The sequence below is a fragment of the Escherichia sp. F1 genome (assembly GCF_046764225.1).
Taxonomy (GTDB): domain Bacteria; phylum Pseudomonadota; class Gammaproteobacteria; order Enterobacterales; family Enterobacteriaceae; genus Escherichia; species Escherichia coli.
Genome location: NZ_CP177202.1, coordinates 1,322,289 through 1,437,631 on the forward strand (window position 1 = coordinate 1,322,289; position 115,343 = coordinate 1,437,631).

Below are 115,343 nucleotides of genomic sequence, written 5' to 3' on the forward strand. Positions count from 1 at the left end.
GCGGCGAAAGTGAAAAAAGGCGAAGCCATGCCCGTTACCGTGACGGTGAAAGATAGCGCCGGGAATACTGTGCCGAATGTGGAATTTACTTTGAAACGCGGTGAGGCATCGCCGCGTAACGCTGGGGCAACGTTGTATGGTGATGTGGTGGCGATGGACGATCTCATCGTTCAGCCGTTATCTGGTTCGGCTGTTACGCTGAGTGAAAGCGGTAATACCATTAGTGGCATGACAGGCGCGGATGGGACGGCAAGTTTTACGCTCCGCCAGGATAATACCCCTGGTTATAAAACGCCACTGACGGTTACTCTGGCTAATTACGCTTCCGCGACAGACACGCTGAACGCTATTTTTACGGTACCAACCAGCCCGAATGTTTCCTCGGCGCACTTTTGGGGACATATGGCAGACACTGTAGTGGTGAATGGTAAATCGCTACATCGACCGTTGTTAACGACAGAATTGCCGTCCGGGGCTAATCCCGTATCCTCACCGATTATTAACTACGAAAACTGGGCTTCTGCACATATCATTGATGCCAGTAAATGGGATATTGCAAGGCAGTGTGGCAGCATAGAAAATGCACCGACATACAATGAATTAGAGTTGTTGCACACTGTTTTTAATTCACTGGGATGGCCGTCTTCACCAAGTTTTCCTTATTTGTCCTCTCAACAGTGTGGAATGGACGAAGGCACTGGAGCACAGGATTGTAGTATCACGCTAATGAATAAACCGGGTCTGGTGACCTGCTTCCAGTAACCAGCATGGCGCATCTGGCGTGGCCTGGGAGCTACGAATTAGCTGTTTTTTTTGCGTGGTTTGCGGGTTTTCGCCACGTCGCTCACTACGCTTACCACCACGCCATCATTCAAACGCGTGGTCAGCGTATCGCCCGCTTTTACCTGTTTGACCTGCTTTAACACCGCGCCATCTGCGGCGCTGGTGACGCTATAACCACGCGCCAGCGTCGAAAGCGGGCTAACTGCTTCCAGGTGCGTTACTGCATTACCAAACCGTTCTCGCGTTGCGCTCAGTTGCGCGCGCAACGTTTCTGCCAGGCGATATTCCAGTTGTTGAATTCGCGTCTGTGCGCGGTGAATACGCGGCTGCGGATTTTGCTGGTTTAGCCGCTGCGTTAACCGCTGCTGCTGTTGCCCGGCGCGCTTAAGCTGATTTTCCAGCGCAAAGCTCATCCGTTTTTGCAGGCGTTCAAGCATGGTTTGCTGGCGTGCCAGCCGGAGCTGTGGATGCTGCTGCTGCAAGCGATGATGGATCTGCGTAAAACGACGCGTGCGGTTGGCGAGATAATAATCCATCGCCATCTCCAGCCGTTGACGGGCCGATTGCACCTGGCGCAGTAACTCTTGCTGATTGCGGCTCACTACTTCAGCGGCGGCCGAGGGCGTTGGCGCACGCAAATCAGCGACAAAATCGGCAATCGTCACATCGGTTTCATGCCCGACGGCACTCACTACCGGAATGCGGCTGGCAAAAATCGCCCGCGCTACGCGTTCGTCGTTAAAACTCCATAAATCTTCCAGCGAACCGCCGCCGCGCCCGACGATTAACACGTCGCACTCGTTTCGCTGATTCGCCAGCTCAATGGCGCGAACAATTTGCCCCGGCGCGTCATCGCCCTGAACGGCGGTGGGGTAGATGATCACCGGCAGAGAAGGATCGCGACGTTTTAACACATGCAAAATATCATGTAGCGCAGCACCGGTTTTTGAAGTGATCACACCGACGCAATGCGCAGGGGAAGGAAGTGGTTTTTTGTATTGCTGATCGAACAGACCTTCAGCCTGTAATTTCGCTTTAAGCTGTTCGTACTTTTGTTGCAGCAACCCTTCACCGGCAGGCTGCATACTTTCGACGATTATTTGGTAGTCACCGCGCGGCTCGTAGAGCGTAATATTGGCGCGAACTAAAACCTGTTGCCCATGCTGTGGGCGAAAGGTCACCCGTCGATTGCTGTTACGGAACATCGCACAGCGCACCTGCGCGGTATCGTCTTTAAGCGTAAAGTACCAGTGACCGGAAGCCGGTTGTGTGAAATTAGAAATTTCGCCGCTGATCCACACCTGTCCCATCTCATGCTCAAGCAGCAGACGAACCGTTTGATTCAGGCGACTAACGGTAAAAATTGCAGAGGATTGAGAAGGTAACATGTGAGCGAGATCAAATTCTAAATCAGCAGGTTATTCAGTCGATAGTAACCCGCCCTCCGGGGATAGCAAGCATTTTTTGCAAAAAGGGGTAGATGCAATCGGTTACGCTCTGTATAATGCCGCGGCAATATTTATTAACCACTCTGGTCGAGATATTGCCCATGCTACGTATCGCTAAAGAAGCTCTGACGTTTGACGACGTTCTCCTCGTTCCTGCTCATTCTACCGTTCTGCCGAATACTGCTGACCTCAGCACCCAGCTGACGAAAACTATTCGTCTGAATATCCCTATGCTTTCCGCAGCAATGGATACCGTAACGGAAGCGCGCCTGGCTATTGCTCTGGCTCAGGAAGGCGGTATCGGCTTTATCCACAAAAACATGTCCATTGAACGCCAGGCAGAAGAAGTTCGCCGTGTGAAAAAACACGAATCTGGGGTGGTAACTGACCCGCAGACTGTTTTGCCAACCACGACGCTGCGCGAAGTGAAAGAACTGACTGAACGTAACGGCTTTGCGGGTTACCCGGTCGTTACCGAAGAAAACGAACTGGTCGGCATCATCACCGGTCGTGACGTGCGTTTTGTGACCGATCTGAATCAACCGGTTAGCGTTTACATGACGCCGAAAGAGCGTCTGGTAACTGTGCGTGAAGGCGAAGCCCGTGAAGTGGTGCTGGCAAAAATGCACGAAAAACGCGTTGAAAAGGCGCTGGTGGTTGATGACGAATTCCACCTGATCGGCATGATCACTGTGAAAGACTTCCAGAAAGCGGAACGTAAACCGAACGCCTGTAAAGACGAGCAAGGCCGTCTGCGTGTTGGTGCAGCGGTTGGCGCTGGCGCTGGTAACGAAGAGCGTGTCGACGCGCTGGTTGCCGCAGGCGTTGACGTTCTGCTGATCGACTCCTCTCACGGTCACTCTGAAGGCGTTCTGCAGCGTATCCGTGAAACTCGTGCTAAATATCCGGATCTGCAAATCATCGGCGGCAACGTGGCAACAGCTGCGGGGGCACGCGCTCTGGCAGAAGCTGGTTGCAGCGCGGTTAAAGTCGGTATCGGCCCTGGCTCTATCTGTACGACTCGTATCGTGACTGGCGTAGGTGTTCCGCAGATCACCGCCGTTGCTGATGCAGTAGAAGCCCTGGAAGGCACCGGTATTCCGGTTATCGCTGACGGCGGTATCCGTTTCTCAGGCGATATCGCCAAAGCTATCGCCGCAGGTGCAAGCGCGGTAATGGTGGGTTCCATGCTGGCGGGTACTGAAGAATCTCCGGGTGAAATCGAACTCTACCAGGGCCGTTCTTACAAATCTTACCGTGGGATGGGCTCTCTGGGTGCGATGTCCAAAGGTTCTTCTGACCGTTACTTCCAGAGCGACAACGCTGCCGACAAACTGGTGCCGGAAGGTATCGAAGGTCGCGTGGCCTATAAAGGTCGCCTGAAAGAGATCATTCACCAGCAGATGGGCGGCCTGCGCTCCTGTATGGGCCTGACCGGCTGTGGTACTATCGACGAACTGCGTACTAAAGCGGAGTTTGTACGTATCAGCGGTGCGGGCATTCAGGAAAGCCACGTTCACGACGTGACCATTACTAAAGAGTCCCCGAACTACCGTCTGGGCTCCTGATTCTCTTCGCCCGACTTCATGTCGGGCGATTTATATTATCTGTTTCACTTGCCTCGGAATAAGCGTCAATGACGGAAAACATTCATAAGCATCGCATCCTCATTCTGGACTTCGGTTCTCAGTACACTCAACTGGTTGCGCGCCGCGTGCGTGAGCTGGGTGTTTACTGCGAACTGTGGGCGTGGGATGTGACAGAAGCACAAATTCGTGACTTCAACCCAAGCGGCATTATTCTTTCCGGCGGCCCGGAAAGTACCACTGAAGAAAACAGCCCGCGTGCGCCGCAGTATGTTTTTGAAGCAGGCGTACCGGTATTCGGCGTTTGCTATGGCATGCAGACCATGGCGATGCAGTTGGGCGGTCACGTTGAAGCCTCTAACGAACGTGAATTTGGCTACGCGCAGGTTGAAGTCGTAAACGACAGCGCACTGGTTCGCGGTATCGAAGATGCGCTGACCGCAGACGGTAAACCGCTGCTCGATGTCTGGATGAGCCACGGCGATAAAGTTACCGCTATCCCGTCCGACTTCGTCACCGTAGCCAGCACCGAAAGCTGCCCGTTTGCCATTATGGCTAACGAAGAAAAACGCTTCTATGGCGTACAGTTCCACCCGGAAGTGACTCACACCCGCCAGGGTATGCGCATGCTGGAGCGTTTTGTGCGTGATATCTGCCAGTGTGAAGCCCTGTGGACGCCAGCGAAAATTATCGACGATGCTGTAGCTCGCATCCGCGAGCAGGTAGGCGACGATAAAGTGATCCTCGGCCTCTCTGGTGGTGTGGATTCCTCCGTAACCGCAATGCTGCTGCACCGCGCTATCGGTAAAAACCTGACTTGCGTATTCGTCGACAACGGCCTGCTGCGTCTCAACGAAGCAGAGCAGGTTCTGGATATGTTTGGCGATCACTTTGGTCTGAACATTGTTCACGTTCCGGCAGAAGCTCGCTTCCTGTCAGCGTTGGCCGGCGAAAACGATCCGGAAGCAAAACGTAAAATCATCGGGCGCGTTTTCGTTGAAGTATTCGATGAAGAAGCACTGAAACTGGAAGACGTGAAGTGGCTGGCGCAGGGCACTATCTACCCTGACGTTATCGAATCTGCTGCTTCTGCAACCGGTAAAGCACATGTCATCAAATCTCACCACAACGTGGGCGGCCTGCCGAAAGAGATGAAGATGGGCCTGGTTGAACCGCTGAAAGAGCTGTTCAAAGACGAAGTGCGTAAGATTGGTCTGGAGCTGGGCCTGCCGTACGACATGCTGTACCGTCACCCGTTCCCGGGACCAGGCCTTGGCGTTCGTGTTCTGGGTGAAGTGAAGAAAGAGTATTGTGACCTGCTGCGCCGTGCCGACGCCATCTTCATTGAAGAACTGCGTAAAGCGGACCTGTACGACAAAGTCAGCCAGGCATTCACCGTCTTCCTGCCGGTACGTTCCGTTGGCGTAATGGGCGATGGTCGTAAGTATGACTGGGTTGTTTCTCTGCGTGCTGTCGAAACCATCGACTTTATGACCGCACACTGGGCGCATCTGCCGTACGATTTCCTCGGTCGCGTATCCAACCGCATTATCAATGAAGTGAACGGTATTTCCCGCGTGGTGTATGACATCAGCGGCAAGCCACCAGCGACTATTGAGTGGGAATAATTTGACCCTGCATTATGAATGAACAAAACCCTCTGTTACTACAGAGGGTTTTTTATACTCACGAATCATAGGCTTGAAGTTACTGACATCGCTTAGTTAAACCAGCTGTCCGATTTATTCTCTTCTGCTTTGCCCACGCTTTTCATCAGATCTCGACCGCCCTCAGTCATATTCCTGTTTGCGTCAGCTTCAGATTGCACCACATCGGTTTGCGCAGCTTTGTGCTTCAGTTCCTGATCGATAAATTCGTTTTCTCGCTTAACGCGGGCTTCTTCTTTCGCCAGCGCCAGTTTTTGTTTCTGAATCTCTAAGCTGCGTAGCTCATCTTCATAACTTTGATCGCGTTTTTTGTCCGCAGTGGCTTCGGCGTCCAGTTTATCCTGACGAGCTTTCTTATTCGCCGCTGCCGTTGCCGCTCTTTTATTAGCCGCGGCCTGGGCGTTTGCGCGACGTTGCTTCTCTTGCTGGATTTCCCTGTTGCGCTCCGCGACCCATTCGTCATGCTGCCTTTGCTCTTCATTTTTACCTTGCTGTTCCGCTTCTGCGACAGCAGAGAGTTGATCCTGCAATGATGAGGCGATAGCCGGATAGCTTAAGGAGGCTAAGATGGCGCAAAGAAAAACTTTCTTCATGACTCCTCCTGATTATTAGCTCTTTTCAGGACATTTGGTATTTGGCTGAATACGCGTTTCGTTATACGTCGTGGTAATAACAACGGCTAAACCTGTCGTAAACTGGCACTCTTTACCCACCTGGGTGGAGGTATACACTTTGGTGCCTTCCTTATACGTTAGAGAAACACCTTCCACTAAGGTTTTATCATTCACCATAGAACCCGCTGCCGCGCCAACAGCTCCGCCGCCAACTGCACCTGCCGTCGTTCCGGAATTGCTGCCAGACCCCACGTTGTGGCCGATTACACCGCCAGCGACTGCACCAATAAGCGCGCCGAAGGCTTGTGCGTTTCGTTTATTTTGGGAGTTGTCTACGGCAACTTTTGCGGGAAGAATGGAAATAATATTAACGGTTTTAGTTTCTTGTTTGGTATTCAGTTGATCGGTTTGATAAACATCGGCGGCATGATCATCAGCATTTGACTGGCATCCTGCCAGAGTGAATGACGCTAACATTGCCACAGGCAGAAGACATTTTTTAAATTTCATCACTATTCCTTGTTATACACATTACTAAAAATAAGACATTTAAGATCATCAAAAGAAGAAAGTAAATGTATTGCGTATAAAGGAATAGATTAAATTTATTAAAATTCATGTGGGAAATAATTTATAAAAATACATCATTAAAATATATGTATTAATTTTATATTTATTTCGCAGCCAAACAGGATAAACATCAGTCAGGACAAAGACGTAAAATTTAAGATGAAAGAATATCTGCCGCTTTGATAATCCCAAAGAGCAAAAGCATCCGACAGCGAGGTGCCGTTATGTTCTGTGAAAGTGGAGAAGGTAACCGCTAACGTTGTACCGGTGATTCGACGGAGAGTGTGGATTGCTGAGCTTCTTTTTTGCTCTGATGGTGCTGCCATGCACCGACGGACGAGTAGATAAAACGGCCAAAGAAGAAGATAAAGCTGATGAGCAGTACGATACGGGTCATGCGACTGTTAAATCGGTGTCGTTTTCGCATACTGGTTGCCTGACTCACAAAAGGTTCCTTGAAGTATGTCCCACGCTGTGGACGGTACTTACATTAAGGCACAACAGGACAAAATGGTCAATTCTTCGTTATGTAAAAAAGCGTCAGTGGATACATATTTTAATGTTATGGAAGTTAATTTAATTATTTACAATGATGATGTAATAATGATGAATTAACATGATAAACGTAATAATTCATTAATCAGGGTTATTTTGTTTGATATATATCAATTGGAACTTTCATATGACACTTAGAATCAATGCTCTCTATAGTGATGAATAATCATCATTTGAAGTCAGGTGGGATGCCTGTCTGAATACACCTCCTTCAGGATGTGGGGGATTCTGCTGAGCATCTATGAAACTGAATGCAACTTATATAAAAATACGTGATAAATGGTGGGGGCTTCCGCTGTTCCTGCCTTCTTTAATCTTGCCCATTTTCGCCCACATTAATACTTTCGCGCATATTTCTTCCGGTGAGGTTTTTCTCTTTTATCTGCCTCTGGCTCTGATGATCAGCATGATGATGTTTTTCAGCTGGGCGGCATTGCCAGGGATCGCCTTAGGGATTTTTGTCCGCAAATATGCAGAGCTGGGTTTTTACGAAACGCTCTCATTAACGGCTAATTTTATTATCATTATCATTCTCTGTTGGGGCGGTTACAGGGTCTTTACTCCCCGGCGTAACAACGTTTCACATGGTGATACCCGTTTAATTTCCCAGCGTATATTCTGGCAGATTGTGTTTCCTGCAACGCTGTTTCTGATACTTTTCCAGTTTGCTGCGTTTGTAGGATTACTGGCGAGCAGAGAAAATCTGGTCGGCGTCATGCCTTTTAACCTCGGGACCTTAATCAATTATCAGGCCTTACTGGTGGGCAATCTGATTGGTGTCCCGCTGTGCTACTTCATCATTCGTGTAGTGCGAAATCCGTTTTATTTACGTAGTTATTATTCGCAATTAAAACAGCAGGTTGATGTCAAAGTCACCAAAAAAGAGTTCGCACTCTGGCTACTGGCATTAGGTGCTTTACTGCTGCTGTTATGCATGCCGTTAAATGAAAAAAGCACAATTTTTAGCACCAACTATACCTTGTCATTATTGCTGCCCCTGATGATGTGGGGAGCGATGCGCTATGGTTATAAGCTGATTTCGCTGCTCTGGGCGGTCGTGTTGATGATCAGCATCCACAGCTATCAAAATTACATTCCCATTTATCCTGGCTATACCACGCAGCTGACCATAACCTCCTCCAGTTATCTGGTATTCTCTTTTATTGTCAATTATATGGCTGTACTGGCAACCCGTCAGAGAGCGGTTGTCAGACGCATTCAGCGGCTTGCGTATGTGGACCCGGTAGTTCATCTGCCAAATGTTCGCGCCCTGAATCGCGCGTTGCGTGATGCCCCCTGGTCTGCGCTTTGTTATTTACGCATCCCTGGCATGGAAATGCTGGTTAAGAACTATGGCATCATGCTGCGGATTCAATACAAGCAAAAACTTTCTCACTGGCTGTCACCCTTGCTGGAACCGGGTGAGGATGTTTATCAGCTTTCGGGTAACGATCTCGCGCTGCGACTGAATACAGAATCGCACCAGGAGCGCATTACCGAACTGGATAGCCATCTCAAGCAATTTCGTTTCTTTTGGGATGGTATGCCGATGCAACCGCAGATTGGCGTCAGTTACTGCTATGTGCGCTCCCCAGTCAATCATATCTACCTGCTGCTGGGAGAGCTAAATACGGTCGCCGAGCTTTCCATCGTGACCAACGCCCCGGAAAATATGCAGCGTCGCGGAGCAATGTATTTGCAACGCGAATTGAAAGATAAAGTCGCGATGATGAATCGGCTACAGCAGGCGCTGGAACACAACCATTTTTTCCTGATGGCCCAGCCGATTACCGGTATGCGTGGTGATGTCTACCATGAAATTCTTCTGCGCATGAAAGGTGAGAATGATGAACTGATCAGCCCCGACAGCTTCTTGCCGGTCGCGCACGAATTTGGTTTATCGTCGAGTATCGACATGTGGGTCATTGAGCATACGCTGCAATTTATGGCTGAAAACAGAGCGAAGATGCCCGCTCACCGTTTTGCGATTAATCTGTCGCCAACCTCGGTATGTCAGGCTCGTTTTCCCGTTGAAGTCAGTCAGCTGCTGGCTAAATATCAAATTGAAGCGTGGCAACTTATTTTTGAAGTCACCGAAAGTAATGCTCTGACCAATGTTAAGCAGGCGCAAATCACCTTGCAGCATCTTCAGGAATTAGGCTGCCAGATTGCGATTGATGATTTCGGCACCGGCTACGCCAGCTATGCGCGGCTTAAAAATGTGAATGCCGATTTGCTTAAAATTGACGGCAGTTTTATCCGCAATATTGTGTCAAATAGTCTGGATTATCAGATAGTTGCGTCGATTTGCCACCTGGCGCGAATGAAGAAAATGCGGGTAGTGGCAGAGTACGTTGAAAACGAAGAGATCCGCGAGGCGGTGCTCTCTTTGGGGATCGATTATATGCAGGGTTATCTTATTGGTAAGCCGCAACCGTTAATTGATACGCTGAATGAAATCGAACCCATTCGCGAAAGTGCCTGAATAATGCAGGCCGACATTTCTTGTCGGCCTGCAAAGCATTAAGCGGCGATTTCTGGTGTACTTTCTTCTTCAATTTTCAACCGCCAGCCAGCCACGCCTTCCCAGTATTCTTGCTCCTTTTCCAGATCAAGCAGTACCAGCGCATTCTGACTAAACCAGTCATGCGGAAAACGCAGTGTCCAGTGACTGTCATCGGTAATCAGCGTCAATGTTGGCGGTGTGGTGGTTGCCTGACGTTGATTATTGAGTAATACGCCAAGGCGCAATAGCTGAATCAGTGGCAGGAACTGTTTCTTCTTAAACAAGGTAAAGCGCGGCAGATCGTCGAGCTTAATCGCTTTACGGTGATAGCGCACCAGCGTCGCCATCATCAACTGCTGTTCCTGATTAAAACCCGGCAAGTCGCTGTTTTGCAGAATATAAGCGGAGTGGCGATGCAAACCGCTGTGGTTGATATTCAACCCGACCTCATGCAGCATGGCGGCCCATCGCAGTAGCGCCTCCAGTTGCGGATGCGCCAGCTTCGGTTGCTGTTCCCGCCACTGTTCGTACATTTGCATAGTGGTATCCAGCACCCGTCGGGCCTGTTCGCTGTCGATGTGATACTGGTTGGCGAGGCTGCTGGCGGTGCGACTACGCACATCCTGATGACGGAAACGTCCTTCCATTTCATACAGTACGCCTTCGCGTAACGCCCCGTCAGAAAGGCGCAGTTCACGGATGGCTAAAGCATCAAACACACCGCATAAAATCGCCAGTCCAGGAACGAAGACTGTTTTCCGTTCTTCGGAAAGACCCGGTAAACTCAGCGATGCGAAATTACGGTGACGTAAAACTTCTTTTACCAGTTTTTCCAGACGTTCCGGGGTAATTATCCCGTCTTTCTCGCCCATTTCCATTAAGACTTCATGGGCGGCTTTTATGGTACCGGAAGCGCCCATTGCAACATTCCAGCCCTGAATTCGAAATTGCCAGGTTAAAGTTTCCAGTTTTTGTGCTGCCGCCATGCGAGCGCGCTGAAAATTCTCTTTATTGATGACCCCGCCAGGGAAATAAAGCTGGGCAAAGCTGACACAACCCATCCGGCGGCTTTCAACGAGAATCGGTTCGAAATTTTCACCAATCACCAGTTCCGTAGATCCGCCGCCAATGTCAATAACCAGTTTGCGACCTTTCTCCGGTTGGGTATGTTCCACGCCCATAAAAATCAGACGGGCTTCTTCATTACCGGAAATAATTTCAATCGGGTAGGGAATGACCTTTTCCGCGCGTTTCAGAAAGTCAGTGGCGTTCAGCGCCTGACGCAGCGTATGGGTGCCGACTATACAGACGCTGGCAGGAGAAAAACCTTGTAGCCGTTCGGCAAACAGCGACAGACAGTTCAAACCGCGCGTCATTGCCTCTTCACTCAACATATTATCTGGCCCCAGGCCGTCCGCCAGATGCACCCGCTGTTTCAGGCGGCCAATAATCTGCATGGCACCATCTACCACACGGGCTATGACCATGTGAAAACTGTTTGAACCAAGATCGACCGCAGCAAACTCCTGCGGACGAGGGGATTTATCGTGTATTGGCATAGGGTTATTCAGGTTGTTCGAGTGATTTGATGTAGTCGTAAATCGCCAACTGCGCCCGTACTTTGCGGCGATTGCCGCGGGGAACGTAGCGATTACTGAGTTCTTTATCGATATAACGTGCTTTGACCGTATCGCTGAACAATATGTCGATGATGTCCAGCACCCGCTGCTTCAGGCGCGGATCGAGCAGCGGTGTCGCCACTTCAATACGATAATCAATATTGCGCGTCATCCAGTCGGCGGAAGAAAGGTAGACCTTTTTATCGCCGCCATTTTCAAAAATATAAACCCGGTCATGTTCAAGGTAACGGTCAACAATACTGATGGCCCGAATGTTGTCGCTAATACCTTCCAGATTGGGGATCAGCGAACACATTCCGCGAACCAGCAGATTAACCGGTACGCCGGAGCTGGAGGCCGCATACAGACGATCAACCAGGCCTTTATCGACAAGGTTATTTAGCTTCAGGGTGATACCACTGGGCAGCCCTTGCTGCGCGTTGGCGATCTCGCGGTCCACCATTTCATACAACAGGCGGCGGGAGTTTTGCGGCGACACCATTAAATAATCAAATGTCACCGGGCGGTATGGGTTTTCAATAAAGTTGAACACCCGCCGTACTTCGTTGGTGATGCGCGCATCGGCGGTCAGCAACGAATAGTCAGTATAAAGACGCGCGGTTTTTTCGTTAAAATTCCCGGTCCCGATGTGTGCGTAACGCACCACTTCACCGTTTTCTTTACGTGAAATCAGGAACAGTTTGGCGTGAATTTTCAGCCCCGGCGCAGAGAAGATAACGTGCACGCCTGCTTCGGTCAGGCGCTTCGCCCAGTGAATGTTGGCTTCTTCGTCGAAACGCGCCTGTAACTCAACCACCACGGTGACTTTCTTACCGTTGTGTGCGGCGTGGATCATCGAGTCGATGATGCGTGAATCTTTCGCCACGCGGTAAATGTTAATTTTAATCGCCAGTACGCTTGGGTCGAACGAAGCCTGACGCAGCAGTTCCAGTACATGCTCAAAGGTATGATAAGGATAATAGAGCAACACATCGCGTTCGCGAATAGCATCAAAACCATTGCGGAACTGGGCTTTATCAAACCAAATGTGGCGTAAACGTGGCAGTGGTTTGTTCACCAGATTGGCTTTGCCGACATTGGGGAAATTAATAAAGTCTTTAAAATTATGATAACGACCGCCGGGGACGATGGAGTCGTAGCGGGAAATAGTCAGTTTTTCGCGTAACACTTCAACCAGCGCATTGGGCATATCGCGCTGATAAACAAAACGCACCGGCTCAGCAGTTAAACGCTGCTTGAGACTGGAAGACATCAACTCCATCAGGCTGGCTTCCATCTCATGCACTAAATCGTATTCGGCATCGCGGGTCATCTTCATTGAATAGGCATTCAGCGCGTCATAATCAAAGAAGCCTTTGAAAATATCATCAAGGCAGTAACGCAGAATGTTATCCAGAAGAATCATCGGCTTGCGTCGACGCGGCGCTTCTGGCGGTAAATTCACAAAGCGTGGCACTTTATCTGATGGGATCTCCAGCAGCGCGTAACGGATGGTATCGCCACGGATAATTTCCACCGCCAGATAGGTGTAATCATCTTTCAGGAACTGCACTAAATCAGTGTCAGGATTGATTAAAATCGGCGTAATGTGCTGACGCAGATACTGCTTAAAATAATGACGCAGCCAGTTTTGTTGATTGACGGAGAGTTGGCGTTCATTAATCAGGAAGATCTGGTTGCGCGCCATCTCCAGCAACAGCTCGTTGTAGAGGCCGTCGAATTCCTGATCGGCTTTCAGCACCCGGGACTGAATTTTGCCCAGTAAATGGCGGGAATGAGAGTTGGAACCTTGTTCTTCGCTAATAATGATGCGTCGCTTCAGTTCAGCGAAGCGGACTTTATAGAACTCATCAAGGTTATTGGAATAGATCCCCAGGAAACGCATCCTTTCAATCAGCGGGTTAGATTTGTCCGCCGCTTCCTGAAGCACGCGTTCATTGAACGATAACCAACTGAGCTCTTTTTCGATGTATAGCTTTTCCTGACCCATTACCACTTTTACTCCGTTTTATTCACGGGACACTGCCTGGATATTATGGCGAGCAATATTGGCAGATGTCCAACTATGCCAGAAAAGGGGAAAAAAAACTGCTGGAGCTTGCGATTTACAGGTGAATTGAAAAACGCCAGCGGCAGAGCTGGCGCTTTAACTACGGGGCATTACTCGTCGGCAGCGTAGCCCTGCGGCGGCAGACGTTGACCATCCAGCCACGCGGCGTTTTCGTGCATTTTCAGACGACCATCGGCAAACCAGCTAATCACCAGTGGATAAATAGCGTGTTCCTGGGTTTGCACGCGGGCGGTGATGTCATCCTCCGTATCACCAGCAAATACCGGGACTTTCGCCTGTAAAATAACCGGGCCACCGTCCAGTTCATCGGTGACGAAATGCACCGATGTACCGTGCTCTTCATCGCCATTTTCCAGCGCCTGACGATGGGTGTGTAATCCGGGATATTTCGGCAGCAGAGAAGGGTGAATGTTCAGCAAACGCCCGGCATAGTGGGAGACAAACGCCGGGCTGAGAATGCGCATAAAACCAGCCAGCACGACCACATCGGGTGCGTACATGTCGATTTCATGAATCAACTCCCGGTCATAGGCTTCACGACTGTCAAACGCGCTGGCGATGAGCGTATGCGTTGCAATACCCGCCTGGCGGGCGCGTTCAAGGCCGAACGCGTCGGCCTTATTGCTGAAAACTGCCCGTACGGTGCCTTTAATTTTGTTGGTTTTGCAGGCGTCAATAATTGCCTGCAAATTACTTCCGTTGCCGGAAATAAGCACCACAATATTCATTATTCGATAACCACGCGTTGTTCGGAATCAGAGGCTTTGATGATACCGATTTTCCACGCGTTTTCACCGTTGGCATTGAGCAGGGCGAGGGCTTTGTCCACTTCCGGAGCAGGCAGGGCAATAATCATCCCGACGCCGCAGTTGAAGGTGCGATACATTTCATGGCGCTCAACGTTACCTGCCGTTTGCAGCCAGTTGAACACTTCCGGCCACTGCCAGGATGATTCATCAATCACTGCCTGAGTATTATCTGGCAATACGCGCGGAATGTTTTCCCAGAAGCCGCCGCCGGTCAGGTGCGCAATAGCATGCACATCGACCTTTTCAATCAACTCCAGCACGGACTTCACGTAAATGCGGGTCGGTGCCAGCAGATGATCGGCTAATGGCTTACCATCAAGTTCGGTGGTTTGCGGATCACAACCGCTGACTTCAAGAATTTTGCGCACCAGCGAATAGCCGTTCGAGTGCGGACCGCTGGAGCCGAGTGCAATCAGCACATCGCCATCGCTGACTTTAGAGCCGTCGATGATTTCTGATTTTTCTACCACGCCAACGCAGAAACCAGCGACATCGTAATCTTCACCGTGATACATCCCCGGCATTTCTGCCGTTTCGCCACCCACCAGTGAACAGCCCGATTGCAGACAACCTTCCGCAATGCCACTGATCACCGCTGAAGCGGTATCCACATCCAGTTTTCCGGTTGCGTAATAGTCGAGGAAAAACAGCGGTTCCGCACCTTGCACCACCAGGTCATTAACGCACATGGCGACCAGATCAATACCAATGGTGTCGTGACGTTTTAAGTCCATTGCCAGACGCAGCTTGGTACCTACGCCGTCAGTGCCGGAAACCAGCACGGGTTCACGATATTTTTGCGGCAATGCACACAGCGCACCGAAGCCGCCCAGACCGCCCATCACTTCCGGACGACGCGTTTTCTTCACTACGCCTTTGATTCTTCCAACCAGAGCATTACCCGCGTCAATATCAACACCGGCATCTTTGTAGCTAAGAGAGGTTTTATCGGTCACTGCTTGGGTCCCCACGCGTTACTTGCGGTAGAAAAATAAAATTCGGCGCAATTCTAACAGGGAAAGCAAACGTTTGCGAGACTGCTTTACACAACCTTTTTGCACGTCTTTTCCCCAGGCGCGCGGCAAAACAATACTTGTACCAGGGCAAAGGATCGTTTTCGGATGGAATAATCTTCTTCCATAACCATTTGAATACAAAATAACTTTATCTCAAACCGTTATCATTTTGACTAAAGTCAACGAAAATAATATTGCCGGCTTGAAGAAAGGAGGTATAATCCGTCGATTTTTTTTGTGGCTGCCCCTCAAAGGAGAAAGAGTATGAAGATCGTGGAAGTCAAACACCCACTCGTCAAACACAAGCTGGGACTGATGCGTGAGCAAGATATCAGCACCAAGCGCTTTCGCGAACTCGCTTCCGAAGTGGGTAGCCTGCTGACTTACGAAGCGACCGCCGACCTCGAAACGGAAAAAGTAACTATCGAAGGCTGGAACGGCCCGGTAGAAATCGACCAGATCAAAGGTAAGAAAATTACCGTTGTGCCAATTCTGCGTGCGGGTCTTGGGATGATGGACGGTGTGCTGGAAAACGTTCCGAGCGCGCGCATCAGCGTTGTCGGTATGTACCGTAATGAAGAAACGCTGGAGCCGGTACCGTACTTCCAGAAACTGGTTTCTAACATCGATGAGCGTATGGCGCTGATCGTTGACCCAATGCTGGCAACCGGTGGTTCCGTTATCGCCACCATCGACCTGCTGAAAAAAGCGGGCTGCAGCAGCATCAAAGTTCTGGTGCTGGTAGCTGCGCCAGAAGGTATCGCAGCGCTGGAAAAAGCGCACCCGGACGTCGAACTGTATACTGCATCGATTGACCAGGGACTGAACGAGCACGGATACATTATTCCGGGCCTCGGCGATGCCGGTGACAAAATCTTTGGTACGAAATAAAGAATAAAAATAATTAAAGCCGACTTTAAGAGTCGGCTTTTTTTTGAGTAAAGCGCCTATAACACATAATACAGAGGATAATACTATGACGCGCCGTGCTATCGGGGTGAGTGAAAGACCGCCACTTTTACAGACAATCCCGCTTAGTTTGCAACATTTGTTCGCCATGTTTGGTGCAACCGTCCTGGTGCCCGTCTTATTTCATATTAACCCGGCGACTGTACTGTTATTTAACGGTATAGGAACACTGCTGTATCTCTTCATCTGTAAAGGGAAAATTCCGGCTTATCTTGGTTCCAGCTTTGCCTTTATTTCACCGGTATTGTTACTGTTGCCGTTGGGGTATGAAGTCGCGCTGGGCGGCTTTATTATGTGCGGCGTGCTGTTCTGCCTGGTTTCTTTTATCGTGAAGAAAGCGGGGACCGGCTGGCTGGACGTGCTGTTTCCACCTGCGGCAATGGGCGCAATCGTTGCCGTCATCGGTCTGGAGCTGGCGGGCGTAGCTGCCGGTATGGCAGGTTTACTCCCGGCTGAAGGGCAAACTCCAGACTCCAAAACCATCATCATCTCCATTACCACGCTGGCGGTTACGGTTTTAGGTTCCGTGCTGTTTCGTGGTTTCCTGGCAATTATCCCGATTTTAATTGGCGTGCTGGTGGGCTACGCGCTCTCTTTCGCAATGGGAATTGTCGATACCACGCCGATTATTAATGCTCACTGGTTTGCGCTGCCAACTCTCTATACGCCGCGCTTCGAGTGGTTTGCCATTCTGACTATTCTGCCAGCGGCGTTAGTGGTTATTGCCGAACACGTAGGGCACCTGGTGGTAACGGCTAATATCGTCAAAAAAGATCTGCTGCGCGATCCAGGTCTGCACCGTTCGATGTTTGCTAACGGCTTGTCGACCGTGATCTCCGGCTTCTTTGGCTCCACGCCAAATACCACCTACGGGGAAAACATTGGCGTGATGGCGATCACCCGTGTTTACAGTACCTGGGTTATCGGCGGGGCAGCGATTTTCGCTATCCTGCTTTCCTGCGTCGGTAAACTGGCTGCTGCTATCCAGATGATCCCATTGCCGGTGATGGGCGGCGTTTCGCTGCTGCTTTATGGTGTCATTGGTGCTTCCGGTATTCGTGTTTTGATCGAATCGAAAGTGGATTACAACAAAGCACAGAACCTGATCCTGACTTCCGTGATTTTGATCATCGGTGTCAGTGGCGCGAAGGTAAACATCGGCGCGGCGGAGCTGAAAGGTATGGCGCTGGCGACCATCGTCGGTATCGGCTTAAGTTTGATCTTCAAACTGATTAGTGTGCTGCGCCCTGAAGAAGTGGTGCTGGACGCAGAAGACGCGGATATAACAGACAAATAATGTACCGACCGGGCAGTGTTGCTGCCCGGTTCAAACATCATGGGATTCTGTGGTAAACTTCTCGCGATTTTGTGAAATCCTGGTTGAGGTATCTCTGAACACACCGGCACAGCTCTCTTTGCCACTTTATCTTCCTGACGACGAAACCTTTGCAAGTTTCTGGCCGGGGGATAACTCCTCTTTACTGGCCGCGCTGCAAAACGTGCTGCGTCAGGAACATAGCGGTTACATCTATCTCTGGGCACGCGAAGGCGCGGGGCGCAGCCATCTGCTGCACGCGGCTTGCGCGGAATTGTCGCAGCGTGGCGATGCGGTGGGCTATGTCCCGCTGGATAAACGCACCTGGTTTGTTCCGGAAGTGCTCGACGGTATGGAGCATTTGTCGCTGGTCTGTATCGACAACATTGAGTGTATTGCAGGCGATGAGTTGTGGGAGATGGCGATTTTCGATCTCTACAATCGAATTCTGGAATCGGGCAAAACACGGTTGTTAATCACCGGCGATCGTCCACCGCGGCAGTTGAATCTTGGATTACCGGATCTCGCGTCGCGTCTCGACTGGGGGCAGATCTACAAATTGCAGCCACTTTCTGATGAAGATAAGTTGCAGGCGCTACAGTTACGCGCGCGTTTGCGTGGTTTTGAACTGCCGGAAGATGTGGGGCGTTTCTTGCTGAAGCGGCTCGACAGAGAGATGCGCACGTTATTTATGACGTTGGATCAGTTGGATCGTGCGTCGATTACCGCGCAACGTAAGCTGACCATTCCGTTTGTGAAAGAAATTCTGAAGTTGTAGATAAGGTGTTTATTGTCGGATGCGGCGCGAACGCCTTATCCGAACTACGCGAAGTTAATCCATAGTATTCGTAGGCCGGATAAGACGTGGCAAGCGTCGCATCCGGCAATGTGCTTCAACTAGCGATGGAGCACTTCTTAACCCACGATTTCCAGTACCTGCTCCGGTGGACGACCAATCCGCGCTTTGCCATCCGCGACCACAATCGGGCGCTCCATTAGCTTCGGATTATCCACCATTGCCTGAATCAGCGCCTCTTCGCTAAGCGAACTGTCAGCCAGGTTCAGTTCTTTATAAAGATCCTCTTTCTGGCGCATCAATTCACGGGCGCTATTCATCCCCAGCATTTTCAGCAAATCACGCAGCGTTGCCGCATCGGCGGGTGTCTCAAGGTAGAGCACCACTTCTGGCTCCACGCCGTTTTCTTTCAGCAGGTTCAGCGTTTCCCGGCTCTTTGAACAGCGTGGGTTATGGTAGATTTTTACCTGTTTGGTCATTGTTCTTCCTTTAATGCGAATTACATCTTGGTATAAGGCTTAAAGCGTTCCTGCAGCTGGTGCAACTGGTCGATGCGCGCATCGTAACGCGCTTGTTGCAGGCTGCCTAATTTCACCTGCGAACTGGCGCTACTCAACAGCGAAATGGCCTGATCGAGTCGTCCGGCGAGCGCATAACCTTCTGCTCGCGCAGCCAGCTCCTGATCGCGGTTATTTAGCGCGGCTTCCGCCTGTGCCAGCAAATCCCAGCCGTTGCTGTCATCTTTATTATTAAAGGTGTAGCGATTCAGAATATTGGCCGCTTCTTGTGGTTGACCGCCTTGCAGATAAGCGTTCGCCAGGTTGAGCTGCAACACCGGATTGGTGCGTAAATCGCGGGCATTTTTCAGACGATTGATCGCCTCATTGGCTTTGTTTTGCCCAAGATCGATATCAGTAGCCAGATCGAGATACCATGCGTTGCCAGGTTCTGCCGCCAGTAACGGTTGCAGCGTTTTACGCGCCTCGTCGTATTTATTGGCTTCCATCGCCTGTAAAGCACGACCATATTGTGCTGCTCGTTGCTGACGAACGTTTCCTTTCGCCCATTCATCCAGCAAATCACTGGTGAGCTGGTTACGTCCGGAATTATACATCCCCAGTGTGCGCGCTTTCGCCAGATAGAAATCTTCTGACGACTGCACCACCATCGGGCGCATCTGATTAGCACGGTTGCGGGCATCTGCCAGACGACTTTCCGGCAACGGGTGAGTCAATAAAATTTCCGGCGGACGCGAGGAGTAACGCGCCTGATCGAGTAATTTTTCGAGGAAGGTCGGCATCGCCTGCGGATCGAATCCCGAGCGTTGCAGCACCTGAATACCAATGCGGTCCGCTTCCTGTTCATTTTGCTGGGTGAAACTGATCATCCCCTGGCGCGTTCCCGCCAGTGTACCGGTCAGCGCCGCCATCCCCGCCTGCGGACTGGCCATCGCCAGTAAAATAGAACCTAACGCGCCGACCCAGGTCAGCGGCGCGCTGCGCTGCTGATCTTCCATCGCTCGCGCCAGGTGACGTTGGGTGACGTGGGAGATTTCGTGCGCCATAACTGAAGCCAGTTGACTTTCGTTATCGGAATAACGGAACAGGGCAGAGTGCAGCACCACGTTGCCGCCAAAGAAAGCAAAGGCGTTAATTTCGTCGTTGTTGATCAGAAAGAAATGAAACGGTGTCTTAACCGAATTGGCATGCGAAACCAGACGCATCCCCAGCGAATTAATATATTGGGTTAACAGCGGGTCATTAATTAACGGCGCGCTGCCGCGTAGCTGGCGGACATAATAGTCGCCCATCTGCATTTCCTGACCAATGGAAAGCGTGCTTCCTGCGGAGGTTCCCATATCCGGCAAGGTGTCTGCGCTGTCGGCAAACGCCGGGGCTACCTGACCAATGGTCATAGCAGCAATGAGGGTTGCAACCAGGTTTTTTTTCAACTGCCTGAACATAACCTCTATCCTGTATTTCTGAAGATAGTCATTTGACCGATACTGTGAAATATCGTTCCCACCGCGCCGCCTTTGAGTGTAACGGCGAAGATTAGCCCACTCAAATGACTTTTCAGTTTCCTGAATCCGTCATAAAAAGCGAAGTCTTTTTTGTGACATTTCGATACAATTGCGGATCGCAATCCCGCTCTTGAGGTTCAGGGAAGGTCTTTATGCTCGAAATGTTGATGCAATGGTATCGCCGCCGTTTTAGCGACCCGGAAGCGATTGCCTTGCTGGTTATTTTAGTTGCCGGATTTGGCATTATCTTTTTCTTTAGTGGCCTGCTTGCTCCGTTGCTGGTGGCTATTGTGCTGGCCTATTTGCTGGAATGGCCAACCGTGCGCCTGCAATCTATTGGCTGCTCCCGCCGCTGGGCGACGTCGATTGTATTGGTGGTTTTCGTCGGTATATTGCTACTGATGGCGTTCGTGGTACTGCCTATCGCCTGGCAACAGGGCATCTACTTAATCCGCGATATGCCGGGGATGCTCAATAAGCTTTCTGACTTTGCCGCCACGTTGCCGCGCCGCTATCCGGCGTTAATGGACGCGGGCATTATTGATGCAATGGCCGAAAATATGCGCAGTCGGATGCTGACCATGGGCGATTCGGTGGTGAAAATTTCCCTCGCCTCGCTGGTCGGTTTGCTGACCATTGCCGTCTATCTGGTGCTGGTACCATTGATGGTCTTCTTCCTGCTGAAAGACAAAGAGCAGATGCTGAACGCCGTTCGCCGGGTGCTGCCACGTAACCGTGGACTGGCAGGACAGGTGTGGAAGGAGATGAATCAACAAATCACCAACTATATCCGCGGCAAAGTGCTGGAGATGATCGTGGTGGGGATTGCCACCTGGCTGGGATTCTTACTCTTCGGGCTGAACTATTCGCTGCTGCTGGCGGTGCTGGTCGGCTTCTCGGTACTTATTCCGTACATTGGTGCATTTGTGGTGACCATTCCGGTGGTTGGCGTGGCGCTATTCCAGTTTGGTGCTGGCACGGAATTCTGGAGCTGCTTCGCGGTGTATCTGATCATTCAGGCGCTGGACGGCAACCTGTTAGTACCTGTGTTGTTCTCCGAAGCAGTTAACCTGCATCCGCTGGTCATTATTTTATCAGTAGTGATCTTCGGTGGTTTGTGGGGATTCTGGGGCGTATTCTTCGCCATTCCATTGGCGACGCTGATCAAAGCCGTGATTCACGCCTGGCCCGATGGGCAAATCGCGCAAGAATAATCTTCAGCCCGACGAACTGTTTCGCCGGGCTGATTTTTAGGGTTCCTGACGTAAATAAATAGCCCGATAACAAATACTCACCAGCACTGCACCGCCGATAATATTACCCAGCATCACCGGGAGCAGATTGGCGGTAATAAAATGGCTGACCGTCAGTACCGGAAAATTGTCTGCGCTACTGTGCGCCAGTTGCCAGAAGGAGGTAGGGGCGAAATGGCGAATGGCAATGGCGAACGGAATCACAAACAAATTGGCGATACAGTGCTCAAAGCCACTGGCGACAAACAGGGTGATGGGCAAAATCATGGCGACGATTTTGTCGCATAATGAACGCCCGCAATAACTCATCCACAGCGCCAGGCAAACCATCAGATTGCACATAATGCCGAGGCTGACAGATTCAGTAAATGTATGATGCATTTTGCCCTCGGCGCAGTGTAAAACCGCGACTCCCCATATCGCGTTTTCACTCATCACCAGCCCGGAAAACCAGATTAACAAACTGAAACAGGCAATACCTGCCAGATTACCGCAGGCCACCAGAAGTGCATTAATCAGCCATGTTCGCCAGCTAATAACGCCCCGACTTTTTGCCATCACCGTCATTACCGACGAGGTGAACAGGCTGGTGCCGCAAACCGCCAGCAAAATAAAGCCGAGTGTAAAGCAAAGGCCTCCCACCAGATGGGTTAATGCCTGTGAAGACGGGGCATCGGCGATAACGGAAAGGTAAAAAGTAAATCCGATCGCCATAAACACGCCAGCGGACATCGCCATTAAAAAGACCGACACTTTACTGCGGGCAATTTTATGGGCGGCAATCCGTTCAGCGATTGCCGCTTTTCTGGCGCTCAACTGCAAGTCGAAAGAGAGTTTGTTTCTCATGCATACTCCTGCAAAAGCAGATTACAACACCTCGCGAACCGAGATCCCCAGACGCTGCATTCGTGACAGCAGCGTGGTGCGCTTCATCCCTAATCGTGTCGCCGCGCCACGGGGCCCGGCAACAATGCCATTGGTTTCTCGCAATACCTGAACAATGCGCTGACGTTCTTCTTCGTCATTCTCTGGCGTCGTCGGGTGCAGCAACTGTGCCATTGAACTGCGAAGCGCTGAATCTTCATTTAGCGTCGGCAGTAAACGGCTTTGTCGGACATTAAGATGTAAATTCAGACTGTTACCGCGAGTCAGTAGTACCGCTCGCTCAATCACGTTTTCCAGCTCGCGCACGTTGCCCGGCCAATCCCACGACATCAACTGGCGTAGTGCCTCGGTCGGGATGGCGTCAATTGCGCGATTCATATGGCGCGCCATTTTTTGCGTGAAATGTTTTGCTAAAAGAGGGATATCTTCCGGACGGTCGCGCAGCGGCGGCAATTCCAGTGGGAAGACATTCAGGCGATAAAAGAGATCGCTGCGAAACTGGCGATCTTCAACCATTTGCCACAAATCACGGTTGGTGGCGGCAATGACTCTGACATTCACCGGGATCGTTCTACTCCCGCCGAGACGCTCAATCTCCCGTTCCTGCAATACGCGCAGCAGTTTAGGCTGAAGTTCTAACGGCAGATCGCCAATTTCATCGAGAAACAACGTGCCGCCATCGGCAATTTCAAAACGACCACGATGGGTATTAATCGCACCAGTAAACGCCCCTTTGTCATGACCGAATAACTCACTTTCCAGAAGACTGGCGGGGATGGCAGCGCAGTTGATTTTGACCAGTGGCTTGTCGCGTCGTGGGCTAAGTTGATGGATCGCTCTGGCGATCACCTCTTTGCCGGTTCCGGTTTCACCACAAATCAACACCGTACTGTCGCTCTTCGCCACAATATCTACCTGCTGGAGCAGGTCTTCCATTGCCTGGCTTTGATAGATAATGTCACCGACGCCCAGATTCGAAAGGAGCTGCTCGCTAAGCTGGTGGTTTTCTTGCTGCAAGCTTTCCTGCAAATCGGTCATGCTACGCCAGGCATCGGCATTGCCAACGGCAATAGCGATGCGATCGGCAATATGTTGTAGTAGCTGGCAGTTTTCCTCACTAAAGAGAGTGGAAGAGGTATGCGCCAGCAACAATGCGCCCGGTGTATGGTTGCCAAAGGTAAGCTGTATCAGGAGCGCAGATTCGCAGCCGTTAGATGCAAGTAAGAGTAATAATGGGTCGCGTTGCCAGAGAAACAGATCATCTGCACGGTGCGTCAAGGTCGGTTGTCGGGTTTGTAGCGTTTGTGTCAGCAATACACTGTCGCCAGGCATATTGCGTGGCAGACACGCACAATGTGAGGCAGAAAGATCGCTGCACCACAGGCTGAACTTCTCGTTCTTTCGATGATCGCCCAGTACCATACTGACTGAAGCCAGACCGAAAAAATGATGGATCTCACGAGCGACGTCAGCGATCAGATCGTCGAGATCAAGATGTGACAACACTGCATTAGTGATATCCACCAGTACCCGATGATGATCGCGATCTTTCTCCAGCATACGCAGCGCCACCTGCTGTTCTTCATCATTGAGCCATGATTGCAGAACCGGAGTGATTATGTGTGCCAGCCAGTTAAACAGTGTGCAATCTTGGGGAGTAAAACGACTGCCGTGGGTACGAATAAAGCGTAGCTCCGCCATTCCACTACTGCCGAGAAGGACGGCGTGACGCGAATAATCGACCATCTCGCCCTGATACTCTGTTGTTGCCGTCACATCGCTGCCATCATCATGGTAGCGGTAATAGAAGTTGCTTTTGAGAACGTGCAGTTCAATAAGTTGTACCGGGCTGAACGGCGGCGGCAGCGGGATGAAGGCGCGTAATAAAGACGCCTTGCCGTGTTTCTGCGCTAACCGCTCCGCGAGCATTCCGTTTACCGCTTCAATTGTTATTCCTTGCGGCGGGGCAAACATCGCCTCGTCTGACATAGCCATCAACAGTCCTTATTAATGAGAAATCCTTCTCACGCAATTTTTCTGGCCATCAGATAGATGGCCGGTTCCTGCACAATTTCATCCAACAGATGAATGAATTGAATGCTACGCGCCTGCCACACAGACGTCGCTTCATCTGCCAGTGGCGCGAATGCCCGGGTCAACAGGGCGGTGTGGCTGGTGTCAATAACAATCTCACCAAAAGTCATCACCCCCAGCATCTTACGTTGGGCTTGCTCCTCTTCGACCAGTGCAAGCCAATCTTCGTATTCCGTCAGTGGGCAGCGGAAGGCGACATTCAGACAATCAATCACGCCAACGTGATGGCCGATAGCCAACGAGTAATACATTACCTGGGAGCTGTGTTCCGGCATCTCGTCGCTACTGGCGATAAATTTTTTTCGCAGCGTCCAGAAAACAATTTCCCTGCACTCCTCAGCCATGTAACCCCCGGAGAACGCGAAAGAGTTGCTGAACGATACTATTGAGACGCGGATCGTCGGCTTCGCGCAACCAGGTGTTAACCCGATTTCCTGTGGGATCGTCGCTTAAATGGCGCAGGAGTCGATCGCAAATTTCTCGCCCTTGACGATAGCCCGCCAGCCGCCTCGCTTCTCGCTCAATGGCGATACGCTGTGATGGCGGGATCTGCGGCCACAGCGGTTGCATGGTCACCCCGGTGGGATCGCGATAATCCACCGCGTGAATCTTCTGTTGCAGCAAACCGAGCGCCACGGCGAAACCGTGAATGGTGGCGGCCGGTGTTGGCGGGCAGCCGGGGATCCAAACATCAATGGGGACAATGGTGTCGCTGCCGCCCCAGACGCTGTAGAGATCGTGGAAAATACCGCCGCCGACACCACATGCGCCGTAGGAAACACAGATTTTATGATCGGGGGCAGACTCATATGCCCGAAGTGCAGGCATACGCATCGCCCGGGTGACTGCGCCAGTAAATAACAAAATATCGGCGTGACGCGGTGATGAAACAACCTTAATGCCAAAACGTTCTGCGTCGAATACGGGTGTGATGGCAGCAAAAATTTCGATTTCACAGGCGTTGCAGCCGCCGCAATCGACGCGATAAACGTAAGCCGAGCGACGGATATCCTGTAGCAAATGCTGCTTCATCTTTTGCGTTTGCTCGTCCAGCGTGATGGGCTGGCTGACATGTTGCGTAAGCACTGGACTCATAGCTGCTCCTTAGCCACCAGCGGTTCATCTGTGTCGTCGTTGATCAGCGTCGCGCGTTGTTTGCATTCCGGGCAGACGCTCGCTTGCGCCCGCAACATTTCGCGGTTTTGTGGTGCATTTTGTTGCTGTGCCAACAGTTCTGCAGCCAGTGCGACGGTTTTTTGCGGGGCAAACGGGCGTTCGCAACGGCTGCAACGTTGTAGATGGAACGTCGCGCGGGTATAGAGATCGGCTTTATTGGTGACGGTCAGTTCAAAGTTATTGGTAAGCTGAATGGCTCTGGTCGGGCACACTTCTTCACAACGTCCGCAGTAAATACAACGCCCCAGATAGAGCTGCCAGGTGCGCGAATTTTGCTGGTCGTCGGTCTGGATAGTCAGCGCATTTGCCGGACAAGCACAGGCGCAGGCACCACAGGCAATACATTGGCTGGGCATCAGGTCCGGTTTCCCGCGAAAGCCTGGGCTGACCTCCAGTGGCGCGAAGGGATATTTCACCGTCGCGGTTCCGGCGCGCATAATAGTTTTCAGTAACTTCAGCATCTTCTGTCCTTACTTCAGCGGCGAACGGTTACGATCAATGCCGTAGCGTTCGATCTCTTTATACGGCACGGTTTTTGACTGGCGCTTGCGCACGTCAACCAGCGTCACACGGTCGGTACAGGAGTAGCAGGGATCAAGGCTACCGATAATTAGCGGTGCGTCAGAAACGGTATTGCCGCGCAGCATGTAACGCAGCACTGGCCAGTTGGCGTAGGTGGCGGCACGACAGCGCCAGCGGAACAATTTTTGGTTATCACCGAGCATGCTCCAGTGCACGTCTTCACCGCGTGGCGCTTCAACAAAGCCCAGCGCGAATGCGTGAGGTTTATAGCTAAAGCCTTCGGTCAGCAGTGGGGTATCCGGCATGTTGTCGAGGGCAAATTCCAGCATTGCCAGCGAATCAAACGTCTCTTTGACACGGACCATCACGCGGGAGAAGACATCGCCGCCGGTAAAGGTAAACAGCGTTTTGGGAATATTGCCGTAGTCGGCGTAGGGGTGATCAAAGCGCAAATCACGGGCAAAACCACTGCCGCGGATCAGCGGCCCTACGGGGCTATAATCACGGGCGATTTGTCGGTCGAGAATGCCAATGCCCTGAGTGCGTTGTTCCATATTCGGCGTGGCGAGCAGCATCTCTACCAGCTCCGACACGTCGGCGCGCATCTCGCGCACCAGTTTCAGCGTTTGCAGACGTTGCTCTTTGAGAATATCGCGGCGAACACCACCAATCAGATTCAGACCGTAGGTTTTACGCGACCCGGTCAGCAATTCCGCCATCGTCATCGACTTTTCCCGCACGCGGAAAAATTGCATAAAGCCGGTATCAAATCCAACAAAATGGCAGGAGAGGCCAAGGTTGAGCAAATGACTGTGCAGACGTTCGACTTCCAGCAGAATCGAGCGAATAGTATGCGCTCGTTGCGGCACCTCAATCCCCAGTGCATTTTCAACCGAGTTGGTATAGGCCACACTGTGGGCAAAACCGCAAATCCCACACACGCGGTCGGATAAGAAGGTCACTTCGTTGTAGCCCATCCGCGTTTCTGCCAGTTTCTCCATGCCGCGATGGACATAAAACAGGCGGTAATCAGCATCGACAATTTGCTCGCCATCCACAAACAAGCGGAAGTGACCTGGTTCATCGGAGGTGATATGCAGCGGGCCGACAGGGATCACCCGCGCATCGCTGTTGCCCTCGTTGATAAACGGATACGTTTCGGTATCAGTCGTCGGTTCTGGGCGCAGTCGATAATCCATCGCGTCTTTGCGCAGCGGATGCATATCTTCCGGCCAGTCATCGGGCAACACCAGCCGACGCTGATCCGGCAGGCCAACCGGAATCAGCCCGTACATATCGCGAATTTCTCGCTCGCCCCAGACCGCGGCAGGGACGCGCGGTGTGACTGACGGAAACTCCCGACTGTCGGCATCGACCAGTGCCTTCACCACGATCCAGCATTTTTCAGCCCCTTCCATTGAAAGGGCATAATAAACCGCGTAATGACCGTTAAGTGTCCGCTCGTCGTTGCCAAACAGGACCGGAAGCCAGCCATCATGTTGATAATAAAGATAATGTACAACGTCAGGCAGCAGATTGATTTTCACCGTAATGGTGACCTGTTCAGGCGTTTGTCGCTCTTCATCCAGCACCGCGCCGGGGAACTGCGTTTTCAGGGCGGCGAGAATCGCTTCGCCACGATTTGACGATGAATTAACGTTCACTGTGTTTCTCCGAAACAGATGCGGTGCCTGAAGGCAAAAAATCATGCCAGGTGCTACGTTGTGCAGGCAGGTCGTGCGTCCCTGAGAGGACTATAGTGGAAGCGCCCGCCAGGATCCTGATGACAGGTTGTGGAATATGCGTTCCCATCGCCAGCATCATGACCAGCAGAATCACCATTGGCGAGGTGGTCAACCAGCCAAGTTCACCCCGGTTAACGGCCTGCGGCGGTTTCGACATTAACACCCGCGCAGCCATCCGTACCAGGCCCGCCAGCACCAGCGTTAACAGCAATAACAGTAGGACGATAATCAACAGGTGATTACGAGCCAGTCCGGCGGTAACGGTCATAAATTCGCTAAGAAAAATGTTGAAGGGCGGCATCCCGGCCAGCGCCAGCGCACCGCCGCCAAACAGCACGGCGGTAAATGGCATGATTTTGAGCATTCCGCAGACGACGTTGAGATCGCGCGTGCCGTACTTGAGCAGTACATTGCCGGAACCGCAGAACAGCAGCGTTTTTGCCAGACTGTGGTTTAAGGTGTGCAGCAGCGCAGCAAAAATTCCTAGCGGCCCGCCAATGCCTAGCGCCACCGCGACCAGTCCCATGTTCTCCACGCTGGAGTACGCCAGCAGACGCTTAATGTCCCGCTGTACCAGAATGAAAAATGCCGCCACGGCAACCGACAACATGCCGAAGATAAGCAACAACCGGTTGGGGAAATCGCTGCCGATGGCCTGGCAAATAATGATGTAATAGCGAATCAGCACCAACAGCGCGCAGTTCAGCAATACGGCGGAGAGCAGGGCGCTGACCGGACTCGGCGCTTCACTGTGAGCATCCGGCAGCCAGGCGTGCATGGGAAATAGCCCGGTTTTGGTACCAAAGCCAATTAGCACAAACACAAAGGCCAACAGCATTAATGTTGGATCAAGCAAGGACGATTGCTTAAGAACCTCGCTCCAGAATATCGCCATTTCTGCCTGCGGCATAACGCTGGCGGCGTTGGCGTATACCAGCACGGTACCGAACAGACCAAAAGCGACACCAACAGTACAAATAATGATGTACTTCCATGCAGCTTCCAGCGATGAACGCTGACCGTAAATGCCTACCAGAAACGCCGAGCTTAAGGTGGTGGCTTCGATCGCCGCCCACATCACAATCAGGTTATTGCTGGTAACAACCAGCAGCATGGTGAACAAAAACAGATGGAAGAAACCGTAGTAATCGCACAGCGTAACGGGTGAAAGCTCGCCGTGCTCCACTTCATGACGCATGTAGCCAATCGAGTAAACACCGGTGAGAAAGCCAATCACACCAAGAATGGCGAGGAACAAACCGCCCAGACCATCAATATGAAGCCACAGTCCCGCAGCGAATATTTCTCCCGCATCAGCGGCAGTTTGGACCACCCAGAGTGCCAGAATCAGCAGCAGTGTGATCCCTAAGCTATGTAATACTGTCACCGCGCAAGTCGCAGAGTGCCCCCGTTTCCGGCAGGCAAAACAGAGCAGCGAAAAAAGCAGCGGCGTGAGCAGGAGTAAAGCGAACATCACAGAATAACTCATCTCATTATCCCTTCAGCGCGGTCAAGTTGTTCACGTCCAGCGTGCCGTGGGTACGCCATATTTTTCTTGCCAGTAACACCATCACAATGACGGCGAAGATGGCGTCGGTAGCGATACCAATTTCCACCAGTTCCGGTGCACGCCAGGCTAGAAGCGCCAGCACCAGATGGGAGCCGTTTTCCATCAGGCAGTAACCAAAGATTTGCCGCAGGATATTGCGCTGGCTGACAATGCACAGCAGGCCAAGCAGAAAATGACCTAACGCTACCGCCAGCGCCGGTTTCAGCCCGGTAGCCATCGGTAGCTTCACGGGCTGAACGACAAATGCGCAAAGCAGGACAATTAACGCCGCGAGCAGTGCCATCATTGCCGGACCGAATAACGCTTTTTCCGGGATATTCTGGGGAATATTTCGTGCAGCGTAAGTCATGATTAACGGTACCAGCAGCACTTTGGTGATAAAGGCGCTGGCGGACCAGATCAGCAGTTGCTCTGCGGCGAACAGGCACGAGAGAGTGGCGAAAATAGACACCAGCACCAGCGACTGGCAGGCGTAAAATCCGCATGACAGGCGATAGCTTTTGACGCTAATCACAAACAGCGATGTCAGCATCATCAGTCCCGCCAGATTATTTACGATCATAGAACCGGTCATTCATCATCTCCTTACTGCAACCAGGTCGCGGCGATTACGCTGGAAATCAGCGACATCACAATCAGTACAATCAACACCAGGCGCATTGATCCTGGCAGCGGTGCGGCATCGGCGACGGCCTCGCTCGGTTTGCCAGGCACGACGCGACCAAACCAGCGAATAAACCAGGCGAAACTGGCGACCGATTCAATCATCAGCAGAATCATGGCGGGCAGCAGGATCCAGTACTCCACTGACAACGAAAAACCGGCAGCAAACAGTGGGAATTTACTGAAGAAGCCGTTGAACGGCGGCACACCAGTAATCGCCAGCGCGGCTACGCAGAAACCCACGCCTGGCAACGGCAGGGTGTGCAATACGCCACGCAGACGCGGCAACAAGCGCGTGCCGCAGCTGTAACTCAGCGCACCTGCTACAAGGAAAAACAGGCTTTTAGCGAACGCGTGGTTGACGATGTAGGCGATGCTGCCCTCCAGTGCCAGCCGCGAGCCGAAGATGGAGAGCGACAAGCCGAAGAACATCCAGCCAAGTTGAGTGATGGTCGACCAGGCCAGCAACCGCTTCATATCCTGCTGCGGCAAATACATCAGGAAGCCGTAAAGAATGGTGACCAGTGCCATGACCATGCCAACGCCGCCAATCACATGCGGGATATTGCCGCCGTCGATAATGGCGCGGGCAAAAATGTAAACGCCCACTTTCACCATCGATGCGGCGTGGAGATAGGCGCTGATCGGTGTTGGCGCTTCCATTGCATCCGGTAGCCACGCTTGCATCGGTAGCTGGGCCGATTTCCCCCACGCGGCAAACAGGATGCCGCCATAAACCAGATAACGTGCGTCGCCGTGTAACTCGCTCATCGCGCTAAGCGCAAACGTTCCGGTCTGCAAAAACAGCGTGGCGGCGGCAAGATACAACCCCAGCGAACCGATATGAGTGATAAGTAACGCTTTTAGTGCTGAACGCTGCGCTTTATCGCTCTGGTAATAACTGATCAACGCCCAGGAGCAGCCGCCCGTAATTTCAAAAAACAACAACTGACCGAGCAGCGTCGAGGAGAGTACCAGTCCCGCCATCGCGCCGATAAAAACCAGCAAAAATGCGTAATAACGATTCGTGCCGTTATGCGGGTGTTCGCGATTTTTATCCGTCAGATAACCCGTGGAGTAGATCGTGACCAGCAAACCGAGAAACACCACCACAAACAGAATCAGCGTACTCACGCGATCAATGACCAGGCCAAACAACGCCACACCCCCCACGTTGACCAACGTCAACGTGACGGCAACTTTATCGGCCTGATAAAACGCGGAGATCAGTGACAACATGCACAGCGTGGTCAGCGCGGCGAACAAAACCCCCCATTCGGCGGCCCGACGTTGTGGCGAAAACGAAACGACCAGTGCGCCGATAAAAGGCAGCAATAACGTCGTCAGAGCAAGATTTTCCATATTCCGTCAGTGCTCCTTACAGACCGGTTAACCAGAAGACCCATGCAAGCGCAGCAAGGCTGAAGCCAAGCCAGGTCACATGGTGAATGAGTAAAAATCGCCCGCGTGCCAGCGTGTTTTCTGCGATTGAGGCCAGTACAAAAATCAGCAAAACCTTGAGCAGCGTAACGACAAGTGAAGTCAGCAGGCAGGCGAGAGAAAGCTCTTGCGCGCGCCCAAAGGGCAGAAACAGGGCCACAAACAGTGATGCCATCACGACCTGTTTCAGCCCCAGCCCCAACTTCGCCAGCGCCAGCCCGGCACCGGAATATTCGGTCAGCGGGCCTTCCTGTAATTCCTGTTCTGCTTCAGCAACATCAAAGGGAATTTTTCCCATCTCAATGAAGCAGGCAAAACCACAGGCCAGTAACGCCAGTACGGTGGTTAGCGGCGAGTTCCAGCCCGTCGCCAGCGTCTTGCTGATCATCTCGATATGCGTGGAATCCGCTATCAGCGCCAATACCAGCAGTGAGAGAATGAGCATGGGTTCGACCAGAATGCCGAGCGTCAACTCGCGACTGGCACCGACTCCCGCAAACGGGCTTCCGGTATCCAGCCCGGAAAGAGCAAAGAAAAAATGAAACAGGGCAAGAAGATAGATAAGGGTGATCAGATCGCCGCCGCCCGCAAAAGGGGAAACAGTAATAAATAGTGGCTGGGCCATCGCCAGCACCAGCATGCTGCTGATTAATACCCACGGCATCAGGCGGAACATCAGACCTGAAGATGTCGGCGCAACTTCCTGGCGTTTAAACAGTTTGTGGATATCGCGATAATCCTGCCAGATCCCCGGTCCGCGACGGGAGTGCATTCGCGCGCGTATCTGCCGGGAAATCCCCGTAAAAAGCGGGGTTAGCACCAGCAGAGTCACGGCCTGTGCTAACGCAAAAATGACCAGATATCCGTCGCAAAGAGTTTGTCTCATGGTGATTTCCTTAGACGGCAATAGCGATTAGCAGCACAACCAGTGCGGCGACCACATACAGGCAATAGAGGCGAAAGTCGCCACTTTGCAGATGCTGTATTTCTTTGGCCAGCCGTTGGGTGGCGCTCACGATGGGGCGGATCACCCGCTCATCCCAGAAGGGTTCTGTGCTCTGAGCCCTGGCGGTGACGTGCGCAAGACCTTTGTTCAGCCTCAGCGTAGGGTCGAGCTGTTGTCGTAGACGAAATAGCGCACAAAAGACCACACGCAGCGGCTGCATCACGCCATTGCCTGACGGGGCCATCGCATTATCCCAGCCGTAGCCGCATGCCCAGGCATCTCCTGTGCGACGAAACGCTGCGCGGCGCGAACGACACCATAGCCAGTAAAGGCCAGGCAGCAAAGGCATCGCCAGTAGTAACAGCAACAGTAATGAGGGAGTGACCCGTGTATGAAACGTGCCGGGTACAAGTGCTATTCCGCTGGCGACAGTGACGGGAGGGGTATTGGTAAACGCATGGGCAATGTGCATTATCTTCGGTGCCAGCCAACTGGCACTAAGCGCAATGAATACGCAGAGTGCCGCGAGCAGTAGCATGGCGACGATCATCGTATTTGGCACTTCCTGTGCCTCTTCAGCGTGTGTACTGCGCGGCGCACCACAGAAAGTAATACCGTACATTTTTACGAAGCACATTACTGCCAGCCCACCAGTGACTGCCAGCATTACCATAGCAATAGGACCCGCAAGTTGTAGCGCTACGGCTTCCACACGACTTAGTGAGAACAGCGACTGCCAGGTGTACCATTCGCTGATAAAACCATTCAGCGGAGGAATAGCTGATATCGCGAGGCAACCAATCAGGCATGCTGCGGCTGTCCACGGCATACGTTTCGCCAATGCCCCCATTTTTTCCATGTCGTGGGTATGCAAACGCGAAATAATCGCACCCGCGCCGAGAAACAGCAGCCCTTTGAACAGCGCATGGTTGAGCAGATGAAACAGCGCGCCGAGCAGTCCAACAACGGTGAGCAGCGGGTCGTGCAGTGACAGACCGACCATCGCCACACCGACCGCCAGCAAAATAATGCCGACGTTTTCGACGGTACTCCAGGCCAGCAGCCGTTTGATATCCTGTTCCGCCAGCGCATACAGCACGCCCAGGAGCGCGGAGATTGCGCCGATCGCCATCACCAGAATGCCCCACCACAGCGGCAAACCCGTTTGCGCCAGCAGGTCCATCGCTACTTTCAGGATGCCGAAAATACCGATTTTGACCATTACGCCAGACATCAACGCCGAAGCGTGCGATGGTGCGGCAGGGTGAGCGCGTGGCAACCAGCTGTGCAACGGCATCATCCCGGCTTTCGCGCCAAAACCGAAGAAGGCCAGCAGGAACACCGCCGACGCCAGCCCCGGAGAAAGTGAAAGCGTGCGGAAACTGGCAAAATCGAGGCTGCCGCTTTCGCGCCACATCAGCAAGAAGGCGATCATAATCAGCACCGATCCGGCGTGGGCGATAAAAAAGTAGAGCATGCCAGCGTTGATTGACGTTTTATCCTGCCTGGCAATGACCAGAAACCAGGAAGACAGCGACATCATTTCAAACAGCACGATGAACCAAAAAGCGTTGTCCATCACCAGCAGGGCAACCATCGATGCGATGAAAAGATTCATAAAGAAGCCCATTGCCGCCGCGCCTTTGCCCTCGTATTCGCGCATATAAGTCAATGAATAGAGCGAACAAACCACCACCAGCAAGGAGATAACCAGCACCATAAATGCCGAGAGGCTATCCATTCGCAGGGTTAAATCGGCAAAGTCAAAAGGGGTGGCAAAACGGGCGACTAAAGTTACGCCTGCATGTAATTGCGTAATTCCGCTGATGATGCCAATCACGCCACCCACCAGCGATGTGATGCCGGAAAGCTTAATAGCCAGTCTGTCCAGACCGAGTAAAAACAGCGAAGCCAGACTGGCAAACAGATAGAGGATCAGCGACCAGGTTAATAATTGCAGGGCATCCATTAGCGTTGCTCCTGAGTGAGGGAAAGGGGATCCTCCCCGCCATTGGCAAACCAGCTTGCGGCAAGGCGCTGTTTTTCTTTCATCTGACGTTGCAGGCTATCGTCGGTGATCAGCCGTAACGCATGATTCGGGCAAGCGCGAACGCAGGCCGGACCTTCTGGCAAGAAATCACACAGGTCGCATTTCACCGCGACGGTCTGGACACCCGGTTCCCAGCGCAGCAAAGCATGTTGGGTCGGCGCGATTTCTTCGCCGTCTTTGAGTGAGCCGTCAGCCTGAAAAACATATTGCGCAGGGGCATTTACCGGACGGCTTCCTGAAGCGCTGATTGCGCCAAATGGGCAGACCACGGCACAAAGCTTGCAGCCAATACAGAGGCTTTCGTTGAGTTGGATCGCATCATCCCTCTGGGAGATGGCATTGACCGGGCAGACCTGCAGGCAAGGGGCTTCCTCACAGTGATGACACACGACAGGGGCAGTGAGTGTTGACGTCTTCGCCAGGGCCAGGCGCGGGTGTTGCTGTAAACCTTGCGTTTTATGCACGTCCGAACAGGCAGCGAGACAGGTATTACATCCTGTACACCACAGTGGTTCGGCCACCACAAAGCGGTTCATGTCGGCTCCTTGAAAATGATATGAAACATTGCATTTCATATTGCATAAAGGATGCCAGTCTTATTAATTTAATATATTCAATAAGTTATGAATTAACTGTATTCTGAACGGTACAAAAATGATGGTCATTAACGTTCAGCAAAAAATGAATTCGACACCCGTGTCGCAGGGGAAAGCAAGAATGTGATCTTGATCACGAGAAGTGAGGTGTGCTGACCGCAAGCGCAGCCAGCACGGAATGGAGCAAAGTAATCAGGCGTGTTCTTTCAGCCAGTTCAGCACAACGTCGTGGTGATTGCTGGTTTTGAAATCGTCAAAGACATGTTCGATTTTGCCATCAGCGTCAATCAGGAAGCTGATGCGATGAATACCATCGTAGGTTTTGCCCATGAAGGACTTTTCACCCCAGACGCCGAATTGTTCGCACACCTGGTGGTCCTCATCAGACAGGAGCGTAAAGTTAAGCAGCTCTTTTTCCGCAAAACGGGAGAGTTTTTCGGGTTTATCGGTGCTGATACCCAGCACATCAACGCCCGCTTTTTTCAACTCATCCATGTTATCGCGTAAGCCGCAGGCCTGTACGGTACAGCCGGGGGTCATGGCTTTCGGGTAGAAATAAACCAGAACACGCTGTCCCTGGAAGTCGGTCAAATTAACTTGTTCTCCGTCTTGATCCGGCAAGCTAAATTTCGGTGCGATATCACCGGCTTTCAGTGGATTCATTACTTAACTCCATCCTGTTCATCATGTTGGGAATAATTGACGACGTTAATACTGCCTTGTGCATTGAGTTCTGTACATAGGGCTTTGAATGCTTGCTCAATATTTGCTGCGTCCGCAGATGCGGGGCTGTGGGCGGTTATCTGAATATGCAACTGCGCAGCCCGTTCATTTTCAGCAGGTTGCGTGCGCGACACCAGCTCCGCAATGTTCATATGATGCGCGTCGAAAAGTGCTGTGAAGCGTTCAATTAAATGCGGGGAGTCTGCCACATCGACCTGAACCCAGACAGATGCTGGCATTGGCGGACGCGGACGCGCCGTCGTGCGCTTCATCACGATTAAAAGATCCAGCTCGGCACCTTTCAACGGTAACGTTGATTCAATCAGAGTAATGGCATTCCATGAACCGGAAAGCAGCATGATAAACGTGAACTCTTCTCCCAGCATCGCCAGGCGACTGTCTTCAATATTACAGCCGCAACTACTGACATGACGGGTGATGGTGTTCACAATTCCAGGGCGATCGGCACCCAACGCAGTGATCACCAGATAATGTTGCGATGACAGTGTCAAACTGGTTATTCCTTTAAGGGGTGAGTTGTTCTTAAGGAAAGCATAAAAAAAACATGCATACAACAATCAGAACGGTTCTGTCTGCTTGCTTTTAATGCCATACCAAACGTACCATTGAGACACTTGTTTGCACAGAGGATGGCCCATGTTCACGGGAAGTATTGTCGCGATTGTTACTCCGATGGATGAAAAAGGTAATGTCTGTCGGGCTAGCTTGAAAAAACTGATTGATTATCATGTCGCCAGCGGTACTTCGGCGATCGTTTCTGTTGGCACCACTGGCGAGTCCGCTACCTTAAATCATGACGAACATGCTGATGTGGTGATGATGACGCTGGAGCTGGCTGACGGGCGCATTCCGGTGATTGCCGGAACCGGCGCTAACGCTACTGCGGAAGCCATTAGCCTGACGCAGCGCTTCAATGACAGTGGTATCGTCGGCTGCCTGACGGTAACCCCTTACTACAATCGTCCGTCGCAAGAAGGTTTGTATCAGCATTTCAAAGCCATCGCTGAGCATACTGACCTGCCGCAAATTCTGTATAATGTGCCGTCCCGTACTGGCTGCGATCTGCTCCCGGAAACGGTGGGCCGTCTGGCGAAAGTAAAAAATATTATCGGAATCAAAGAGGCAACAGGGAACTTAACGCGTGTAAACCAGATCAAAGAGCTGGTTTCAGATGATTTTGTTCTGCTGAGCGGCGATGATGCGAGCGCGCTGGACTTCATGCAATTAGGCGGTCATGGGGTTATTTCCGTTACGGCTAACGTCGCAGCGCGTGATATGGCCCAGATGTGCAAACTGGCAGCAGAAGGGCATTTTGCCGAGGCACGCGTTATTAATCAGCGTCTGATGCCATTACACAACAAACTATTTGTCGAACCCAATCCAATCCCGGTGAAATGGGCATGTAAGGAACTGGGTCTTGTGGCGACCGATACGCTGCGCCTGCCAATGACACCAATCACCGACAGTGGTCGTGAGACGGTCAGAGCGGCGCTTAAGCATGCCGGTTTGCTGTAAAGTTTAGGGAGATTTGATGGCTTACTCTGTTCAAAAGTCGCGCCTGGCAAAGGTTGCGGGTGTTTCGCTTGTTTTATTACTCGCTGCCTGTAGTTCTGACTCACGCTATAAGCGTCAGGTCAGTGGTGATGAAGCCTACCTGGAAGCGGCACCGCTTGCGGAGCTTCATGCCCCGGCTGGAATGATTTTGCCGGTGACCTCCGGTGATTATGCAATCCCGGTGACCAACGGTAGTGGTGCTGTCGGTAAGGCGCTGGACATTCGTCCACCAGCCCAGCCGCTGGCACTGGTTTCTGGCGCGCGTACCCAGTTCACGGGCGATACCGCTTCATTGCTGGTGGAAAATGGTCGTGGCAATACTCTGTGGCCGCAGGTGGTTAGCGTGCTGCAGGCGAAAAACTACACCATCACCCAACGTGATGATGCTGGTCAGACACTGACCACCGATTGGGTACAATGGAACCGTCTGGACGAAGACGAGCAGTATCGTGGTCGTTATCAAATCTCTGTTAAGCCGCAGGGTTATCAGCAGGCGGTTACGGTTAAACTGCTGAACCTGGAACAGGCGGGCAAACCGGTTGCAGACGCGGCTTCCATGCAGCGTTACAGCACGGAGATGATGAACGTTATTTCCGCCGGTCTGGATAAATCTGCCACTGACGCCGCGAACGCTGCGCAAAATCGTGCCTCCACCACTATGGACGTACAAAGTGCAGCTGATGACACCGGTTTACCAATGCTGGTCGTACGCGGGCCGTTCAATGTGGTTTGGCAACGTCTGCCAGCGGCGCTGGAAAAAGTGGGCATGAAAGTGACCGACAGCACCCGTTCGCAGGGCAACATGGCCGTAACTTACAAGCCGCTGTCTGACAGCGACTGGCAGGAACTGGGCGCGAGCGATCCAGGCCTGGCATCCGGTGACTATAAACTGCAGGTTGGCGATTTAGATAACCGCAGCAGCTTACAGTTCATCGATCCGAAAGGTCATACTCTGACTCAGAGTCAGAACGACGCGCTGGTAGCTGTCTTCCAGGCTGCGTTTAGCAAGTAAAAATACAGGGCTGGAGTCATCCGGCCCTTTTTTCTGATATGATACGCAAACGTGTGCGTCGGCAGGAAAACGCGATTTTAGCGGTAATTCGCACGAAATTTGTTTGTCGGACGTAGGTCGGATAAGGCGTTCTTGTCGCATCTGACAAAACATCCGGCACACCAGACAGCAAAAGATTTTAAAACGTTAATTCACACCCAGGAGTGATAAAGATGCAAAAGCAAGCTGAGTTGTATCGTGGTAAAGCGAAAACCGTATACAGCACGGAAAACCCGGACCTGTTGGTGCTCGAATTCCGCAATGATACGTCAGCAGGGGATGGCGCGCGCATTGAGCAGTTTGATCGCAAAGGTATGGTGAACAACAAGTTCAACTACTTCATTATGAGCAAACTGGCTGAAGCGGGTATCCCGACTCAAATGGAGCGTCTGCTCTCCGATACCGAATGTCTGGTGAAAAAGCTGGATATGGTGCCGGTTGAGTGTGTCGTGCGTAACCGTGCTGCTGGCTCTCTGGTGAAACGTCTTGGAATCGAAGAAGGTATTGAGCTGAACCCGCCGCTGTTCGATTTGTTCCTGAAAAACGACGCCATGCACGATCCGATGGTCAACGAATCTTACTGCGAAACCTTTGGCTGGGTAAGTAAAGAGAACCTGGCGCGTATGAAAGAGCTGACCTACAAAGCGAACGACGTGCTGAAAAAACTGTTCGATGATGCTGGTCTGATTCTGGTCGACTTCAAGCTGGAGTTTGGTCTGTACAAAGGTGAAGTGGTACTGGGCGATGAGTTCTCCCCGGACGGCAGCCGCTTGTGGGACAAAGAAACGCTGGAGAAAATGGACAAAGACCGTTTCCGCCAGAGCCTCGGTGGCCTGATCGAAGCCTATGAAGCCGTCGCCCGCCGCCTGGGTGTACAGCTGGACTGATTTTTCTGTTCATCATCTTGCCGTGCAGCTGGCACGGCAAGACAACCGCTCTCGGCAGATGTGCATTGAACGCTCATTCCTCCGCCATTTCATCCCGCTTTCCTGTGGTAATCTTCCTCTGAACCACCTACGATCATTTCTATAATGAATATATTGTTGAGGTATCTATGCGTTGGCAAGGGCGACGTGAAAGTGACAATGTTGAAGACAGGCGCAACAGCTCTGGTGGTCCGTCAATGGGCGGTCCAGGTTTTCGCCTGCCAAGCGGTAAAGGCGGGCTGATTTTACTGATAGTCGTGCTGGTTGCAGGCTACTATGGCGTTGATTTAACCGGGTTGATGACCGGACAGCCGGTTTCTCAACAGCAATCAACACGGTCAATTAGTCCTAATGAAGACGAAGCCGCAAAATTCACTTCGGTGATTCTGGCAACCACGGAAGACACCTGGGGACAGCAATTCGAGAAGATGGGTAAAACCTATCAGCAACCGAAGCTGGTCATGTACCGTGGAATGACGCGCACCGGCTGCGGGGCGGGCCAGTCCATTATGGGACCGTTCTATTGCCCGGCGGATGGCACGGTTTATATCGATCTCTCCTTCTATGATGACATGAAAGACAAACTTGGCGCGGATGGCGATTTTGCCCAGGGGTACGTTATCGCCCATGAAGTCGGTCATCATGTGCAGAAACTGTTAGGCATCGAGCCGAAAGTTCGTCAACTGCAACAAAACGCGACGCAGGCGGAAGTGAACCGCTTATCTGTGCGTATGGAACTCCAGGCCGACTGTTTTGCCGGTGTCTGGGGGCATAGTATGCAGCAGCAAGGTGTTCTGGAAACCGGCGATCTGGAAGAGGCGCTGAACGCGGCGCAGGCCATCGGCGATGACCGTTTACAACAGCAAAGTCAGGGGCGAGTAGTACCAGACAGTTTCACTCATGGTACTTCTCAGCAACGCTACAGCTGGTTTAAACGTGGTTTCGACAGCGGCGATCCGGCACAATGCAATACTTTTGGTAAAAGCATTTAACTTCCGGGGCAGGGATGGCTGAACTGACTGCGCTTCACACATTAACAGCGCAAATGAAACGTGAAGGGATCCGCCGCTTGCTGGTGTTGAGCGGGGAAGAGGGTTGGTGTTTTGATCATGCGCTTAAGTTGCGTGATGCCTTACCTGGCGACTGGCTGTGGATTTCGCCGCAGCCAGTCGCTGAAAACCACTGTTTTCCCTCGGCGCTACAAACTTTACTTGGGCGCGAATTCCGGCATGCGGTATTCGACGCCCGCCACGGCTTTGATGCCGCTGCCTTTGCAGCACTTAGCGGAACGTTGAAAGCGGGAAGCTGGCTGGTGTTGTTACTCCCTGTATGGGAAGAGTGGGAAAACCAACCTGATGCCGACTCGCTGCGCTGGAGTGATTGCCCTGACCCTATTGCGACGCCGCATTTTGTCCAGCATCTCAAACGCGTACTTACGGCGAATAACGACGCTATCCTCTGGCGGCAGAACCAGCCGTTCTCGTTGGCGCATTTTACTCCCCGTACTGACTGGCACCCCGCGACCGGCGCACCACAACCAGAACAACAGCAACTCTTACAGCAGTTACTGACCATGCCGCCGGGCGTGGCAGCGGTAACGGCTGCGCGTGGGCGCGGTAAATCGGCGTTGGCAGGGCAACTCATTTCTCGTATTGCGGGCAGTGCGATTGTCACCGCGCCCGCAAAAGCGGCAACGGATGTACTGGCACAATTTGCGGGCGAGAAGTTTCGCTTTATTGCGCCGGATGCCTTGTTAGCCAGCGATGAGCAAGCCGACTGGCTGGTGGTCGATGAAGCCGCAGCTATACCTGCGCCGTTGTTGCATCAACTGGTATCGCGTTTTCCTCGAACGTTGTTAACCACTACGGTGCAGGGCTACGAAGGCACCGGACGTGGTTTTTTGCTGAAATTTTGCGCTCGCTTTCCGCATTTACACCGTTTTGAACTACAACAGCCGATCCGCTGGGCGCAGGGATGCCCGCTGGAAAAAATGGTTAGTGAGGCACTGGTGTTTGACGATGAAAACTTCACCCATACACCACAAGGCAATATCGTCATTGCCGCATTTGAACAGACGTTATGGCGAAGTGAGCCAGAAACGCCGTTAAAGGTTTATCAATTATTGTCTGGTGCGCACTACCGGACTTCGCCGCTGGATTTACGCCGCATGATGGATGCACCAGGTCAACATTTTTTACAGGCGGCTGGCGAAAACGAGATTGCCGGAGCGCTGTGGCTGGTGGATGAGGGCGGATTATCTCAAGAACTCAGTCAGGCGGTATGGGCGGGTTTTCGTCGCCCGCGGGGTAATCTGGTGGCCCAGTCGCTGGCGGCGCACGGCAGCAATCCTCTAGCGGCGACATTGCGCGGAAGGCGGGTCAGCCGGATAGCAGTTCATCCGGCTCGTCAGCGGGAAGGCACAGGGCGGCAACTTATTGCTGGTGCTTTGCAATATACGCATGACCTCGACTATCTTTCAGTGAGTTTTGGTTACACCAGGGAGTTATGGCGTTTCTGGCAACGCTGCGGTTTTGTGCTGGTGCGAATGGGTAATCATCGTGAAGCCAGCAGCGGTTGCTATACGGCGATGGCGCTGTTACCGATGAGTGATGCGGGTAAACAGCTGGCTGAACGTGAGCATTACCGTTTACGTCGCGATGCGCAAGCTCTCGCGCAGTGGAATGGCGAAACGCTCCCTGTTGATCCACGAAACGATGCCGTCCTTTCTGACGACGACTGGCTTGAACTGGCCGGTTTTGCTTTCGCTCATCGTCCGCTATTAACGTCGTTAGGTTGCTTAATGCGTCTGTTACAAACCAGCGAACTGGCATTACCGGCGCTGCGTGGGCGTTTACAGAAAAACGCCAGTGACGCGCAGTTATGTACCACACTTAAACTTTCAGGCCGTAAGCTGTTACTGGTCCGTCAACGCGAAGAAGCCGCGCAGGCGCTGTTCGCACTTGATGATGTTCGCACTGAGCGTTTGCGCGATCGCATAACGCAATGGTAATTTTTTCACTGACTCCTTCAATTTTCTCCCATGGTCATTGTGAGTCAGCGGCGTAAAATTAATGACATCAGTTAAGGAGTTCGCCATGAAACATGACCATTTTGTTGTTCAAAGCCCGGATAAACCTGCGCAACAGTTGTTACTGCTTTTCCACGGTGTCGGGGATAACCCGGTGGCAATGGGGGAAATAGGTAGCTGGTTTGCACCGCTGTTTCCTGATGCGCTGGTGGTGAGTGTCGGTGGCGCGGAGCCGAGCGGTAATCCGGCGGGGCGTCAGTGGTTTTCGGTGCAGGGTATTACGGAAGATAATCGCCAGGAGCGTGTGGATGCCATCATGCCGACGTTTATTGAAACGGTGCGCTACTGGCAGAAACAGAGCGGAGTAGGGGCTAACGCCACGGCGCTAATCGGTTTCTCTCAAGGCGCGATTATGGCGCTGGAGAGCATTAAAGCCAAACCGGGCCTTGCCTCACGCGTCATTGCCTTTAACGGACGCTATGCCAGCCTGCCGGAAACCGCGTCTACAGCCACGACAATTCACCTGATTCATGGCGGTGAAGATCCGGTTATCGATCTGGCGCATGCGGTTGCGGCGCAGGAAGCGTTAATCAGTGCCGGTGGTGACGTGACGCTGGATATCGTGGAGGATTTAGGCCATGCGATCGACAATCGCAGTATGCAATTTGCCCTGGATCACTTGCGTTATACCATTCCGAAACATTATTTCGACGAAGCGCTAAGTGGCGGTAAGCCTGGCAATGATGATGTGATTGAAATGATGTAATAATAACCGGGTAGGCCTGATAAGACGCGTGATGCGTCGTATCAGGCATCGTTCACCATTGCCGGATGCGGCGTTATGAACTGAACCCCAAAACCTGGACAGTTTCAGTTAACCGGCTTTTTGATGCTCAGTCCGGTATTCTACCGGACTGAGTCCCCCAAGACTGAGTTTTATTCTTTTTTGATTCCAGTAAGTTATGTATTCGTTAACGGCATTTTCCAGCTCTTCTACATTTCTGTAGTCCCGGCGATAGTACATTTCTTCTTTCAGGTGACCAAAGAAGTTCTCCATTACCGCATTATCAAGACAGTTGCCCTTGCGCGACATGCTCTGCACTAACCCTTTGTCTGCCAGGGCAGACTGATAACTTTTTATCCGGTAATGCCACCCTTGATCACTGTGGAGCAGCGGTTTTTCTCCTTCTGCAAGGCTTTCCAGCCCCTTATTTAACATGCGCTTCACCAGCTCCTCTGTAGGCCTGCAGGCCGTTTCCCACGCCACGATTTCCCCGTTAAACAAATCAAGTATCGGGGACAGGTACAGTTTTTGTCCGCCAGCCCTGAATTCGGTGATATCTGTCACCCATTTCTCACAGGGAGCTTCCGCTTTGAACTGCCGCTGAAGGATATTTTCTGCAGCGAGTCCCATATTTCCCCGGTAAGACCGGTATTTCTTCAGGCGCACAGGAGACTTCAGGCCGAGCTGTTGCATCAGTTTTCGCACCGTTTTGCCACTGAACTTAAGACCTCTTTTCTGAAGCTCACAATGGATCCGCCGGTACCCATAACATCCCCGGTGTTCATGGAAGATGGAGGCTATGAGCTGTTTCACATCAGCATACTTGTCCTTAGCCTTCTGCAGTGACAGCTGGTAGTACAGCGTGCTTCTGGCCAGCCCTGCAGCCTTTAACAGGTCAGACTGGCAGTGTCCGCACCTCAGGCTCCGGATGACTTTCGTTTTTTCTCCAGCTCCTGGCGCTTTTTTTCCAGGAGATGCTCCTGCATGGCTTTCAGATATGCATTTTCTGCGCGAAGATAACGCAGCTCATTCTTCATCTCTTCCGGCGTCATGTTTGCCTCGTTTTCATGGGTATCATCAGAACGGGTCATGCTTTTCTCCTTCCTGCGCCTGATAAAGGCCTCATCACCAGATTTGCGGTAGCCTTTTATCCAGTTTTTAACCGTGTTGTGGCTGGGAATGTTAAACCGGGCAGCTACCCGGGGTAGAGACTCAGAATGCCCGAGAGCATAAAGAACCACGCAAAGTTTATCTTCAGGAGAATAGCTACGCTTGTGTCTGCAATCCAGTGCCCGAGGACCGTGAAGAAGAAAAAGATTAATCCAGTGTGAGAGGCTGGTGTGAGAAAGTTGAAAGAGTTTTGCCGTAGAAATGATGCCTGCATGACCAGCCAGGTAATGATTTACAGCGGCAAGTTTTACTTCAAATGAATGTTTCATAAACTGCACCTTCAGATGTCAGATTATGTCCAACATTTGGGGTGCAGTTCAGTTAACGCCTTATCCGGCCGCTCAGCTTACTTCTTCGGTTGATCCTTTTTCGGCCAGTCGTCGTCATCGTCCCATTTATCGTTGAAATCACGATGCGGGGGAAGCTCCGGCTTGTTGGCGAGAAATTTCTTATGGTCGACGCGCTTGAGATCTTTAATCACGTTCAGCAGGACGCCTACCAAAAAGACAATCACCAGAATCCACCAATATTTAGCCAGCCAGTCCATGCTTATTTCCTCTTGCAGAACCACCCATCAGGCGACGAGCTGTTCCATGATACGTTGATACATACGGGCAAGTAGCTGCAGGTCGGCAGCGTTCACACATTCATTAATTTTATGAATAGTGGCATTGACCGGCCCGAGTTCCACCACCTGCGCCCCCATGCGGGCAATAAAGCGCCCGTCGGACGTTCCGCCTGTGGTCAGTAGCTGCGGTTTAATTTCATTATAGTGCTCAACCGCGTTAACGACCGCATCCACCAGTTTACCGCGCGCGGTCAAAAATGGCTGCCCGGAAAGCCACCAATCCACCGTATAGCGCAGTTGATGTTTTTCAAGCAGGGCAAGCACCTGCGCTTTGATCATCTCATCAGTCAGTTCGGTGCTGAAGCGGAAGTTAAACTGCACAAACAGTTCACCCGGAATAACGTTGTTACTGCCCGTTCCCGCCTGAATATTGGCAATCTGCATACTGGTCGCCGGGAAGAATTCATTGCCCTGATCCCACTCAATAGCCACTAATTCATTAAGGAAAGGTGCTGCGCGATGTACCGGATTGTCAGCCAGATGTGGGTAGGCAACATGCCCCTGCACGCCATGAATAGTAAGGTTGCAGGTTAACGATCCGCGACGACCATTTTTCACTACATCACCTACCACTTCGATACTCGACGGTTCGCCAACCAGGCAGTAATCGAGACGCTCATTACGTGCCATCAACGCTTCGACGACTTTTACCGTACCGTTATGGGCACTGGCTTCTTCATCAGAAGTGATCAGAAATGCCAGTCGCCCCGTATGGTTGGGATGTTGTGCGACAAAGCGTTCTGCCGCTACCACCATCGCCGCCAGCGAGCCTTTCATATCTGCCGCACCGCGCCCGAATAACATGCCATCACGAATGGTGGGTTCAAACGGCGGATTGATCCAACGATCGGCGTCGCCAGGCGGCACCACGTCGGTATGCCCGGCAAAGGCCAACGTTTCACCTTGCCCACGCCATGCCCAAAAATTCTGCGTATCGGCAAAATCCATGCGTTCAACGGTAAAACCGATCGCCTGCAAACGTTCAATCAACAAAGCCTGGCATCCTGCGTCATCAGGACTCAGGGAAGGGCGGCGAATAAGCTGTTGTGTCAGCTCAATAACCGGGCACGACATAGACTACACCTCATGGAAAAATTGCTGATAACTGGAATCACTGAAACCCAGCAGCATAGGCTTACCAGGCGTGCAGAGCAATGGACGTTTGATAATTGCAGGCATTTCAGTCATTAATGTCGCCGCAGAGGCCGCATCGATGATTTTATTGCGGGTGGTTTCGTCCAGTTTACGCCAGGTTGTACCACGGGTGTTGAGTAACGCTTCCCAGCCTAATTCGTTGATAAAACCGTTCAATAATTCGCTGTCCAGCCCATCGACGCGGTAATCATGAAAACGATAATCGATGTTATTGGCTTCCAACCAACGGCGAGCCTTTTTAATGGTGTCACAATTTTTGATGCCGTAAAGTGTAACCATAATGAATCCTTTTTCGATTTATGAGAATAAATACTCATTTAAGAGTGAAAACATTTTGCCTGCAAATGATTATCAGGAAATATAACATTATCGAAGTATTCAAATTAACAACTATTAAATAATATTAAACATTTTTAACGTAAACATTAAGAATATTCATCTTGTTATCTGTCTGTATTTTAACCAGAATTAAATCAGTATTAGATGCCGTATGAATATCTCGAAATGTTGCTGTGTATCACATACAAATCATCACCGCAGGACCATAGTATTTACATAAGGTTTGTCCCCCGGAGGTAGTCATCGCAGCAATCGAGTAAATTAGCTTCACCACGGTATATTGTTTCCGTAGAATACCCATAATTATAAGAGAGGTTGTTATGATTGAACGTGAACTGGGGAACTGGAAAGACTTTATCGAAGTTATGCTTCGTAAGTAATTCCTGAGACAAAGTACAAACAGCAAGAACCCGCTGAGCAGGTTCTTAATCGGAAAGTTGAAAAAGGCGACACATTGGCATGTCGCCTTTTTTATTGCTTATTCCGGGCGCGGCTTCAGCGGGAAGCGGCGGCGCGCCAGCACAAAGAACAGCGGCACGAAGTAAATAGCCAGAATAGTGGCCGAAATCATCCCGCCCATTACGCCAGTACCCACCGCATGCTGACCACCGGAACCGGCACCCGTGCTGGTTGCCATTGGCAATACGCCGAAGATAAATGCCAGCGAGGTCATCAGAATCGGGCGTAAACGCTGACGGCAGGCGTGGAGCGTCGCTTCAAACAGGTCGTGGCCTTTTTGGTTCATCTCGTTAGCAAACTCGACGATCAGGATGGCGTTTTTCGCCGATAAACCAATGACCGTTAACAGGCCCACCTGGAAGTAAACGTCGTTTTCCAGCCCGCGCATCCAGGTTGCCAGCAGCGCGCCGATAACCCCCAGCGGCACGACCAGCATTACCGAGAACGGCACCGACCAGCTTTCATACAGCGCCGCCAGACACAGGAATACCACCAGCAAGGAAATAGCGTACAGCGCCGGAGCCTGCGCGCCGGAAAGCCGCTCCTGATACGACATCGCCGTCCACTCCAGACCAAAGCCGTTTGGCAACTGCTTCACTAACGATTCCATAATATCCATCGCCGTACCGGTACTGACCCCCGGTGCGGCTTCCCCAACAATCTCAACCGCAGAATAACCGTTATAGCGTTCCAGACGCGGCGAGCCTGTCTCCCAGCGTGAGGTCGCGAAAGCAGAGAAGGGCACCATGCCGCCATCTTTATTTCGGACATACCAGAGATTGATATCATCTGGCAGCATGCGATACGGCGCAGCTGCCTGCACATAGACTTTCTTCACGCGACCGCGATCCATAAAGTCATTCACATAGCTCGAACCCCAGGCGGTTTGCAGTGTGTCGTTAATATCGTCGATAGCAACGCCCAGCGCCTGAGCTTTACGCTGGTCGATATCAATCTGCAACTGCGGACTGTCGTCGAGGCCGTTATGGCGCACACGGGTTAGCTCCGAGTTTTCCGCCGCCAGCGCCAGCAACTGGTTACGTGCTGCCATCAGCGCATCGTGACCTGCTCCAGCGTGGTCCTGCAACTCCATATCAAAACCCGCAGAACTACCAAGACCGCTAATTGCTGGCGGGCTGCTGGCGATAACGCGAGCTTCTTTAATCTTGTTAAACGCCTTCGTTGCACGCTCGATAATGGCAAACGAGGTGCCGGTCTTACTGTCGCGTTCGCTCCAGTCTTTCAGGCGGATAAACATTCTCGCCACGTTTTGCCCGTTACCCCCAGGGCCAGAACCAACAGTGGCAAACACCGACATGATGTTGTCTTTTTCATGGGTGAAGTAGTATTTCTCGATTTGCTCAACGACTTTCAGGGTCTGTTGTTGGGTTGAACCGCTGGGCAACTGTACCGAGGTAGTAAACATGCCCCGGTCTTCCAGTGGCAAGAACGACGTCGGCAAACGCAGGAACAGGAACACCATGCCGCCAAGCAGCAGGACATAAATCACAATCCAGCGCAGGCTACGGTGGAGAATTTTCGCCACCCCTTTTTCGTAGCGTTCGGCGTTGCGGTTAAACATCTGGTTAAACCAGGCAAAAAAGCCTTTTTGCCCGTGATGCTCACCTTTTTTCAGTGGCTTAAGTAGCGTGGCACACAGAGCCGGAGTGAGGATCATCGCTACCAGTACTGACAGCACCATCGCCGCAACAATGGTAATAGAGAACTGGCGATAGATGGCACCGGTGGTGCCGCCGAAGAAGGCCATTGGCACAAATACCGCCGAAAGCACCATCGCAATCCCGACCAGTGCCCCCTGGATCTGCCCCATCGATTTACGTGTGGCTTCGCGAGGAGTGAGTCCTTCCTCACTCATAATACGTTCGACGTTTTCCACCACCACGATGGCGTCATCCACCAGCAGACCGATCGCCAGCACCATCGCGAACATGGTTAAGGTGTTGACGCTGTAACCGAAGGCATAAAGTACGGAGAAGGTTCCCATCAACACCACCGGCACGGCGATAGTGGGTATCAGCGTGGCGCGGAAGTTTTGCAGGAACAGATACATAACGAGGAAAACCAGAGCGATAGCTTCCAGCAGCGTTTTCACCACGTCTTCAATGGAGGCTTTAACAAACGAGGTGGTTTCATACGCCACCTTGTATTCCAGTCCATGCGGGAAATACTGCGCCAGCTCGTCAAGACGATTGAGCACCAGCTCCGCTGTCGCCATTTCGTTCGCGCCGGAGGCCAGTTTTACCCCCAACCCGGAGGCTGGCTTACCATTGAAGCGGCTAAGATAATCGTATTTCTCCGCCCCCATTTCGACGGTGGCGACATCGCCCAGCCTTACCTCTGAGCCGTCCTGATTCACCCGCAAGGTGATATCGCGGAACTGTTCTGGTGTTTGCAGCAGTGACTGGGCGTTAATGGTGGCGTTGAGCGCCTGCTTATCGACGGAAGGTGTACCACCAAGTTGCCCAACCGCAATCTGCGCGTTCTGTGACTCAATGGCATCAGTGACATCTTTAGCCGTCATCTGGAAACTGTTGAGTTTCGCCGGGTCCAGCCAGATACGCATGGAATATTGCGAACCATAGGCATCGATATCCCCGACGCCATTCACGCGGCTTAACGGATCCTGAATATTACTGGCAACGTAATCGGCAATATCCTGTTTATCCATCGAACCATCGGTAGAGACGAAGGCAATGGTCAGAATATTGGTATCGCCGGTTTTACGCACCGTCACGCCCTGATTTTGCACCGCCTGCGGTAACTTTCGCATGGCTGATTGCAGCTGGTTTTGTACTTGCTGCACGGCTTCGTCCGGATCGGTGCCTGCTTTAAAACTTAAAGTGACAGATGCCTGGCCGGTGCCACTGCTCTGAGACGACATATACATCAGATTATCGAGGCCGGTCATATTTTGCTCGATAACCTGGGTCACGGTGTTTTCCAGCGTCTGGGCCGATGCGCCGGGATAGTTAGCGGTCACTCGCACATTCGGTGGCGCGAGATCGGGGTATTGTTCAACGGGCAATGAAAAAATCGCCAGGGTCCCTGTCAGACACAACAGGATTGCCAGCACCCAGGCAAAAATGGGGCGATCAATAAAGAAATTCGCCATTAAAAGAGGACCTCGTGTTTCTGCGTATCGTTGTAGGCTTGACTTGCTTCACTGTAGCGGCAAGGTACGAGCCAATCGTGGAGAAAAAAAGGAGTTAATGTAAATTATCATGCCCTTTTATACTGAACTTTAAGGGCCAGTATTCTTTGGTCAGTCGGAGGCATTACATCAGCTGACTTTCCTCACCCTCCGCGGAGCGAAAGCTAATACTCACTAACGTGCCGCCGCCGGAAGGTTGTGAAAAAGTCAGCGTCCCACCCAGCCGTTCCGCGCGCTCGCGCATGATATTCAGGCCATAATGACCTTCGGGTTCTTTCGGTTCACCGATGCCAATTCCGTTATCACGGATATAGACCGTGTGATTGCCGTCCGGCGCGGTGACGCAACTGACGGCGATTTCGCTGGCGTTGGCGTGCTTCATCGCATTCAGCACCGCTTCGCGAATAATTTGCAACAAATGCACCTGCATTTGCGCATCCAGCGCCAGGGTTGGCAGGCGGCAGTCGAGGGTCAGTTTAGCGCTGGTTTGATTTTGTAACGTATCCAGCATTTCCCTCAACGCGGAGGGGAGATCTGCCTGCTGCAGCGTCAGGCGGAAAGTAGTTAACAGCTCGCGTAACTGCCGATAAGCATCATTCAACGCCTGGGAAAAATCGGCCATGATACTTTGTGCGGTGGCATTATCTTCCGGTATCGAACGCTTCAGTAACGTCAACTGGATACGTAAGTAAGAAAGTACCTGAGCCAGCGAGTCGTGCAATTCGCGGGCGATGGTCGCACGTTCTTCCATCAACAATAACTGCTGAAAATGCTTCTGCGCCTGATTAAAGTACAAACCGCGTCCCAGCATCGACGAAACGCTGTTAAGCAGCGGTTCTGATGATGAAACGTGACTATTTTGCCAGTGCAGTTCGCCGTAAACCGTCTCTTGCATTGTCACCGGTAAAATCTGCATCGGCAGTTCCGGGTTTGGCTGCCCTTCGCTAATCCGCCAGTTGTCACCGACATTTAACTCCAGATATTCAGCCGCTTCATTGTCGCGAACAATCTGTAAAATATGGCGGAAACAATGCACATCAATCTGGCTGGTGTTCAGCGCCTGCGAACACTGATACAACACCTCCAGACGACGCTTGGCCTCGTGGAGATCGCGGGTCTTTTCTTCTACTGACGCCTCCAGCGAACGGTACAATTTATGTAGCTCGCTCGACATCTGGTTAAAGGTTTTGGCAAGCAGGCCAAGCTCATTCGGCAGGCTGGTATCCAGCGGTGGCGAGTCGAACTGTCCGTGTTCAATACGCTGACTGGCGGTAACCAGCTGATTCAGCGGGGCAACCACCTGATGGCGTATGCGGCGCAAAGTAAAAAAGACCAGCGTGAAAATACCGATGCCGCCAGCCAGGGAAATCGCCACCACCAGCAGCATTTTGCGTTCAGCGTAGTGCTGTAAAGCCAGTACGAACAGGTCTATCTGATTAACATAATTATTAATATTGGCCTGATACCACGGCAAGTCGCCCTTGCTGAGCCGATTATTCATCTCCAGCCAGTTGGCATTCAGATGCGCATAGCGGGTTTTTACTGCCTCTGGCACATACCAGACGTTGAGATTGGTTAATACCGGTGAATGCAGTGCCTGCTGAAATAACTGGCGATGTGCATTGAGTTGTGGACTGCCACTTTGCAAGTCGTAGCCCAAGCGGTAACTCTGCATACGCAGCGATCCGGCAATATTGATAGCCTCAGCGTCGCGCAAACTGCTCGCCAGAGTTAGCAGAGCGATACCCGTGGAAAGAATCGACAGCAGCACAATGTAAAAAAAGGCCCGGGCCAGACTGGCCGAGACGGGTCGTTTAACAATCACACGCGTCTTCTCCACAAAAAATCATTAATGTTCCAGTTCGCTGAAACACAATTTAGTCAGTGATGGGATTATTTGATCTGCCACAGTTTATAGCGAAATAGTTACTTATTCTGGGCACATGAACATTGCCGATTCCCCTGTAAGTCGGGTAATAACAACACTCATATAAAGAATAAGGTTTTTACAACCAAAAAAGAAGGTCGTTATGAATCGTTTTATTATGGCCAACAGTCAGCAATGTCTGGGGTGTCATGCTTGTGAAATCGCCTGTGTCATGGCTCACAATGATGAACAACATGTCTTGAGCCAACACCATTTTCATCCCCGAATTACGGTTATCAAACATCAGCAGCAACGTAGTGCAGTGACCTGTCACCATTGCGAAGATGCGCCCTGCGCCCGTAGCTGCCCTAATGGCGCAATCAGCCACGTTGATGACAGCATTCAGGTCAATCAGCAAAAGTGTATTGGCTGTAAATCCTGCGTGGTGGCCTGTCCATTTGGTACGATGCAAATCGTCCTTACCCCCGTCGCGGCAGGAAAAGTAAAAGCCACGGCGCATAAATGCGACCTTTGTGCAGGGCGCGAAAACGGTCCTGCCTGTGTCGAGAATTGCCCGGCAGACGCGCTGCAACTGGTCACTGATGCCGCACTCTCCGGCATGGCGAAATCCCGCCGCTTGCGTACCGCACGTCAGGAACATCAACCGTGGCATGCCAGTACCGCGGCTCAAGAAATGCCGGTAATGAGTAAAGTCGAGCAAATGCAGGCAACGCCCGCGCGTGGCGAGCCGGACAAACTGGCGATTGAAGCGCGTAAAACCGGTTTTGATGAAATTTATCTGCCATTCCGTGCCGATCAGGCACAACGGGAAGCCTCGCGCTGCCTTAAGTGCGGCGAGCACAGCGTTTGTGAATGGACCTGCCCGCTGCATAACCATATTCCGCAGTGGATTGAACTGGTGAAAGCCGGAAACATCGACGCCGCCGTCGAGCTTTCTCACCAGACCAACACTCTGCCGGAAATTACCGGACGCGTTTGTCCGCAAGACCGTTTGTGTGAAGGAGCCTGTACTATTCGCGATGAGCACGGTGCAGTAACTATCGGCAACATTGAACGCTACATTTCAGATCAGGCGTTGGCGAAAGGTTGGCGTCCTGACTTAAGCCATGTCACCAAAGTGGACAAGCGGGTGGCGATTATCGGTGCAGGTCCGGCGGGGCTGGCCTGTGCGGATGTTCTGACCCGCAATGGCGTGGCGGTGACGGTGTACGATCGCCATCCAGAAATCGGTGGCTTGCTCACTTTCGGCATTCCTTCTTTCAAACTGGATAAATCCCTGCTGGCACGCCGTCGGGAAATCTTCAGCGCGATGGGGATTCACTTCGAACTCAATTGTGAAGTGGGTAAAGATGTCTCTTTGGATTCGCTTTTGGAACAATACGACGCGGTCTTCGTTGGCGTAGGCACTTACCGTTCCATGAAAGCGGGTTTACCCAATGAAGATGCGCCAGGCGTTTATGACGCGCTGCCGTTCCTCATCGCCAACACTAAACAGGTGATGGGACTCGAAGAGCTACCGGAAGAGCCGTTTATCAATACCGCCGGACTTAACGTCGTGGTACTGGGCGGCGGCGACACCGCGATGGACTGTGTGCGTACTGCGCTGCGCCACGGCGCGAGTAACGTCACCTGCGCTTATCGTCGTGATGAAGCTAACATGCCAGGCTCGAAGAAAGAGGTGAAGAACGCCCGCGAAGAGGGGGCCAACTTCGAATTTAACGTCCAGCCGGTGGCGCTTGAGCTGAATGAACAAGGTCACGTTTGCGGAATTCGTTTCCTGCGTACGCGTCTTGGCGAGCCGGATGCCCAGGGGCGTCGGCGTCCAGTACCGGTGGAAGGCAGTGAATTTGTCATGCCAGCCGACGCGGTGATTATGGCGTTTGGCTTCAATCCACACGGGATGCCGTGGCTGGAGTCGCACGGTGTAACGGTAGACAAATGGGGCCGCATCATCGCGGATGTGGAAAGCCAGTACCGTTACCAGACCACCAATCCGAAAATCTTCGCCGGTGGTGACGCCGTGCGTGGTGCGGATCTGGTGGTTACCGCAATGGCAGAAGGACGTCATGCGGCACAGGGGATTATTGACTGGCTGGGGGTAAAATCAGTCAAATCTCACTGATAGCCTGCGCAGACAAACCCGACTTCACAGCGTAAGATAATTGTTCATTTCGCGCTGTGGAGTCGGTATGACGCAACAAATCACCCTCATTAAAGACAAAATTCTCTCCGATAACTATTTCACCCTGCACAACATTACCTACGATCTCACGCGCAAAGATGGCGAAGTTATCCGCCATAAACGTGAAGTTTACGATCGCGGTAATGGTGCAACGATCCTCCTGTACAACGCGAAGAAAAAGACCGTGGTTCTGATTCGTCAGTTCCGCGTCGCTACCTGGGTTAATGGCAATGAAAGCGGGCAGCTGATTGAAACCTGCGCCGGGCTGCTGGATAACGACGAACCGGAAGTGTGTATTCGTAAAGAAGCGATTGAAGAGACGGGTTATGAAGTGGGCGAAGTGCGCAAATTATTTGAACTGTATATGTCGCCAGGCGGTGTGACTGAGCTAATCCACTTCTTTATCGCCGAATACAGTGACAGCCAGCGCGCTAACGCCGGTGGTGGTGTCGAAGATGAAGATATTGAAGTGCTCGAGCTGCCGTTCAACAAGGCGCTGGAGATGATCAAAACTGGCGAGATACGTGACGGTAAGACGGTGTTATTGCTTAACTATTTGCAAATGTCACATTTAATGGACTGAAAAATAACAATAATATTTCGTTGTTTATTATTGGCTCAATCCGACAAATCTGATTGAGCCGCGCTACCTGCGCAACGAAGATACGACTTGTGCTGTTTGTTTGAACTTCTGGGGTCGTACCGTCCATGCGCTATCGCATTTTCCTTCTCTTTTTTTTCGCTTTGTTGCCGACGTCTTTGGTGTGGGCGGCACCAGCGCAACGGGCGTTTTCCGACTGGCAGGTTACCTGTAATAACCAAAATTTCTGTGTAGCGCGCAATACGGGCGATCATAATGGACTGGTGATGACCCTGAGCCGCAGCGCCGGGGCGCATACCGATGCCGTTTTACGTATTGAGCGCGGCGGGTTGAAATCGCCGGATGCGTCTGAAGGGGAGATAGCGCCACGGCTGCTGTTAGATGGTGAGCCGTTGGCATTAAGTGGTGACAAGTGGCGGATTTCACCATGGTTATTAGTAACCGATGATACGGCAACCATCACCGCGTTTTTGCAGATGATTCAGGAAGGGAAGGCGATCACCTTACGCGACGGCAATCAGACCATTTCTCTGAGTGGCTTAAAAGCGGCGTTGTTGTTTATTGATGCTCAGCAAAAGCGCGTTGGCAGTGAAACCGCGTGGATCAAGAAAGGGGACGAACCGCCGCTCAGCGTACCGCCCGCGCCTGCGCTGAAAGAGGTCGCGGTGGTTAACCCAACGCCGACGCCACTCTCACTCGAAGAACGCAACGATTTGCTGGATTATGGAAACTGGCGGATGAATGGTCTGCGCTGCTCGCTTGATCCGTTACGTCGTGAGGTGAATGTCACTGCGCTGACCGATGATAAAGCGCTGATGATGATTAGCTGTGAGGCAGGGGCCTATAACACCATTGATTTGGCATGGATTGTGTCGCGTAAAAAGCCACTGGCCTCGCGCCCGGTTCGGTTACGTTTGCCGTTCAACAGCGGTCAGGAGACGAATGAACTGGAACTGATGAACGCAACATTCGATGAAAAATCGCGTGAACTGGTGACCTTAGCAAAAGGGCGCGGATTAAGCGATTGTGGCATTCAGGCGCGCTGGCGCTTTGACGGTCAGCGTTTTCGCCTGGTGCGTTACGCCGCAGAACCCACCTGTGATAACTGGCATGGGCCAGACGCTTGGCCCACGTTGTGGATCACCCGTTAAACAAAATCCCAGATGCGCCCCTAAAAAGCGCACGGACCGTCCCCTCGCCCCTCTGGGGAGAGGGTTAGGGTGAGGGGAACATACAGCATCCGGCGATCACCATCAGGCACCTTTCACTCCCAGCACCTTATGCGCTTTTGCCACAATATTCTCGGCGGTAAAGCCAAAGAACGGGAACAGCTTATCTGCCGGAGCAGATTCCCCATAGCCGGTCATCCCGACAATTGCCCCTTTCAGACCAACATATTTGTACCAGTAATCGGCGATGCCTGCTTCCACCGCCACGCGAGCCGCAACGTTAGAAGGCAACACCGACTCGCGATATTCCTCATCCTGGGCGTCGAAAATATCGGTCGAGGGCAGGGAAACTACGCGTACATTGCGACCTTCTCCCGCTAATTTCTCTGCCGCTTGCAGGGTGATTTCCATCTCTGAACCGGTGGCAATCAAAATAATATCTGGCTTACCGCCGCTGTCTTTCAGTACATAACCGCCACGAGCAATCTCTTTAACCTGATCCGGCGTACGTTCCACCTGGGCCAGATTCTGCCTTGAGAGGATCAGTGCCGTCGGTCCGTTGTGGCGCTCAACGGCCAGCTTCCAGCCCACCGCTGCTTCCACCTGATCGCACGGTCGCCAGGTGCTGAAATTTGGCGTTAAGCGCAGACTGGCCAGTTGCTCAACAGCCTGGTGCGTAGGACCATCTTCGCCCAGGCCAATTGAGTCGTGGGTATAAACCATAATCTGCCGCGCTTTCATCAGTGCCGCCATCCGCGCGGCGTTACGGGCGTATTCAACAAACATCAGGAACGTCGCGGTATACGGTACAAATCCACCGTGGTGCGCAATGCCGTTGGCGATAGCGGTCATGCCAAATTCACGCACCCCGTAGTGAATGTAGTTGCCCGCCGGATCTTCCTTCAGCGAAACAGAACCTTTCCAGATGGTCAGGTTGCTGGGAGCCAGATCCGCCGAACCGCCGAGCAACTCAGGCAGCATCGGCCCGTAAGCGTTAAGCGTATTTTGCGAAGCCTTACGGGTAGCGATTTTCGCCGGATTTGCCTGTAATTCATTGATATATTTCTGAGTCGTTTTCTCCCAGTCCTTCGGTAAACCACCGCTCATCCGACGGGTAAACTCTTCTGCCAGTTGCGGATGAGCCTTTTTATAGGCGGCAAACTTCTCATTCCAGCTCTGCTGCGCTTGTTCGCCTTTTTCGCGGGCATCCCAGGCGTGATAAATCTCTTTAGGGATCTCAAATGGCGGATGGTGCCAGCCCAGTTTTTGCCGTGCCAGCGCCACTTCTTCTTCCCCCAGCGGTGCGCCATGCGCCTCTTCCTTACCTGCTTTATTCGGCGATCCAAAGCCAATCACTGTACGGCAGATAATCAGCGACGGCTTATCTTTCACGCTTTGCGCTTCAAGGATCGCTTCCTTCACCGCCTGCGGATCGTGGCCGTCGATCTCGTGGATCACATGCCAGTGATAGGCTTCAAAACGTTTTGCTGTATCGTCGGTAAACCAGCCTTCGGTTTCACCGTCGATGGAAATACCGTTGTGATCGTAAAAACCAATCAGTTTGCCCAGCCCCAGCGTGCCCGCCAGCGAACAAACTTCATGGGAGATACCTTCCATCAGACAGCCGTCGCCCATAAACACATAGGTGAAGTGATCGACGATCTCATGGTCTGGCTGATTAAACTGCGCCGCCAGTGTACGCTCTGCTATTGCCAGTCCGACGGCGTTCGCCAAACCTTGTCCAAGTGGACCGGTGGTGGTTTCAACACCTGGCGTATAACCAATCTCCGGGTGACCTGGGGTTTTTGAATGCAACTGACGGAAGTTCTTCAGTTCTTCCAGCGGCAGGTCGTAACCGGTCAGATGTAGCAAACTGTAGAGCAGCATCGACGCGTGGCCGTTGGAAAGAATAAAGCGGTCGCGATCATACCAGGTTGGGTCGGTGGGGTTATGTTTAAGAAAATCGTTCCACAGCACTTCGGCAATATCAGCCATGCCCATCGGCGCGCCGGGATGACCAGAATTGGCTTTTTGTACCGCATCCATACTGAGTGCGCGAATCGCATTGGCAAGGTCTTTTCGGGACATATAACACTCCGTGGCTGGTTTATAGTTTGGCGGCAAGAAGATCTTCCAGTTTGCGTTGATCAACGGCGAACAGACGAATGCCTTCAGACAGTTTTTCTACCGCCATCGCATCCTGATTGTGCTCCCAACGGAACTCCGCTTCGCTCATGGGAGCGGGGCGTGGGAACGTCTGAGAAGGTGGGATTAATTTACGTACCACTGGCGAAACTTTTTCCTGCAGCTCCTTCAGCAAATTCGGTGCGATAGTCAGTCGATCGCAGCCGGTTAAGGCGAGGATTTGTTCGGTGCGACGGAAGCTCGCGCCCATCACAATGGTTTCATAGTGGTGTTGCTTATAGTAGTCGTAGATATTGCGCACCGATTTAACGCCCGGATCTTCTTCAACCACATACGGGTCCATCGGCTTGCGTGCCTGATACCAGTCATAAATACGCCCGACAAACGGCGAAATTAGAAATACGCCTGCTTCTGCACAGGCCCGCGCCTGTGCAAAAGAAAACAGCAGCGTCAGGTTGCAGTTAATACCTTCTTTTTCCAGCTCTTCTGCCGCGCGAATTCCTTCCCAGGTCGAAGCCAGCTTGATCAGAATGCGTGATTTCTCAACGCCTTGTTGCTGATACAAGTCCACCAGATGGCGCGCTTTCTCAATACTCTTTTCTTTATCAAAAGAGAGGCGTGCATCAACTTCTGTTGACACGCGACCGGGTACGATTTTGAGAATTTCAGCACCGAAATTGACCGCCAGTTTGTCACACGCTGCGACCACCTGTTGTTCCTGGGTTTTGCCATTTTTTCTACCCCAGGCGATAGCATCGTCTATTAAATGCTCATATTGTGATAATCCGGCAGCCTTGAGTAACAGCGAAGGATTGGTGGTGGCATCCTGGGGATGATAATGGCGAATGGACTCAATATCGCCGCTGTCTGCCACGACAGTGGTGAACTGTTTGATGCCGTCTAACTCGTTCATAGGAAATACTCCTTGAAAAGTAAAGTGTTAGATGAGTGCGTTAATTCACACTTCTGAGAAATTTCGCTAAACGCATCAAAAAAGCATAGCAGACAGGCATGGTATTGCTGGATTAAGCAGGTAACATCAGTGTTATAGGATTATTACCAAAACATTATATTAATGGTGAGAGTTTGGACTTGCTCAAAGTCTGTAGACTCCGGCAGGGTAATAATGTGCGCCACGTTGTGGGCAGGGGCTGTTGCCCACACACTTTATTTGTGAACGTTACGTGAAAGGAACAACCAAATGGATGACCAGTTAAAACAAAGTGCACTTGATTTCCATGAATTTCCAGTTCCAGGGAAAATCCAGGTTTCTCCAACCAAGCCTCTGGCAACGCAGCGCGATCTGGCGCTGGCCTACTCACCAGGCGTTGCCGCACCTTGTCTTGAAATCGAAAAAGACCCGTTAAAAGCCTACAAATATACCGCGCGCGGTAACCTGGTGGCGGTGATCTCTAACGGTACGGCAGTGCTGGGGTTAGGCAACATTGGCGCGCTGGCAGGCAAACCGGTGATGGAAGGCAAGGGCGTTCTGTTTAAGAAATTCGCCGGGATTGATGTATTTGACATTGAAGTTGATGAACTCGACCCGGACAAATTTATTGAAGTCGTCGCCGCGCTTGAACCGACCTTCGGCGGCATCAACCTCGAAGACATTAAAGCGCCAGAATGTTTCTATATTGAACAGAAACTGCGCGAGCGGATGAATATTCCGGTATTCCACGACGATCAGCACGGCACGGCAATCATCAGCACTGCCGCCATCCTCAACGGTTTGCGCGTGGTGGAGAAAAACATCTCCGACGTGCGGATGGTGGTTTCCGGCGCGGGTGCCGCAGCAATCGCCTGTATGAACCTGCTGGTAGCGCTGGGTCTGCAAAAACATAACATCGTGGTTTGCGACTCAAAAGGCGTTATCTATCAGGGCCGTGAACCAAACATGGCGGAAACCAAAGCCGCATATGCGGTGGTGGATGACGGCAAACGTACCCTCGATGATGTGATTGAAGGCGCGGATATTTTCCTCGGCTGTTCCGGCCCGAAAGTGCTGACCCAGGAAATGGTGAAGAAAATGGCCCGTGCGCCAATGATCCTGGCGCTGGCGAACCCGGAACCGGAAATTCTGCCACCGCTGGCGAAAGAAGTGCGTCCGGATGCCATCATCTGTACCGGCCGTTCCGACTACCCGAACCAGGTGAACAACGTTCTTTGCTTCCCGTTCATCTTCCGTGGCGCGCTGGACGTTGGCGCAACCGCCATCAACGAAGAGATGAAACTGGCGGCGGTACGCGCGATTGCAGAACTGGCCCATGCGGAACAGAGTGAAGTGGTGGCTTCAGCTTATGGCGATCAGGATCTGAGCTTTGGTCCGGAATACATCATTCCAAAACCGTTTGATCCGCGCTTGATCGTTAAGATCGCTCCTGCGGTCGCTAAAGCCGCGATGGAGTCGGGCGTGGCGACGCGTCCGATTGCTGATTTCGACGTCTACATCGACAAGCTGACGGAGTTCGTTTACAAAACCAACCTGTTTATGAAGCCGATTTTCTCCCAGGCTCGCAAAGCGCCGAAGCGCGTCGTTCTGCCGGAAGGGGAAGAGGCGCGCGTTCTGCATGCCACTCAGGAACTGGTAACGCTGGGGCTGGCGAAACCGATCCTTATCGGTCGTCCGAATGTGATCGAAATGCGCATTCAGAAACTGGGCTTGCAGATCAAAGCGGGTGTTGATTTTGAGATCGTCAATAACGAATCCGATCCGCGCTTTAAAGAGTACTGGACCGAATACTTCCAGATCATGAAGCGTCGTGGTGTCACTCAGGAGCAGGCTCAGCGTGCGCTGATCAGTAATCCGACAGTGATTGGCGCGATCATGGTTCAGCGTGGCGAAGCCGATGCAATGATCTGCGGTACGGTGGGCGATTATCATGAACATTTTAGCGTGGTGAAAAATGTATTTGGTTATCGCGATGGCGTTCACACCGCAGGTGCCATGAACGCGCTGCTGCTGCCGAGTGGTAACACCTTTATTGCCGATACCTACGTCAATGACGAACCAGACGCAGAAGAGCTGGCGGAGATCACCTTGATGGCGGCAGAAACTGTTCGTCGTTTTGGCATTGAGCCGCGTGTGGCTCTGTTGTCGCACTCCAACTTTGGTTCTTCTGACTGCCCGTCGTCGAGCAAAATGCGTCAGGCGCTGGAACTGGTCAGGGAACGTGCACCAGAACTGATGATTGATGGTGAAATGCACGGCGATGCAGCGCTGGTGGAAGCGATTCGCAGCGACCGTATGCCGGACAGCCCTTTGAAAGGTTCCGCTAATATTCTGGTGATGCCGAACATGGAAGCTGCCCGCATTAGTTACAACTTATTGCGTGTTTCCAGCTCGGAAGGTGTGACTGTCGGTCCGGTGCTGATGGGCGTGGCGAAACCGGTTCACGTGTTAACGCCGATCGCATCGGTACGTCGTATCGTCAACATGGTGGCGCTGGCTGTGGTTGAAGCACAAACCCAACCGCTGTAATTCATTCTTAACTCTCACGCTTACCCTGAATATTCAGGGTAAGCGGTTTTCCTGAAATATATTAGCAAAGCTTATTACTGAGTTTGCGAATAATAAAAAAAGCAGTATATAAAATATCTCGATATTATTTTATTTATATTCATGCCTCGCATATGAAAGTTTATTCATAACAGTAAATATCTCTCCATTCTTAGTGATCTACCTCACCTTTTAAACGCGCTTGCCGAATTTTGTTATTTACTCTGACGAAAAATTGTCACGATACACGAAAGTTTTTCACAGGCGGCGACTCATGGATAAAGAACGCATCATTCAGGAATTTGTGCCCGGTAAACAGGTCACACTGGCGCATCTCATCGCGCATCCCGGCGAGGAACTGGCGAAGAAAATCGGCGTTCCGGATGCGGGCGCAATCGGCATTATGACGCTAACTCCTGGCGAAACGGCGATGATCGCCGGTGATTTAGCACTAAAAGCCGCCGATGTGCATATCGGTTTTCTCGACCGTTTTAGCGGCGCGCTGGTGATTTATGGCTCGGTGGGTGCAGTAGAAGAAGCGTTATCACAAACCGTCAGTGGTTTAGGGCGTTTATTAAATTATACGCTTTGTGAAATGACCAAAAGTTAATACGAGGCATTCATGAAACGAATTGCGTTTGTGGGTACCGTCGGGGCAGGAAAAACAACGTTATTTAATGCGTTGCAGGGAGATTATACCCTCGCCAGAAAAACGCAGGCCGTAGAATTTAATGATAAGGGTGATATTGATACGCCGGGTGAATATTTTAGCCATCCCCGCTGGTATCACGCCTTAATTACCACGCTACAGGATGTGGACATGCTGATCTATGTCCACGGCGCGAATGACCCGGAAAGTCGGTTGCCTGCCGGGTTGCTGGATATTGGCGTCAGCAAACGGCAAATCGCCGTCATCAGTAAAACGGACATGCCAGATGCTGACGTCGCCGCAACGCGAAAGTTATTGCTTGAGACGGGCTTCGAAGAGCCGATTTTCGAGCTAAACAGCCACGACCCGCAAAGCGTGCAGCAACTGGTGGATTATCTGGCATCTCTCACCAAACAGGAGGAAGCAGGTGAAAAAACTCATCACAGCGAATGATATTCGTGAAGCACACGCGCGCGGCGAACAGGCAATGTCCGTGGTTCTGCGCGCCAGCATTATTACCCCGGAAGCCCGTGAAGTGGCAGATCTACTGGGTTTTACCATCACTGAATGTGATGAGTCGACCCCGGTAACGGCGTCCGTTCCTGCCAGCGTGCCAGCCGATAAAACCGAAAGCCAGCGCATCCGCGAAACCATCATCGCCCAGCTACCGGAAGGCCAGTTTACCGAAAGCCTGGTCGCGCAGCTGATGGAAAAAGTGATGAAGGAAAAACAGTCACTTGAGCAGGGTGCAATGCAGCCGAGTTTCAAATCGGTTACCGGCAAAGGCGGCATCAAAGTTATTGATGGCAGCAGCGTCAAGTTTGGTCGTTTTGACGGCGCACAGCCACACTGCGTCGGATTAACGGATCTGGTCACCGGAGACGACGGCAGCAGCATGGCCGCTGGTTTTATGCAGTGGGAGAACGCCTTCTTCCCGTGGACCCTGAACTATGACGAAATCGACATGGTACTGGAAGGGGAACTGCACGTTCGCCACGAAGGCGAAACCATGATCGCCAAAGCAGGCGACGTGATGTTTATCCCGAAAGGCTCCAGCATCGAATTTGGTACGACATCCAGCGTGAAATTCCTGTATGTCGCCTGGCCGGCTAACTGGCAATCCCTATGAAAGATTTCATCACCGAAGCATGGCTAAGAGCGAATCATACGCTCAGCGAAGGCGCAGAGATCCATCTCCCTGCGGACAGTCGCCTGACGCCCTCTGCCCGGGAGTTGCTGGAAAGCCGCCATCTGCGCATCAAGTTTATTGACGAGCAGGGCCGCCTGTTTGTTGACGATGAACAGCAGCAGCCGCAGCCCGTTCATGGGCTGACCAGTAGCGATGAACATCCGCAGGCGTGCTGCGAACTGTGCCGCCAGCCGGTAGCAAAAAAGCCGGATACGCTGACTCACCTGTCGGCGGAAAAAATGGTCGCCAAAAGCGATCCGCGCCTGGGTTTTCGCGCGGTTCTCGACAGCACCATTGCGCTGGCAGTGTGGCTGCAAATTGAACTGGCGGAACCATGGCAGCCGTGGCTGGCGGATATCCGTTCGCGTCTTGGTAACATTATGCGCGCCGATGCGCTGGGGGAACCGCTGGGCTGCCAGGCGATTGTCGGGCTTTCTGACGAAGATCTGCACCGGCTTTCTCATCAGCCGTTGCGTTATCTTGGTCACGATCATCTGGTGCCGGAAGCCAGCCACGGGCGCGATGCGGCGTTGCTGAATCTGCTACGCACCAAAGTGCGGGAAACCGAAACCGTAGCGGCGCAGGTGTTTATCACTCGCAGCTTTGAAGTATTACGCCCGGACATCTTGCAGGCGCTGAACCGCCTTTCCAGCACGGTCTACGTGATGATGATCCTGAGCGTAACGAAGCCGCCGCTAACGGTGAAGCAGATCCAACAACGACTGGGGGAAACGCAATGATTATTGAACGTTGTCGTGAACTGGCGTTGCGAGCGCCCGCCAGAGTGGTTTTTCCGGATGCGTTAGATCAACGTGTGCTGAAAGCTGCGCAATATTTACATCAACAAGGTCTGGCAACGCCCATTCTGGTCGCCAATCCGTTTGAACTTCGTCAGTTTGCGCTCAGTCACGGCGTGGCGATGGACGGGCTACAGGTGATTGATCCGCATGGCAACCTCGCAATGCGGGAAGAATTTGCTCTCCGCTGGCTGGCCCGTGCGGGCGAAAAAACGCCGCCGGATGCGCTGGAAAAACTCACCGATCCGCTGATGTTCGCTGCCGCAATGGTCAGCGCCGGGACAGCGGATGTCTGTATCGCGGGCAATCTCTCTTCCACGGCGAATGTGCTGCGTGCCGGATTACGCATTATTGGCTTACAGCCAGGCTGTAAAACGCTCTCCTCCATTTTCCTGATGCTGCCACAGTACAGTGGCCCCGCATTGGGCTTTGCCGATTGCAGCGTAGTGCCACAGCCGACGGCGGCGCAACTGGCGGATATCGCGCTTGCCAGCGCCGAAACCTGGCGCGCCATCACCGGAGAAGAACCGCGCGTGGCGATGTTGTCGTTTTCCAGTAACGGCAGCGCCCTTCACCCCTGCGTTGCCAACGTCCAGCAGGCGACAGAAATCGTCCGTGAGCGCGCGCCGCAGTTGGTAGTCGATGGCGAGTTGCAGTTTGACGCCGCCTTCGTGCCGGAAGTGGCGGCGCAAAAAGCGCCTGCCAGCCCGCTACAAGGCAAGGCCAATGTGATGGTTTTTCCGTCGCTGGAAGCCGGAAATATTGGCTACAAAATCGCACAACGACTCGGCGGATATCGTGCCGTCGGGCCATTGATACAAGGACTTGCCGCGCCGATGCACGATCTCTCTCGTGGTTGTAGCGTGCAGGAAATTATCGAGCTGGCGCTGGTGGCAGCTGTGCCGCGTCAGACAGAAGTGAACCGCGAAAGCAGTTTACAAACACTGGTTGAATGAACGGTCCCGTTCTGGACCCTGATAAAGAGGAAAGCACAATGGAAGCATTAGGAATGATCGAAACCCGGGGCCTGGTTGCACTGATTGAGGCTTCTGACGCGATGGTGAAAGCTGCGCGCGTCAAGCTGGTTGGTGTTAAGCAGATTGGCGGCGGCCTGTGTACTGCCATGGTTCGTGGTGATGTTGCAGCCTGTAAAGCCGCGACCGACGCAGGTGCTGCAGCGGCACAGCGTATCGGCGAGCTGGTATCTGTACACGTTATCCCGCGTCCGCACGGCGACCTGGAAGAAGTCTTCCCGATCGGCCTGAAAGGCGATAGCAGCAACCTGTAATCACCCTGTGTGACGTCGATTCGGGCGTCACGCTCTCTCCTTTTTCAGTTTACCTTCCGCGGAGGGTAGGGGGAGCTTTTACCTGAAATACGCCACGGAGGCGGGTATGAAACTGGCAGTCGTCACTGGACAAATTGTTTGTACCGTACGCCATCACGGACTGGCGCATGACAAATTGCTGATGGTGGAAATGATTGATCCACAAGGTAATCCTGACGGGCAATGCGCCGTCGCCATCGACAATATTGGCGCGGGAACCGGGGAGTGGGTGTTGCTGGTGAGTGGCAGTTCTGCCCGCCAGGCGCATAAAAGCGAAACGTCACCGGTCGATCTGTGCGTGATTGGCATCGTCGATGAGGTGGTGACTGGCGGTCAGGTAATTTTCCACAAATAAGGCAGAACATCATGAATCAACAGGATATTGAACAGGTGGTGAAAGCGGTACTGCTGAAAATGCAAAGCAGTGATACGCCGCCCGCCGCCGTTCATGAGATGGGCGTTTTCGCGTCCCTGGATGACGCCGTTGCGGCAGCCAAAATTGCCCAGCAAGGGTTAAAGAGCGTGGCAATGCGCCAGTTAGCCATTGCTGCCATTCGTGAAGCAGGCGAAAAACACGCCAGAGATTTAGCGGAACTTGCCGTCAGTGAAACCGGCATGGGCCGCGTCGAAGATAAATTTGCCAAAAACGTCGCTCAGGCGCGCGGCACACCGGGCGTTGAGTGCCTCTCTCCGCAGGTGCTGACTGGCGACAACGGCCTGACTTTAATTGAAAACGCGCCCTGGGGCGTGGTGGCTTCGGTGACGCCTTCCACTAACCCGGCGGCAACCGTAATTAACAACGCCATCAGCCTGATTGCCGCGGGCAACAGCGTCATTTTTGCCCCGCATCCGGCGGCGAAAAAAGTCTCCCAGCGGGCGATTACGCTGCTCAACCAGGCGATTGTTGCCGCAGGCGGGCCGGAAAACTTACTGGTTACTGTGGCCAATCCGGATATCGAAACCGCGCAACGTTTGTTCAAGTTCCCGGGTATCGGCCTGCTGGTGGTGACCGGCGGCGAAGCGGTAGTAGAAGCGGCGCGTAAACACACCAATAAACGTCTGATTGCCGCAGGCGCTGGCAACCCGCCGGTAGTGGTGGATGAAACCGCTGACCTCGCCCGTGCTGCTCAGTCCATCGTCAAAGGCGCGTCTTTCGATAACAACATCATTTGTGCCGACGAAAAGGTACTGATTGTTGTGGATAGCGTAGCCGATGAACTGATGCGTCTGATGGAAGGCCAGCACGCGGTGAAACTGACCGCAGAGCAGGCGCAGCAGCTGCAACCGGTGTTGCTGAAAAATATCGACGAGCGCGGAAAAGGCACCGTCAGCCGTGACTGGGTTGGTCGCGATGCGGCGAAAATCGCGGCGGCAATCGGCCTTACAGTTCCGGAACAAACGCGACTGCTGTTTGTAGAAACCACCGCAGAACATCCGTTTGCCGTGACCGAACTGATGATGCCGGTGCTGCCCGTCGTGCGCGTCGCCAACGTGGCGGATGCCATTGCGCTGGCGGTGAAACTGGAAGGCGGTTGCCATCACACGGCGGCAATGCACTCGCGCAACATCGAGAACATGAACCAGATGGCGAACGCCATTGATACCAGCATTTTCGTTAAGAACGGACCGTGCATTGCCGGGCTGGGGCTGGGCGGGGAAGGCTGGACCACCATGACCATCACCACGCCAACCGGTGAAGGGGTAACCAGCGCGCGTACGTTTGTCCGTCTGCGTCGCTGTGTATTAGTTGATGCGTTTCGCATTGTTTAAGGAGTAACCGATGGCGCACGACGAACAATGGCTCACCCCGCGTCTGCAAACGGCGGCAACGCTGTGTAACCAGACGCCTGCCGCAACGGAATCTCCGCTGTGGCTGGGGGTGGATCTGGGCACCTGCGATGTGGTGTCGATGGTTGTCGACCGCGACGGTCAGCCGGTGGCGGTATGCCTCGACTGGGCCGATGTGGTCCGCGACGGCATCGTCTGGGATTTCTTCGGTGCGGTCACCATTGTTCGTCGCCATCTCGACACCCTCGAGCAGCAATTCGGTCGCCGTTTTAGCCATGCGGCGACCTCTTTTCCTCCAGGTACGGACCCGCGTATTTCCATCAACGTGCTGGAGTCTGCCGGGCTGGAAGTGAGCCATGTGCTGGATGAGCCAACCGCAGTCGCGGATCTGCTGCAACTGGACAACGCCGGTGTAGTGGATATCGGCGGCGGCACCACCGGCATTGCCATCGTGAAAAAGGGCAAGGTGACTTACTCGGCAGATGAAGCCACCGGCGGACATCATATCTCTCTGACTCTCGCCGGAAATCGTCGTATTTCGCTGGAGGAGGCAGAGCAGTACAAGCGCGGTCACGGTGAAGAGATTTGGCCCGCGGTGAAACCGGTGTACGAAAAAATGGCGGACATTGTCGCCCGGCATATTGAAGGGCAGGGCATTACTGATTTATGGCTGGCGGGCGGCTCCTGTATGCAACCGGGCGTGGCGGAACTGTTTTGCAAACAATTCCCGGCGTTACAGGTGCATCTACCGCAGCACAGTTTGTTTATGACCCCGCTGGCGATCGCCAGTAGCGGGCGAGAGAAAGCGGAGGGGATCTATGCAAAATGAATTGCAGGCCGCGCTCTTTCAGGCGTTCGATACCCTGAATCTGCAACGGGTAAAAACATTTAGCGTTCCACCGGTGACGCTTTGCGGTCCGGGCGCGGTGAGCAGTTGTGGGCAGCAAGCGCAAACGCGTGGGCTGAAACATCTGTTCGTGATGGCAGACAGCTTTTTGCATCAGGCAGGGATGACCGCCGGGCTGACGCGTAGCCTGGCCGTTAAAGGTATCGCCATGACGCTCTGGCCATGTCCGGTGGGCGAACCATGCATCACCGACGTGTGTGCAGCCGTGGCGCAGTTGCGTGAATCAGGCTGTGAGGGGGTGATTGCGTTTGGCGGCGGCTCGGTGCTGGATGCAGCAAAAGCCGTGGCGTTGCTGGTGACGAACCCGGATAGAACGCTGGCAGAGATGTCAGAAACCAGCGTTCTGCAACCGCGCCTGCCGTTGATTGCCATTCCAACGACCGCCGGAACCGGCTCTGAAACCACCAACGTAACGGTGATTATCGACGCGGTGAGCGGGCGCAAGCAGGTGTTAGCCCATGCCTCGCTGATGCCGGATGTGGCGATCCTCGACGCCGCATTGACCGAAGGTGTGCCGTCGCATGTCACGGCGATGACTGGCATTGATGCGTTAACCCATGCCATTGAAGCGTACAGCGCGCTGAACGCCACACCGTTTACCGACAGTCTGGCGATTGGTGCCATTGCGATGATTGGCAAATCGCTGCCGAAAGCGGTGGGCTACGGTCACGACCTTGCCGCCCGCGAGAGCATGTTGCTGGCTTCATGTATGGCGGGAATGGCGTTTTCCAGTGCGGGGCTTGGGTTGTGCCACGCGATGGCGCATCAGCCAGGGGCGGCGCTGCATATTCCGCACGGTCTGGCGAACGCCATGCTACTGCCAACGGTGATGGAGTTTAACCGGATGGTCTGTCGTGATCGGTTTAGCTTGGTTGGTCGGGCGCTGCGAACTAAAAAATCCGACGATCGTGACGCTATTTACGCGGTAAGTGAGCTGATTGCGGAAGTCGGGATTGGTAAACGACTGGGCGATGTTGGTGCGACATCTGCGCATTACGGCGCATGGGCGCAGGCCGCGCTGGAAGATATTTGTCTGCGCAGCAACCCGCGTACCGCCAGCCTGGAGCAGATTGTCGGCCTGTACGCAGCGGCGCAATAAATGCCGGATGCGACGCTTGCTGCGTCTTATCCGGCCTACAGGATTGCACATGTAGGGCGGATAAGGCGTTCACGCCGCATCCGCCAATAAATAACAACTAACAGGGAGTAAAGGCGATGGGAATTAACGAAATCATCATGTACATCATGATGTTCTTTATGCTGATAGCTGCCGTAGACAGGATCCTGTCGCAGTTCGGCGGTTCTGCTCGTTTCCTCGGTAAGTTCGGTAAAAGTATCGAAGGATCCGGCGGGCAGTTTGAAGAAGGCTTTATGGCGATGGGCGCACTGGGCTTGGCGATGGTTGGTATGACCGCGCTGGCACCTGTTCTGGCCCACGTACTCGGACCGGTGATTATCCCGGTTTACGAAATGCTCGGCGCTAACCCATCGATGTTCGCCGGAACACTGCTGGCGTGCGATATGGGCGGGTTCTTCCTCGCCAAAGAGCTGGCGGGCGGCGATGTAGCCGCGTGGCTATACTCTGGGTTAATTCTCGGGTCGATGATGGGGCCAACGATTGTGTTTTCCATTCCGGTGGCGCTCGGCATTATCGAACCTTCTGACCGTCGTTATCTGGCGCTCGGCGTGCTGGCGGGCATTGTGACCATTCCGATTGGCTGTATTGTTGGTGGTCTGGTTGCTATGTATTCCGGTGTGCAGATCAACGGTCAGCCGGTGGAATTCACCTTTGCGCTGATCCTGATGAACATGATCCCGGTACTTATCGTTGCGGTGCTGGTGGCGCTGGGGCTGAAATTCATCCCGGAAAAAATGATCAACGGCTTCCAGATCTTCGCCAAATTCCTCGTTGCATTGATCACCCTCGGTCTTGCCGCTGCGGTAGTGAAATTCCTGCTCGGTTGGGAACTGATCCCCGGTCTGGATCCGATCTTCATGGCTCCAGGCGACAAACCCGGTGAAGTGATGCGCGCCATTGAAGTTATCGGTTCTATCTCCTGCGTGCTGCTGGGGGCGTATCCGATGGTGCTGCTGCTGACTCGCTGGTTTGAAAAACCGCTGATGAGCGTCGGTAAGGTGCTGAATATGAACAACATCGCGGCAGCTGGCATGGTCGCAACCCTTGCCAACAATATCCCGATGTTCGGCATGATGAAGCAGATGGATACCCGCGGCAAAGTGATCAACTGTGCCTTCGCCGTTTCCGCTGCTTTCGCCCTGGGTGACCACTTAGGCTTCGCCGCTGCCAACATGAACGCCATGATTTTCCCGATGATTGTCGGCAAGTTGATCGGCGGCGTAACGGCGATTGGCGTGGCGATGATGCTGGTGCCAAAAGAAGACGCGACCGCGGCCAAAACCGAAGTGGAGGCACAATCGTGAACACTCGCCAGCTACTGAGCGTCGGTATCGATATCGGCACCACCACCACCCAGGTGATCTTCTCCCACCTGGAGCTGGTTAACCGTGCGGCGGTGTCGCAGGTGCCGCGCTACGAATTCATCAAACGCGAAATTAGCTGGCAAAGCCCGGTGTTCTTTACCCCTGTCGATAAACAGGGTGGTTTAAAAGAAGCGGAACTGAAAACCTTAATCCTGGAGCAATATCAGGCTGCGGGCATTGCGCCGGAAAGTGTTGATTCTGGTGCCATCATCATCACCGGTGAAAGCGCGAAAACCCGCAACGCTCGCCCGGCGGTGATGACGCTCTCCCAGTCGCTGGGCGATTTTGTCGTCGCCAGCGCCGGGCCGCATCTCGAATCCGTGATCGCCGGTCACGGTGCCGGGGCGCAAACCCTTTCTGAACAACGGCTGTGTCGGGTACTGAATATCGATATCGGCGGTGGCACTGCGAACTACGCCCTGTTCGATGCCGGAAAAATCAGCGGCACCGCCTGCCTCAACGTCGGCGGTCGCCTGCTGGAAACCGACAGCCAGGGGCGCGTGGTTTACGCTCATAAACCGGGGCAGATGATTGTGGATGAGTGCTTCGGTGCAGGCACTGACGCCCGCTCGCTGACCGGCGCGCAGCTGGTGCAGGTTACCCGGCGGATGGCAGAACTGATTGTCGAAGTGATTGACGGAACGCTCTCGCCGCTCGCGCAGGCATTGATGCAAACCGGTTTGTTGCCCGCAGGTGTTACGCCCGAAATCATTACGCTTTCTGGCGGCGTGGGCGAATGTTATCGCCACCAGCCCGCCGACCCGTTCTGTTTTGCCGATATCGGCCCGCTGCTGGCAACGGCGCTGCATGACCATCCGAGCCTGCGTGAGATGAACGTGCAGTTTCCGGCGCAAACCGTACGCGCCACGGTGATTGGCGCGGGTGCACATACCCTTTCGCTCTCTGGCAGCACAATCTGGCTGGAGGGCGTACAACTGCCGCTGCGCAATTTGCCGGTGGCGATCCCGATTGATGAAACGGATCTGGTCAGTGCCTGGCAACAGGCGCTGATTCAACTGGATCTTTGCCCCAATTCTGACGCGTACGTGCTGGCGCTTCCCGCCTCGCTGCCTGTGCGTTACGCCGCGGTACTGACGGTCATCAACGCGCTGGTCGATTTCGTCGCGCGTTTTCCGAATCCGCATCCCCTGCTGGTGGTGGCCGGGCAGGACTTTGGTAAAGCTCTGGGCATGTTGTTGCGCCCACAGCTACAACAACTCCCGTTGGCAGTCATTGACGAAGTGATTGTCCGCGCGGGGGACTATATCGACATTGGTACGCCTCTTTTTGGCGGATCGGTTGTGCCGGTGACGGTGAAATCACTCGCATTTCCTTCCTGAGGGAACGACTTATGAAACTAAAGACCACATTGTTCGGCAATGTATATCAGTTTAAGGATGTAAAAGAGGTGCTGGCTAAAGCCAACGAACTGCGTTCGGGGGATGTGCTGGCAGGCGTTGCAGCGGCAAGTTCACAGGAGCGCGTGGCGGCAAAGCAGGTGTTGTCGGAAATGACCGTAGCGGACATCCGCAATAATCCGGTGATTGCCTATGAAGATGACTGCGTGACGCGATTGATTCAGGACGACGTTAACGAAACGGCCTACAACCAGATTAAAAACTGGAGCATCAGCGAACTGCGTGAGTATGTGCTGAGCGATGAAACCAGCGTGGACGACATTGCCTTTACCCGCAAAGGGCTGACCTCGGAAGTGGTCGCGGCGGTAGCGAAGATTTGCTCCAACGCGGACCTGATCTACGGCGCGAAGAAAATGCCGGTGATCAAAAAGGCCAATACCACCATCGGTATTCCGGGCACCTTCAGCGCCCGCTTGCAGCCAAACGACACCCGTGACGACGTGCAAAGTATCGCTGCGCAAATCTACGAAGGGCTTTCCTTCGGGGTGGGCGATGCGGTGATCGGCGTTAACCCAGTGACTGACGACGTGGAAAACTTAAGCCGCGTGTTGGATACCATTTACGGCGTGATCGACAAATTCAACATCCCAACCCAGGGTTGCGTGCTGGCGCACGTCACTACCCAAATCGAAGCGATCCGTCGTGGCGCACCAGGCGGGCTGATTTTCCAGAGTATCTGCGGCAGCGAAAAAGGGCTGAAAGAATTTGGCGTGGAGCTGGCGATGCTCGATGAAGCACGCGCAGTGGGCGCGGAGTTCAACCGTATCGCCGGGGAAAACTGCCTCTACTTCGAAACTGGACAAGGCTCTGCGCTGTCCGCTGGCGCTAACTTCGGCGCAGACCAGGTGACGATGGAAGCACGTAACTATGGGCTGGCGCGTCATTACGATCCGTTTATCGTCAACACCGTGGTCGGCTTTATTGGGCCGGAGTATCTCTACAACGACCGCCAGATTATCCGTGCGGGCTTAGAAGATCACTTTATGGGTAAGCTGAGCGGCATCTCTATGGGCTGTGACTGCTGCTACACCAACCACGCTGACGCTGACCAGAACCTCAACGAAAACCTGATGATCCTGCTCGCCACCGCAGGCTGCAACTACATCATGGGGATGCCGCTGGGCGATGACATCATGCTCAACTATCAGACCACCGCATTCCACGACACTGCCACTGTGCGTCAGTTACTCAACCTGCGCCCGTCACCGGAGTTTGAACGCTGGCTGGAAAGCATGGGCATTATGGCAAACGGTCGCCTGACCAAACGGGCGGGCGATCCGTCACTGTTCTTCTGATGACGCGGAGATAACACATCATGGATCAAAAACAGATTGAAGAAATTGTACGCAGCGTGATGGCGTCAATGGGACAAGCGGCCCCCGCGCCGTCAGAAGCAAAGTGCGCCACCACCACCTGTGCGGCACCGGTGACCTTGGAAAGCTGCGCGCTGGATTTAGGTTCTGCGGAAGCAAAAGCGTGGATTGGTGTTGAAAACCCACATCGTGCGGATGTGTTAACAGAACTGCGTCGCAGCACCGTGGCCCGCGTTTGTACCGGTCGTGCCGGTCCGCGTCCACGTACGCAGGCGCTGCTGCGTTTCCTGGCCGATCACTCTCGTTCGAAAGATACCGTACTGAAAGAAGTGCCGGAAGAGTGGGTGAAAGCGCAGGGCTTGCTGGAAGTCCGCTCTGAAATTAGCGACAAAAATCTCTACCTGACTCGTCCGGATATGGGCCGCCGCCTGTGTGCAGAAGCTGTTGAAGCGCTGAAAGCGCAGTGTGTTGCCAATCCGGACGTGCAGGTCGTTATTTCTGATGGCCTGTCAACTGATGCGATCACCGTGAACTACGAAGAGATCCTGCCACCGCTGATGGCGGGCCTGAAACAGGCCGGGCTGAAAGTCGGTACGCCATTCTTTGTTCGTTATGGTCGCGTGAAGATTGAAGATCAGATCGGTGAGATCCTCGGCGCGAAAGTGGTGATCCTGCTGGTGGGGGAACGCCCGGGATTAGGGCAGTCAGAAAGTCTCTCCTGCTACGCCGTTTACTCGCCGCGTATGGCGACCACCGTTGAGGCCGATCGCACCTGCATCTCTAACATTCACCAGGGCGGCACGCCGCCGGTTGAAGCCGCAGCCGTCATTGTGGATTTGGCGAAACGTATGCTGGAGCAGAAAGCATCCGGCATCAACATGACCCGATAAGGAGGCATCATGCCAGCTTTAGATTTGATTCGACCGTCGGTCACCGCCATGCGGGTGATTGCCTCTGTTAACGCCGAATTTGCGCGTGAACTGAAATTGCCGCCGCATATTCGTAGCCTTGGGCTGATTTCTGCTGATTCCGATGACGTCACCTACATTGCGGCTGACGAAGCGACCAAGCAGGCGATGGTCGAAGTGGTGTATGGCCGCTCGCTGTATGCGGGAGCTGCACACGGCCCGTCACCGACTGCCGGTGAAGTGCTGATTATGCTCGGTGGGCCAAACCCGGCGGAAGTGCGTGCTGGTCTGGATGCGATGGTTGCGCATATTGAAAATGGCGCGGCTTTCCAGTGGGCTAATGACGCAGAAAACACAGCCTTCCTGGCACATGTAGTTTCGCGTACCGGTTCTTATCTCTCATCAACCGCCGGGATCACGCTTGGCGATCCGATGGCGTATCTGGTGGCACCGCCGCTGGAAGCGACCTACGGCATTGATGCAGCGTTGAAATCTGCCGACGTGCAGCTGGTGACCTATGTCCCGCCACCGTCTGAAACCAACTACTCGGCAGCATTTTTAACCGGTAGCCAGGCCGCGTGTAAAGCGGCCTGTAACGCCTTTACCGATGCAGTGCTGGAAATCGCGCGTAATCCTATCCAGCGTGCGTAACGGAGGTTGCCGATGATCAATGCACTGGGATTGCTGGAAGTGGACGGCATGGTCGCCGCGATAGATGCAGCTGATGCCATGCTCAAAGCAGCTAACGTTCGTCTGCTCAGTCACGAAGTGCTTGACCCTGGTCGCCTAACGCTGGTGGTGGAAGGCGATCTGGCGGCGTGTCGTGCGGCGCTGGACGCAGGTTGTGCTGCCGCGATGCGTACCGGGCGTGTCATCAGCCGTAAGGAGATCGGTCGGCCAGACGATGACACCCAGTGGCTGGTTACTGGCTTTAACCGCCAGCCTAAGCAACCCGTAAAGGAACCCGACGCGCCAGTTATCGTCGCGGAATCTGCTGACGAGTTGTTGGCGCTGTTAACATCAGTACGTCAGGAAATGACGGCAGGAGAAGTGGCTGCCCACTTTGGCTGGCCGCTCGAAAAAGCCAGAAATGCGCTCGAACAGCTCTTTTCTGCCGGGACGTTACGTAAACGCAGTAGTCGTTATCGTCTCAAGCCCCATTAACCTGTCGGAGGTGCCGGGTGTCCTACAACACCCGGCATTAACATCATGAAAAAGACCCGTACAGCCAATTTGCACCATCTTTATCATGAACCCTTACCCGAAAACCTGAAGCTCACGCCGAAGGTCGAAGTGGATAATGTTCATCAACGACAGACAACGGATGTCTATGAACATGCTTTGACGATTACCGCCTGGCAGCAGATTTACGATCAGCTGCATCCGGGCAAGTTTCATGGTGAATTTACGGAAATTCTACTCGATGATATTCAGGTTTTTCGTGAATACACCGGTCTGGCGCTGCGTCAGTCGTGCCTGGTCTGGCCGAACTCGTTCTGGTTTGGCATTCCGGCGACGCGCGGTGAGCAGGGATTTATCGGTTCGCAATGTTTGGGAAGCGCAGAAATTGCGACGCGCCCTGGCGGCACCGAGTTTGAATTAAGTACGCCGGACGATTACACGATCCTGGGCGTAGTGCTTTCTGAAGATGTCATCACCCGTCAGGCTAACTTTTTGCATAATCCGGATCGGGTATTACATATGCTGCGTAGCCAGTCGGCGCTGGAAGTGAAAGAACAGCATAAAGCCGCGCTGTGGGGCTTTGTCCAACAGGCGCTGGCGACATTTTGCGAGAACCCGGAAAATCTTCATCAGCCTGCTGTGCGTAAAGTGCTGGGGGATAATTTGCTAATGGCGATGGGGGCGATGCTGGAAGAAGCGCAGCCAATGGTGACGGCGGAAAGCATCAGTCATCAGAGTTACCGTCGGTTGCTTTCCCGCGCCCGTGAATATGTGCTGGAAAACATGTCTGAGCCGGTGACGGTGCTGGACTTGTGTAATCAACTGCATGTCAGCCGCCGCACGCTACAAAACGCGTTTCACGCTATTTTAGGCATTGGCCCAAATGCGTGGCTGAAACGCATTCGCCTGAACGCCGTACGCCGCGAACTGATAAGCCCTTGGTCGCAAAGCACAACGGTAAAAGACGCCGCCATGCAGTGGGGATTCTGGCATCTGGGGCAATTCGCCACGGATTATCAGCAACTGTTTGCCGAGAAGCCGTCACTGACGCTGCATCAGCGGATGCGGGAATGGGGGTGAGGGAGTTACACCCAATCCCTGACCTTAATAAACTCACTTAACGCCGCTTCCGGACTGCCATCTTCTGGATGATAATCGTACTCCCAGCGTACCAGCGGCGGCATTGACATCAGGATAGACTCGGTGCGCCCGCCGGTTTGCAGGCCAAACAGCGTGCCGCGATCCCAGACCAGATTGAACTCGACATAACGACCGCGACGATATAACTGGAAATTGCGCTCGCGCTCGCCGTAGGCCATCGTTTTACGTCGCTCTACAATTGGTAAATAAGCGTCGGTGTAGCCTTTGCCTACCGCCTGCATAAAGGCAAAACAGTGGTCAAAGTCTGGCGTGTTCAGGTCATCAAAGAACAGGCCGCCAATGCCGCGTTGTTCGTTACGATGTTTGAGGTAGAAGTATTCGTCGCACCACTTTTTGTAACGCGGATAAACGTCTTCGCCAAATGGCAGGCACAGGTCACGGGCGGTGCGGTGCCAGTGAATGGCGTCTTCTTCAAAACCATAGAAAGGGGTTAAGTCGAAGCCGCCGCCAAACCACCAGACGGGTTCGGCACCCGGTTTTTCGGCAATAAAAAACCGCACATTCGCGTGGCTGGTGGGAACGTACGGATTATGCGGATGCACTACCAGTGAAACGCCCATCGCCTCGAAACTGCGCCCGGCAAGTTCCGGGCGATGAGCGGTGGCGGAAGCAGGCATCGCCTCACCGTGGACATGTGAAAAGTTGACACCCGCCTGTTCGAAAACACCACCATTACGCAACACCCGGCTACGTCCGCCGCCGCCAGCTTCGCGCTGCCAGCTATCTTCGACAAACTCTGCGCCATCGACGGCGCTCAGCTGCTGACAAATTGTATCCTGAAGGTTGAGCAGGAACTGTTTAACCTGGTGTGCGTCGGGTTTCATCACTTACCGCTTTCTCGAGTGTGCTTTCTGGTTGTCAAACCAGTGAAAATAACTGATCACGCCTTCGGCAATCGCTGTGGCGATTTTCTGGCGAAATGCCGCCGTGCCTAACAGCCGCTCTTCTTCCGGGTTGGTGATAAACGAGGTTTCCACCAGCACCGAAGGAACCGACGGCGATTTCAACACCACAAACGCGGCTTGTTCGGTGTTGCGGCTGTGCAGTTTATGCACCGGCTTAATCTTCTTCAGAATATGCGAGCCGAGCGTCAGGCTGTTTTTAATAGTATCGGTTTGCACCAGATCAAACAGCACTTGCTGCAATAGGTGATCCTTGTCAGTCGCCTTTTTACCGGCAACTTCATCGGCGCGGTTTTCGCGTTCAGACAGGTATTTCGCCATTGCGCTACTTGCCCCACGGTTAGAGAGGGCAAATACCGAAGCACCGGCAGCTTTCGGGTTGGTAAAGCCATCGGCATGAATTGACATAAACAGATCTGCGCCATGTTTATGGGCGATTTCAACGCGATCGTAAAGTGGGATAAACGTATCGCCAGAACGCGTTAAACGCGCATCAATCCCATGATTACGCAAAATGGAACGGACGTTTTTAGCAATCGCCAGCACCACATGTTTTTCTTTCGAACCGTTGCGTCCGATCGCTCCGGTATCAATCCCGCCGTGGCCTGGATCGAGAACAACGACACGTCTGCCGCCGCTTTTTTTTGCTTTCGGCTTGCTGTGTCCGTTGCTGGTTTTTAAAGGTTCGTCTTTGGCGATGGCTTGCGACATTCCTGACAACGTCAGGGCAGCCAAACCGGCTTTCAGCACCTGGCGGCGCGAAGTGAGTGTTTTTAGTGGTTTAAAAGTGCTCATACGGCCTGAGTTGTAATAATAAAGTTCCAGATGTTATATCGTATCGCGTAATCCGTTACGACGGTTTGCTGTTGAGAATTGTTTTACTTTTCATTTCAATAGTTGACAACTCCCCATTATGCCACTTTTTCAACCGATTTTCGTCAGATATTGGCTAATTCGACCGTTCACGCCATAATCAGCCTTTTAACCCGCAAAAAGGTAACGAATACCATGGAGATACGCGTATTTCGCCAGGAAGATTTCGAAGAGGTCATCACCCTTTGGGAGCGTTGCGACTTGCTGCGTCCGTGGAACGATCCGGAAATGGACATCGAGCGTAAGATGAACCATGACGTCAGTTTGTTTCTGGTCGCTGAGGTGAACGGTGAAGTGGTCGGAACGGTGATGGGCGGTTATGACGGGCATCGCGGGTCTGCTTATTATCTTGGCGTGCATCCAGAGTTTCGTGGGCGTGGGATTGCTAATGCGTTGCTTAATCGGTTGGAGAAAAAGCTGATTGCTCGCGGCTGCCCGAAAATTCAGATCAACGTGCCGGAAGATAACGACATGGTGCTCGGAATGTATGAACGCCTGGGATATGAACACGCCGACGTGCTGAGTCTGGGTAAGCGTTTGATTGAAGATGAAGAGTACTGAGTTTCATCCTGTCCATTATGATGCACACGGTCGCCTGCGTTTACCCTTGCTCTTCTGGTTTGTGCTATTGCTTCAGGCGCGAACCTGGGTGCTGTTTGTCATTGCCGGTGCGTCGCGCGAGCAGGGTACTGCGCTGCTAAATCTGTTTTATCCCGATCACGATAATTTCTGGCTGGGGTTGATTCCCGGCATTCCGGCGGTGCTGGCGTTTTTGCTGAGTGGTCGGCGGGCTTCATTTCCCCGTATCTGGCATGTGCTCTATTTTCTGTTGCTGTTGGCGCAGGTGGTTTTACTTTGCTGGCAACCGTGGCTGTGGCTGAACGGTGAATCCGTTAGCGGTATCGGGCTGGCGCTGGTAGTGGCGGATATTGTGGCGTTAATCTGGCTGCTGACCAATCGACGTTTACGCGCTTGTTTTAATGAAGAAAAAGAATAACGGCACTTTTTGGTGAATTTGCACTCCAAGCAACGTTATTGAATAACCAAAGGAAGTGACATGAAATCGCTGCGTTTAATGTTATGCGCTATGCCGTTGATGCTGACCGGCTGTTCCACGATGTCGTCAGTTAACTGGTCTGCCGCTAACCCGTGGAACTGGTTTGGGTCGTCCACCAAAGTGAGCGAGCAGGGCGTTGGTGAATTAACGGCGTCCACACCACTGCAAGAACAAGCCATTGCCGATGCGCTTGATGGCGATTATCGCCTGCGCAGCGGAATGAAAACCGCGAACGGCAACGTGGTGCGCTTTTTTGAAGTGATGAAAGGCGACAACGTGGCGATGGTGATTAACGGCGATCAGGGTACGATCAGCCGCATTGATGTGCTGGATAGCGATATTCCTGCTGACACCGGTGTTAAAATCGGTACACCGTTTAGCGACCTTTACAGCAAAGCATTTGGCAATTGCCAAAAAGCTGATGGTGATGATAATCGTGCCGTCGAATGTAAAGCCGAAGGCAGTCAACATATTAGCTACCAGTTCTGCGGGGAATGGAGTGGTCCTGAAGGGTTAATGCCTTCGGACGATACCCTGAAAAACTGGAAAGTCAGTAAAATTATCTGGCGGCGTTAATTTGCGTCTGAACAAACCGCCGCCGCGAAAAAACACGTAAAATAGCGCCCAACAATGCCACGGATTGCGTGGCATTCTTATTTTCAGGAGGAACAATGTCTCAGGTTCAGAGTGGCATTTTGCCAGAACATTGCCGCGCGGCGATTTGGATCGAAGCCAACGTGAAAGGGGAAGTTGACGCCCTGCGTGCGGCCAGTAAAACATTTGCCGACAAACTGGCAACTTTTGAAGCGAAATTCCCGGACGCGCATCTTGGTGCGGTGGTTGCCTTTGGTAACAACACCTGGCGCGCTCTGAGCGGCGGCGTTGGGGCTGAAGAGCTGAAAGATTTTCCGGGCTACGGTAAAGGCCTTGCGCCGACGACCCAGTTCGATGTGTTGATCCACATTCTTTCTCTGCGTCACGACGTAAACTTCTCTGTCGCTCAGGCGGCGATGGAAGCCTTTGGTGACTGCATTGAAGTGAAAGAAGAGATCCACGGCTTCCGTTGGGTTGAAGAGCGTGACCTGAGCGGCTTCGTTGACGGTACTGAAAACCCGGCGGGTGAAGAGACGCGCCGCGAAGTGGCGGTTATCAAAGACGGCGTGGATGCAGGCGGCAGCTATGTGTTTGTGCAGCGTTGGGAGCACAACCTGAAGCAGCTCAACCGGATGAGCGTTCACGATCAGGAGATGATGATCGGGCGCACCAAAGAGGCCAACGAAGAGATTGACGGCGACGATCGTCCGGAAACCTCTCACCTGACCCGCGTTGATCTGAAAGAAGATGGCAAAGGGCTGAAGATTGTTCGTCAGAGCCTGCCGTACGGCACCGCCAGCGGTACGCACGGTCTGTACTTCTGCGCCTACTGCGCGCGTCTGCATAACATTGAGCAGCAACTGCTGAGCATGTTTGGCGATACCGATGGCAAACGTGATGCGATGTTGCGTTTCACCAAACCGGTCACTGGCGGCTATTACTTCGCGCCGTCGCTGGACAAGTTAATGGCGTTGTAATCGTTTCTGATTCGATGATTAAAGGCCAGCCAGTAACACAACTGACTGGCCTTTTTATTACTGCTTTAACGCCGCATACACTTGATCAACTACTTTCTGTCAGAACAGGGTATTTTGCGGCGCTGACGCTACAACTAACAGCCAGCAGAGAAAGATAGAGCATTGTCCGTTTCATATTATCAGTCCAGATTGACGTTACGGCAGCCAAAGAGCGTGGTGAAAATAAACCCGCAAACCCATGCCACCAGAATCCCGCCTGCATAAACCGCCATTGCCGGAAGGATGCCTTGTGCGGAAGTCATCAGCGGCAGCGCCACCAGACCAGACGGCCCAAAGGCGCTGTTTAAGCCCATCGGCAGACCCCACCAGGCTATCAATCCGATAAACAAACCGCCCGCCGCGCCGCCTAAACAGGCGGTAATAAACGGTTTCATGCGGGGCAGGGTGACGCCATAAATCAACGGTTCGCCAACGCCCAGCAGGCCGGGAATAATCGCCCCGCGTACCTGACTGCGTAATGCACTGTGCGGTTGCGCCCGCCAGTAGAGTGCCAGCGCCGCGCCCACCTGGCCCGCGCCTGCCATCGAGAGGATGGGAAATAAGCTGTTGAATCCCTGACTGTCCATTAACGCGAGGTAAACAGGAATAAAGCCCTGATGCACGCCAAACACCACGGCGATCAGGAACAGCCCGGCTAAAACCGCACAACCGAGCGGATTACTGTTCAGGTGCATAAACAGCCACGACATGCCTTCGAATAACCAGCCACCCAGCGGCATAATGATCAGGTAGGCCAGCGTAGCGGTGATCAGCAGGGTGATTAACGAGGTCAACAGCATGTCGAGATCGTCCGGCATAAAGCGGCGCACCATGCCTTCAATGCGAGCGCAGGCCCACGCGGCAATCAACACACCGATAATATTGCCGCGCGGATCGATAGGCAGACCAAAGAAATCGTGAAATCCGGCGTAGTAACCCGTGGTTGCAGCGGGGTTATAACCGAGCAAAAAGAGCGCGGCGATAATCGCGCCATTTACGCCCGTGCCGCCAAATGCCTGGGCGGCGTTATAGCCCACCAGAATCACCAGGAAGGTGAACAAACCTTTGCTGAACACCTTCATAAAATTCAGCGCGTCGGGTAGCGTGCCCTGAGCATCTGCCGGAACGTGCATCACCGTGGCGATTAGCGTCGCTATCCCCAGCAGCAGACCGGCGGCAATAAAACCGGGGATCAGCGGCGTGAAGATGGTGGCGAATTTGGCGAGAAATTGTTGCACGCCGGAGGTTTGTTTGGCTTTTAACTGACGTTTGTTCTGGGCGGCGATTTCTGCGGCATCCTGTACCGGTGCTTCTCCCAGCAGCTCGCTCATGGCTTTTGCGGCACGATGCGCTTTACCAGGCCCAAAAACGACCTGGACCTGGTCGCTGGTCAAAATGACGCCCTTCACGCCTTCCAGCGTTTTGATATCGGGATCAACCAGTGAACTGTCATGTACACCCAGACGCAGGCGCGTCATACAGTTACCACAACTGGCGATATTTCCCGGTCCACCGACCCGGGTAAGAATGGTGTTCAGAAGTTCACTGCTGATCTCTTTGGCCATGGGTTATTCCTTGTCTAAAACCTGACGAATAAAGCCGCCGTGTTGATCCAGGCGTTTTTTAGCTTCTGCGGCATCGAGATTTTTCAGCACCATCACAATGGCCGTTTTACAGTTGCGCTCGCAGGCAACCAATGCCGCTTCCGCTTGCTCTGCGCTACATCCGGTAGCGTTTTTGACGATATTGACCTGGCGCACATGCAGTTTTTCGTTGGTGGCGACCACATCGACCATCAGGTTGCCGAACACTTTGCCGGATTTAATCATCAGCCCGGTGGAGAGCATATTGAGCACCAGTTTCTGCGCCGTGCCAGCTTTCATTCGCGAAGAACCCGTGACCACTTCGGCCCCAACAACTGGCGTAATGGCAAACTCAGCGGTGGTTGAAACGGCGCTCCCGGGATTACAGGAAATTCCCACTGTGCGGCAGCCGAGCTGGCGTGCGTATTCCAGTCCGGCAATCACATACGGCGTGCGTCCGCTGGCCGCAATACCAACCACCACATCCTGCGCGGTTAAGCCGATATTTTTCAGATCATTAACACCGCCTTCCCGGCTATCTTCCGCGCCTTCCACCGCGTGCTGAATGGCATATTCGCCGCCAGCAATCAAACCAACTACCAGGCCCGGTTTCACGCCGTAGGTCGGCGGACATTCGCTGGCATCCAGAATCCCCAGACGACCTGATGTTCCCGCACCGAGATAAATCAGACGCCCGCCGCCGCTTACCTGGGCGTGGATAACATCGATCGCCGCGGCGATATCCGGCAGTACGCGCTCAACGGCAAGCGGCACGGTTTTATCTTCATCGTTGATAATCCGGCACATTTCCAGCGTTGATACGCGGTCAATTTCAGCCGAGGCGGCGTTCGAGCCTTCGGTAATCATCTTTTCAAGTTGCATCGGTGGTGACCTTACTATTTACGATCAAATAATTGCAGATGTATGGAATCATATATCCCGAATTGACAGACTTAAAGGAATCATTGAGTCTACACTCGCAGAGTGTGAAGAGCGTCATAAGAACTTAAGCGGAATTTTTGCTGCCAGCCCAGGAGAGTGGAAGATGTTGTACCTGACGAAAATACGCAATGCGGAAAGTGAATTTACCGGGAACGAGCAAAAAATTGCTGACTTTCTGCGGGCTAACGTGAGTGAGCTGAAATCTGTCTCTTCGCGCAAGATGGCGAAACTGCTCGGCATCAGCCAGTCGAGTATTGTGAAGTTTGCCCAGAAGCTCGGCGCGCAAGGATTTACTGAATTGCGTATGGCGTTAATTGGCGAATACAGTGCCAGCCGGGAGAAAACGAATGCCACGGCGCTGCACCTGCACAGTTCGATTACCAGTGATGATTCGCTGGAAGTGATTGCCCGCAAACTGAATCGCGAAAAAGAGCTGGCGCTGGAGCAAACCTGCGCGTTGTTCGACTACGCGCGGCTGCAAAAAATCATTGAGGTCATCAGTAAAGCACCGTTTATCCAGATAACGGGTCTGGGTGGGTCGGCGCTGGTGGGGCGCGATCTTTCATTCAAACTGATGAAAATTGGTTATCGTGTGGCCTGTGAAGCTGACACGCATGTACAAGCCACCGTTTCCCAGGCGCTGAAAAAAGGCGATGTACAAATCGCTATCTCTTACAGCGGCAGTAAAAAAGAGATTGTCTTGTGCGCCGAGGCAGCGCGAAAGCAGGGGGCAACGGTGATTGCCATTACCTCGTTAACCGATTCCCCGCTGCGGCGGCTGGCGCATTACACCCTCGATACCGTTTCTGGCGAAACCGAATGGCGCAGCTCGTCGATGTCCACCCGCACGGCGCAAAATTCGGTTACCGATTTACTGTTTGTTGGCCTTGTGCAACTCAATGATGTCGAGTCATTGAAAATGATTGAGCGCAGCAGTGAGCTAACGCAACGCCTGAAATGATGCATAAAGCAGCGACTGAATTGAGATTTTCCTGAATTAGTGAGCTGATCCGCAGCAATATTTTGTTTATCCTGTATTTTCAGAGGGAATGGAGTGTAACGCTCTGTATTAACAAGGAGAGCATTAAAATGGGTAAACTCACGGGCAAGACAGCACTGATTACGGGCGCATTGCAGGGAATTGGCGAAGGAATTGCCAGAACTTTTGCGCGTCATGGCGCAAACCTAATCTTGCTGGATATCTCCCCTGAGATCGAAAAGCTGGCGGACGAACTGTGTGGTCGTGGTCATCGCTGTACGGCGGTTGTCGCCGATGTGCGTGACCCGGCGTCGGTCGCCGCAGCTATCAAGCGCGCGAAGGAAAAAGAAGGGCGCATTGATATCCTGGTGAATAACGCAGGCGTTTGTCGTCTGGGCAGTTTCCTCGATATGAGCGATGAAGATCGCGATTTCCATATTGATATCAATATTAAAGGCGTATGGAACGTCACGAAGGCGGTGCTGCCGGAGATGATTGCCCGCAAAGATGGTCGCATTGTGATGATGTCTTCAGTCACTGGCGATATGGTGGCCGATCCGGGTGAAACGGCGTATGCCTTAACGAAAGCGGCGATTGTTGGCCTGACTAAATCGCTGGCGGTGGAGTACGCGCAGTCTGGTATTCGCGTAAATGCGATTTGTCCAGGCTACGTGCGCACGCCAATGGCGGAAAGCATTGCCCGCCAGTCGAACCCGGAAGATCCAGAATCGGTGCTGACTGAAATGGCAAAAGCAATCCCGATGCGTCGCCTCGCCGATCCGCTGGAAGTCGGCGAACTGGCAGCCTTCCTCGCATCGGATGAATCAAGTTATTTAACCGGTACACAGAATGTGATTGATGGCGGCAGCACACTGCCGGAGACGGTTAGCGTCGGCATCTGATTCACCTCTGTTTCCTCCCTGCATTTGTGGGGAGGATTTCGTCTTGAACCCGGTTCTTATTCCCTTTTCAACTTCCAAATCACCAAACGGTATATAAAACCGTTACTCCTTTCACGTCCGTTATAAATATGATGGCTATTAGAAAGTCATTAAATTTATAAGGGTGCGCAATGGCCGTTAACTTACTGAAAAAGAACTCACTCGCGCTGGTCGCTTCTCTGCTGCTGGCGGGCCATGTACAGGCAACGGAACTGCTGAACAGTTCTTATGACGTCTCTCGCGAGCTGTTTGCAGCCCTTAATCCGCCGTTTGAGCAACAATGGGCAAAAGATAACGGCGGCGACAAACTGACGATAAAACAATCTCATGCCGGGTCATCAAAACAGGCGCTGGCGATTTTGCAGGGCTTAAAAGCAGACGTTGTCACTTATAACCAGGTGACCGACGTACAAATCCTGCATGACAAAGGCAAGCTGATCCCGGCCGACTGGCAGTCGCGCCTGCCGAATAACAGCTCGCCGTTCTACTCCACCATGGGCTTCCTGGTACGTAAGGGCAACCCGAAGAATATTCACGACTGGAACGACCTCGTGCGCTCCGACGTGAAGCTGATTTTCCCGAACCCGAAAACGTCGGGTAACGCACGTTACACCTATCTGGCGGCATGGGGTGCAGCGGATAAAGCTGACGGTGGCGACAAAGCCAAAACCGAACAGTTTATGACCCAGTTCCTGAAAAACGTTGAAGTGTTCGATACTGGTGGTCGTGGCGCGACCACCACCTTTGCCGAGCGCGGGCTGGGCGATGTGCTGATTAGCTTCGAATCGGAAGTGAACAACATCCGCAAACAGTATGAAGCGCAGGGCTTTGAAGTGGTGATTCCGAAAACCAACATTCTGGCGGAATTCCCGGTGGCGTGGGTCGATAAAAACGTGCAGGCCAACGGTACGGAAAAAGCAGCAAAAGCCTACCTGAACTGGCTCTACAGCCCGCAGGCGCAGACCATCATCACCGACTATTACTACCGCGTAAATAACCCGGAAGTCATGGACAAACTGAAAAACAAATTCCCGCAGACCGAGCTGTTCCGCGTGGAAGACAAATTTGGCTCCTGGCCGGAAGTGATGAAAACCCACTTCACCAGCGGCGGCGAGTTAGACAAGCTGTTAGCGGCGGGGCGTAATTAATGTTTGCAGTTTCATCAAGACGCGTGCTGCCGGGCTTTACCTTAAGCCTCGGCACCAGTCTGCTGTTTGTGTGCCTGATTTTGCTGCTGCCGCTCTCAGCGCTGGTGATGCAGCTCTCTGAGATGAGCTGGGCACAGTACTGGGAGGTGATCACCAACCCGCAGGTGGTCGCGGCCTACAAAGTGACGCTGCTGTCGGCGTTTGTGGCATCAATTTTTAACGGCGTTTTCGGCCTGCTGATGGCGTGGATCTTAACTCGCTATCGCTTTCCGGGCCGCACGCTGCTTGATGCGCTGATGGATTTACCCTTTGCGCTACCGACGGCGGTCGCAGGTTTGACGTTGGCCTCGCTCTTTTCCGTGAACGGTTTTTACGGTGAATGGCTGGCGAAGTTTGATATCAAAGTCACCTATACCTGGCTGGGGATTGCGGTGGCGATGGCCTTTACCAGTATTCCATTTGTGGTGCGTACCGTGCAGCCGGTGCTGGAAGAGTTAGGCCCGGAATATGAAGAAGCGGCAGAAACGCTCGGCGCAACGCGTTGGCAGAGTTTCTGCAAAGTGGTGCTGCCGGAGCTTTCTCCGGCGCTGGTGGCGGGCGTGGCGCTGTCGTTTACCCGCAGCCTCGGTGAGTTTGGCGCGGTAATTTTTATCGCCGGGAACATTGCCTGGAAGACGGAAGTGACGTCGCTGATGATTTTTGTTCGCTTACAGGAGTTTGATTACCCGGCGGCGAGCGCGATTGCTTCGGTGATCCTCGCGGCATCCCTGCTGCTGCTGTTCTCAATTAACACTCTGCAAAGTCGCTTTGGTCGGCGTGTGGTAGGTCATTAATGGCGGAAGTTACCCAATTGAAGCGTTATGACGCGCGCCCGATTAACTGGGGCAAATGGTTTCTGATTGGCATCGGGATGCTGGTTTCGGCGTTCATCCTGCTGGTGCCGATGATTTACATCTTCGTGCAGGCGTTCAGCAAAGGGCTGATGCCAGTTTTACAGAATCTGGCCGATCCGGACATGCTGCACGCCATCTGGCTGACGGTGATGATTGCGCTGATTGCCGTACCGGTGAACCTGGTGTTCGGCATTCTGCTGGCCTGGCTGGTGACGCGCTTTAACTTCCCCGGACGCCAGTTGCTGCTGACGCTGCTGGACATTCCGTTTGCCGTGTCGCCGGTGGTTGCCGGTCTGGTGTATCTGCTGTTTTACGGCTCTAACGGCCCGCTCGGTGGCTGGCTGGATGAACATAATCTGCAAATTATGTTCTCCTGGCCGGGAATGGTGCTGGTCACCATCTTCGTGACGTGTCCGTTTGTGGTGCGTGAGCTGGTGCCGGTGATGTTAAGCCAGGGCAGCCAGGAAGACGAAGCAGCGATTTTGCTGGGCGCATCTGGCTGGCAGATGTTCCGTCGCGTCACGCTGCCGAACATCCGCTGGGCGCTGCTTTATGGCGTGGTGCTGACCAACGCCCGCGCGATTGGCGAGTTTGGTGCGGTGTCGGTGGTTTCCGGCTCGATTCGCGGCGAAACACTTTCGCTGCCGTTACAGATTGAATTGCTGGAGCAGGACTACAACACCGTCGGCTCCTTTACCGCCGCTGCGCTGTTGACGCTGATGGCGATTATCACCCTGTTTTTAAAGAGTATGTTGCAGTGGCGTCTGGAGAATCAGGAAAAACGCGCGCAGCAGGAGGAACATCATGAGCATTGAGATTGCCAATATTAAGAAGTCTTTTGGTCGCACCCAGGTGCTGAACGATATCTCACTGGATATTCCTTCTGGTCAGATGGTCGCATTGCTGGGGCCGTCCGGTTCCGGGAAAACCACGCTGCTGCGCATTATCGCCGGGCTGGAGCATCAAACCAGCGGGCATATTCGCTTCCACGGCACCGACGTCAGCCGCCTGCATGCGCGCGATCGTAAAGTCGGTTTCGTGTTTCAGCATTACGCGCTGTTCCGCCATATGACGGTGTTCGACAATATCGCTTTCGGCCTGACGGTGCTGCCGCGTCGCGAGCGCCCGAATGCCGCAGCCATCAAAGCGAAAGTGACAAAATTGCTGGAGATGGTGCAGCTTGCGCATCTGGCGGATCGTTATCCGGCACAGCTTTCCGGCGGGCAGAAACAGCGCGTGGCGCTGGCGCGTGCGCTGGCTGTGGAACCGCAAATTCTGCTGCTTGATGAACCGTTTGGCGCGCTGGATGCGCAGGTGCGTAAAGAGCTGCGTCGCTGGTTGCGTCAACTGCATGAAGAACTGAAATTTACCAGCGTATTCGTGACCCATGACCAGGAAGAAGCGACCGAAGTAGCCGATCGTGTAGTGGTGATGAGCCAGGGCAATATCGAGCAGGCTGATGCGCCGGATCAGGTATGGCGCGAACCGGCGACCCGTTTTGTGCTTGAATTTATGGGCGAAGTGAACCGCCTGCAGGGAACCATTCGCGGCGGGCAGTTCCATGTTGGCGCACATCGCTGGCCGCTGGGCTACACACCTGCTTATCAGGGGCCGGTGGATCTCTTCCTGCGCCCGTGGGAAGTGGATATCAGCCGCCGTACCAGTCTCGATTCGCCGCTGCCGGTACAGGTACTGGAAGCCAACCCGAAAGGCCACTACACCCAATTAGTTGTGCAGCCGCTGGGGTGGTACAACGAACCGCTGACGGTCGTGATGCACGGCGACGACGCCCCGCAACGTGGCGAGCGTTTATTCGTTGGTCTGCAACATGCGCGGCTGTATAACGGCGACGAGCGTATTGAAACCCGCGATGAGGAACTTGCTCTCGCACAAAGCGCCTGATAGGTTGAGTGTATGTTAAACGCCCGGAGGCGCTTCCCGCGATCCGGGCTTTTTAATGGCAAGGTTTGTAACCTGTAGGCCTGATAAGACGCGCAAGCGTCGCATCAGGCAACACCACGTATGGATAGAGATCGTGAGTACATTAGAACAAACAATTGGCAATACGCCTCTGGTGAAGTTGCAGCGAATGGGGCCGAATAACGGCAGTGAAGTCTGGTTGAAACTGGAAGGCAATAACCCGGCAGGTTCGGTGAAAGATCGTGCGGCGCTTTCGATGATCGTCGAGGCGGAAAAGCGCGGGGAAATTAAACCGGGTGATGTCTTAATCGAAGCCACCAGTGGTAACACCGGCATTGCGCTGGCAATGATTGCCGCGTTGAAAGGCTATCGCATGAAATTGCTGATGCCCGACAACATGAGCCAGGAACGCCGTGCGGCGATGCGTGCTTATGGTGCGGAACTGATTCTTGTCACCAAAGAGCAGGGCATGGAAGGTGCGCGCGATCTGGCGCTTGAAATGGCGAATCGTGGTGAAGGAAAGCTGCTCGATCAGTTCAATAATCCTGATAACCCTTACGCCCATTACACCACCACCGGGCCGGAAATCTGGCAGCAAACCGGCGGGCGCATTACCCATTTTGTCTCCAGCATGGGAACAACCGGCACTATCACCGGCGTTTCACGCTTTATGCGCGAGCAATCCAAACCGGTGACGATTGTCGGCTTACAGCCGGAAGAGGGCAGTAGCATTCCCGGCATTCGCCGCTGGCCTGCGGAATATCTGCCGGGGATTTTCAACGCTTCGCTGGTGGATGAGGTGCTGGATATTCATCAGCGAGAAGCGGAAAACACCATGCGCGAACTGGCAGTGCGGGAAGGAATATTCTGTGGCGTCAGCTCCGGCGGCGCGGTTGCTGGAGCACTGCGGGTGGCAAAAGCTAACCCTGGTGCGGTGGTGGTAGCGATCATCTGCGATCGTGGCGATCGCTACCTTTCCACCGGGGTGTTTGGGGAAGAGCATTTTAGTCAGGGGGCGGGGATTTAAGATTATTGCGCAGGCACCGTTTTATCCGTCTGCGCAATTAGCGCATGTAAAAAAGGTTGTGCGTTCTCATCACTCTTACCTGGGATCTTCACAATATACGGCTTCCCGGTAATCGATGACGACGAAGCAACCTTATCAATAAACTGCTCGGCAGTGTCAATGCGGTTACGGGTATTGCCGAGCTTCAGACGCAGGTGGGAAACCGCTTCATCACAGGTGTGTTCATCGCCGTTACGCACAAATATCAAATCCTTTTTCTGTGCTAATCCCTCCAGCATGGCGTTGATACGGGCTTCTTCATGGGCAGTTAACTTCGCGTAAACGGGGAGTGTCATTAGCAGCGTAATGGCCAGACAAATGATTTTCTTCACTGAATTACCTTATCCTTGTTTTGTAATAGCCGATTTGACTGCCAGAATCAGGTAAAGTTTCGGTTGGAATACGATGAGGATCATCGGCAAGGAGAAAAAATTAAATGAGTAGTTTGTTGTTGTTTAACGATAAGAGCAGGGCATTGCAGGCGGATATCGTCGCCGTGCAGTCGCAGGTAGTGTACGGCAGCGTAGGCAACAGCATTGCGGTGCCTGCTATCAAACAGAACGGCTTGAATGTCTTTGCCGTGCCGACGGTATTGCTGAGCAATACACCGCATTATGACACTTTCTACGGTGGTGCGATTCCGGACGAATGGTTTAGCGGCTATTTGCGTGCGCTTCAGGAGCGTGATGCGTTGCGCCAACTTCGTGCTGTAACCACGGGCTATATGGGAACGGCATCGCAAATCAAAATCCTTGCCGAGTGGCTGACTGCGCTACGCAAAGACCATCCTGACCTATTGATCATGGTCGATCCGGTGATTGGCGATATTGATAGCGGAATTTATGTCAAACCAGACCTTCCCGAGGCGTATCGACAATATTTACTGCCGCTGGCGCAGGGAATTACCCCCAATATTTTTGAGCTGGAAATCCTGACCGGTAAAAATTGCCGCGATCTCGACAGTGCCATTGCTGCCGCAAAAAGTCTGCTTTCAGACACATTAAAATGGGTGGTGATTACCAGCGCCTCCGGTAATGAAGAAAATCAGGAGATGCAGGTGGTGGTGGTCAGTGCCGACAGCGTGAATGTCATTTCCCATTCACGGGTAAAAACCGACCTGAAAGGGACTGGCGACCTGTTTTGTGCTCAGCTTATCAGTGGTTTGCTGAAAGGGAAGGCGTTAAACGATGCGGTGCACCGTGCGGGGTTGCGCGTACTGGAAGTGATGCGCTACACCCAGCAGCATGAGAGCGATGAATTGATTTTGCCGCCGCTGGCGGAAGCATAAAAAATGGCGCCGATGGGCGCCATTTTTCACTGCGGCAAGAATTACTTCTTGATGCGGATAACCGGGGTTTCACCCACGGTTACGCTACCGGACAGTTTGATCAGTTCTTTGATTTCGTCCATGTTGGAGATAACAACCGGAGTCAGGGTAGACTTGGCTTTCTCTTCCAGCAGCGGCAGATCAAATTCAATGACAGTATCGCCAACTTTCACGCGCTGACCTTCTTCAGCAATACGCTTGAAGCCTTCGCCTTTCAGTTCAACGGTGTCGATACCGAAGTGGACGAACAGTTCAACGCCGCTATCAGATTCGATAGAGAACGCGTGGTTGGTTTCAAAGATTTTACCAATGGTGCCGTCTACAGGCGCGACCATTTTGTTTCCAGTTGGTTTGATAGCAATGCCATCACCAACGATTTTTTCCGCAAAAACGACATCCGGCACGTCTTCGATATTGACGATCTCGCCAGAGAGCGGAGCAATGATCTCAATAGTTCCGGTATCCTTCTTGTCGTCGGAAACCAGAGATTTCAGTTTATCGAACAAACCCATGATCTTCTCCTAAGCAGTAAATTGGGCCGCATCTCGTGGATTAGCAGATTGTTTTTTCTTCAATGAACTTGTTAACCAGCGTCATTAACTCGTCCGTTGTCGGTTGAGCAAGAGCCTGCTCTGCTAACACCTTCGCATCTTCGAAGTTCGTGTTACGGATAATCTTCTTAATGCGCGGGATAGAAATGGCGCTCATAGAGAATTCGTCCAGACCCATCCCCAGCAACAGAAGTGTAGCACGTTCGTCGCCTGCAAGCTCACCACACATGCCAGTCCATTTGCCTTCAGCATGAGAAGCATCAATAACTTGCTTGATCAAGTTCAGCACGGACGGTGACATTGGCTGGTAAAGGTGTGAAATCATATCATTACCACGGTCAACTGCCAGAGTGTACTGCGTTAAATCATTGGTGCCGATACTAAAGAAATCAACTTCTTTGGCTAAATGACGTGCAATTGTTGCGGCAGCCGGTGTTTCCACCATTACGCCGATTTCAATTGACTCGTCAAACGCTTTACCTTCGTCGCGCAGTTCCTGTTTGTAGATTTCGATCTCTTTGCGCAGTGCACGCACTTCTTCAACAGAGATGATCATCGGGAACATAATGCGCAATTTACCGAAAGCCGAGGCACGCAGGATAGCGCGGAGCTGATCGCGCAGGATCTCTTTACGATCCATCGCGATACGGATAGCGCGCCAGCCGAGGAACGGGTTCTCTTCTTTCGGGAAGTTCATGTATGGCAGCTCTTTGTCGCCGCCGATGTCCATGGTACGAACGATAACCGCCTGCGAGCCACACGCTTCAGCCACTGCTTTGTAAGCAGCAAACTGTTCTTCTTCAGTGGGCAGCGCGTCGCGGTCCATGAACAGGAACTCAGTACGATACAGACCAACGCCTTCAGCGCCGTTACGCTCTGCACCTTCAACGTCACGAACCGTACCAATGTTAGCGCACACTTCTACCTGGTGACCGTCCAGCGTAATAGCTGGCAGATCTTTCAGTTTAGCAAGCTCTGCTTTTTCAGAAGCCACTTGCTCCTGAACAGCGCGCATTTTATCAATAACTTCGTTGGTTGGATTGACGTAAACCTGATTATTTACGGCATCCAGAATCAGATAGTCGTCATTTTTCACCTGAGAGGTGACGCTACCGGTACCCACGATAGCAGGCAGTTCCAGAGAACGCGCCATGATAGAGGTGTGGGAAGTACGGCCACCCGCGTCGGTGATGAAACCCAGCACCTTCTTCAGGTTCAGCTGTGCGGTTTCGGACGGCGTCAGGTCAGCGGCAACCAGAATGACTTCATCCTGAATGGCGCTCAGGTCGATAATCTTCAGGCCCAGGATGTTGCGCAGCAGGCGCTTACCGATATCACGTACGTCAGCCGCACGTTCTTTCAGGTATTCATCATCCAGCTCTTCCAGGGCAGAAGCCTGACCTTCGATAACTTCATGAGCAGCTGCGTCAGCTGTCATGTGCTTATCTTTAATCAGGGCTATGATTTCCTGCTCCAGCTCCTCATCTTCGAGCAGCATAATATGCCCTTCAAAGATGGCTTCTTTTTCTTCACCGAACGTTTCACCAGCTTTCGTTTTGATCGTTTCCAGCTGGGCTGATGCCTTGGCACGACCGCTCAGAAAACGTTCAACTTCCTGATCAACCTGGTCGGCAGAAATTTTTTTCCGGTCAATGACAATTTCGTCTTCTTTCAGAAGCAGAGCTTTACCGAAAGCGATACCCGGGGATGCTAAAATGCCTGAAATCATAACCCTACCTTACTTGTGACTGATTTTTAAAAGAACCCGGGAAATTACTCGAGTTCCGCCATCAGTTTAACCAGATGTTCAACCGCTTTCTGCTCGTCTTCGCCTTCTGCGGAGATAGTCACAACGGTACCTTGAGTCAGGCCCAGAGTCTGCAGTTTAAACAGGCTTTTCGCGCTGGCGCTTTTGCCGTTGGAAGTCACAGTAATTTCAGAAGTGAAGCCCTTAGCTTCTTTTACAAACTGGGCAGCAGGGCGGGTGTGCAGACCGTTCGGAGCGGTAATGGTAACTTCTTGCTGGAACATTGTATTTCCCCAACTTATAGGTTTAGTGTTGTGGAACTAAAGTCTAGCCTGGCGGTTCGACTTTAGCCTGTATTGTTAGCGCCAGTTTTTAACAGACGCGACGCACGAAGAGCGCAATACAGTCCATTGCTGGCGGGTGTTGACCGCTGACGTTTCGTACGTCATTAAACATTATGCCGCTAAAGGAAGAATTGAACCAAATCATAAAATCGATTCAGCTTTGGCTTTTCCTGTAACGATTAATTTCGCGCATCAAAATAATTAGTCTGGTTAAATACCAGTTCCGACAGGCTGAATCAATGCCAGGAGGGGCGAAAGTTTGAAGCAGGCCACAAAAAAGCACCTGAAAAGGTGCTTTTTTACGCATTTTTAACAAGCTGGCATTACTGTTGCAATTCTTTCTCAGTGAAGAGATCGGCAAACAATGCGGTGCTTAAATAACGCTCACCCGATGACGGTAGAATAACCACAATATTCTTGTTGGTAAAGCTTTCATCTTCTTGTAGTTTCAACGCCGCAGCAACAGCTGCTCCAGAAGAGATACCAGCAAGAATACCTTCCTCTTCCATCAGACGACGCGCGGTAGAAATGGCTTCTTCATTGGTGATGCCAATGACTTTGTCGACCAGCTTGAGATCGAGGTTAGCCGGGATAAAACCAGCGCCAATACCCTGAATTTTATGCGGGCCAGGTTTAATCTCTTCACCTGCCAGCGCCTGGGCGATAACTGGAGAATCGGTTGGCTCAACGGCGACAGAGATAAGATCGGTCTTGCCTTTGGTGCCTTTAATGTAGCGGCTGACGCCAGTCAGCGTACCGCCAGTCCCAACGCCAGCAATAAATACATCAACCTGACCGTCGGTATCTTCCCAGATCTCCGGACCGGTGGTTTTTTCGTGAATTTCAGGGTTTGCCGGATTGCTGAATTGTTGCAGCAGCAGGTATTTCTCTGGATTGCTGGCGACAATTTCTTCTGCTTTTTGGATTGCGCCTTTCATGCCTTTAGCACCTTCGGTCAGCACCAGGTTTGCACCTAATGCTTTCAGCAGCTTGCGGCGTTCAATACTCATGGTTTCTGGCATAGTCAGGGTGAGTTTGTAACCGCGAGCGGCAGCGACATAGGCCAGTGCAATCCCGGTATTACCGCTGGTTGGTTCAACCAGTTCAACGCCTGGTTTCAGCACGCCGCGCTTTTCGGCATCCCAAATCATGTTGGCACCGATACGGCACTTAACGCTGAAGCTGGGGTTACGAGATTCCACCTTCGCCAGAATGCGTCCGTTACCGATGCGATTCAGGCGAACCAGCGGCGTGTGACCGATAGTCAGCGAGTTATCTTCAAAAATCTTACTCATGGCCTGTCCTTAACTGTATGAAATTGGGATACAACAGGTAGCATACCCGCTCAGAGAATATGCGGAAGTAAGGATTTAGCATATCTATATACAGAAGGGAAATAATGACATGCAAGATGGAATAAGGGGCGGCATAAGCCACCCCTGTTTCACACAAGCGGTTTACAAAATAACCGGTAGATTGTTACCGCCACATCGCGTGTTTATCGCGATAGCAATCGACCCACATCGCCGTCGCACCACAAACGGCAACGGGCATGATGAACAGATTAAGCAGAGGGATCATCGTAAACAGGCTGGTTAAAGCACCAAACTGCATATTGGTGATTTTGCGTGTGCGCAGGGCGGTGCGCATCTCTTTAAACGGCACTTTGTGGTTATCGAAGGGGTAATCGCAATACTGGATGGCTAACATCCAGGCGCTAAACAGGAACCACAGTACCGGCGCGACGGTTTGCCCAATACCAGGGATGAAGTAAAGAATTAGCAATACAATTGCGCGCGGCAGATACCACGCAAATTTTTGCCATTCGCGTTTCATGATTCGCGGCACATCTTTCATGATACCGAAAATCCCGGTATCTGGCGGTGTAGCGCCAGTCAATCGTGCTTCCAGTTGTTCAGCCAATAAACCGTTAAACGGAGCGGCAATCCAGTTAGCAATCGTTGAGAAGAAATAGCCAAACACTAACAGCACGGAGATGACTGCCAGAGGCCACAACAGATAGCTCAGCCATTGTAACCAGTCCGGAACATAACTCATGAGAGTCGGGATCCAGACATCGAGTTGCGTAAAGAGCCACCAGAATGCGCCCCCCATCAACAAAATATTGACCAGCAGCGGTAAAATAACGAAACGCCGAATCCCAGGTTGCGAGACGAGCTTCCAGCCTTGCGCAAAATAGTAAAAACCGCTGCGTGGGGCAGATGTGAATGATGAAACCATAATCAGGATGAGCTCCTTTTGACCAATCCCAGGAAAATTCTGCGTATTTTACCGGGTAATTGCGCAATGGACAGTTAGGATATGTTCGAAAAAACAGCAAAAAGCACGATTTCATCTATCTTTGTGCTGTGAAAGTTAATAGTGCACTTGCACTTGAGGTAATCGGCAAATACTCTTAGTGAGTAAATGTTTGCCGTGGTGGCAAGGTGTTAGAACAACAGAGAATATAATGATGCAGGATTTGCGTCTGATATTAATCATTGTTGGCGCGATCGCCATAATCGCTTTACTGGTACATGGTTTCTGGACCAGCCGTAAAGAACGATCTTCTATGTTCCGCGATCGGCCATTAAAACGAATGAAGTCAAAACGTGACGACGATTCTTATGACGAGGATGTCGAAGATGATGAGGGCGTTGGTGAGGTTCGTGTTCACCGCGTGAATCATGCCCCGGCTAACGCCCAGGAGCATGAGGCTGCTCGTCCGTCGCCGCAACACCAGTACCAACCGCCTTATGCGTCTGCACAGCCGCGTCAACCGGTCCAGCAGCCGCCTGAAGCGCAGGTACCGCCGCAACATGCTCCGCGTCCAGCGCAGCCGGTGCAGCAACCCGTGCAGCAGCCTGCCTATCAGCCGCAGCCTGAACAGCCGTTGCAGCAGCCAGTTTCGCCACAGGTCGCGTCAGCGCCGCAGCCAGTGCATTCAGCACCGCAACCGGCACAACAGGCTTTCCAGTCTGCAGAACCCGTAGCGGCACCACAGCCTGAGCCTGTAGCGGAACCGGCTCCAGTTATGGATAAACCGAAGCGCAAAGAAGCGGTGATTATCATGAACGTCGCGGCGCATCACGGTAGCGAGCTAAACGGTGAACTGCTTCTTAACAGCATTCAACAAGCGGGCTTCATTTTTGGCGATATGAATATTTACCATCGTCATCTTAGCCCGGATGGCAGCGGCCCGGCGTTATTCAGCCTGGCGAATATGGTGAAACCGGGAACCTTTGATCCTGAAATGAAGGATTTCACTACTCCGGGTGTCACTATCTTTATGCAGGTACCGTCTTACGGTGACGAGCTGCAGAACTTCAAGCTGATGCTGCAATCTGCGCAGCATATTGCCGATGAAGTGGGCGGTGTAGTGCTTGACGATCAGCGCCGTATGATGACTCCGCAGAAATTGCGCGAGTACCAGGACATCATCCGCGAAGTCAAAGACGCCAACGCCTGATACACTTAAGGCAAATTAACTCCTCTTCGAACCCCCGCTTGTCGGGGGTTTTTAGCATTGATGGTGCGATATGGAATCAATCGAACAACAACTGACAGAACTGCGAACGACGCTTCGCCATCATGAATATCTTTATCATGTGATGGATGCGCCGGAAATTCCCGACGCTGAATACGACAGGCTGATGCGCGAACTGCGCGAGCTGGAAACCAAACATCCAGAACTGATTACGCCTGATTCGCCTACCCAACGTGTAGGTGCTGCGCCGCTGGCGGCTTTCAGCCAGATCCGCCATGAAGTGCCAATGCTGTCGCTGGATAACGTTTTTGATGAAGAAAGCTTTCTTGCTTTCAACAAACGTGTGCAGGACCGTCTGAAAAGCAACGAGAAAGTCACCTGGTGCTGTGAGCTGAAGCTGGATGGCCTTGCTGTCAGTATTCTGTATGAAAATGGCGTTTTGGTCAGTGCCGCGACGCGTGGCGATGGTACTACCGGGGAAGATATCACGTCTAATGTGCGTACTATTCGCGCCATTCCGCTGAAGCTACACGGAGAGAATATCCCGGCGCGTCTGGAAGTACGTGGTGAAGTGTTCCTGCCACAGGCGGGCTTCGAAAAGATTAACGAAGATGCGCGACGTACGGGCGGGAAAGTGTTTGCTAACCCACGTAATGCGGCAGCTGGTTCACTGCGTCAGCTTGATCCGCGTATTACAGCGAAGCGACCGCTCACTTTTTTCTGCTATGGCGTCGGTATTCTGGAAGGTGGCGAGCTGCCGAATACTCATCTTGGCCGTTTACTGCAATTTAAAAAGTGGGGTTTGCCGGTCAGCGACCGGGTAACACTTTGTGAATCGGCGGAAGAAGTGCTGGCGTTCTATCACAAAGTGGAAGAAGACCGCCCGACGCTGGGCTTTGATATCGACGGCGTGGTGATTAAGGTCAACTCACTGACACAGCAGGAGCAGCTTGGCTTTGTCGCGCGTGCCCCGCGCTGGGCGGTAGCGTTTAAATTCCCGGCGCAGGAACAGATGACCTTTGTGCGTGACGTCGAGTTTCAGGTTGGGCGTACTGGCGCGATTACGCCTGTTGCGCGTCTGGAACCTGTCCATGTTGCAGGCGTGCTGGTGAGTAACGCAACCTTACACAATGCGGATGAAATCGAACGTCTTGGTTTACGCATTGGCGATAAAGTGGTGATTCGCCGCGCTGGCGACGTGATCCCGCAGGTGGTTAACGTCGTGCTTTCTGAACGCCCGGAAGATACCCGTGAGGTTGTATTCCCGACGCATTGTCCGGTATGTGGTTCTGACGTTGAGCGTGTGGAAGGTGAAGCGGTTGCCCGCTGTACCGGTGGCCTGATTTGCGGTGCGCAGCGTAAAGAGTCGCTGAAACACTTTGTTTCCCGCCGTGCGATGGACGTTGACGGTATGGGCGACAAAATCATCGATCAGCTGGTTGAAAAAGAATATGTCCATACTCCGGCGGATCTGTTCAAACTCACCGCAGGCAAACTGACCGGACTGGAGCGCATGGGGCCGAAATCGGCACAAAACGTGGTTAACGCGCTGGAAAAAGCGAAAGAAACCACCTTTGCCCGCTTCCTCTATGCACTTGGCATCCGTGAAGTCGGCGAGGCCACCGCAGCAGGTCTGGCGGCATATTTCGGCACGCTGGAAGCGCTGGAAGCCGCTTCGATTGAAGAGCTACAAAAGGTGCCTGATGTTGGCATTGTCGTTGCCTCCCACGTTCACAACTTCTTTGCCGAAGAAAGCAACCGCAATGTCATCAGCGAGCTGTTGGCGGAAGGCGTTCACTGGCCTGCGCCGGTGGTGATTAACGCGGAAGAGATTGACAGCCCGTTTGCTGGTAAAACCGTGGTGCTTACGGGCAGCTTAAGCCAGATGTCACGTGATGACGCTAAAGCTCGACTGGTCGAACTGGGCGCGAAAGTCGCGGGCAGCGTGTCGAAGAAAACCGATCTGGTGATAGTGGGTGAAGCTGCAGGATCTAAACTGGCGAAGGCGCAGGAACTGGGCATTGAAGTCATCGACGAAGCGGAAATGCTGCGTTTGCTGGGTAGCTGAGATGGAAAAAGAGCAGCTGATTGAAATAGCCAATACGATAATGCCGTTTGGCAAATACAAAGGGCGTCGCTTAATCGACCTGCCGGAGGAGTATCTTCTGTGGTTTGCCCGCAAAGATGAGTTCCCGGCAGGGAAGCTCGGTGAGCTAATGCAAATCACGCTGCTGATTAAAACTGAGGGGCTGGCGCAACTGGTCCAGCCCCTGAAGCGTCCTCTTTAAGCTTTATTGGCGCGGCTTTCCTGCTGCGCCTGTAACTGTTCGGTTTGGTGTTTGTATCGACGCGCCAGCACCGCACAGACCATCAATTGGATCTGATGGAAAATCATCAGAGGCAGCACCATCATACCGATCACCGATGTGGGGAAAAGAATATTTGCCATCGGGATGCCATTTGCCAGACTCTTTTTCGAACCACAAAAGACGATAGTAATTTCATCTGCCTTATTGAAGCCCAGTCGGCGTGCCATAAAGACGTTAACTACAATCACGATAGCCAGAAGAACGCAGCTGACCACCACGATAAACAGCAATGATCCCCAGCCAACTTTATGCCAGATACCATTAACAACGGCTTCGCTGAACGCTGTATAAACCACCAATAGAATGGACGTCTGGTCAGTTTTCGCAATCCATTTTTTATTGCGCGACACCCAGTCACCAATCCACGGCCGGGAAAGATGCCCCAACACAAACGGCAGCAGCAGTTGCAGCATAATTTTACCGACCTGCTCAAGGCTGCCCCCTGCACCGTGAACATTCATCACCAGACCAACCAGCAATGGTGAAAGGAAAATCCCCAGCAGGCTGGATGCTGACGCAGAACAAACCGCCGCCGCGACGTTACCGCCCGCCATTGACGTGAAGGCGATTGCAGACTGCACGGTAGCGGGGAGAATGCACAAGTAGAGAAAACCGGAGTAGAGCATCGGGTCGACATTTACCGGTTTCCACCAGGCAAACAGCACGCCCAGAATCGGAAACAGTACAAAGGTGCTGCACATTACCCACAAATGCAGTCGCCAGTGACCACCGCCAGCAATAATCGCTTCACGCGACAACTTCGCGCCGTGCATAAAGAACAGCAGGGCAATCGCTGCGGTGGTCAGATTTTCAAAGAAGGGGACGAAATCGCCTCTGGCCGGAAAGAAAGAGGCCAGCAACACCACCGTGATCAGGGTTAAGGTGAAAGGATCGAGGATACGAAAAAGTTTCATAAAGACTCCAGATGATCGATGGTTCTATTGTGCTTCTTCCAGTTTGAGAAATAAAATTGATTTATTGCATCCATTCATGAAGAAAACAGATGAATTATTCTTTAAAGCAATTAAAGGTTTTCGTCACAGTAGCGCAGGAGAAAAGTTTTAGTCGTGCAGGAGAGCGTATCGGCCTGAGTCAGTCGGCAGTAAGTCACAGTGTGAAGGAGCTGGAAAATCATACTGGTGTTCGCCTGCTGGACAGAACCACGCGTGAAGTGGTGCTTACAGATGCAGGGCTGCAGTTGGCTTTGCGTCTTGAGCGACTGCTGGATGAACTTAACAGCACGTTGCGCGATACCGGGCGTATGGGGCAACAACTGAGCGGAAAAGTTCGGGTCGCTGCCAGCCAGACCATTTCCGCGCATCTTATTCCGCAATGCATTGCTGAAAGCCATCGCCGCTATCCAGATATTCAGTTTATCCTGCACGATCGTCCGCAGCAGTGGGTGATGGAAAGTATTCGCCAGGGAGATGTCGATTTTGGCATCGTCATCGATCCAGGCCCAGTGGGCGATCTGCAATGTGAAGCGATTCTTTCCGAGCCTTTCTTCTTGCTTTGCCATCGCGATAGCGCTTTGGCCGCGGAAGATTATGTACCCTGGCAGGCATTACAGGGAGCGAAATTGGTGTTGCAGGATTACGCGTCAGGCAGCCGACCGCTGATTGACGCAGCGCTGGCGCGCAATGGTATTCAGGCGAATATTGTGCAGGAGATTGGACATCCGGCGACGCTGTTCCCGATGGTAGCCGCAGGCATCGGCATTAGTATTCTTCCCGCACTGGCGCTGCCGTTACCTGAAGGTAGCCCGCTGGTGGTAAAGCGCATTACGCCGGTGGTGGAACGCCAGTTGATGCTGGTGCGCAGGAAGAACCGTTCACTTTCCACCGCCGCACAAGCGTTATGGGACGTGGTACGAGGCCAGGGCCGTGCTCTAATGGCTGGGCGGGAAGGGGATCCGCTGTATCAGATATAGAGCTATTCATACTGCCGGGAGCCCCGGCAGTAATCAATCAGAAATTAAATTTGATGGAGTAGATTATTGCATCCTGGTAAAAATCTTCGCCCAGTTTGTCATCCGCATAACGATACTGAATTCCTGTGGTGATGTGTGAAGTTGCATTCCACCAAAGTGCGACGGCACCGTTCAGACCTTCTTTGCCGCCATTACCTGCCGCGTAGGTGGCATCACGATCAAACTCGTACTCGTTCCAGTTGGTGAGGGTGAATTTCTCACTGCCCAGCATAAAGCTGTAACCTGCAACCCAACCGGCGACATAACCGTTATCGCCGGTATAATAGGTTTGGTCTGTATAGCGTTTTGCAAAGAACGGTTTGAACCACCAACCGCTGCCGGTGAAATTGTAGCCGATACCGTACAGGAACATATCGTCGTGGAAATTCACGCGATTCGCAGAACCGTAGGTGCCATACGCATGCAAGTAGAAATTAAATCCGGTGTCACCCAGGTAAATACGGTTGGTATTTTTAAAGGTATAACGCTGCTCGCTACCTGGTTTATTATGGCGACCGTTATAGAAGTTTTCCCAGTCGAAGAACCCGTACATTTCTCCCCAACTAAAGTTAGCGCCACCTTCAAATTCAAGATAACCAAAATCATCTTTGTGTGATTTGGTCGACGATTTTTCGGTAGTCCGGCTGGTCCAGTCCAGATAATGCACGCCGATATCTGCAAAACCGCCTTTAAATTCTGCATGAGATACTGCTGGTATCGCCAATACAGAAGAGAGTGTCAGAGTAAAAAGATGTTTTTTCATAGCATAATTCCCTATGCCGATCGTTATTAGTTGATTGCTTAATAAAAAGGTTGATTAAAAGCGGCATATTGTTAATGCAATGGAAAGGAGAGTACCAATACAGTTTTTTCCGCCTATTAATAGTGAAAAAATATAAATATATCGATATCGAATAACTATCGGATACATGAAAAAAGTGTATTGGTATGAGGTAGGGCAATCTCGTTATAAAAAGGCGTTAGATTCCACCCTACAAAAAAAGGATATATATGTATCAGGCTCAGTTTTCTCATAACCCACTGTATTGCGTAGATATTATCAAGACTTATAAACCTGATTTCACGCCACGAGTGGCCTTTATTTTAGGTTCCGGGCTGGGCGCGCTGGCCGATCAGATTGAGAACGCGGTCGCAATTTCCTACGAAAAGCTGCCTGGGTTCCCGGTAAGTACCGTACATGGCCATGCGGGTGAGCTGGTGCTGGGTTATCTCCAGGGGGTGCCAGTGGTGTGCATGAAAGGTCGCGGACATTTCTACGAAGGTCGTGGGATGACCATCATGACGGATGCAATCCGTACCTTTAAGTTGCTGGGCTGCGAGTTGCTGTTCAGCACCAATGCGGCTGGCTCACTGCGTCCTGAAGTGGGGGCCGGCAGTCTGGTCGCATTGAAAGATCACATCAACACCATGCCGGGAACGCCGATGGTGGGTCTTAATGATGAACGTTTTGGTGAGCGCTTCTTCTCGCTGGCGAATGCCTACGATGCGGAATACCGCGCACTGTTACAAAAAGTGGCGAAAGAAGAGGGGGTCCCTCTGACGGAGGGCGTGTTCGTCTCGTATCCGGGTCCGAATTTCGAGACTACGGCGGAAATTCGCATGATGCAAATTATTGGTGGGGATGTTGTTGGTATGTCTGTGGTGCCTGAGGTTATTTCTGCTCGCCATTGCGAACTTAAAGTCGTTGCGGTCTCTGCGATTACCAACATGGCGGAAGGTCTGAGTGACGTGAAGCTTTCTCATGCCCAAACGCTGGCAGCAGCGGAACTCTCAAAGCAAAACTTTATTAATCTTATTTGCGGCTTTCTGCGCAAAATTGCCTGAGTAAAACAACAATAAACGGCCTCACGGGTGAGGCCACATGATGCGACAAGGAAACGATTATGAGCATCGCTTTGCGCTTAAAGGTAATGTCCTTTTTGCAATATTTTATCTGGGGGAGCTGGCTGGTTACCCTCGGTTCTTACATGATTAATACCCTTCATTTCACCGGCGCTAATGTTGGCATGGTTTACAGTTCCAAAGGGATCGCCGCGATTATTATGCCCGGTATAATGGGGATCATCGCAGACAAATGGCTGCGTGCAGAACGTGCATACATGCTGTGTCACCTGGTGTGTGCGGGCGTACTTTTTTATGCGGCATCCGTAACTGATCCGGATATGATGTTTTGGGTGATGTTAGTCAATGCGATGGCGTTTATGCCGACTATTGCGTTATCGAACAGCGTCTCTTATTCCTGTCTTGCCCAGGCAGGGCTTGACCCGGTGACCGCTTTCCCGCCCATTCGCGTTTTTGGTACGGTGGGGTTCATTGTCGCCATGTGGGCAGTAAGCCTGCTGCATCTGGAATTGAGTAGTCTGCAGCTGTATATCGCGTCCGGTGCGTCATTGCTGCTGTCGGCTTATGCGCTGACTTTGCCGAAGATTCCGGTTGCGGAGAAAAAAGCGACTACATCGCTTGCCAGCAAGCTGGGTCTGGATGCTTTCGTGCTGTTTAAAAATCCACGCATGGCTATCTTTTTCCTCTTCGCCATGATGCTGGGCGCGGTGCTGCAAATTACCAACGTTTTTGGCAACCCGTTCCTGCATGATTTCGCCCGTAATCCTGAGTTTGCTGACAGTTTTGTGGTGAAATATCCCTCCATTTTACTGTCAGTTTCACAGATGGCAGAAGTGGGCTTTATACTGACTATCCCATTCTTTTTAAAGCGATTTGGCATTAAAACCGTCATGCTGATGAGTATGGTGGCCTGGACGCTGCGCTTTGGCTTCTTCGCCTATGGCGATCCGTCAACAACCGGATTTATTTTGCTACTGCTGTCGATGATTGTTTATGGCTGTGCATTCGATTTCTTCAATATTTCTGGTTCGGTATTTGTCGAACAGGAAGTTGATTCCAGCATTCGTGCCAGCGCGCAGGGGCTCTTTATGACCATGGTAAATGGTGTCGGCGCATGGGTTGGCTCGATTCTGAGCGGTATGGCAGTGGATTACTTCTCGGTGGATGGCGTAAAAGATTGGCATACCATTTGGCTGATGTTTGCAGGGTATGCTCTTTTCCTCGCAGTGATATTTTTCTTTGGGTTTAAATATAACCATGACCCTGAAAAGATAACGCATCGTTCAGTTACACATTAAAAGGATTCGCAGCTCTGTTCCTTGGGGCTGCTTTTATGATAAAGGTTAATTAGTGAAAGATATTTTATTTTCTTCTGGCGTTGGTTTTGGCATTGGTGCTTTGTTTACAATCGTGCGCTTGCCTATTCCTGTACCAAATGTATTACCGGGTATATTATCCATTGTGTTTATGTATGTCGGATATCTGGTGGTGAAATACTTTATGCCATGATAATTTAATACGATGTATTTATTATATGGAGCACTTAATTATGGAACGCGTATACAGAACAGATCTTAAGTTGCTCCGTTATTTTCTTGCAGTAGCGGAAGAGTTGCATTTTGGTCGCGCAGCAGCGCGTTTAAATATGTCTCAGCCTCCGCTCAGCATTCATATTAAAGAGCTGGAAAATCAACTCGGCACGCAGCTTTTTATTCGCCATTCGCGCAGCGTCGTACTGACACACGCGGGCAAAATCTTGATGGAAGAATCGCGTCGATTGCTGGTGAATGCAAATAATGTATTGGCTCGGGTTGAACAAATAGGTCGGGGAGAAGCAGGGCGGATTGAACTCGGGGTTGTGGGAACGGCAATGTGGGGACGGATGCGCCCGGTTATGCGGCGATTCCTCAGGGAAAATCCTAACGTTGACGTTCTTTTTCGCGAAAAGATGCCCGCGATGCAAATGGCCCTGCTGGAACGACGTGAACTCGATGCCGGAATCTGGAGAATGGCGACAGAACCACCGGCAGGTTTTACCAGCTTACGGTTGCATGAATCGGCGTTTCTGGTGGCGATGCCTGAAGAGCATCATCTCTCATCATTTTCCACCGTCCCGCTGGAAGCGCTAGGTGACGAGTATTTCGTTACAATGCCGCCCGTTTACACTGACTGGGATTTTTTGCAGCGAGTTTGCCAGCAGGTGGGATTTTCACCGGTTGTTATTCGCGAAGTTAATGAACCGCAAACGGTACTCGCTATGGTCAGTATGGGCATTGGTATCACATTGATAGCGGACAGCTACGCACAAATGAACTGGCCAGGTGTCATTTTCCGTCCGCTCAAACAGCGCATCCCTGCAGATTTATATATTGTTTATGAAACACAGCAGGTGACGCCCGCGCTGGTTAAACTGCTGGCGGCGTTGGCGCAGTAGATGAGAGGCACGGGAACTGCCGGACATAGTTGGTCTGATAAGCGAAGCGCATCAGGCAATTTCGCAAATTGCAGATAGCAAAAAAGCGCCTTTAGGGCGCTTTTTTACATTGGTGGGTCGTGCAGGATTCGAACCTGCGACCAATTGATTAAAAGTCAACTGCTCTACCAACTGAGCTAACGACCCGAAGTGGTGGGTGATGACGGGATCGAACCGCCGACCCCCTCCTTGTAAGGGAGGTGCTCTCCCAGCTGAGCTAATCACCCACTTCGGTACTTCACATTTTTACAAGAAATTTAGCTGGCGAGAAAGTGGTGGGTGATGACGGGATCGAACCGCCGACCCCCTCCTTGTAAGGGAGGTGCTCTCCCAGCTGAGCTAATCACCCACTTCTCAATTTCTTGCTACACGGCGGAGACTACATAAAGTAGTTGGTGGGTGATGACGGGATCGAACCGCCGACCCCCTCCTTGTAAGGGAGGTGCTCTCCCAGCTGAGCTAATCACCCCCGCTGTGTGGAGTCGCATTATAGGGAGAGTTCAAAATGAGTCAACGCATTTTCTAAAGAAATTGTTCGTTCGTCGTAAATTTAAGCAAGATGATCGCAAAACAGACCGTGTTGCGCAATTTGTCAACGAAAACAATAATGCGTAAGGTTGCAACCCGAACTACATTGAGGAATCAGGCGGGAGTGATAGAATATCGCCCACTCAATTTTTCCAGGATTTGCCGGTTGTCGGCATCTTTCTAAACGTAAGGCCATTTCATGAAAATCAAAACTCGCTTCGCGCCAAGCCCAACAGGCTATCTGCACGTTGGCGGCGCGCGTACTGCTCTTTACTCCTGGCTTTTTGCACGTAACCACGGCGGTGAGTTCGTGCTGCGTATTGAAGACACCGATCTTGAGCGTTCCACGCCGGAAGCTATCGAAGCCATTATGGATGGCATGAACTGGCTGAGCCTGGAGTGGGATGAAGGTCCGTACTACCAGACCAAACGTTTTGATCGCTACAACGCGGTGATCGATCAGATGCTGGAAGAGGGCACTGCTTATAAATGCTATTGCTCTAAAGAGCGCCTGGAAGCGCTGCGCGAAGAGCAAATGGCGAAAGGTGAGAAGCCGCGTTATGACGGTCGCTGCCGCCACAGCCATGAGCATCATGCTGATGATGAACCGTGTGTTGTACGTTTTGCTAACCCGCAGGAAGGTTCTGTTGTTTTTGACGATCAGATCCGTGGTCCGATCGAATTCAGCAACCAGGAGCTGGATGATCTGATTATCCGTCGTACCGATGGTTCTCCAACCTATAACTTCTGTGTGGTGGTTGACGACTGGGATATGGAAATCACCCACGTTATCCGTGGCGAAGACCATATCAACAACACGCCACGCCAGATCAACATTCTTAAAGCACTGAAAGCGCCGGTACCGGTTTACGCGCACGTTTCTATGATCAACGGCGATGACGGCAAAAAACTGTCCAAACGTCACGGGGCGGTCAGCGTAATGCAGTATCGTGATGACGGTTATTTGCCAGAAGCACTTCTGAACTATCTGGTGCGTCTGGGCTGGTCCCACGGCGATCAGGAAATCTTCACTCGTGAAGAGATGATCAAATACTTCACCCTGAATGCCGTCAGCAAATCTGCCAGTGCGTTCAACACCGACAAGCTGCTGTGGCTGAACCATCACTACATTAACGCGCTGCCGCCGGAGTATGTTGCTACTCACTTACAGTGGCACATTGAGCAGGAAAATATCGATACCCGTAACGGCCCGCAGCTGGCTGATCTGGTGAAACTACTGGGTGAACGCTGCAAGACGCTGAAAGAGATGGCACAGAGCTGCCGCTATTTCTACGAAGATTTTGCTGAGTTCGATGCCGACGCCGCGAAAAAACATCTGCGCCCGGTAGCGCGTCAGCCGCTGGAAGTGGTTCGTGACAAACTGGCCGCGATTACTGACTGGACCGCTGAAAACGTTCACCACGCTATTCAGGCGACGGCGGATGAGCTGGAAGTGGGTATGGGTAAAGTTGGTATGCCGCTGCGTGTCGCCGTTACCGGTGCGGGGCAGTCTCCGGCGCTGGACGTTACTGTTCACGCAATCGGTAAGACCCGCAGTATCGAGCGTATCAACAAAGCGCTGGCTTTTATTGCTGAACGTGAAAATCAGCAGTAATTAGCGCATAAAAGATAAACGGCAGGAGAGATACCCCTGCCGTTTTTTATTTATCCGGTGCGCCGTAAAACCCCGTCCTTCAGGGCGGGGATATAAGGCGCGGTTTTCCACCTGACCAGGTGTTTGCTGTTGTTCAATGTATTGGCGGATGACGGATATCGGCGCACCTCCGCAGCTACTGGCAAAATAGCCAGGACTCCACAAAACGCCTTTGTAGTAATACCTGACTGCAATATCTGGTCGATCTCGTCGCAGTCACCTACCCGATACGCCTTTGAGGCTGTTTACCAGACTGGATATCGCCAGTTTGGGAGGATAGTTAATTAACAAATGGACGTGATCTGGTTCGCCATCCATTTCAACCAGTTCAGCTTCAAAATCAGCACATACATTTGAAAAGTAAGTGCGTAGTTTTTCTGTCGCGTCATGGTCAAAAATCTGACGTCGGTATTTGGTGACAAAGACCTGGTGAACATGCATCAGGAAAACACAATGCCTTCCACGCCGGATATCGGTTTCTTTTCTCACAGACCAAAGTATCATTTGGCCTGTGAAACGACTACAGGCATTTAAATTCCAGTTAAGACCCGGTGGTCAACAGGAGCGTGAAATGAGGCGCTTCGCAGGCGCATGTCGTTTCGTTTTCAATCGTGCTCTGGCGCTTCAGAATGAGAATCATGAGGCCGGTAATAAATACATCCCTTACGGGAAAATGGCTTCCTGGCTGGTTGAGTGGAAAAATGCCACTGAAACGCAATGGCTTAAAGATGCCCCGTCACAGCCATTGCAACAGTCACTGAAAGACCTTGAGCGGGCTTACAAAAACTTCTTCCAGAAGCGGGCTGCTTTTCCCCGATTCAAAAAGCGGGGACAGAATGATGCATTCCGCTACCCGCAGGGCGTTAAGCTCGATCAGGAAAACAGCCGTATTTTTCTGCCGAAACTTGGCTGGATGCGCTACCGGAATAGCCGTCAGGTCACGGGTGTTGTGAAAAATGTCACTGTCAGCCAGTCCTGCGGTAAGTGGTACATCAGTATTCAGACAGAAAATGAAGTATCAACTCCGGTTCACCCTTCAGCATCAATGATCGGGCTGGATGCTGGCGTGGCTAAACTCGCCACGCTGTCAGATGGCACAGTCTTTGAGCCTGTAAACAGTTTGCAGAAAAACCAGAAGAAGCTGGCGAGACTTCAGCGACAGTTAAGCCGCAGGGTCAAATTCAGCAACAACTGGCAGAAGCAGAAACGCAAAATACAGTGTCTGCATTCCTGTATCGCAAATATCCGCAGGGACTACCTTCACAAAGTCACAACGACCGTCAGCAAAAACCACGCAATGATAGTCATTGAGGATTTGAAGGTCAGCAACATGTCAAAGTCAGCAGCGGGTACGGTCAGCCAGCCGGGGCGCAATGTCCGGGCAAAATCAGGTTTAAACCGTTCGATACTGGATCAGGGCTGGTATGAAATGCGCCGCCAGCTTGAGTACAAGCAGCTCTGGGGTGGTGGTCAGGTGCTTGCTGTTCCGCCAGCGTACACAAGCCAGCGTTGCGCGTGCTGTGGTCATACAGCGAAAGAAAATCGTCTGTCACAAAGTAAATTCAGATGCCAGGTATGTGGATACACAGCGAACGCCGATGTAAACGGCGCTCGTAACATTTTAGCGGCGGGGCACGCCGTTCTTGCCTGTGGAGAGATGGTGCAGTCAGGCCGCCCGTTGAAGCAGGAACCCACCGAAATGATTCAGGCGACAGCCTGAACGTAGCAGGGATCCTCGTCATTCAGGGCGTGGAGGATGTCAAGCTGATTCATCTATGTCGAGACGAGCAAGGAAATTACGAATTCCTTCGCGTGACAAAAATTGCGCAACTTTTTCCTGCTCGCTGTGAGTCATGTTGTCTATTGCGCTGATGATTTGCCGATAAGCAGGAGTGCGAATCCCCGGTGCGTATTCGGCAAGGGGTTCTTCGGCTTCCAGAAGCATCGGAGTGTTATGGAAGGCTGGCGTGTTCTGAATAAACTCGCAAACTTGCGTATCGACCAGAATAAGTCTGGCACGACCGCCTTTCACGCCAGGAAATTTTTCCGTTTTCCAGCCTTTTTCTCTGATCCAACGGTTAACAGTTTGTTTAGCCACACCGAGGCATTCAGCCAGTTCTTCGGTGGTCATTTTATTGCGTAATCTTTTCATATTATTTGCTATCGCGAATCCCTAAGCGTTGTAATAATCCGATAATCCCTTCCCGCAGAAGCAAGGATGTAAACTGTTTTTGTTCAACTGGCGTCATCTCTTTCGCCAGTGTCACCAGCAACACTTCAAGCGGCGCATCACTAGACAGGGCAGGCGCTTCTCCCTGACCTTCTGGACGTTCAGCATTGCGAATATATTCACGAACCTGTTCATTGACGTGAACCAGTCGGGCTTTGCCACCCTGGACGCCAGGTTTTGGTGACGTTGTCCAGCCTTCCTTGCGTACCCATTTATTAATGGTCTGGCGGCTATAGCCGGTCAGTCTGGCAAGTTCATCTGGCGTCATCCTCTCCTTGAACATAACAATTCCCTGAATGTATGTGGGTCTATTAGTAGTTCATTTTATAACACCACTTTACAGGAAACCGTGACATGAATAACTACTGAATGCGAGCGGTTTTCCAAAATTGTTCATTTGCCTGATTTTTCAGCGATTGAAACTACACGCTGCAATTTGCCGTTGACACATTCGGGCGGAATTCATATGATGCCGCCCGTCAACTCGACAAGCTTTACGTAACGGGGCTATAGCTCAGCTGGGAGAGCGCTTGCATGGCATGCAAGAGGTCAGCGGTTCGATCCCGCTTAGCTCCACCAAATTTTGCACCCAGCAAAATTGGTACGTAAACGCCTCGTGGGGCTATAGCTCAGCTGGGAGAGCGCTTGCATGGCATGCAAGAGGTCAGCGGTTCGATCCCGCTTAGCTCCACCAAATTTCAAACCCTCGCTGTAAAGCGGGGGTTTTTTGTCTCTGCTTTTTGCCGCTTTTGTAATACAGTCTACGTCCGGGTTAGCGCCGCCTGGTGAAAACATCATTGGATGAAAAATCGGCAACAGGCTGGCCTCTGTTTGCTTCGCGATGCGAATAAACTTATTATTTGTGTGCCTGAAAACCCCGATCAGTGAGAGTAGTGTACTCATGTTTGTGGAGCATAACCTGATAAAAAATATCAAGATATTCACACTAGCGTTTACGCTCACCGTGGTACTTATTCAGCTATCCCGTTTTATTTCGCCACTTGCCATTATCCATTCCAGTTATATCTTTCTGGCGTGGATGCCACTGTGCGTAATGCTGTCAATCTTGTTTATCTTTGGCTGGCGCGGTGTCGTTCCCGTTTTATGCGGGATGTTTTGCACCAATCTGTGGAACTTTCATCTCTCTTTTTTACAGACCGCGGTCATGCTCGGCAGCCAGACGTTTGTTGTGTTGTGTGCCTGCGCAATATTACGCTGGCAGCTGGGGACGCGTTGGCGTTATGGATTGACCAGCCGATATGTCTGGCAACGTCTTTTCTGGCTTGGTTTGGTGACGCCGATCGGCATCAAATGCAGCATGTATCTTGTGGGGAGCTTTTTTGATTTCCCGCTAAAGATATCCACCTTTTTCGGCGATGCGGATGCCATTTTCACAGTCGTTGATTTACTAAGCCTTTTCACCGCTGTGCTGATTTACAACATGCTTTTCTACTATCTCACTCGCATGATTGTAAGTCCCCACTTTGCGCAGATATTGTGGCGCAGGGATATCGCTCCGTCGTTGAGCAAAGAGAAACGCGCATTTACCTTAAGCTGGCTGGCAGCTCTTAGCGTGCTGCTACTTCTGATGTGCACACCGTATGAGAATGACTTTATTGCCGGTTACCTGGTACCTGTTTTCTTCATTATCTTTACCCTCGGTGTCGGTAAGCTTCGCTATCCGTTTTTAAATCTCACCTGGGCTGTTTCAACGCTTTGCCTTCTGAATTACAACCAGAACTTTTTGCAAGGGGTACTAACCGAATATTCGCTGGCATTTATTCTCGCGGTGCTGATTTCCTTTAGCGTTTGCCTGCTCTATATGGTGCGCATTTATCATCGCAGTGAATGGCTTAATCGCCGCTGGCATTTGCAGGCGCTGACCGATCCGTTAACGCTCCTACCCAACTTTCGTGCGTTGGAGCAAGCGCCGGAGCAAGAGGCGGGCAAGAGTTTTTGCTGCCTGCGCATTGATAATCTTGAGTTTATGAGTCGTCATTACGGCTTAATGATGCGCGTTCACTGTATCCGCTCAATTTACCGTACGCTGCTGCCGTTGATGCAGGAAAACGAAAAGTTGTATCAATTGCCGGGTAGTGAACTGCTGTTAGTGCTGAGTGGACCGGAAACGGAAGGGCGACTCCAGCATATGGTTAACATCCTGAATAGTCGGCAAATTCACTGGAACAATACCGGGCTGGATATGGGCTATGGTGCTGCCTGGGGGCGTTTTGATGGAAATCAGGAAACCCTGCAACCCTTGTTGGGGCAGTTAAGCTGGCTGGCGGAGCAATCCTGCGCACATCACCATGTGCTGGCGCTGGATAGCAGAGAGGAGATGGTTTCCGGGCAGACCACTAAACAGGTGCTATTGCTGAATACCATTCGCACGGCGTTAGATCAGGGGGATTTGCTGCTCTACGCCCAGCCAATTCGCAACAAAGAGGGTGAAGGTTATGATGAAATCCTCGCGCGACTGAAATATGACGGCGGCATTATGACCCCGGATAAGTTTCTGCCCCTTATTGCTCAGTTTAACCTTAGCGCGCGTTTTGATTTGCAAGTGCTGGAATCCTTGTTGAAGTGGCTGGCAACACATCCTTGCGACAAAAAAGGCCCGCGCTTTTCAGTCAATTTAATGCCGCTCACGCTGCTGCAAAAGAATATTGCCGGGCGGATTATTCGTCTGTTTAAGCGTTATAACATCTCCCCGCAGGCGGTCATTCTTGAGATCACCGAGGAGCAGGCGTTTTCTAACGCAGAAAGCAGCATGTACAACATCGAGCAGCTGCATAAGTTTGGTTTCCGGATTGCGATTGATGACTTTGGCACCGGCTATGCCAACTACGAACGGTTAAAGCGTTTGCAGGCTGATATCATCAAAATTGATGGCGTCTTTGTGAAAGATATTGTCACGAATACGCTGGATGCGATGATTGTGAGATCAATTACCGATCTGGCGAAAGCGAAGTCATTGAGTGTGGTCGCGGAGTTTGTCGAGACGCAACAGCAGCAGGCGCTATTGCATAAGCTCGGGGTGCAATATCTGCAAGGGTATTTGATTGGTCGCCCGCAGCCATTAGCTGATTAACAGGCGTAAAAAAACCGGGGAATTATCCCCGGCTTTTTTATGTATGGTCTTACAGCACCAGTGCTGCGATTGACGCAGACAGCACACTCACCAGGGTAGAGCCGTAAACCAGCTTCAGACCGAAGCGAGAAACCACGTTACCTTGCTCTTCATTCAGGCCTTTAACTGCACCTGCGATAATCCCGATTGAAGAGAAGTTAGCGAAGGAAACCAGGAACACAGAGATGATGCCTTCAGCACGCGGAGAGAGTGTAGAGGCAATTTTCTGCAGATCCATCATCGCAACGAACTCGTTGGAAACCAGTTTGGTCGCCATGATACTGCCCACTTGCAGTGCTTCACTGGAAGGAACACCCATCACCCATGCAATCGGATAGAAGATGTAGCCCAGGATGCCCTGGAAGGAGATGCTGTAGCCAAACCAGCCAGTCACGGTAGCAAACAGTGCGTTCAGCGCGGCGATCAGGGCGATAAAGCCGATCAGCATCGCGGCAACGATAATGGCGACTTTGAAACCTGCCAGAATGTATTCACCCAGCATTTCGAAGAAGCTCTGACCTTCGTGTAGGTTGGACATCTGAATGTTTTCTTCACTGGCATCAACACGGTAAGGGTTGATCAGCGACAGCACGATAAAGGTGCTGAACATGTTCAGTACCAGCGCCGCAACGACGTATTTCGGCTCCAGCATGGTCATGTATGCACCAACGATGGACATCGACACGGTGGACATCGCCGTTGCTGCCATGGTGTACATACGATTACGGGAGATTTTGCCGAGGATATCTTTATAGGCAATAAAGTTTTCAGACTGACCCAGAATCAGGGAGCTGACGGCGTTAAAGGATTCCAG

106 protein-coding genes, 6 tRNA genes and 3 pseudogenes (2 of these 115 cut by a window edge) are annotated in these 115,343 nt (G+C 52.4%); 62 read left to right on the forward strand and 53 right to left on the reverse strand.

Features of this window, described 5'->3' with window-relative positions:
- Positions 1–762: pseudogene (locus tag ACK8NJ_RS06285) on the forward strand (adhesion domain-containing protein); it begins 7,281 nt to the left of the window's first position.
- Positions 763–800: 38 nt separating this feature from the next.
- On the opposite strand, the gene xseA reads toward ACK8NJ_RS06285, so the two are convergent.
- Positions 801–2,171: an exodeoxyribonuclease VII large subunit gene (gene xseA, locus ACK8NJ_RS06290; RefSeq protein WP_112066135.1), complete on the reverse strand. Its 1,371-nt coding sequence runs from the start codon at positions 2,169–2,171 to the stop codon at positions 801–803.
- Between the two features lie 161 nt (positions 2,172–2,332).
- Here xseA and guaB point away from each other — a divergent pair, with 161 nt between their 5' ends.
- Together guaB and guaA are read left to right on the forward strand one after the other, a co-directional pair.
- Positions 2,333–3,799, forward strand: a complete 1,467-nt coding sequence (gene guaB, locus ACK8NJ_RS06295; RefSeq protein WP_001299507.1) for an IMP dehydrogenase — start codon at positions 2,333–2,335, stop codon at positions 3,797–3,799.
- A 68-nt stretch (positions 3,800–3,867) separates the two neighbouring features.
- Positions 3,868–5,445, forward strand: a complete 1,578-nt coding sequence (gene guaA, locus ACK8NJ_RS06300) for a glutamine-hydrolyzing GMP synthase (RefSeq protein WP_000138279.1) — start codon at positions 3,868–3,870, stop codon at positions 5,443–5,445.
- A gap of 92 nt (positions 5,446–5,537) precedes the next feature.
- On the opposite strand, the gene ACK8NJ_RS06305 is transcribed toward guaA, so the two are convergent.
- The 3 genes from ACK8NJ_RS06305 to ACK8NJ_RS06315 all read right to left on the reverse strand — a co-directional run bounded on the left by ACK8NJ_RS06305 (position 5,538) and on the right by ACK8NJ_RS06315 (position 7,113).
- Positions 5,538–6,077: a DUF5384 family protein gene (locus ACK8NJ_RS06305; RefSeq protein ID WP_000755178.1), complete on the reverse strand. Its 540-nt coding sequence runs from the start codon at positions 6,075–6,077 to the stop codon at positions 5,538–5,540.
- Between the two features lie 15 nt (positions 6,078–6,092).
- Positions 6,093–6,611 (reverse strand): glycine zipper 2TM domain-containing protein, encoded by a 519-nt coding sequence (locus tag ACK8NJ_RS06310; RefSeq protein ID WP_001295476.1) that lies wholly within the window; start codon positions 6,609–6,611, stop codon positions 6,093–6,095.
- Between the two features lie 310 nt (positions 6,612–6,921).
- Positions 6,922–7,113, reverse strand: coding sequence for a YfgG family protein (locus ACK8NJ_RS06315; RefSeq protein ID WP_000076001.1), 192 nt, complete (start codon positions 7,111–7,113; stop codon positions 6,922–6,924).
- Positions 7,114–7,130: 17 nt separating this feature from the next.
- On the opposite strand from ACK8NJ_RS06315, the gene ACK8NJ_RS06320 reads away from it, so the two are divergent.
- Both ACK8NJ_RS06320 and pdeF read left to right on the forward strand, forming a co-directional pair.
- Positions 7,131–7,283 carry a hypothetical protein gene (locus ACK8NJ_RS06320; protein ID WP_000017552.1) on the forward strand — a complete coding sequence of 51 codons (153 nt, stop codon included), beginning with the start codon at positions 7,131–7,133 and terminating at the stop codon, positions 7,281–7,283.
- Between the two features lie 181 nt (positions 7,284–7,464).
- Positions 7,465–9,708, forward strand: a complete 2,244-nt coding sequence (gene pdeF / locus ACK8NJ_RS06325) for a cyclic-guanylate-specific phosphodiesterase PdeF (protein WP_000772741.1) — start codon at positions 7,465–7,467, stop codon at positions 9,706–9,708.
- 38 nt (positions 9,709–9,746) lie between these two features.
- Here the strand turns inward: pdeF and ppx are convergent, their stop codons facing one another.
- From ppx to purM, 4 genes are all read right to left on the reverse strand, one after another.
- Positions 9,747–11,288: an exopolyphosphatase gene (ppx, locus tag ACK8NJ_RS06330; RefSeq protein WP_001121363.1), complete on the reverse strand. Its 1,542-nt coding sequence runs from the start codon at positions 11,286–11,288 to the stop codon at positions 9,747–9,749.
- 4 nt (positions 11,289–11,292) lie between these two features.
- The gene (ppk1, locus tag ACK8NJ_RS06335; RefSeq protein WP_000529576.1) at positions 11,293–13,359 is read right to left on the reverse strand and encodes a polyphosphate kinase 1; all 2,067 of its coding nucleotides are present in this window, start codon (positions 13,357–13,359) and stop codon (positions 11,293–11,295) included.
- A 170-nt stretch (positions 13,360–13,529) separates the two neighbouring features.
- Positions 13,530–14,168 (reverse strand): phosphoribosylglycinamide formyltransferase, encoded by a 639-nt coding sequence (gene purN, locus ACK8NJ_RS06340; RefSeq protein ID WP_001028614.1) that lies wholly within the window; start codon positions 14,166–14,168, stop codon positions 13,530–13,532.
- The gene (gene purM, locus ACK8NJ_RS06345; protein ID WP_001295474.1) at positions 14,168–15,205 is read right to left on the reverse strand and encodes a phosphoribosylformylglycinamidine cyclo-ligase; all 1,038 of its coding nucleotides are present in this window, start codon (positions 15,203–15,205) and stop codon (positions 14,168–14,170) included. The genes purN and purM overlap by 1 nt, the downstream gene beginning before the upstream one ends.
- A 324-nt stretch (positions 15,206–15,529) precedes the next feature.
- On the opposite strand from purM, the gene upp reads away from it, so the two are divergent.
- From upp to ACK8NJ_RS06360, 3 genes are all read left to right on the forward strand, one after another.
- A complete protein-coding gene (upp, locus tag ACK8NJ_RS06350; protein ID WP_001295473.1) occupies positions 15,530–16,156 on the forward strand; it encodes a uracil phosphoribosyltransferase in 627 nt (208 codons plus the stop codon).
- A gap of 85 nt (positions 16,157–16,241) precedes the next feature.
- Positions 16,242–17,531: a uracil permease gene (gene uraA, locus ACK8NJ_RS06355; protein WP_000198328.1), complete on the forward strand. Its 1,290-nt coding sequence runs from the start codon at positions 16,242–16,244 to the stop codon at positions 17,529–17,531.
- Between the two features lie 94 nt (positions 17,532–17,625).
- Positions 17,626–18,327 carry a DnaA inactivator Hda gene (locus ACK8NJ_RS06360; protein WP_001307333.1) on the forward strand — a complete coding sequence of 234 codons (702 nt, stop codon included), beginning with the start codon at positions 17,626–17,628 and terminating at the stop codon, positions 18,325–18,327.
- A 137-nt stretch (positions 18,328–18,464) separates the two neighbouring features.
- Here the strand turns inward: ACK8NJ_RS06360 and arsC are convergent, their stop codons facing one another.
- Both arsC and bepA read right to left on the reverse strand, forming a co-directional pair.
- Positions 18,465–18,824: an arsenate reductase (glutaredoxin) gene (arsC, locus tag ACK8NJ_RS06365; RefSeq protein ID WP_001544804.1), complete on the reverse strand. Its 360-nt coding sequence runs from the start codon at positions 18,822–18,824 to the stop codon at positions 18,465–18,467.
- A gap of 20 nt (positions 18,825–18,844) precedes the next feature.
- Positions 18,845–20,308, reverse strand: a complete 1,464-nt coding sequence (bepA, locus tag ACK8NJ_RS06370) for a beta-barrel assembly-enhancing protease (RefSeq protein ID WP_042097064.1) — start codon at positions 20,306–20,308, stop codon at positions 18,845–18,847.
- A gap of 212 nt (positions 20,309–20,520) precedes the next feature.
- Here bepA and ACK8NJ_RS06375 point away from each other — a divergent pair, with 212 nt between their 5' ends.
- On the forward strand, positions 20,521–21,582 hold the full coding sequence (locus ACK8NJ_RS06375; RefSeq protein WP_000892044.1) for an AI-2E family transporter: 1,062 nt from the start codon (positions 20,521–20,523) through the stop codon (positions 21,580–21,582).
- 36 nt (positions 21,583–21,618) lie between these two features.
- On the opposite strand, the gene focB is transcribed toward ACK8NJ_RS06375, so the two are convergent.
- The 14 genes from focB to ACK8NJ_RS06445 all read right to left on the reverse strand — a co-directional run bounded on the left by focB (position 21,619) and on the right by ACK8NJ_RS06445 (position 36,543).
- Positions 21,619–22,467 (reverse strand): formate transporter FocB, encoded by an 849-nt coding sequence (gene focB / locus ACK8NJ_RS06380; RefSeq protein ID WP_411962258.1) that lies wholly within the window; start codon positions 22,465–22,467, stop codon positions 21,619–21,621.
- A 21-nt stretch (positions 22,468–22,488) separates the two neighbouring features.
- Positions 22,489–24,501 (reverse strand): DNA-binding transcriptional regulator HyfR, encoded by a 2,013-nt coding sequence (gene hyfR / locus ACK8NJ_RS06385; protein ID WP_411962259.1) that lies wholly within the window; start codon positions 24,499–24,501, stop codon positions 22,489–22,491.
- Positions 24,502–24,530: 29 nt separating this feature from the next.
- Positions 24,531–24,944 carry a hydrogenase 4 assembly chaperone HyfJ gene (gene hyfJ, locus ACK8NJ_RS06390; RefSeq protein WP_411962260.1) on the reverse strand — a complete coding sequence of 138 codons (414 nt, stop codon included), beginning with the start codon at positions 24,942–24,944 and terminating at the stop codon, positions 24,531–24,533.
- Positions 24,937–25,695: a hydrogenase 4 catalytic subunit HyfI gene (hyfI, locus tag ACK8NJ_RS06395; protein WP_000075547.1), complete on the reverse strand. Its 759-nt coding sequence runs from the start codon at positions 25,693–25,695 to the stop codon at positions 24,937–24,939. Before hyfI ends, hyfJ begins: the two co-directional genes overlap by 8 nt.
- Positions 25,692–26,237 carry a hydrogenase 4 subunit H gene (hyfH, locus tag ACK8NJ_RS06400; protein ID WP_000916057.1) on the reverse strand — a complete coding sequence of 182 codons (546 nt, stop codon included), beginning with the start codon at positions 26,235–26,237 and terminating at the stop codon, positions 25,692–25,694. The genes hyfI and hyfH overlap by 4 nt, the downstream gene beginning before the upstream one ends.
- A 9-nt stretch (positions 26,238–26,246) precedes the next feature.
- Positions 26,247–27,962 carry a hydrogenase 4 catalytic subunit HyfG gene (gene hyfG, locus ACK8NJ_RS06405; protein ID WP_001102312.1) on the reverse strand — a complete coding sequence of 572 codons (1,716 nt, stop codon included), beginning with the start codon at positions 27,960–27,962 and terminating at the stop codon, positions 26,247–26,249.
- Entirely contained in the window at positions 27,952–29,532 is a 1,581-nt protein-coding gene (gene hyfF / locus ACK8NJ_RS06410; RefSeq protein ID WP_001559579.1) for a hydrogenase 4 subunit F, read from the reverse strand. The genes hyfG and hyfF overlap by 11 nt, the downstream gene beginning before the upstream one ends.
- A 4-nt stretch (positions 29,533–29,536) precedes the next feature.
- Positions 29,537–30,187 carry a hydrogenase 4 membrane subunit gene (hyfE, locus tag ACK8NJ_RS06415; protein WP_000147987.1) on the reverse strand — a complete coding sequence of 217 codons (651 nt, stop codon included), beginning with the start codon at positions 30,185–30,187 and terminating at the stop codon, positions 29,537–29,539.
- Between the two features lie 11 nt (positions 30,188–30,198).
- On the reverse strand, positions 30,199–31,638 hold the full coding sequence (gene hyfD, locus ACK8NJ_RS06420; RefSeq protein WP_097439455.1) for a hydrogenase 4 subunit HyfD: 1,440 nt from the start codon (positions 31,636–31,638) through the stop codon (positions 30,199–30,201).
- Between the two features lie 16 nt (positions 31,639–31,654).
- The gene (gene hyfC / locus ACK8NJ_RS06425; protein WP_411962261.1) at positions 31,655–32,602 is read right to left on the reverse strand and encodes a hydrogenase 4 subunit HyfC; all 948 of its coding nucleotides are present in this window, start codon (positions 32,600–32,602) and stop codon (positions 31,655–31,657) included.
- Positions 32,603–32,612: 10 nt separating this feature from the next.
- The gene (gene hyfB, locus ACK8NJ_RS06430; RefSeq protein ID WP_089568050.1) at positions 32,613–34,631 is read right to left on the reverse strand and encodes a hydrogenase 4 subunit B; all 2,019 of its coding nucleotides are present in this window, start codon (positions 34,629–34,631) and stop codon (positions 32,613–32,615) included.
- Complete coding sequence (hyfA, locus tag ACK8NJ_RS06435) at positions 34,631–35,248, reverse strand: hydrogenase 4 subunit HyfA (RefSeq protein WP_411962262.1); 618 nt, start codon at positions 35,246–35,248, stop codon at positions 34,631–34,633. Before hyfA ends, hyfB begins: the two co-directional genes overlap by 1 nt.
- Before the next feature lie 252 nt (positions 35,249–35,500).
- Positions 35,501–35,971 carry a thioredoxin-dependent thiol peroxidase gene (gene bcp / locus ACK8NJ_RS06440; protein ID WP_001068682.1) on the reverse strand — a complete coding sequence of 157 codons (471 nt, stop codon included), beginning with the start codon at positions 35,969–35,971 and terminating at the stop codon, positions 35,501–35,503.
- Positions 35,971–36,543, reverse strand: a complete 573-nt coding sequence (locus ACK8NJ_RS06445) for a glycine cleavage system transcriptional repressor (RefSeq protein ID WP_000176187.1) — start codon at positions 36,541–36,543, stop codon at positions 35,971–35,973. Before ACK8NJ_RS06445 ends, bcp begins: the two co-directional genes overlap by 1 nt.
- A gap of 145 nt (positions 36,544–36,688) precedes the next feature.
- Here ACK8NJ_RS06445 and dapA point away from each other — a divergent pair, with 145 nt between their 5' ends.
- The 6 genes from dapA to ypfH all read left to right on the forward strand — a co-directional run bounded on the left by dapA (position 36,689) and on the right by ypfH (position 43,377).
- Positions 36,689–37,567: a 4-hydroxy-tetrahydrodipicolinate synthase gene (gene dapA / locus ACK8NJ_RS06450; RefSeq protein ID WP_001295469.1), complete on the forward strand. Its 879-nt coding sequence runs from the start codon at positions 36,689–36,691 to the stop codon at positions 37,565–37,567.
- A 16-nt stretch (positions 37,568–37,583) separates the two neighbouring features.
- Positions 37,584–38,618, forward strand: a complete 1,035-nt coding sequence (gene bamC, locus ACK8NJ_RS06455) for an outer membrane protein assembly factor BamC (protein ID WP_001297320.1) — start codon at positions 37,584–37,586, stop codon at positions 38,616–38,618.
- A gap of 212 nt (positions 38,619–38,830) precedes the next feature.
- Complete coding sequence (gene purC / locus ACK8NJ_RS06460; protein WP_001295467.1) at positions 38,831–39,544, forward strand: phosphoribosylaminoimidazolesuccinocarboxamide synthase; 714 nt, start codon at positions 38,831–38,833, stop codon at positions 39,542–39,544.
- Between the two features lie 167 nt (positions 39,545–39,711).
- Positions 39,712–40,575, forward strand: a complete 864-nt coding sequence (gene ypfJ, locus ACK8NJ_RS06465; protein WP_001267498.1) for a KPN_02809 family neutral zinc metallopeptidase — start codon at positions 39,712–39,714, stop codon at positions 40,573–40,575.
- A 14-nt stretch (positions 40,576–40,589) separates the two neighbouring features.
- A complete protein-coding gene (gene tmcA, locus ACK8NJ_RS06470) occupies positions 40,590–42,593 on the forward strand; it encodes a tRNA cytosine(34) acetyltransferase TmcA (protein ID WP_000829347.1) in 2,004 nt (667 codons plus the stop codon).
- 85 nt (positions 42,594–42,678) lie between these two features.
- Positions 42,679–43,377, forward strand: a complete 699-nt coding sequence (gene ypfH / locus ACK8NJ_RS06475) for an esterase (protein WP_000679833.1) — start codon at positions 42,679–42,681, stop codon at positions 43,375–43,377.
- A 108-nt stretch (positions 43,378–43,485) separates the two neighbouring features.
- Here the strand turns inward: ypfH and ACK8NJ_RS06480 are convergent.
- From ACK8NJ_RS06480 to ACK8NJ_RS06495, 4 genes are all read right to left on the reverse strand, one after another.
- Positions 43,486–44,834 (reverse strand): IS3-like element IS1397 family transposase gene (locus tag ACK8NJ_RS06480; protein ID WP_411961832.1). Its coding sequence is split into 2 segments (ribosomal slippage): positions 43,486–44,354 and positions 44,354–44,834, totalling 1,350 coding nucleotides; the frame shifts between segments, so codons are not numbered across the junction.
- A 77-nt stretch (positions 44,835–44,911) separates the two neighbouring features.
- Positions 44,912–45,112, reverse strand: coding sequence for a YpfN family protein (locus ACK8NJ_RS06485; protein ID WP_000383836.1), 201 nt, complete (start codon positions 45,110–45,112; stop codon positions 44,912–44,914).
- A 27-nt stretch (positions 45,113–45,139) separates the two neighbouring features.
- On the reverse strand, positions 45,140–46,267 hold the full coding sequence (gene dapE / locus ACK8NJ_RS06490; RefSeq protein ID WP_001277801.1) for a succinyl-diaminopimelate desuccinylase: 1,128 nt from the start codon (positions 46,265–46,267) through the stop codon (positions 45,140–45,142).
- A gap of 3 nt (positions 46,268–46,270) precedes the next feature.
- Entirely contained in the window at positions 46,271–46,627 is a 357-nt protein-coding gene (locus tag ACK8NJ_RS06495; protein WP_001559574.1) for an ArsC family reductase, read from the reverse strand.
- Positions 46,628–47,007: 380 nt separating this feature from the next.
- Between ACK8NJ_RS06495 and ypfM the strand changes: the two genes are divergently transcribed.
- On the forward strand, positions 47,008–47,067 hold the full coding sequence (gene ypfM / locus ACK8NJ_RS06500; RefSeq protein ID WP_001386977.1) for a protein YpfM: 60 nt from the start codon (positions 47,008–47,010) through the stop codon (positions 47,065–47,067).
- A gap of 98 nt (positions 47,068–47,165) precedes the next feature.
- Here the strand turns inward: ypfM and acrD are convergent, their stop codons facing one another.
- The gene (acrD, locus tag ACK8NJ_RS06505; RefSeq protein WP_411962263.1) at positions 47,166–50,279 is read right to left on the reverse strand and encodes a multidrug efflux RND transporter permease AcrD; all 3,114 of its coding nucleotides are present in this window, start codon (positions 50,277–50,279) and stop codon (positions 47,166–47,168) included.
- Positions 50,280–50,442: 163 nt separating this feature from the next.
- Positions 50,443–52,143 carry a nitrate/nitrite two-component system sensor histidine kinase NarQ gene (narQ, locus tag ACK8NJ_RS06510; protein ID WP_001296285.1) on the reverse strand — a complete coding sequence of 567 codons (1,701 nt, stop codon included), beginning with the start codon at positions 52,141–52,143 and terminating at the stop codon, positions 50,443–50,445.
- A gap of 205 nt (positions 52,144–52,348) precedes the next feature.
- Here narQ and aegA point away from each other — a divergent pair, with 205 nt between their 5' ends.
- The 3 genes from aegA (at position 52,349) to ACK8NJ_RS06525 (ending at position 56,140) form a co-directional block, all read left to right on the forward strand.
- Positions 52,349–54,328 carry a formate-dependent uric acid utilization protein AegA gene (gene aegA, locus ACK8NJ_RS06515; RefSeq protein ID WP_001078843.1) on the forward strand — a complete coding sequence of 660 codons (1,980 nt, stop codon included), beginning with the start codon at positions 52,349–52,351 and terminating at the stop codon, positions 54,326–54,328.
- A gap of 67 nt (positions 54,329–54,395) precedes the next feature.
- Positions 54,396–54,971 (forward strand): GDP-mannose pyrophosphatase NudK, encoded by a 576-nt coding sequence (gene nudK, locus ACK8NJ_RS06520; protein ID WP_001389740.1) that lies wholly within the window; start codon positions 54,396–54,398, stop codon positions 54,969–54,971.
- 125 nt (positions 54,972–55,096) lie between these two features.
- Positions 55,097–56,140, forward strand: coding sequence for a DUF1176 domain-containing protein (locus ACK8NJ_RS06525; protein ID WP_001270526.1), 1,044 nt, complete (start codon positions 55,097–55,099; stop codon positions 56,138–56,140).
- Positions 56,141–56,242: 102 nt separating this feature from the next.
- Here ACK8NJ_RS06525 and tkt read toward each other — a convergent pair whose 3' ends face one another.
- Complete coding sequence (gene tkt, locus ACK8NJ_RS06530) at positions 56,243–58,246, reverse strand: transketolase (RefSeq protein ID WP_112005459.1); 2,004 nt, start codon at positions 58,244–58,246, stop codon at positions 56,243–56,245.
- Positions 58,247–58,265: 19 nt separating this feature from the next.
- Positions 58,266–59,216, reverse strand: coding sequence for a transaldolase (tal, locus tag ACK8NJ_RS06535; protein WP_001003734.1), 951 nt, complete (start codon positions 59,214–59,216; stop codon positions 58,266–58,268).
- A gap of 288 nt (positions 59,217–59,504) precedes the next feature.
- Between tal and maeB the strand changes: the two genes are divergently transcribed.
- From maeB to eutR, 18 genes are all read left to right on the forward strand, one after another.
- Positions 59,505–61,784, forward strand: a complete 2,280-nt coding sequence (gene maeB / locus ACK8NJ_RS06540; RefSeq protein WP_000342645.1) for an NADP-dependent oxaloacetate-decarboxylating malate dehydrogenase — start codon at positions 59,505–59,507, stop codon at positions 61,782–61,784.
- A gap of 292 nt (positions 61,785–62,076) precedes the next feature.
- On the forward strand, positions 62,077–62,412 hold the full coding sequence (gene eutS, locus ACK8NJ_RS06545; RefSeq protein WP_000356956.1) for an ethanolamine utilization microcompartment protein EutS: 336 nt from the start codon (positions 62,077–62,079) through the stop codon (positions 62,410–62,412).
- 12 nt (positions 62,413–62,424) lie between these two features.
- Entirely contained in the window at positions 62,425–62,904 is a 480-nt protein-coding gene (gene eutP, locus ACK8NJ_RS06550; protein ID WP_000820771.1) for an ethanolamine utilization acetate kinase EutP, read from the forward strand.
- Positions 62,879–63,580: an ethanolamine utilization acetate kinase EutQ gene (eutQ, locus tag ACK8NJ_RS06555; protein ID WP_000733927.1), complete on the forward strand. Its 702-nt coding sequence runs from the start codon at positions 62,879–62,881 to the stop codon at positions 63,578–63,580. Before eutP ends, eutQ begins: the two co-directional genes overlap by 26 nt.
- Complete coding sequence (gene eutT / locus ACK8NJ_RS06560) at positions 63,577–64,380, forward strand: ethanolamine utilization cob(I)yrinic acid a,c-diamide adenosyltransferase EutT (RefSeq protein WP_000651300.1); 804 nt, start codon at positions 63,577–63,579, stop codon at positions 64,378–64,380. Before eutQ ends, eutT begins: the two co-directional genes overlap by 4 nt.
- Complete coding sequence (gene pta / locus ACK8NJ_RS06565) at positions 64,377–65,393, forward strand: phosphate acetyltransferase (protein ID WP_411962266.1); 1,017 nt, start codon at positions 64,377–64,379, stop codon at positions 65,391–65,393. The genes eutT and pta overlap by 4 nt, the downstream gene beginning before the upstream one ends.
- A gap of 38 nt (positions 65,394–65,431) precedes the next feature.
- Complete coding sequence (eutM, locus tag ACK8NJ_RS06570; protein ID WP_000387713.1) at positions 65,432–65,725, forward strand: ethanolamine utilization microcompartment protein EutM; 294 nt, start codon at positions 65,432–65,434, stop codon at positions 65,723–65,725.
- 106 nt (positions 65,726–65,831) lie between these two features.
- Positions 65,832–66,119: an ethanolamine utilization microcompartment protein EutN gene (gene eutN, locus ACK8NJ_RS06575; protein ID WP_000762198.1), complete on the forward strand. Its 288-nt coding sequence runs from the start codon at positions 65,832–65,834 to the stop codon at positions 66,117–66,119.
- A gap of 11 nt (positions 66,120–66,130) precedes the next feature.
- Positions 66,131–67,534 (forward strand): aldehyde dehydrogenase family protein, encoded by a 1,404-nt coding sequence (locus ACK8NJ_RS06580; protein WP_034174009.1) that lies wholly within the window; start codon positions 66,131–66,133, stop codon positions 67,532–67,534.
- A gap of 10 nt (positions 67,535–67,544) precedes the next feature.
- Complete coding sequence (eutJ, locus tag ACK8NJ_RS06585; protein ID WP_062875480.1) at positions 67,545–68,381, forward strand: ethanolamine utilization protein EutJ; 837 nt, start codon at positions 67,545–67,547, stop codon at positions 68,379–68,381.
- Complete coding sequence (eutG, locus tag ACK8NJ_RS06590; protein WP_411962267.1) at positions 68,371–69,558, forward strand: ethanolamine utilization ethanol dehydrogenase EutG; 1,188 nt, start codon at positions 68,371–68,373, stop codon at positions 69,556–69,558. The genes eutJ and eutG overlap by 11 nt, the downstream gene beginning before the upstream one ends.
- A 116-nt stretch (positions 69,559–69,674) precedes the next feature.
- Complete coding sequence (gene eutH, locus ACK8NJ_RS06595; RefSeq protein ID WP_411962268.1) at positions 69,675–70,901, forward strand: ethanolamine utilization protein EutH; 1,227 nt, start codon at positions 69,675–69,677, stop codon at positions 70,899–70,901.
- Positions 70,898–72,301 carry an ethanolamine ammonia-lyase reactivating factor EutA gene (gene eutA / locus ACK8NJ_RS06600; protein WP_411962269.1) on the forward strand — a complete coding sequence of 468 codons (1,404 nt, stop codon included), beginning with the start codon at positions 70,898–70,900 and terminating at the stop codon, positions 72,299–72,301. The genes eutH and eutA overlap by 4 nt, the downstream gene beginning before the upstream one ends.
- An 11-nt stretch (positions 72,302–72,312) precedes the next feature.
- A complete protein-coding gene (gene eutB, locus ACK8NJ_RS06605) occupies positions 72,313–73,674 on the forward strand; it encodes an ethanolamine ammonia-lyase subunit alpha (RefSeq protein ID WP_000769961.1) in 1,362 nt (453 codons plus the stop codon).
- A gap of 20 nt (positions 73,675–73,694) precedes the next feature.
- Complete coding sequence (eutC, locus tag ACK8NJ_RS06610; protein ID WP_135512878.1) at positions 73,695–74,582, forward strand: ethanolamine ammonia-lyase subunit beta; 888 nt, start codon at positions 73,695–73,697, stop codon at positions 74,580–74,582.
- A gap of 9 nt (positions 74,583–74,591) precedes the next feature.
- A complete protein-coding gene (gene eutL, locus ACK8NJ_RS06615; protein ID WP_001111038.1) occupies positions 74,592–75,251 on the forward strand; it encodes an ethanolamine utilization microcompartment protein EutL in 660 nt (219 codons plus the stop codon).
- Between the two features lie 12 nt (positions 75,252–75,263).
- On the forward strand, positions 75,264–75,764 hold the full coding sequence (eutK, locus tag ACK8NJ_RS06620) for an ethanolamine utilization microcompartment protein EutK (protein ID WP_049083843.1): 501 nt from the start codon (positions 75,264–75,266) through the stop codon (positions 75,762–75,764).
- A 45-nt stretch (positions 75,765–75,809) separates the two neighbouring features.
- Entirely contained in the window at positions 75,810–76,862 is a 1,053-nt protein-coding gene (gene eutR / locus ACK8NJ_RS06625; protein ID WP_000753709.1) for an HTH-type transcriptional regulator EutR, read from the forward strand.
- A gap of 5 nt (positions 76,863–76,867) precedes the next feature.
- Here the strand turns inward: eutR and hemF are convergent, their stop codons facing one another.
- Together hemF and amiA are read right to left on the reverse strand one after the other, a co-directional pair.
- Complete coding sequence (hemF, locus tag ACK8NJ_RS06630; protein WP_024190066.1) at positions 76,868–77,767, reverse strand: oxygen-dependent coproporphyrinogen oxidase; 900 nt, start codon at positions 77,765–77,767, stop codon at positions 76,868–76,870.
- Positions 77,768–77,770: 3 nt separating this feature from the next.
- Complete coding sequence (gene amiA / locus ACK8NJ_RS06635) at positions 77,771–78,640, reverse strand: N-acetylmuramoyl-L-alanine amidase AmiA (RefSeq protein WP_000102899.1); 870 nt, start codon at positions 78,638–78,640, stop codon at positions 77,771–77,773.
- A 213-nt stretch (positions 78,641–78,853) separates the two neighbouring features.
- On the opposite strand from amiA, the gene ACK8NJ_RS06640 reads away from it, so the two are divergent.
- The 4 genes from ACK8NJ_RS06640 to yfeX all read left to right on the forward strand — a co-directional run bounded on the left by ACK8NJ_RS06640 (position 78,854) and on the right by yfeX (position 81,346).
- The gene (locus ACK8NJ_RS06640) at positions 78,854–79,279 is read left to right on the forward strand and encodes a GNAT family acetyltransferase (RefSeq protein ID WP_000406000.1); all 426 of its coding nucleotides are present in this window, start codon (positions 78,854–78,856) and stop codon (positions 79,277–79,279) included.
- The gene (locus ACK8NJ_RS06645; RefSeq protein WP_001306256.1) at positions 79,266–79,715 is read left to right on the forward strand and encodes a DUF2919 domain-containing protein; all 450 of its coding nucleotides are present in this window, start codon (positions 79,266–79,268) and stop codon (positions 79,713–79,715) included. Before ACK8NJ_RS06640 ends, ACK8NJ_RS06645 begins: the two co-directional genes overlap by 14 nt.
- Before the next feature lie 60 nt (positions 79,716–79,775).
- The gene (locus ACK8NJ_RS06650) at positions 79,776–80,351 is read left to right on the forward strand and encodes an RpoE-regulated lipoprotein (RefSeq protein WP_000838941.1); all 576 of its coding nucleotides are present in this window, start codon (positions 79,776–79,778) and stop codon (positions 80,349–80,351) included.
- A 95-nt stretch (positions 80,352–80,446) separates the two neighbouring features.
- Positions 80,447–81,346, forward strand: coding sequence for a porphyrinogen peroxidase (yfeX, locus tag ACK8NJ_RS06655; RefSeq protein ID WP_000084589.1), 900 nt, complete (start codon positions 80,447–80,449; stop codon positions 81,344–81,346).
- Positions 81,347–81,434: 88 nt separating this feature from the next.
- Here the strand turns inward: yfeX and ACK8NJ_RS06660 are convergent.
- The 3 genes and pseudogenes from ACK8NJ_RS06660 to murQ form a co-directional block, all read right to left on the reverse strand.
- Positions 81,435–81,521, reverse strand: a pseudogene (locus ACK8NJ_RS06660) (hypothetical protein); the annotation flags it as partial.
- Positions 81,522–81,525: 4 nt separating this feature from the next.
- The gene (gene murP / locus ACK8NJ_RS06665) at positions 81,526–82,950 is read right to left on the reverse strand and encodes a PTS N-acetylmuramic acid transporter subunit IIBC (protein WP_001040450.1); all 1,425 of its coding nucleotides are present in this window, start codon (positions 82,948–82,950) and stop codon (positions 81,526–81,528) included.
- 3 nt (positions 82,951–82,953) lie between these two features.
- On the reverse strand, positions 82,954–83,850 hold the full coding sequence (murQ, locus tag ACK8NJ_RS06670; protein ID WP_001175617.1) for an N-acetylmuramic acid 6-phosphate etherase: 897 nt from the start codon (positions 83,848–83,850) through the stop codon (positions 82,954–82,956).
- 163 nt (positions 83,851–84,013) lie between these two features.
- On the opposite strand from murQ, the gene murR reads away from it, so the two are divergent.
- The 7 genes from murR to cysM all read left to right on the forward strand — a co-directional run bounded on the left by murR (position 84,014) and on the right by cysM (position 90,818).
- Positions 84,014–84,871, forward strand: a complete 858-nt coding sequence (gene murR / locus ACK8NJ_RS06675; protein WP_001520981.1) for an HTH-type transcriptional regulator MurR — start codon at positions 84,014–84,016, stop codon at positions 84,869–84,871.
- Positions 84,872–84,999: 128 nt separating this feature from the next.
- Positions 85,000–85,791: an SDR family oxidoreductase UcpA gene (gene ucpA, locus ACK8NJ_RS06680; RefSeq protein WP_000517443.1), complete on the forward strand. Its 792-nt coding sequence runs from the start codon at positions 85,000–85,002 to the stop codon at positions 85,789–85,791.
- Positions 85,792–85,961: 170 nt separating this feature from the next.
- Positions 85,962–86,978, forward strand: a complete 1,017-nt coding sequence (gene cysP / locus ACK8NJ_RS06685; RefSeq protein ID WP_000290224.1) for a thiosulfate/sulfate ABC transporter substrate-binding protein CysP — start codon at positions 85,962–85,964, stop codon at positions 86,976–86,978.
- Positions 86,978–87,811: a sulfate/thiosulfate ABC transporter permease CysT gene (cysT, locus tag ACK8NJ_RS06690; protein WP_000458420.1), complete on the forward strand. Its 834-nt coding sequence runs from the start codon at positions 86,978–86,980 to the stop codon at positions 87,809–87,811. The genes cysP and cysT overlap by 1 nt, the downstream gene beginning before the upstream one ends.
- A complete protein-coding gene (cysW, locus tag ACK8NJ_RS06695) occupies positions 87,811–88,686 on the forward strand; it encodes a sulfate/thiosulfate ABC transporter permease CysW (RefSeq protein ID WP_000852686.1) in 876 nt (291 codons plus the stop codon). Before cysT ends, cysW begins: the two co-directional genes overlap by 1 nt.
- A complete protein-coding gene (cysA, locus tag ACK8NJ_RS06700) occupies positions 88,676–89,773 on the forward strand; it encodes a sulfate/thiosulfate ABC transporter ATP-binding protein CysA (protein WP_328115248.1) in 1,098 nt (365 codons plus the stop codon). Before cysW ends, cysA begins: the two co-directional genes overlap by 11 nt.
- A gap of 133 nt (positions 89,774–89,906) precedes the next feature.
- Positions 89,907–90,818, forward strand: coding sequence for a cysteine synthase B (gene cysM / locus ACK8NJ_RS06705; protein WP_001309637.1), 912 nt, complete (start codon positions 89,907–89,909; stop codon positions 90,816–90,818).
- 2 nt (positions 90,819–90,820) lie between these two features.
- Here the strand turns inward: cysM and ACK8NJ_RS06710 are convergent, their stop codons facing one another.
- A complete protein-coding gene (locus tag ACK8NJ_RS06710; protein WP_062875486.1) occupies positions 90,821–91,189 on the reverse strand; it encodes a YfeK family protein in 369 nt (122 codons plus the stop codon).
- A gap of 104 nt (positions 91,190–91,293) precedes the next feature.
- Here ACK8NJ_RS06710 and pdxK point away from each other — a divergent pair, with 104 nt between their 5' ends.
- Positions 91,294–92,145 carry a pyridoxine/pyridoxal/pyridoxamine kinase gene (gene pdxK, locus ACK8NJ_RS06715; protein ID WP_000096660.1) on the forward strand — a complete coding sequence of 284 codons (852 nt, stop codon included), beginning with the start codon at positions 91,294–91,296 and terminating at the stop codon, positions 92,143–92,145.
- Between the two features lie 41 nt (positions 92,146–92,186).
- Here the strand turns inward: pdxK and crr are convergent, their stop codons facing one another.
- From crr to cysZ, 5 genes are all read right to left on the reverse strand, one after another.
- Complete coding sequence (gene crr, locus ACK8NJ_RS06720; RefSeq protein ID WP_000522247.1) at positions 92,187–92,696, reverse strand: PTS glucose transporter subunit IIA; 510 nt, start codon at positions 92,694–92,696, stop codon at positions 92,187–92,189.
- Between the two features lie 40 nt (positions 92,697–92,736).
- The gene (gene ptsI / locus ACK8NJ_RS06725; RefSeq protein ID WP_000623136.1) at positions 92,737–94,464 is read right to left on the reverse strand and encodes a phosphoenolpyruvate-protein phosphotransferase PtsI; all 1,728 of its coding nucleotides are present in this window, start codon (positions 94,462–94,464) and stop codon (positions 92,737–92,739) included.
- Between the two features lie 44 nt (positions 94,465–94,508).
- Positions 94,509–94,766: a phosphocarrier protein Hpr gene (gene ptsH / locus ACK8NJ_RS06730; RefSeq protein WP_000487600.1), complete on the reverse strand. Its 258-nt coding sequence runs from the start codon at positions 94,764–94,766 to the stop codon at positions 94,509–94,511.
- Positions 94,767–95,149: 383 nt separating this feature from the next.
- Positions 95,150–96,121: a cysteine synthase A gene (gene cysK, locus ACK8NJ_RS06735; RefSeq protein ID WP_000034402.1), complete on the reverse strand. Its 972-nt coding sequence runs from the start codon at positions 96,119–96,121 to the stop codon at positions 95,150–95,152.
- A 184-nt stretch (positions 96,122–96,305) separates the two neighbouring features.
- The gene (cysZ, locus tag ACK8NJ_RS06740) at positions 96,306–97,067 is read right to left on the reverse strand and encodes a sulfate transporter CysZ (RefSeq protein ID WP_000254839.1); all 762 of its coding nucleotides are present in this window, start codon (positions 97,065–97,067) and stop codon (positions 96,306–96,308) included.
- Between the two features lie 229 nt (positions 97,068–97,296).
- Here cysZ and zipA point away from each other — a divergent pair, with 229 nt between their 5' ends.
- From zipA to ACK8NJ_RS06755, 3 genes are all read left to right on the forward strand, one after another.
- Positions 97,297–98,295: a cell division protein ZipA gene (gene zipA, locus ACK8NJ_RS06745; RefSeq protein WP_001520979.1), complete on the forward strand. Its 999-nt coding sequence runs from the start codon at positions 97,297–97,299 to the stop codon at positions 98,293–98,295.
- A 70-nt stretch (positions 98,296–98,365) separates the two neighbouring features.
- On the forward strand, positions 98,366–100,381 hold the full coding sequence (gene ligA, locus ACK8NJ_RS06750) for an NAD-dependent DNA ligase LigA (protein ID WP_411962277.1): 2,016 nt from the start codon (positions 98,366–98,368) through the stop codon (positions 100,379–100,381).
- 1 nt (position 100,382) lies between these two features.
- Positions 100,383–100,601, forward strand: a complete 219-nt coding sequence (locus ACK8NJ_RS06755; RefSeq protein ID WP_217824790.1) for a DUF3820 family protein — start codon at positions 100,383–100,385, stop codon at positions 100,599–100,601.
- On the opposite strand, the gene ACK8NJ_RS06760 is transcribed toward ACK8NJ_RS06755, so the two are convergent.
- Positions 100,598–101,596, reverse strand: a complete 999-nt coding sequence (locus tag ACK8NJ_RS06760; protein WP_000765603.1) for a bile acid:sodium symporter family protein — start codon at positions 101,594–101,596, stop codon at positions 100,598–100,600. The two genes, ACK8NJ_RS06755 and ACK8NJ_RS06760, sit on opposite strands and share 4 nt — an antisense overlap.
- Positions 101,597–101,685: 89 nt before the next feature.
- Here ACK8NJ_RS06760 and ACK8NJ_RS06765 point away from each other — a divergent pair, with 89 nt between their 5' ends.
- On the forward strand, positions 101,686–102,612 hold the full coding sequence (locus ACK8NJ_RS06765) for a LysR family transcriptional regulator (protein ID WP_001559559.1): 927 nt from the start codon (positions 101,686–101,688) through the stop codon (positions 102,610–102,612).
- A 37-nt stretch (positions 102,613–102,649) separates the two neighbouring features.
- Here the strand turns inward: ACK8NJ_RS06765 and ACK8NJ_RS06770 are convergent, their stop codons facing one another.
- Positions 102,650–103,414, reverse strand: a complete 765-nt coding sequence (locus ACK8NJ_RS06770; protein WP_001520977.1) for an outer membrane protein OmpK — start codon at positions 103,412–103,414, stop codon at positions 102,650–102,652.
- A 248-nt stretch (positions 103,415–103,662) separates the two neighbouring features.
- On the opposite strand from ACK8NJ_RS06770, the gene xapA reads away from it, so the two are divergent.
- The 4 genes from xapA to xapR are packed head-to-tail and all read left to right on the forward strand — an operon-like array spanning position 103,663 to position 106,948.
- Positions 103,663–104,496, forward strand: a complete 834-nt coding sequence (gene xapA / locus ACK8NJ_RS06775; RefSeq protein WP_411962278.1) for a xanthosine phosphorylase — start codon at positions 103,663–103,665, stop codon at positions 104,494–104,496.
- A 59-nt stretch (positions 104,497–104,555) separates the two neighbouring features.
- Positions 104,556–105,812: a xanthosine/proton symporter XapB gene (xapB, locus tag ACK8NJ_RS06780; protein WP_001520974.1), complete on the forward strand. Its 1,257-nt coding sequence runs from the start codon at positions 104,556–104,558 to the stop codon at positions 105,810–105,812.
- Between the two features lie 52 nt (positions 105,813–105,864).
- Positions 105,865–106,023 carry a DUF1427 family protein gene (locus tag ACK8NJ_RS06785; protein ID WP_000651752.1) on the forward strand — a complete coding sequence of 53 codons (159 nt, stop codon included), beginning with the start codon at positions 105,865–105,867 and terminating at the stop codon, positions 106,021–106,023.
- A 40-nt stretch (positions 106,024–106,063) separates the two neighbouring features.
- Positions 106,064–106,948, forward strand: coding sequence for a DNA-binding transcriptional regulator XapR (xapR, locus tag ACK8NJ_RS06790; protein WP_001389744.1), 885 nt, complete (start codon positions 106,064–106,066; stop codon positions 106,946–106,948).
- 110 nt (positions 106,949–107,058) lie between these two features.
- On the opposite strand, the gene ACK8NJ_RS06795 is transcribed toward xapR, so the two are convergent.
- From ACK8NJ_RS06795 to ACK8NJ_RS06810, 4 genes are all read right to left on the reverse strand, one after another.
- Positions 107,059–107,134 (reverse strand) — tRNA-Lys (locus tag ACK8NJ_RS06795).
- Positions 107,135–107,138: 4 nt separating this feature from the next.
- Positions 107,139–107,214: transfer RNA gene (locus ACK8NJ_RS06800), tRNA-Val, on the reverse strand.
- A gap of 46 nt (positions 107,215–107,260) precedes the next feature.
- Positions 107,261–107,336, reverse strand: a tRNA-Val gene (locus ACK8NJ_RS06805).
- Between the two features lie 44 nt (positions 107,337–107,380).
- Positions 107,381–107,456 (reverse strand) — tRNA-Val (locus ACK8NJ_RS06810).
- 258 nt (positions 107,457–107,714) lie between these two features.
- On the opposite strand from ACK8NJ_RS06810, the gene gltX reads away from it, so the two are divergent.
- Positions 107,715–109,130: a glutamate--tRNA ligase gene (gltX, locus tag ACK8NJ_RS06815; protein WP_000695653.1), complete on the forward strand. Its 1,416-nt coding sequence runs from the start codon at positions 107,715–107,717 to the stop codon at positions 109,128–109,130.
- Positions 109,131–109,247: 117 nt separating this feature from the next.
- Here the strand turns inward: gltX and tnpA are convergent.
- A pseudogene (tnpA, locus tag ACK8NJ_RS06820) lies at positions 109,248–109,673 on the reverse strand (IS200/IS605 family transposase); the annotation flags it as partial.
- A 7-nt stretch (positions 109,674–109,680) separates the two neighbouring features.
- On the opposite strand from tnpA, the gene ACK8NJ_RS06825 reads away from it, so the two are divergent.
- Positions 109,681–110,889, forward strand: a complete 1,209-nt coding sequence (locus ACK8NJ_RS06825) for an RNA-guided endonuclease InsQ/TnpB family protein (protein ID WP_024211273.1) — start codon at positions 109,681–109,683, stop codon at positions 110,887–110,889.
- Positions 110,890–110,928: 39 nt separating this feature from the next.
- Here the strand turns inward: ACK8NJ_RS06825 and ACK8NJ_RS06830 are convergent, their stop codons facing one another.
- Together ACK8NJ_RS06830 and ACK8NJ_RS06835 are read right to left on the reverse strand one after the other, a co-directional pair.
- Positions 110,929–111,321, reverse strand: a complete 393-nt coding sequence (locus tag ACK8NJ_RS06830) for a MerR family transcriptional regulator (RefSeq protein WP_000826499.1) — start codon at positions 111,319–111,321, stop codon at positions 110,929–110,931.
- Position 111,322: 1 nt separating this feature from the next.
- Positions 111,323–111,682: a YfeC-like transcriptional regulator gene (locus tag ACK8NJ_RS06835; protein ID WP_000472024.1), complete on the reverse strand. Its 360-nt coding sequence runs from the start codon at positions 111,680–111,682 to the stop codon at positions 111,323–111,325.
- 220 nt (positions 111,683–111,902) lie between these two features.
- Between ACK8NJ_RS06835 and ACK8NJ_RS06840 the strand changes: the two genes are divergently transcribed.
- The 3 genes from ACK8NJ_RS06840 (at position 111,903) to ACK8NJ_RS06850 (ending at position 114,490) form a co-directional block, all read left to right on the forward strand.
- Positions 111,903–111,978 (forward strand) — tRNA-Ala (locus ACK8NJ_RS06840).
- Between the two features lie 39 nt (positions 111,979–112,017).
- Positions 112,018–112,093, forward strand: a tRNA-Ala gene (locus ACK8NJ_RS06845).
- A gap of 207 nt (positions 112,094–112,300) precedes the next feature.
- Positions 112,301–114,490 carry a bifunctional diguanylate cyclase/phosphodiesterase gene (locus tag ACK8NJ_RS06850; protein WP_001308827.1) on the forward strand — a complete coding sequence of 730 codons (2,190 nt, stop codon included), beginning with the start codon at positions 112,301–112,303 and terminating at the stop codon, positions 114,488–114,490.
- 49 nt (positions 114,491–114,539) lie between these two features.
- On the opposite strand, the gene nupC is transcribed toward ACK8NJ_RS06850, so the two are convergent.
- Positions 114,540–115,343 carry the 3' portion of a nucleoside permease NupC gene (nupC, locus tag ACK8NJ_RS06855; RefSeq protein WP_000376337.1) on the reverse strand. 399 nt of this gene lie beyond the right edge of the window, so 804 of the gene's 1,203 nt are visible here — the last part of the coding sequence; its start codon lies beyond the right edge, outside the window; its stop codon occupies positions 114,540–114,542.

Excerpts from the sequence above, each read along its gene's own strand:
- xseA (WP_112066135.1), bottom strand. The coding sequence starts at position 2,171 with ATGTTACCTTCTCAATCCTCTGCAATTTTTACCGTTAGTCGCCTGAAT.
- guaB (WP_001299507.1), top strand. The coding sequence starts at position 2,333 with ATGCTACGTATCGCTAAAGAAGCTCTGACGTTTGACGACGTTCTCCTC.
- guaA (WP_000138279.1), top strand. The coding sequence starts at position 3,868 with ATGACGGAAAACATTCATAAGCATCGCATCCTCATTCTGGACTTCGGT.
- ACK8NJ_RS06305 (WP_000755178.1), bottom strand. The coding sequence starts at position 6,077 with ATGAAGAAAGTTTTTCTTTGCGCCATCTTAGCCTCCTTAAGCTATCCG.
- ACK8NJ_RS06320 (WP_000017552.1), top strand. The coding sequence starts at position 7,131 with ATGTCCCACGCTGTGGACGGTACTTACATTAAGGCACAACAGGACAAA.
- pdeF (WP_000772741.1), top strand. The coding sequence starts at position 7,465 with ATGAAACTGAATGCAACTTATATAAAAATACGTGATAAATGGTGGGGG.
- ppx (WP_001121363.1), bottom strand. The coding sequence starts at position 11,288 with ATGCCAATACACGATAAATCCCCTCGTCCGCAGGAGTTTGCTGCGGTC.
- ppk1 (WP_000529576.1), bottom strand. The coding sequence starts at position 13,359 with ATGGGTCAGGAAAAGCTATACATCGAAAAAGAGCTCAGTTGGTTATCG.
- purN (WP_001028614.1), bottom strand. The coding sequence starts at position 14,168 with ATGAATATTGTGGTGCTTATTTCCGGCAACGGAAGTAATTTGCAGGCA.
- upp (WP_001295473.1), top strand. The coding sequence starts at position 15,530 with ATGAAGATCGTGGAAGTCAAACACCCACTCGTCAAACACAAGCTGGGA.
- uraA (WP_000198328.1), top strand. The coding sequence starts at position 16,242 with ATGACGCGCCGTGCTATCGGGGTGAGTGAAAGACCGCCACTTTTACAG.
- arsC (WP_001544804.1), bottom strand. The coding sequence starts at position 18,824 with ATGACCAAACAGGTAAAAATCTACCATAACCCACGCTGTTCAAAGAGC.
- bepA (WP_042097064.1), bottom strand. The coding sequence starts at position 20,308 with ATGTTCAGGCAGTTGAAAAAAAACCTGGTTGCAACCCTCATTGCTGCT.
- ACK8NJ_RS06375 (WP_000892044.1), top strand. The coding sequence starts at position 20,521 with ATGCTCGAAATGTTGATGCAATGGTATCGCCGCCGTTTTAGCGACCCG.
- focB (WP_411962258.1), bottom strand. The coding sequence starts at position 22,467 with ATGAGAAACAAACTCTCTTTCGACTTGCAGTTGAGCGCCAGAAAAGCG.
- hyfR (WP_411962259.1), bottom strand. The coding sequence starts at position 24,501 with ATGGCTATGTCAGACGAGGCGATGTTTGCCCCGCCGCAAGGAATAACA.
- hyfJ (WP_411962260.1), bottom strand. The coding sequence starts at position 24,944 with ATGGCTGAGGAGTGCAGGGAAATTGTTTTCTGGACGCTGCGAAAAAAA.
- hyfI (WP_000075547.1), bottom strand. The coding sequence starts at position 25,695 with ATGAGTCCAGTGCTTACGCAACATGTCAGCCAGCCCATCACGCTGGAC.
- hyfH (WP_000916057.1), bottom strand. The coding sequence starts at position 26,237 with ATGCTGAAGTTACTGAAAACTATTATGCGCGCCGGAACCGCGACGGTG.
- hyfF (WP_001559579.1), bottom strand. The coding sequence starts at position 29,532 with ATGAGTTATTCTGTGATGTTCGCTTTACTCCTGCTCACGCCGCTGCTT.
- hyfE (WP_000147987.1), bottom strand. The coding sequence starts at position 30,187 with ATGACCGGTTCTATGATCGTAAATAATCTGGCGGGACTGATGATGCTG.
- hyfD (WP_097439455.1), bottom strand. The coding sequence starts at position 31,638 with ATGGAAAATCTTGCTCTGACGACGTTATTGCTGCCTTTTATCGGCGCA.
- hyfC (WP_411962261.1), bottom strand. The coding sequence starts at position 32,602 with ATGAGACAAACTCTTTGCGACGGATATCTGGTCATTTTTGCGTTAGCA.
- hyfB (WP_089568050.1), bottom strand. The coding sequence starts at position 34,631 with ATGGATGCCCTGCAATTATTAACCTGGTCGCTGATCCTCTATCTGTTT.
- hyfA (WP_411962262.1), bottom strand. The coding sequence starts at position 35,248 with ATGAACCGCTTTGTGGTGGCCGAACCACTGTGGTGTACAGGATGTAAT.
- bcp (WP_001068682.1), bottom strand. The coding sequence starts at position 35,971 with ATGAATCCACTGAAAGCCGGTGATATCGCACCGAAATTTAGCTTGCCG.
- dapA (WP_001295469.1), top strand. The coding sequence starts at position 36,689 with ATGTTCACGGGAAGTATTGTCGCGATTGTTACTCCGATGGATGAAAAA.
- bamC (WP_001297320.1), top strand. The coding sequence starts at position 37,584 with ATGGCTTACTCTGTTCAAAAGTCGCGCCTGGCAAAGGTTGCGGGTGTT.
- purC (WP_001295467.1), top strand. The coding sequence starts at position 38,831 with ATGCAAAAGCAAGCTGAGTTGTATCGTGGTAAAGCGAAAACCGTATAC.
- ypfJ (WP_001267498.1), top strand. The coding sequence starts at position 39,712 with ATGCGTTGGCAAGGGCGACGTGAAAGTGACAATGTTGAAGACAGGCGC.
- tmcA (WP_000829347.1), top strand. The coding sequence starts at position 40,590 with ATGGCTGAACTGACTGCGCTTCACACATTAACAGCGCAAATGAAACGT.
- ypfH (WP_000679833.1), top strand. The coding sequence starts at position 42,679 with ATGAAACATGACCATTTTGTTGTTCAAAGCCCGGATAAACCTGCGCAA.
- ACK8NJ_RS06485 (WP_000383836.1), bottom strand. The coding sequence starts at position 45,112 with ATGGACTGGCTGGCTAAATATTGGTGGATTCTGGTGATTGTCTTTTTG.
- dapE (WP_001277801.1), bottom strand. The coding sequence starts at position 46,267 with ATGTCGTGCCCGGTTATTGAGCTGACACAACAGCTTATTCGCCGCCCT.
- ACK8NJ_RS06495 (WP_001559574.1), bottom strand. The coding sequence starts at position 46,627 with ATGGTTACACTTTACGGCATCAAAAATTGTGACACCATTAAAAAGGCT.
- acrD (WP_411962263.1), bottom strand. The coding sequence starts at position 50,279 with ATGGCGAATTTCTTTATTGATCGCCCCATTTTTGCCTGGGTGCTGGCA.
- aegA (WP_001078843.1), top strand. The coding sequence starts at position 52,349 with ATGAATCGTTTTATTATGGCCAACAGTCAGCAATGTCTGGGGTGTCAT.
- nudK (WP_001389740.1), top strand. The coding sequence starts at position 54,396 with ATGACGCAACAAATCACCCTCATTAAAGACAAAATTCTCTCCGATAAC.
- ACK8NJ_RS06525 (WP_001270526.1), top strand. The coding sequence starts at position 55,097 with ATGCGCTATCGCATTTTCCTTCTCTTTTTTTTCGCTTTGTTGCCGACG.
- tkt (WP_112005459.1), bottom strand. The coding sequence starts at position 58,246 with ATGTCCCGAAAAGACCTTGCCAATGCGATTCGCGCACTCAGTATGGAT.
- tal (WP_001003734.1), bottom strand. The coding sequence starts at position 59,216 with ATGAACGAGTTAGACGGCATCAAACAGTTCACCACTGTCGTGGCAGAC.
- maeB (WP_000342645.1), top strand. The coding sequence starts at position 59,505 with ATGGATGACCAGTTAAAACAAAGTGCACTTGATTTCCATGAATTTCCA.
- eutS (WP_000356956.1), top strand. The coding sequence starts at position 62,077 with ATGGATAAAGAACGCATCATTCAGGAATTTGTGCCCGGTAAACAGGTC.
- eutP (WP_000820771.1), top strand. The coding sequence starts at position 62,425 with ATGAAACGAATTGCGTTTGTGGGTACCGTCGGGGCAGGAAAAACAACG.
- eutT (WP_000651300.1), top strand. The coding sequence starts at position 63,577 with ATGAAAGATTTCATCACCGAAGCATGGCTAAGAGCGAATCATACGCTC.
- pta (WP_411962266.1), top strand. The coding sequence starts at position 64,377 with ATGATTATTGAACGTTGTCGTGAACTGGCGTTGCGAGCGCCCGCCAGA.
- eutM (WP_000387713.1), top strand. The coding sequence starts at position 65,432 with ATGGAAGCATTAGGAATGATCGAAACCCGGGGCCTGGTTGCACTGATT.
- eutN (WP_000762198.1), top strand. The coding sequence starts at position 65,832 with ATGAAACTGGCAGTCGTCACTGGACAAATTGTTTGTACCGTACGCCAT.
- ACK8NJ_RS06580 (WP_034174009.1), top strand. The coding sequence starts at position 66,131 with ATGAATCAACAGGATATTGAACAGGTGGTGAAAGCGGTACTGCTGAAA.
- eutJ (WP_062875480.1), top strand. The coding sequence starts at position 67,545 with ATGGCGCACGACGAACAATGGCTCACCCCGCGTCTGCAAACGGCGGCA.
- eutG (WP_411962267.1), top strand. The coding sequence starts at position 68,371 with ATGCAAAATGAATTGCAGGCCGCGCTCTTTCAGGCGTTCGATACCCTG.
- eutH (WP_411962268.1), top strand. The coding sequence starts at position 69,675 with ATGGGAATTAACGAAATCATCATGTACATCATGATGTTCTTTATGCTG.
- eutB (WP_000769961.1), top strand. The coding sequence starts at position 72,313 with ATGAAACTAAAGACCACATTGTTCGGCAATGTATATCAGTTTAAGGAT.
- eutC (WP_135512878.1), top strand. The coding sequence starts at position 73,695 with ATGGATCAAAAACAGATTGAAGAAATTGTACGCAGCGTGATGGCGTCA.
- eutL (WP_001111038.1), top strand. The coding sequence starts at position 74,592 with ATGCCAGCTTTAGATTTGATTCGACCGTCGGTCACCGCCATGCGGGTG.
- eutK (WP_049083843.1), top strand. The coding sequence starts at position 75,264 with ATGATCAATGCACTGGGATTGCTGGAAGTGGACGGCATGGTCGCCGCG.
- eutR (WP_000753709.1), top strand. The coding sequence starts at position 75,810 with ATGAAAAAGACCCGTACAGCCAATTTGCACCATCTTTATCATGAACCC.
- hemF (WP_024190066.1), bottom strand. The coding sequence starts at position 77,767 with ATGAAACCCGACGCACACCAGGTTAAACAGTTCCTGCTCAACCTTCAG.
- amiA (WP_000102899.1), bottom strand. The coding sequence starts at position 78,640 with ATGAGCACTTTTAAACCACTAAAAACACTCACTTCGCGCCGCCAGGTG.
- ACK8NJ_RS06640 (WP_000406000.1), top strand. The coding sequence starts at position 78,854 with ATGGAGATACGCGTATTTCGCCAGGAAGATTTCGAAGAGGTCATCACC.
- ACK8NJ_RS06645 (WP_001306256.1), top strand. The coding sequence starts at position 79,266 with ATGAAGAGTACTGAGTTTCATCCTGTCCATTATGATGCACACGGTCGC.
- ACK8NJ_RS06650 (WP_000838941.1), top strand. The coding sequence starts at position 79,776 with ATGAAATCGCTGCGTTTAATGTTATGCGCTATGCCGTTGATGCTGACC.
- yfeX (WP_000084589.1), top strand. The coding sequence starts at position 80,447 with ATGTCTCAGGTTCAGAGTGGCATTTTGCCAGAACATTGCCGCGCGGCG.
- murP (WP_001040450.1), bottom strand. The coding sequence starts at position 82,950 with ATGGCCAAAGAGATCAGCAGTGAACTTCTGAACACCATTCTTACCCGG.
- murQ (WP_001175617.1), bottom strand. The coding sequence starts at position 83,850 with ATGCAACTTGAAAAGATGATTACCGAAGGCTCGAACGCCGCCTCGGCT.
- murR (WP_001520981.1), top strand. The coding sequence starts at position 84,014 with ATGTTGTACCTGACGAAAATACGCAATGCGGAAAGTGAATTTACCGGG.
- ucpA (WP_000517443.1), top strand. The coding sequence starts at position 85,000 with ATGGGTAAACTCACGGGCAAGACAGCACTGATTACGGGCGCATTGCAG.
- cysP (WP_000290224.1), top strand. The coding sequence starts at position 85,962 with ATGGCCGTTAACTTACTGAAAAAGAACTCACTCGCGCTGGTCGCTTCT.
- cysT (WP_000458420.1), top strand. The coding sequence starts at position 86,978 with ATGTTTGCAGTTTCATCAAGACGCGTGCTGCCGGGCTTTACCTTAAGC.
- cysW (WP_000852686.1), top strand. The coding sequence starts at position 87,811 with ATGGCGGAAGTTACCCAATTGAAGCGTTATGACGCGCGCCCGATTAAC.
- cysA (WP_328115248.1), top strand. The coding sequence starts at position 88,676 with ATGAGCATTGAGATTGCCAATATTAAGAAGTCTTTTGGTCGCACCCAG.
- pdxK (WP_000096660.1), top strand. The coding sequence starts at position 91,294 with ATGAGTAGTTTGTTGTTGTTTAACGATAAGAGCAGGGCATTGCAGGCG.
- crr (WP_000522247.1), bottom strand. The coding sequence starts at position 92,696 with ATGGGTTTGTTCGATAAACTGAAATCTCTGGTTTCCGACGACAAGAAG.
- ptsI (WP_000623136.1), bottom strand. The coding sequence starts at position 94,464 with ATGATTTCAGGCATTTTAGCATCCCCGGGTATCGCTTTCGGTAAAGCT.
- ptsH (WP_000487600.1), bottom strand. The coding sequence starts at position 94,766 with ATGTTCCAGCAAGAAGTTACCATTACCGCTCCGAACGGTCTGCACACC.
- cysK (WP_000034402.1), bottom strand. The coding sequence starts at position 96,121 with ATGAGTAAGATTTTTGAAGATAACTCGCTGACTATCGGTCACACGCCG.
- cysZ (WP_000254839.1), bottom strand. The coding sequence starts at position 97,067 with ATGGTTTCATCATTCACATCTGCCCCACGCAGCGGTTTTTACTATTTT.
- zipA (WP_001520979.1), top strand. The coding sequence starts at position 97,297 with ATGATGCAGGATTTGCGTCTGATATTAATCATTGTTGGCGCGATCGCC.
- ligA (WP_411962277.1), top strand. The coding sequence starts at position 98,366 with ATGGAATCAATCGAACAACAACTGACAGAACTGCGAACGACGCTTCGC.
- ACK8NJ_RS06755 (WP_217824790.1), top strand. The coding sequence starts at position 100,383 with ATGGAAAAAGAGCAGCTGATTGAAATAGCCAATACGATAATGCCGTTT.
- ACK8NJ_RS06760 (WP_000765603.1), bottom strand. The coding sequence starts at position 101,596 with ATGAAACTTTTTCGTATCCTCGATCCTTTCACCTTAACCCTGATCACG.
- ACK8NJ_RS06765 (WP_001559559.1), top strand. The coding sequence starts at position 101,686 with ATGAATTATTCTTTAAAGCAATTAAAGGTTTTCGTCACAGTAGCGCAG.
- ACK8NJ_RS06770 (WP_001520977.1), bottom strand. The coding sequence starts at position 103,414 with ATGAAAAAACATCTTTTTACTCTGACACTCTCTTCTGTATTGGCGATA.
- xapA (WP_411962278.1), top strand. The coding sequence starts at position 103,663 with ATGTATCAGGCTCAGTTTTCTCATAACCCACTGTATTGCGTAGATATT.
- xapB (WP_001520974.1), top strand. The coding sequence starts at position 104,556 with ATGAGCATCGCTTTGCGCTTAAAGGTAATGTCCTTTTTGCAATATTTT.
- xapR (WP_001389744.1), top strand. The coding sequence starts at position 106,064 with ATGGAACGCGTATACAGAACAGATCTTAAGTTGCTCCGTTATTTTCTT.
- gltX (WP_000695653.1), top strand. The coding sequence starts at position 107,715 with ATGAAAATCAAAACTCGCTTCGCGCCAAGCCCAACAGGCTATCTGCAC.
- ACK8NJ_RS06830 (WP_000826499.1), bottom strand. The coding sequence starts at position 111,321 with ATGAAAAGATTACGCAATAAAATGACCACCGAAGAACTGGCTGAATGC.
- ACK8NJ_RS06835 (WP_000472024.1), bottom strand. The coding sequence starts at position 111,682 with ATGTTCAAGGAGAGGATGACGCCAGATGAACTTGCCAGACTGACCGGC.
- ACK8NJ_RS06850 (WP_001308827.1), top strand. The coding sequence starts at position 112,301 with ATGTTTGTGGAGCATAACCTGATAAAAAATATCAAGATATTCACACTA.